Source organism: Chryseobacterium taklimakanense, from assembly GCF_900187185.1.
GTDB lineage: Bacteria > Bacteroidota > Bacteroidia > Flavobacteriales > Weeksellaceae > Planobacterium > Planobacterium taklimakanense.
In genome coordinates this window covers 230,686-344,336 of sequence record NZ_LT906465.1, presented here as the reverse complement: position 1 = coordinate 344,336, position 113,651 = coordinate 230,686, and the positions used below count along the sequence as shown (strand labels likewise).

The window sequence follows — 113,651 nt, the reverse complement described above, 5'->3', positions numbered from 1 at the left end:
CCTGCACGTGACAGCCGAGGAAATCGGTTTGGTAGGTTCCCGATATTATTCAGAAAATCCGGTGTTCCCGCTGGCAAATACGGTGGCTAACCTGAATATTGATATGATCGGCAGGAGCGATAAGGAAAACGAAGGTAAAAATTACGTTTACGTCATCGGTTCCGATATGCTTTCTACAGACCTGAAAAAGATCAACGAGGCCGCAAACAGCGCCAACACCAAACTGGAACTGAACTACAAGTACGACGATCCGAACGATCCGCAAAGGCTCTATTACCGTTCAGACCATTATAATTTTGCGAAGAACAATGTTCCGGCGGCTTTCTTTTTCGACGGCATTCACGAGGATTATCACAAAACGACAGACGATCCTGAAAAAATTGATTACGAACTGCTGAAGAAAAGAACGCAACTGGTTTTTGCCACGGCTTGGGAGCTTGCAAACCGTAATGACAGAATTGTTGTAGACGGTAAAAATACCCGCTAAAAACTGAGTAATATCATAGATTAAATTCCTGCATTTGCTGCGGGAATTTTTAATTTTTCTTAAATTTGGCCTTCCGGCCTCATAGTTCAACGGATAGAATAGAAGTTTCCTAAACTTTAGATCCAGGTTCGATTCCTGGTGAGGCTACAACCCATTAGAGCAACTGCAATTCTTAAAATATGAGACATAAGCTTTTACTTTTAATCTGTGTGTTTCAGCTTGTATTCGGTACCGGTTTTTTTCCTGGCCAATATTATGAAACTCCTGTTAACAGGGAACTGCAGGATACAAAACTGGCTAAATCCTTTAATTTTCTCGTGATTGGCGACTGGGGCAGAAACGGCGAATTCCATCAAAAATCTGTTTCAAACCAAATGAATATTGCATCGAAAACGCTTGGTGCAAATATGATCATTTCCGTGGGCGATAATTTTTATCCGAATGGTGTTCAAAGCACTCAGGATCCGCAGTGGAAGCAGTCTTTTGAAGATGTTTACCCGCAATACGACCTCAATAAACCGTGGTACAGTGCGATGGGCAACCACGATTACTACGGTGACCTGCAGGCACAGATCGATTATTCGAAAATCAGCAGAAGGTGGAACGTTCCGGCGCTTTATTTCACGCAATATTTTCAGTTGGAAGAAAAATCGGGACAGGCGGCGTTTATATTTATCGATACCAATCCGTTTGTGAGCAAATACCGCAAGTATGATGGTATGATGGGGGAAAATGTGAAAAAACAGGACACCCAGAAGCAATTGGCATGGCTGAAATCAGAGCTTGAAAAAGCCAAAAAAATCGCCAAATGGGTTTTTGTTGTGGGGCACCATCCCTTATACACGGGCGGAGTGCGCAAAACTGCTGAAGAAACTGAAGAAATCAGAAAAATCTTCGAACCGGTATTTCAAAATTATGGTATCGATGCCTATTTCTGCGGTCACGAGCACGATCTGCAGGTCATTAATCCAAAAGGCAAAGTGTTGCAGTTTCTTTCAGGAGCGGGAAGCGCAATCAGAAAGTCCGGCGAAACCGACGGGACGCACTTTGCAGCTTCTGACGGTGGGTTCATGAGTTTCTCTCTCACTGAAAAGACATTGAGGCTTAATGTTATCAATGGTGAGGGAAAAATTCTGTTTTCAAGGGATTACAACAAATAAAAGAATCCGCCCTTTAGAGGCGGATTCAGTAGATAAAACATCTCATTTTTTTAGTTAGACAACAACAAAAAAGGAGAAGCCGACGTTGCTTCTCCTTAAGTTTTTATATTAAGTTTAATATTTTCTGAAACCGAAGAAAGTAAAACTGTTTTCACTTTGTTTCTTATTTCTATTGTAAATATAGTATTTAAAATGATACAAAACGTAAACCAAATGTTAATATTCAGTGGTTATCCACAAATTTATGTGGATAACGTTGATTATCAGTGGGTTTATTTAATTTAAGAATAAGAATTTATTTTTCTTGAAATTTTTTTCCGGTACAATTAACATCTATGAAAATTTTATTTTATAAATTTGCAGTATAACCTTGTATAATGTTGTGTAATTCTATGGGAGATTATTTGTCACTAAAAGAAACTGCTGAATTATTAAATGTAAACCCTGAAACTTTAAGGCGATGGGATAATAGCGGAAAGTTCAAAAGTTTGCGGCATCCTATTAATAATTATAGGGTTTACACCCAAGAGCAGGTCGAGAATTTTGTTAGTGATATATCAAACGAATTGATATATGTTCCAAAATTGAAATTTATAACCGAAGAAAAAGCTATTCCTTTTTTTGAAACAAAATTTGGTTCTCTTTTTAATGCGGACGCCCTTGAACTACTTCGGCAGCTTGATAGTAATTCTGTAGATTTAATATTTGCAGACCCACCATATAACATTAAAAAAGCTCATTGGGATATTTTTTCCTCACAAAATGAATATCTGGAATGGACAAGAGAATGGGTTATTGAGGCTCACAGAGTCTTGAAAGATAATGGTTCATTATATATTTGTGGTTTTTCTGAGATATTGGCAGATATTAAATTCGTAACGTCTAAGTACTTTCACAGTTGTAAATGGTTGATTTGGTTTTATAGGAACAAAGCAAACCTGGGAAAAGACTGGGGCAGGTCGCATGAAAGCATTTTATTGTTAAGAAAATCTGGTAAATTTATTTTTAATATAGACGAAGTACGTATTCCATACAATGACCATACTGTGAAATATCCGCAGAGGTCACAAGCTGACTCTTCTCAATATTCTAATTCTGCAAAAAACAATTATGTGTGGGAACCAAATCCGCTTGGTGCAAAGCCGAAAGATGTTTTGGAGATCCCAACTATTTCAAACGGTTCCTGGGAAAGAAGTTTACATCCTACTCAAAAACCTGTGGAATTATTGAGAAGAATAATTTTATCCTCGTCAAATAATGATAGCGTTATTTTAGATCCTTTTGGCGGTTCTGGTACTACCTATGCTGTGGCAGAAGCGTACCAAAGAAAATGGATTGGTTGCGAATTAAGTAAAGAATATTGTACCGCCATTCAAGATAGGATTTTAGACGAGTCGCATATACAAAGAATTTTAGTTGGAAATGATGAAATCAGTTCACAAAAAAGAAGAAAAAAATTAAGAGGTTAATAGAACGCTTAAATCATCTGCAAGCAAATCAGAAAATCTTTTCATATATCTTGAATAAGGCTCTTTCAAGGCGTTGGGAGGTGGATCAAGGTAGTAAATGCCTTCTAATTCAGTTAAAAATTTTGTGTATACCATAAACAAGCCTGAAACTAAGGTGAAACTTATGTTGCTGTCTTCCTTTCTTTGAACGTCATTCAGAAAAATACCAATAACTTTCTGGGGATGTTCAACAAAACGTTCAAGTAAAATTTTATCTATAAACATTTTTCCCATCCGGTCTTTTGAAGTTGTTTTCACGGAAACTACAATTTCTTTTTCATCAATGGAGTTATTATGTGAAGCAACTTTATCAAAGGGAGATATTATAAGGTCATTTTCGCACTTGTAAATTTTACTTCCTTCTTCAGTTTCGTAAGGTATCTGTAGAATCATTCTTTTGTTTGCAATCCCAATAGAATTAAAGATAGTTTTTATTAATTCTTCGAACCTGTTACCTACGTGTTTTCGTGCGCTGTTTTGATTAACAAGCAAATCTAATCCAATTCCTATTGATTGTTGTAGAGTATAAACAACACGATCGATAATAATTTTATCCTCCTCAGATATACTTTCTTTCTTCTTGATTTTATCAAAAACAGTGAGTAGTTTGTTATATTGTTCAAGAAAAATAGCTTTATCACCTATAAAAATTCTTCTGTTAATTGGTCGTAGATATTTTATACTTCCAGCAATTAAAGATGATTGGATTAAATAATCTCCTTTTTCCTGCGAATTGCTGATAACATTTGGTAAATAATCCATAACTCTAATTGCAATATCACGAAATTCTTCAAGAGAACTTTTTGGCTTTTGCAGATCTTTATCTAATGGTAACATATTCAAAAATATAATTTTATTTTAGCTTTTCAGCAACATATCTCGCCGTATGCGATTTTTTATTTTTGATTAAATCTTCCGGTGTCCCGGTGAAAACCACTTCGCCGCCGTGTTTACCGGCTTCGGGGCCGATGTCGATGATATAATCCGCGCACTTGATGATATCAGGCTGGTGCTCAATGACAATTACTGAATGTCCCAAATTGATCAGTGCCTGAAGCGATTTCAAAAGTTTGTTAATGTCATGGAAGTGCAGTCCTGTGGAAGGCTCATCAAAAATAAACAGAGATTTTTCGGTCGTGAAACCTTTTACCAAAAATGAAGCAAGTTTGATTCTCTGAGCCTCACCACCAGAAAGCGTAGAAGAGCTCTGCCCGAGCTGCAGGTAACCCAAACCTACGTCCTGGAGCGGCTTCAGTTTGGTGACAATTTTTTCTTCATGGTTGTCCTTAAAGAATTCCAGAGCTTCATCGACGGTCATATGCAGAATGTCGGCGATGTTTTTATCATCAAACTTCACTTCCAGGATTTCCTGTTTGAAACGGGTGCCCTTGCAGGTTTCGCATTCCAGTTCGATATCGGCCATAAACTGCATCGAGACGTTGATCACGCCTTCACCCTTGCATTCATCACACCTTCCGCCATCCACATTAAACGAGAAATGCTTGGTTTTGTAACCCATCATTTTCGAAAGTTTCTGCTTTGCAAAAAGATCGCGGATGTCGTCGTAAGCCTTCAGATAAGTCACAGGATTGGAACGTGAAGATTTCCCGATAGGATTCTGGTCGATGAGTTCAATGTTCCTGATGAGTTTTTTTGGAAATTCCACCGAATCGTAATCACCTTTTTTTCCGCCCATTCCCAGCTGTATCTGGATATCATTGGTAAGGATCTCCTTCATCAGGGTCGATTTTCCTGAACCGGAAACACCGGTGATGACCGTTAAAACTTCCAGCGGAATATCGACATCTACATTCTTTAGATTATTCTGCCGTGCACCTCTTACCTTAATAAATTCCTTTGCTTTGCGTCTCTTCGCAGGAACCTTGATTTCCAGGGTTCCGGTAAGGTATTGTGAAGTTAAGGTGTCTGCGTTTTTTAAATCCTTAAAATTACCGGCAAACACAAGTTCGCCACCCAGATAACCGGCTTCCGGTCCGATATCGATGATGTAATCTGCGGCACGCATCACATCCTCGTCGTGCTCGACAACAATTACGGTATTTCCCAAATCGCGCAGGTTCTTTAAAACTTCTATTAAATTTTCGGTATCTCTGGAGTGCAGGCCGATCGATGGCTCATCCAAAATATATATCGATCCTACGAGCGAACTGCCCAACGAAGTTGCAAGATTAATCCTTTGGGACTCACCACCGGAAAGTGTGTTTGAGGTTCTGTTTAAAGTGAGATACCCGAGGCCGACTTTCAATAAAAACTCGAGTCTGGTTGTGATTTCGTATAGCAGGCGTTTGGCAATTTCTGCATCGTGATCAGAAATTTTCAAACCTTTTATTAAGGGTAAAAGTTCATCCAGTGGCATTTCAATCATCGACTGAATTGTGTGGCCGTCAATCTTCACATATTCCGTTTCCGGGCGCAGGCGCAGCCCCTCACAGGTTGGGCATGTCGTTTTTCCGCGGTAGCGGGAGAGCATCACACGGTACTGAATTTTGTATAAATTTTCTTCAACCATTTTGAAGAAATTGTCAATACTTGGAAAGCTTCTGGATTTATCGCCTTTCCATAAAAACTGTTTCTGTTCTTTGGTCAATTGATGGTAAGGTTTATGAATAGGGAAGCCACCTGCTTTTTTGATGAATGCTTTTTTCCATTCGCTCATGCTTTCTCCTTTCCAGGAAGCAACCGCATCTTCAAAAACAGAAAGGTTTTTGTTGGGAATCACCAAATCTTCATCAATACCGATTACTTTTCCGTAGCCTTCGCATTCCGGACAGGCGCCATAGGGGTTATTGAAACTGAAAAAATGGACATTCGGTTCCAAAAACTCCATACCGTCCAGCTCAAATTTATTGGAGAATTCGCGGATTTTGCCGGTATCAGGATTTTTCAGGGAGAGGTAACCGCGCCCCTCGTAGAATGCCATTTGGATAGAATCTGCAAGTCGCTGCAGGAAGCTCTCGTCCTCCTCATAACTGAAACGGTCAATCACCAGGTGTATTTCCATATCTTTTTCCGGAACGAACCCGAAACTTTCCAGGTCTTCAATTCCGGCCACATTCCCATTGATTTCAAGCCTGGTGAAACCGGAAACTTTTAAGGTGTTCAGAAGTTCTCCGAAATGGTCTTTATCAAAAATTAAAGGCACGCGAAGCAGAAAAACCGAACCTTTTTTCTGATTTTTAATATAATCCACAACATCGCTCACGCTGTCCTTTTTCACTTCCTCACCGGAAATGGGAGAGAATGTATGTCCGATTCTTGCGAAAAGCAGTTTCAGGTAATCGTAAATTTCGGTAGAGGTGCCGACTGTGGAACGCGGATTCGAAGAAATAACCTTCTGCTGAATCGCGATTGAAGGTGCCAAACCTTTGATATCGTCCACCTTCGGTTTCTCAAGTTTGCCCAAAAACTGTCTGGCATATGAGCTCAGACTTTCAACGTACCGTCTTTGTCCTTCTGCATAAATGGTGTCGAAAGCGAGTGATGATTTACCGCTGCCGGAAACACCTGTAATCACCACAAGTTTGTTTTTTGGAATGGTGACGTCAATGTGCTTTAAATTGTTGAGATGCGCATTTTTAACGAAGATTTCCTTCTTTATATCGATGTGTTCTGCTGTTGCCATTGTGAAAATTGAGACCTGCAAAAATACGGAAAAATTACGGCTTGGGTTAGCCTGAACAGCTCCCGTATTTATAAATTTTTATAGTATATTTTTAGTTAAAATCTTGCTTTAAAAATTGTATATCGGAAAAACACAGGTTTCAGTGCCAGAATTTTTCTTATTTAAATGACAACCCATTCCGTTTTATTCAATACATAATATGAAATTATTTTCATAAAAAGTGTTTTAGGATTAAAAAATTCTTAAATATATTTGCTGCTTTATTTTTCGCAGAAGGCGATTAATACAAATGATCTTAAAATTAAACTGATTTTTGATTCAATAATTTTTTATCATATAAAATAGAAAAATGAAAAAAAGAATTTTTGCAGCTTCATTGCTGATGTTTTTTGGATGGGCATTTTCACAAACCGGTGAAACCTCAATCGAAAGCGTGGAAATACAGGGGAAATTTCTGAATCTGCCGTATAAAAAAGTCAACGAAAACATCATTGTAATCCTGAAAGATGAACTGAAAAATTCTCCAGCCAACAGCATTGATGAACTTCTGCAGCAATTCGCAGGCATCGATATCAGAAGACGCGGCTCCAATGGCGTACAGAGTGATGTTTCTATACGCGGTGGATCCTTCGAACAGGTGCTGATTCTCTTGAACGGAATCCGCATGAATGATTCACAAACTGGTCACAATTCCCTGAATATTCCGGTGGATTTATCGAATATTGAAAGAATAGAGGTGATGAAAGGCCCTGCTGCAAGGCGTTTCGGAAACGGGCCGTTTGCGGGTGTTATTAATATTGTAACCAAAACCTCGTCTGACGAAACCGTGAAGGTTTCTGCAACCGGCGGCGATTTTAAAACTTATGATTTGGGACTGAACGCCACTTTCGGAAATGAGAGTTTTTCAAATATTTTACAGGCTAATTCCGGCAGTTCGGAAGGTTACAGACATAATACCGACTACAACATCAACAACGTTTTTTACCAAAACCAATACCAGATAGGCGAGGGGAAACTGCAGTTTATGGCTGGTTTTTCTGAAAAGAAATTCGGTGCCAACGGATTCTACGCCTCGCCAACAGCTACGGAACAATACGAAGAAACTCAGGCCTCTGTCGTGGCTTTGAAACATCAGCAAAGCTTTGGAAATTTTAATTTAAATTCAAATATTTTCTGGAGAAGGGCACAGGACATGTATCTCTTTAACCGTCAAAAACCGGAAATTTACCGAAACATGCATATCGGAAACAATGTGGGGGCAGAGGTGAACGGAAGCTATAAATCTGAACTTGGAACCACGGGAATCGGTGCAGAATTCCGGAAAGAGTTTTTGTCGAGCAACAATTTGGGCGACCGGGAACGCACGATTACACAGTTGTTTTTTGAGCATCATTTTTCTTTGATGTCCAACAAACTTCAGGTGTCGCCGGGAATTTCATGGGCCAGTTATTCTACCGAAGGAAATTTCTTTTATCCGGGACTTGATGTAGGTTTTGACATTAATGAAAATCACAAACTTTATGGAAATGTGGCAAAAGTTCACAGAATTCCGACCTTCACCGATCTTTATTACATCAGCAAAACCGAAGAGGGAAATCCTGATTTGAAGCCTGAGAACGCAATATCATACGAAATAGGTTACCGTTTTCTGAAGAATAATCTACTCATCAGTGCAGGCCTCTTTGGTAGAGATACTGAAGATGCCATCGATTGGGTAAAAAGTACTTCTGCTGATAAATGGCGTGCCGTAAATTCAGGAAACATCGTGACTAAAGGTGTAGACGTGGAAATAAAACAAAGCTTTGACAGTTTTGTGAAATCCTACTCGCTGGGCTATACTTTTGTTCACAACAAAGAATGGAACCGTCCGGCATTTTCCAAATATGTAATGGACAATCTGAAGCACCAGTTCGTGGCAAAATTTGAAAACCGGATTCTGAAAAACCTCACCAACCAACTGGTTTACAGATATAACGAAAGGGCAAACGGCTACAGCTACAACCTTTTGGACGAGAAACTGACTTACAGACTGAACAATACAGAATTTTTCGTTCTCGTCAACAACATCACCAACACGGATTATACGGAAGCTTTCGGCGTGCCGATGCCAAAGCGCTGGTTCCATGTGGGCTTCAGTTGGGATATTAATTTTAATAAATAAAGGGAAATGTCTTTTAATATTTATAAATTTGCTGTCCTATGAGGACAGCATTTTTATTTATTTTTCTCTCAGTATACAGCTTAGGTTTAGCACAAAATGAGCATCTTTCGAGCTTCAGTTCAGTAACGCTGACCTACAAGATCCACCCTAAATTTTTTCTTTACGGGGAAGGGCAGCTGCGCGCAATCGAGGATTATTCAGTACCGGATTATTATGAGCTGAAAGGTGGCGTAGGTTATTACCTTAGTGCAAACCACAAACCTTTTATAGGACTCGGAAGATATGTAAACTACAAAAACCGGGAATTAAGCAAAGAAGAATTTCGTGTGTGGCTGCAGGATATCATTGATGTAAAAAAAGGTGTCGTAAAATTTGAAAACCGCTTCCGCGCCGAGAAAAGCTGGTTTTACGAACCTCAGAAAGATTTAAACAGCGGCAGAACGCGTTTCCGCTACAGGCTGAACATCTCTGTGCCGCTCAACCGTGAAAAAATAGAACCGGGAACTGTGTTTGCCAACACGTACGACGAACTGTTCTTCACACCTTCAAAGACAGAACCTGTTTTTTCCAGAAACCGTCTGTATGGCGGAATTGGCTATCAGGTTGATGAAAATTTCGGTTTGGCATCCGGTTATTTGTGGCAAAGGGAATTTGCTTCCGCAGGTAACCGAAACCTGCATTTTATTTATTTGGCGCTCAACATCAATATCGACGGTACGGATGATGACAGGGATTATAACTTCCCCGGAGCCGATTAAAACGACAAAAGCTCCACAAATGTTGGGTCTTTTATTTAATATTTCTCGGTCAGATAACGGTAAGCCTTCAGATACTTGTTGAGCCGTTTCAGATCTTTTTCGGTAAGCGGACGGTTGATTCTGGTGATGTCCATATTATCGCGCAAATCATTCAGTTTTACAGCTATGGACAGCGGAGATCTTTCGGTTCTTAAAATAAAATCCTCATAATTTTCATCAGGACTGGTTTTAGTAAGACATTTTATAGCGAAAAGGATATATTCCGGGAAACCTTCTGCACGCAGAAAATCGTAATCATAGTCTGGGCAGTCTTCAATCAGGTCATGCAACGCACCCACGATTTTTTCGTCTGTCGTTCTGCCGCTGTTGGATACCCTCATCACATGCCCAATATAAGGTGCGCCGTACTTGTCTTTTTGTCCTTTGTGCGCTTTGTCGGCAATTTTTATGGCTTTATATAAAAGTAGTTCCTTGTTCATTCCTTTAATTTCTATGGTAAAAATAAAAAAAATGGACTGATTTGCTGGCGAAATTACAGGTATAGTTTGCTTTAAATTTAATCTCTTAATTATTTTAAATTAAAAGTCAGGGAACTATTTTTGTAGGTGGTATGGCATCTTGGGATGTTGTTTTTCTGACAAGAGCTGTATCTTTACGTTTTATGCCGTTCGGAATGGCCACAGCGTTTCCTTTTGATTTACTGATCAATCCATAAAATGTTTCATTGTTAAACGTTTTATTTGGAATGGAAATCACTCCGGCAGAATCTTTCTCATTATAAAACTTTGAAACCAAGGAATCATTTCGCACCAAAGGAGCTGTTTTTTTGATTTGTGAAAAAAAGATTGCCGGGACAAGACAAAAAATAAGAGCTAAAGTTTTCATGGTTACAAAAAAAGTGGTTATATAGAGGACAACAAAAAGCATCAGAATATTACATATTAAATTATAAAAGTTTAAGGATACTTTAAAAGAACTTATCAAACACTTTCATTAAATTTACCACAATTTTATTTGAATGAGCCTTTCTCCGGACGCACAGAAGATATTTAATATGCTTGTATCAGAAATGATGGAAGACGGTTTTGTACGCATTTCGGAGAATACCTATTACAAAAAACTCGGCAGTATCACCGTTTCATTGATGGATAACGCTCTGAATATTGCTTATAAAGGGAAACTTTACGGAATTATTCCGGAGCGTGAAATTTTGAAACTTGCCAATGGGGTAGAACCTGTTCTTTTCCGCATCAAGTATTTGCTGGCAGCCGCTATGCAGCAGGATATGAACCGTTTTATGAATATGTTTTACAATTATTTTCTGAATTGATTTTCCCTATAAATTCTGACCTGAATAAGAAAACGCCCCGAATTTCGGAGCGTTTTCAATTCAAAATAACATATAGAAATTAGTACTTCCCTTTTTCAATGAAATGGGCAGCCACTTTTTCAGTCAGAGCCACCACATTCGGCATATTCGTGTATTTGGTGAATCTTCTGAGGCCTGAAAGCATCATTCTCTGTTCGTCGCCTTCTGCGAAAGAAACGATTCCCTCTTTAGCAGCCACCGTAATTTTTTCAACGGCTTTGTAAAGATTTAACTGAGCCATTGCAGCTTCCACTGACTCGGCTGAGAAATGTTTTTCAGCTCTTAAGACTGCTGATTCTGCCATATAAATCTGGTTCAGTATTTCAGAGGCGTTCAGCAACAGATGCTGCTGTTTCTCGATATCTGTCATGTATTTCTGAAGTGCTGCCCCCGCAACCATTAAGAAAACTTTCTTCAGATTGTGGATGATTGCTTTTTCTTCAGACATGAATTCTGAATAGTCCGGTACTTCGAAAGACGGAATTCCCATCAGTTCCTTACCTATTGCCATGGCAGGTTTCAGAAGGTCAAGTTCGCCTTTCATTGCTTTTTTAATAAGCATTCCTACGGCAAGAAGACGGTTGATTTCATTGGTTCCTTCATAAATTCTGCCGATTCTGGCATCTCTCCAAGCTGCTTCCATTGGTGCATCTTCAGAGAAGCCCATACCGCCGTATATCTGGATTCCTTCGTCAGAGATATTCTGCGTTAAATCAGAAACGAAAACTTTCAGAATTGAACATTCCACTGCGAAATCTTCAAGAGCTTTCATTTCAGCTTTTTGATGATCCATTCCACCGGCAATCAGTTCAGCAACTTTGTCTTCTACATTTTTCGCAGCTCTGTAGCAACCGGCTTCCGAAACGAATATTCCTGTTGCCATTTCTGCAATTTTCTTTCGGATGGCACCAAAAGTGGAAATCGCCACACCAAACTGCTTTCTCTCGTTGGCATAAGTGACAGAGTGGTTCAGGATTCTTCTTTGTCCGTCGATATTTGCAGCCGCCAGTTTTATTCTGCCCGCATTCAGCGCGTTCAGCGCGATTTTGAAGCCGTTGTTTCTTTCACCCAAAAGGTTTTCAACAGGAACTTTCATATCATTGAAAAATACCTGTCGTGTAGAAGATGAACGGATGCCGAGTTTGTGCTCCTCTTCACCTAATGTCAAACTTGCAGGGTCTTCCAGTTCGCTTCTGTTGATCACGAAACCGGTGATGTTTTTGTCATCATCAATCTTTGCAAAGAATGTGAATGTATCCGCAAAACCAGCGTTGGAGATCCACATTTTCTGTCCGTTGACGATGTAGTGTTGACCGTCTTCAGAAAGTCTTGCTTTTGTTTTTCCGGAATTTGCATCAGAACCTGCATCCGGCTCAGTCAAACAATATGCTCCGAATTTTTCACCCATTGCCAAAGCAGGAAGATATTTCTGCTTCTGCTCTTCAGTTCCGTAAAGCAGGATAGGAAGGGTACCGATTCCGGTGTGTGCTCCGTAAGCCGTAGCCAAAGAACCGTTTGCGCCTGAAACGATATCGCAAGCCAGCATGGTGGACACGAAGCCCATACCCAGACCGCCGTAATTTTCAGGAACTGCAATTCCCAAGGTTCCCATTTCGCCCAGCTTGCGCATAGTTTCCTCAGTAAGTGCGTAATCTTTTTTCTCGAAACGCTCGCGGTGTGGCACCACTTCACGCTCCATAAATTCTTCAAGGGATTCGCGCAGCATTTTTTGCTCGTCGTTCAGGTCTTCAAGGGAGAAAATCTCCTGAGCTTCGAAATCTTTAATTAAGAATTCGCCGCCTTTTAATGTGTTTTGTAATGTATCGCTCATTTTTTTATAATTTTAAATTTTGGATTTTGAATTTTGGGTTATGTGTTGTTTAAATTCTCACTGGTTGTTTTTACAATTGAAGTTAGAATGTTGACGATACTTTGAATTTCAGTTAAATATTTTTCTTCATTAAAAACTACAAGTTTTGATTTTGAAAGAAGCAAAATCCAATACTGGGTTTCTCTTGCCTCTTTACTGGCAATCGCCATTTTATAAAGAAAATCTTTCTTTGAAAAACCTGCAGTTGCTTCCTGAACATTGGCTCCAATGCTAGTGCCGCTTCTTAACAACTGTTTCGATATGACAAATTCATTTTGCGATTTGCAGATTTTGAACAATTCAATAATCATCAATGCAAAATCAAAAGATTTATCTCGAATAGTATTTTCAGGCTTCATTTCAATTCAAAACTCAACATTCAAAATTCAGAATTATAACAACTCAAAGATTGAAGCCGCTCCCTGCCCGGTTCCCACGCACATCGTTACCATTCCGTATTTGTTTCCTCTTCGGCGCATTTCGTCCAGGAGCTGAACGGTGAGTTTTGTTCCGGTACAACCCAGTGGGTGACCAAGAGCAATTGCGCCTCCGTTGACGTTCAAAATTTCAGGATTTAGACCTAATTCTTTTTTGATCGCAACAGATTGAGAAGCAAATGCCTCGTTCAATTCAATTAAATCGATGTCTTTCAGTTCCAAGCCTGCTTGTTTCAATGCTTTTGGAATTGCGTAGATTGGTCCCATTCCCATAATTCTTGGTTCAAGGCCCGCTGCAGCGTAAGAAACGAGTCTTGCTTCCGGCGCCAAACCTAATTCCTTCACCATTTCTTCAGACATTACTACGACGAATGCGGCGCCGTCTGACATTTGAGAGGAATTTCCGGCTGTTACCGAACCACCGTTGGCGAATACAGGGCGAAGTTTTGCCAAACCTTCCAGCGAGGTGTCTTTCCTTGGTCCTTCATCCACCGCAAAATCGAATTTCTTAGACTGCATTTTCTGGTTTTCATCCAGATAATTGTATTCTACCGGAATAGGAACGATTTGGTTGGCGAATTTTCCTTCTTCCAGGGCCTTCAATGCTTTTTGATGAGAATTGAAAGCAAATTCATCCTGTTCCTCACGGGAAATTTTATACTGATTGGCAACGGCTTCTGCGGTGTAACCCATTCCCCAGTAATAATCCGGGTTGGATTTTGCCACATCCGTTTCCGGAACGGGCTTGTAACCGCCCATCGGGATGTAACTCATAGATTCTGTTCCACCTGCAATGATGCAGTCCGCCATTCCTGCCTGAATTTTTGCAGAGGCAATGGCAATGGCTTCAGAGCCAGACGCGCAGTATCTGTTGACGGTAACTCCCGGAACTTTATCGGTCTGAAGACCCATCAGGGAAATCAGACGCGCAACGTTCAGTCCCTGTTCTGCTTCGGGCATTGCGTTTCCAACGATCAGGTCGTCGATTCTGTTTTTGTCTAACTGTGGCAGCTCAGCCATCAGTTTTTCGATAACGGTAGCCGCCATCACGTCAGGACGTGTGAAGCGCAGGGAACCTTTCGGTGCTTTTCCTACCGCTGTTCTGTATCCTTTAACTATATATGCTTGTTTCATACTTTGTTGTATAATGTACAATGTAATATGTACAATGATTTTTAAGATTTGTATTTGTTAATCAATTTTATCAACATATTTTGAATGTGTCTTAATTCGTTAAAAATTAAAGTATAACTGTCAAAATCTACATATTCCAGATTTTTAGAAACGAGTAATTGAGTTTCGAATTCGAAAGAGGAAGCCAAAGCCACCGACAGAAACTGCACAAACTGCTTGTCGGTATCTCTTCCTGCACCTTCGGCAATGTTTGAAGAAATCGAAACTAAACTTCTTCGCGACTGCGAGGTCAATCCGAAAATTTCGTCCTTTGGAAAGTTTTTGGAAATTTTATAGTAAACTGTGGTCAGTTCGATTGCTTTTTTCCAAACCTCCAATTCTCTGAAATTATGCATCTTTTTAAATTAAACATTCAAAATACATTGTACTTTGTACTTTTTACATTGTACAATTAGTTGCGCAGCGGTTTCCCGTTCTGTAACATATACTGAATTCTCTCAAGCGTTTTTCTTTCACCGGTTAGGGAGAGGAATGTTTCTCTTTCAAGGTTCAGCAGATACTGTTCTGTTACGACCGTCGGTTCGGAAAGATTTCCTCCCACCATGACGTAACCCAGTTTGTCAGCGATTTTCTTGTCGTGTTCAGAAATGTAGTTTCCGGCAAGCATCTGGTCGGTTCCCACATAGAACATACCAAGCGCGTCTTTACCAAGAACGGTTACTTTCTGTTCGATTGGCTGCGTGTAACCCTGTTCAGCAAGGAGTTTCGCTACTTTTTTCGCTTCGGCAATCTGACGGTTTTTATCAACCACCACAATGTCTTTGTGCTGCTCCAGAATTCCCATATCGTAAGCTTCGTAAGCAGAAGTCGCTACTTTACCCATTGCGATGTTCATAAAGGCGTCGCGCAGACGGTTGGTCTTCACATCATCTTTATTGAATTCACGGGAAGTTCTCAAAGTCAGTTCTTTGGTACCGCCACCGCCAGGAATTACACCAACACCGGTTTCCACCAGTCCGATGTAAGTTTCTGCTGCAGCAACCACCCGGTCGGCGTGCATCGTCATTTCGCAGCCACCTCCTAAAGTCATTCCGAAAGGTGCAACCACCACAGGAATGGAGGAGTAGCGAACTCTCATCATCGATTTTTGGAAGTAGGCAATCGCCATATTCAAATCGTCCCAGTCTTGGTCAATAGCCATCATTAGAATCATCGCTAAATTCGCTCCAACAGAGAAATTCGCTCCCTGATTTCCAACAACCAATCCGTCGTATTCTTTTTCTGCAATGTCGATGGCGCGGTTTAAGCCATCCAGAACACCGCCGCCCAAAGAATTCATTTTGGAACGGATTTCAAAATTGATGATTCCGTCGCCCAAATCCTGGATCGCAGATTCGGAATTGCTCCAAAGCGTTTTGTCTTTTCTGATGTTATCAAGGATGATGAAGGCTTCCTGTCCCGGGATATTTTCGTAATTCGATTTGGTCTGGTCGAAGAAAATTTTGTGGCCCTGTTCGTTCACTTTATAGAAAGATTCCACATTTTTAACCCATTCGGAAACGTCGTAACCGGCGTCCTTGGCAAGTTCAATTCCTTTCTGAACGCCCACGGCATCCCAGATTTCGAAAGGACCGTTTTCCCAGCCGAAACCTGCGCGCATTGCGTCGTCGATCTTATAAACTTCGTCAGAAATTTCCGGAACTTTATGCGAAACATATGCGAACAAAGCGCCTAAAGATTTTCTGTACAGTTCTCCGGCTTTGTCTTTTCCACCGATTAACACCTTGAATCGGTCAATCGGCTTGTCGATATTTTTGGTCAGTTCCAGCGTCGGGAAATTGGATTTACCCTGAAGTTCGTATTCCATCGTATCCAGGTTCAGGCCGTGGATTTCAGATTTTCCCTCAGCGTTTTTCACTTTTTTGTAGAAACCGCCTTCAGTTTTGGAACCAAGCCATTTATTGTCGATCATTTTCTGGATGTAATCCGGCAATTGGAAAACATCGTTGAAATTGTTCGGTTCCACACCGCTGGAATGTACGCCTTTCGCCACCATTACCAAGGTATCAAGCCCCACAACATCAGCGGTTCTGAAAGTTGCCGATTTCGGACGGCCAATTACCGGACCGGTCAGTTTATCGATGTCGGTCACATTTAAACCTAAACCTTTAACCTCGTGAAGCAGATTCATCATCGAGAAAACCCCGATTCTGTTGGCGATAAAAGCTGGAGTATCTTTCGCCAGAACAGTTGTTTTACCCAGGAATTTCGCGCCGTATTCCATATAGAATTTTGCGATTTCCGGATCGGTGAACTGCGTCGGAATCACCTCCAAAAGCGGTAAATATCTTACAGGATTGAAGAAGTGCGTTCCTGCAAAATATTTCTTGAAGTCGTCGCTTCTATCTTCTACAAGCAGGTTGATCGGAATTCCGGAAGTATTGGAAGAAACCAGAGTTCCCGGTTTTCTGAACTGTTCAATCTTTTCGTAAACCGATTTTTTGATGTCGAGTCTTTCAACCACCACCTCAATAATCCAGTCGGTATTTTTAATTTTCGGCAAATCGTCGTCGAAGTTTCCAACAGTAATTCTGTCGGCAAATTTCGGCGTGTAAAGCAGGGCAGGGCTTGCTTTTTTCAGTTTCTCAAAGTTTTCGGAAGCAATTCTGTTTCTTACGGCTTTGTCGTCTTTGGTAAGACCTTTCTTCTGTTCGGCTTCGGTGAGTTCAAACGGGACGATATCGAGCAGAAGCACCTCCACACCAATGTTGGCGAAGTGCGCTGCAATACCGGAACCCATAATTCCTGAACCGAGAACCGTTACGTGTTTAATTCTTCGTTTCATTTAATATCTTATTTTCTTTTATTTAATTCGTTTGCTGTTTTCAGAATGATGTCCATCACTTCCTTAAAGTTCTGAAGCTTTTCCGGAGACACTTTTTCCGTAATGGCTCTGTTGAAATTCACCACCACATCTTTTGAAATATTACGGTGCTGTAAGCCTTTTTCAGTCAGCTTAATGATTACTTCACGCTTGTCAGAAGTCGTTTTTTCTTTATAGATATAGCCATTGTCTTCCAAAAGCTTGATGATCCGGGTTAGCGAAGTGGGTTCAATCGCCATTTTTGGGCCGAGGTTGGTGCTTCGTGTACCTTCTTTGGGATCAATTTTAAGTAGGGTTAGCGCCTGCACTGTTGTTGTGTCGTACTCTGAAGCCATTTCGGAGAACATCTTCGAGACAGCCAACCAGGTAGACTTCAGAATAAGGTCTACATTTTCTACTTTTTCCTTATTGTTTTTTTCCATAAATATTTACTATTCTGGTTTTCCCAAATTTAAAAATTATTATGCATGCATAATATATCAATTTTGTTAATATTTTGTTAAATATTGAAAATCAGCAATTTAATCTTTATGAAAAGCATAATACTATGCATGCATAACATTTCTGGGACGTCCGTAAAATGTGGAATTAAAGGCTGTTCCGGAGAAATAAAATGATTTCCTCAAAACTGGTGAAATTTTGATGAGAATTATTGCTTTCAAGGATCCAGATACCTTCAGAAAATGTAAAATGATACGGCGAGAGGTCATTTTTAAAATTTTTCTGCAGCAAAGAATAGAGCAGTTCTTTTTGAAATTCTGTAGCTGAAATATGTGGCGGAATGAAATTTTTATGAATGTCGAAAAGAACAGGATCCGACAGATCCGGATGTGCCGAAAGTACATCTTCCGCAATTCCGGTGTACAGTTTTTGGCCTTTCACAAACCAGATTTTGTCAGCAAATTCTTTTGCAAGCCGCCAGTCGTGGGAGGAAAAAAGTATCAGCTTATTATATTTCCTTGCAAATTCACGCAGCAATTTTAGAATGATAATTTTATTGTCTTCATCCAAATGTGTGGTGGGTTCGTCCAGAATAATCATCGGTGAATTTTGAGCAAAAGCCCGACCGATAAAGGCTTTCTGAAGGTTACCGTCTGAAAGTTTCTGTAAAGTGAGTTTTTTGTATTGGTTTAAGTTTAAACTTTCAATGATTTCCGCAACTTCTTTTTTGTCGTTTACGTTCAGTTCAAAATAATAAGGATAATGGATGTATTTTCCCAGCGAAATTAAATCCTCAACAGTATAATTTGCTGGGATTTGTGCTTTAGAAAAAACAACAGCAATTTGCTCCGCAATTTCTTTGGCTGAAAGGTTTTTAATGCTTTTATTATTAATAAAAATTTCGCCTGAAAGTGCAGGAATCTGATTTAAAATGGATTTGATTAAAGTGGTCTTACCAACACCGTTGTTTCCAATTAAAAGACAGACTTCACCTATGCTCAAAGAAACATTCACGCCTTTAATTAAAGGTGTTTTATAACCGATGTCTGTATTTATTAATTCTAAAAACATTTATTGTTTCTCACAGATTTCACGGATTTTCACAGATTATATGTTTAAATATAAAGTTTTATTTCTGTGTAATCTGTGAAATCTGTGCGAGATTAATTTCTATTATTCAATAACATCATCAAGATCACCGGAATGCCAAACAGGGAGGTTATCACATTCAACGGAAACTGTGTCAGTTCTGAGATGATTGAAAACAATTCCATAATTATAATTCCCAAAACCATATTAAGGATCCACTGCTGCCAAAGTTTGGCCGGATTCCATATCATTCTGCAGAAATGCGGTACAACTATTCCTATAAATAAAATGGGGCCCAAAAAGGCGGTGACCGACGCCGAAAGCAGTGATGAAGCAATAATGACTAAGTATTTCAGCTGCGTCAAATTCACACCTAAACTTTGGGCATAACTGCTTCCCAAAGCGTTTCCAATTAACGGTTTAATAGTCTTAAAACTTACGGCCAATCCAGAAATTACAATAAGTGCCAGAACAAAAATTTGGTTAGCAGTTACGTGATTATTAGCACCAAAGCTCCACAGGATATAATTTTTCAGGCTCTGATCGTCGGCATACAACTGCAGGATCGATACAATGGCTCCGGCCAAAGCTGAAACCAGAAACCCAAAAATAATAAGGAAAGATTTGTCCTGAAATTTGTTCGAAAAAGCCAATAGAACCAACATCAGCAATAAACTACCGGCGATTGCGGAGATGCTGATAAATCCATTCTGAAGTATTTCCGGAATGGTGAAATTGTGTGAAAAGAAAATGTAAAAAGCCACGCTTAAACTCGCAACCGAGGAAATTCCCAGAACCGAAGGTCCCGCTAATGGATTCTGAAAATATTCCTGCAGCAAAAATCCGGAAGTCGGAATTGAGATGCCGGCCAGAAGCATTACGGCAACGCGGTTGATCCGCATTTGAGCAATTTGGGAATTTTCCGTTTGACCGATAAAATCGGAGAAATTGAGCTTTAAAAAACCAATGTTCAAGTTTATGGCAATAAAGATTAATGCCAGTATGAGAAGTGCTGAGCAAAGGAATTTAAACGGGTTGGTCATTCTAAACCACAAATCGAAAGAAGGTTTTCAAAAAATTGTAGCAATATTTTTATGTATTAATTAAAAGAATTCAACTTTCTTTCCAGTTCATCCTTCGTCATCATTCCGACGGTTTCATCGGTTTTATCGCCTTTTCGCATAAATGTAAATGGAATTGAACCGCCGTCCCACTGGCTGAAATTTTTAGTCATAAAATCAGGCGCCAAAGCCATTCCGTCAAGTAAAATGATTTGCTGGGCAATGCCGTGCGCGTCGCCAAATTCTTTTACCTTCGAGTCCCAGTCAGATTTCTGGTCCAGGCTTACAAAAGTGAATTTTACAGGTTTGCCTTTTAATTCATCCATTTTTTCACGGAAGTGGGGGAGTTCGCGTACACAGGGACCACACCAGGTCGCAAAAAAATTGGTGACGTACAGCGTGTCGTTTTTCCTGTTTAAAAGCTCCGAAACCTGATCGGGCGTGTATTCCGTCAAAATTATATTGTCCGCAGGTTCGTTGGTTTCAGGAATTACAACGGTGGAATCTGCTTCGTAGGTGTTTTCGGTTACCTTATTATCTTTTTTACACGATGTTAAAAACGCCAGTATCACAAGCGGAAGAAGAAACTTTTTCATAAATTTTTATATTTTTGTTTAAGAGATATGGAAGCACTTCTACACCAGGCAAAAAAGCAACCTTTTCACAGGCTAAAAATAACGAAAAAAGAGCAACTAACCAAAAACACTTTTGTCCTGGAGCTCGGAATTCCGGCGGAACTTCAAGACAGTTTCCGCTTCGAGGCCGGACAGTATGTATCATTAAAATATCTTCACCATGGCGAAGAATTCATAAATGATTATTCAATGACCACCGCGCCGCACGAAGGTAAAATTTGTCTCGGCATTAAAATCAATACCGAAGACAGTTCTACAATGAGCCTTTACCAGCATTACGGCATCGGTGATGAAATTGAAGCCGGTGAGCCAAAAGGGCGGTTCACTTTAGTCTCTAAACCCGCTGAATTCAGAACGATTCTTGGGTTTGCAGCGGGAATTGGGATTACGCCGATTTTAAGCCATTTCAAAAATATTCTTCACAATGAAGCGCGCACCCGAATGTTCCTCTTTTACGGGAATAGAAGCTGGGAAGATGTGGCTTTCCGGGACGAGCTCGAACTTTTGCAGAAAAAATATGCAGACCGGCTGCAGATCCACTACTTTTTTTCACAGGAAAGGGTCGGGAATGCTTTATTTGAGGGGCGCCTTGACCGGCAACGGCTCAGTTTGATCATCAATCAAATTTTGATGATTGATGATACTGATGAGGAAGCGACGCTTTGGGATTCGGTGGACGAAGTGCTGATCTGCGGTAAAGGCGAAATGATCAAATCTATTGCAAACGCCTGCTACGAAAACGGTATTCCGAAAAAGAACATTCATTTTGAACTTTTTGAGGAATTTAATGATGATATCTATCCTGTAGAAGTTGATTTTCCGCTCGTTGAAAATATTGAAGTTGAATTTACATACAACGGCGAGACCTACAAAACCACATTAAAAGATAATCGCGATAAATTGCTGCAAAGCCTTTCCATTCAGAAATTTACAGTTCCTTTTTCATGTAAATCAGGCATCTGCGGAAGTTGCCAGTGCCGTTTGGTAGAAGGTGAAGTAGAGCTGCTTGAAAATGAATATTTAACAGAGAGGGAAGAGGAGAAAGGCAATATACTGGCGTGCATGTCCTTCGCTTTGACAGACAAAATAAAATTGGATTTCGACCAGCTTTGAAAAGGATTTTAGACATATTTAAAATATTTTTCCTGATCATCGAGATGGGAATCCTGTCGATGATGATCGCGAATATCTGGGTATTTGCGCTTACCAACGGTCGCACGTACACCAAGATTTCGAAAATTCCACCACGGGAAACGGCTTTGGTCCTGGGAACTTCACCACGCACAAAATCCGGAAATGCCAATCCATATTTTATTTCGAGGATGGATGCTGCGGCGCTTCTTTACCATCACGGAAAAATTAAAAACATCATCGTGAGCGGCGAAAAAAGCAAAGGCTACGACGAGCCCACGGCGATGAAAAATTTCCTGATCTACCAGGAGGGCATTCCTGAGCACATCATTACCAAAGATTCCAGAGGTTTCAATACTCAGGCGAGCATCAAAAGGACGAAGGAACTTTATGGCGCAAATGATGTGATCATCGTTTCGCAGGGTTACCACAATTTACGGGCTTTGTTTTTTGCCAGAAACCTCGACATGAATGCCCTGGGTTTCGATGCGCAGGACATTACCAAGCCCGAAAGTTATTACAGAAACCAATCCCGGGAATTTTTCGCGCGTGTTTTGGCGGTGATTCATTATATTTTCAGAATCGACGATTGATTTCCTGAAACACAGAGTACACTGAGGTTCGCTGAGTTCAATTTTTTTTCTTAATGCAATGTGATAAAGCGACTTTGTGAGTGAATAAACTGGGGAACTTTGTAGAAAATAGTTCGTGCGCTGCGTGAAATAAATTCAAAAAAATCACTCATTTCTCGCGGTCCATTACTCCTTATTTATCTTTGAATTTAATATATTTGTAAAAACAAATTCTTAATGCTCGTAATCGGAATTGCAGGTGGTACCGGCAGCGGAAAAACCACAGTTGTCAATAAAATTCTTCAGCAGCTCAATGCCGAAGGTGTGAATGTTCTTTCGCAGGATAATTATTACCACGACAATCAGCATCTTTCGCTCCAGGAAAGGGAAGCGTTGAACTACGATCATCCAAAATCGATTGATTTTGAACTACTTCTGAAACATGTAAAAGCTTTGAAAAAAGGGGAGAACATCGAACAGCCGGTTTACAGTTTTGTGACACATTCCAGAACGGGAGACCACGTCAAAATTGAGCCTAGAAATGTTTTGATCGTTGAAGGAATTTTGGTTTTGACCAATCCTGAACTTTTAAAGGAATATGATTTAAAAGTCTTTGTACATGCCGATTCCGACGAAAGACTGATCAGGAGGATTCGCCGCGACACACAGGAACGCGGCCGTGATCTTAGCGAAGTCCTGCACCGCTATCAAACAACGCTGAAGCCCATGCATCAGGAATTTATAGAACCCTCTAAAAATGAAGCGGATCTGATTGTCCCAAACATGCGCCACAACAGCGTTGCGATTGATTTTCTAACCACAGTTATCAACAATTCACTTAAAAATCACGCTAATGTCTGAAGAACTGATCAAGGATATCAAACCAACTTCGAAAGCGGTGAAATTTCTCAGAAAATACATTCTGAACAAGTATTTTATTACAGTTTTTGCGTTTTTGGTTTGGATGATTTTTTTCGACAGCACTTCGTTTCTGGTTATCAACGAACTGAACCAGGAAATCGGGAAGTACGAAAAGCAGCTTTCCTATTACAAAGACGAATACCAAAAGAATGACGACTTCTACAAAAAGCTGATGAACAACAAGGATGAGAAGGAAAAATATGCCCGTGAAAATTATTTTATGAAAAAACCAAACGAAGAAATTTTCATCCTAGTGGTTGACAGCAGCAATATTACGAAACCAGCGGAAAAGTAGAATTTTAACGGTGCAACGGTACAAAGGCATGGTATAACGCCAGCTCCACGGTGAGTGGCACAAAAAAAGAAAAATGTTCAGCAAAGTTACATTACAGGATTGGGAATCACTGGTACAGAAACAGTTGAAGACCGACGATATTTATGCGGTGCTTTCCAAAGAAAATCTTGAAGGTTTGAAGGTTAGGCCCTATTACGATTCAGTTTTAAAGCCTTTGAAAAACCTTCCTAAGATTGAGGAATCTACACATTTGGTTTCGGTTTATCATGAGGATCTTGACGAAAACGTATTTGCATTTCTTCTGAATGAAAATGTAGAGAACCTCTCTGAAAAAGCGCTGTTTATCAACAATAAAGATTTATCAGAACACATTAAAACTGAAGATGACAGCCGTTATTTTTCTTTGATTGATGTTTTTGATGATAATGCCGGAACTTTAAATGAGCAACTTACGAAAGAGCTTTTAGCCAAGGATTTTGAGAGGAATATTGGTATCGATGTTTCATTTCATCAAAATTCAGGAGCGGCAATTTATCAGCAGCTTGGGATTGCAATGGCAAAAACCAAGGAACTGACGGAGCTTTTCGGGAAAGAAATATTGAACCAACTGGTTTTCAGAATTGCGATAGGCGCAAATTATTTCTTCGAAATATCCAAAGTGCGTGCACTGAAATTGACTTTCAATCAGCTTTCAAAGGAATTTGGACTGGATGAAATTCCATATATTTTTGCAGAAACTTCTTTTAGAAATAAAGCCAAAAACGACGAAGAGAACAATTTGATCCGCTCTACTCTCGAGCTGGCGGCAGCGATGATTGGCGGTGCAGACGCGGTTTTCACCAATGATTACAAACTGCAGAATGCAAACGAACTTTCTGAAGAAATTTCATTCAAACAGCAAATTGTTTTGGCTTACGAAAGTATCATCAATGTTTTTGAAGACGCACCAAACGGCAGCTATTATATTGAAGATCTAACGCAGCAAATTGCAGAGAAATCCTGGAGATATTTCCTGGAAATTGAAGAACAGGGCGGTTACCTTGAAAATTTAAGATCCGGAAAAATCCAAAAAGATATCTTTTCCCAGGCTGTTGCAGAACAGAAGTGGTTGGAAGAGGGCAGGATAAAATTGATCGGTGTAAACCTTTACCCAAAACTTGAAAAGACAAAATCAGCGGAGGATTTATATTCAGAACACGAAATCAAACCGGTACGCTTGGCGGAGATGTTTGGTTGTTGATCTCTCTCAGAATTTCACAGGAATTATTGGGAGAGCTTACAAATTTCAGGTTATTATAAATCTCAAAAATGTAAAAATTAAAAAAGTCAAATTAGGCTGTGTAAATCCGTGTATTCTGTGGGAAACATTTTAAACAAAGATATCCAGGACTTTATCAATGCAAATCTAACTACGGATTTGCATTCTTTGTTACTGAAAAAATCGGCGTTTCCGGATGTTACAATGCACGAAATTGTACAGCAGATCAAAGGCCGGCAGGTGGCCGCAAAAAAGTTTCCATTTCTTCTAAGAGAGCACATCATTTTCCCGCCAAATCTCAATCTGGAACAGACATCTTCGCAGGCTACTGCAGAATATAAAGCCAGGAGTTTGAGGGGAAATTCATTCCTCGACCTTACTACAGGATTTGGAATTGATGCCTACTTTTTGTCGCAGAATTTTGATGATGTAACGTTGGTTGAACAAAATTCCGAACTGATTGAAACCGTAAAACATAACTGGAATATTTTAGGCAGAAAAGCAACCTTCTTCAATCAGAATTTAGAGGATTTTTTAAAGGAAAATAAGAAAGCGTTTGATGTGGTTTATATGGATCCTGCACGGCGCGACCTGAACAGAAATAAAGTTTTCCTTTTAGAAGACCTTTCGCCGAACCTGCTGGAAATACAGGATGAATTACTGAAAATTTCCAGTCAGACTATCATCAAGCTTTCACCTTTAATTGATTTAAAGTATTTGATCTCGGTTTTGGAAAATATTTCAAAAATCGAGATCATTGCTGTGAAAAACGAGGTCAAGGAAGTCCTGATTTACATGGACTCAAAACAGAATTCGGCCAAAATTCTGTGCAGATGCATTAACCTCGAAAGTGGGGATTCACCATTTGAATTTTTTTTTGGTGATGAAGAATCAGCTGCGGCAATCTATTCCGAGCCTGAAAAATACCTTTATATTCCCGGAAATGCAGTTTTGAAGTCGGGAGCTTTCAATTTAATTTCAGAAAGATTTAATATTAAAAAACTTCATCCGAATACCCATCTTTACACTTCAAATGAATTTGTTGAAGATTTCCCCGGAAGAGTTTTAGAAACCGAAGCTGTGGGTCCCAAATCGGTTAAAAAAGGCGAGCAGTATAACATCATCTCAAAAAATTATCCTTTAAAACCTGAAGACATCAAGAAAAAATATAAACTGAAAGACGGCGGAGCACAATATCTGATTTTTACCCAGTCACAAAAAGGGAAAATCATTTTAAAATCAAAATAATTTTTGCCAAAACTGCAATATTTCTTAATTTTGAACCATTATAGAAAAACTTAAGTGCCACGGCACTTTTTACTTTGAAAAATAGAAATTTACATATGAGAAAAGTAATTTTAGGATTTGCGGCAGCAGCTTTGGTTTTGAGCTGTAAAAAAGTTCCAAAAGGCGGAAACAGCGGAGTTTTGAAAATGGAGGAAGGCGTAGAAAGATACGACAGCCACGAAGTAAGAGCCGGTGAGCACGCCGGCACAGCAACAGCGCATGGTGCTGAAAAAAAATCCGTAGAAGTAGATGTGAACGGGACTAAACTAAAAGCTTACGAAGGCGGTTTGGAGCAAAAGCTTGTAAGCTATCTTTCAACAGATGCTTACAAAAATGCAGCTGATGACGCAGCACTGAAAGATACCTGGTACAATTTCGACAATGTAAATTTCAAAATGGGATCTACAAATCAGTTAGAGGCAGGTTCTGCGGAGCAGTTGGCAAACCTTGCAGCGATTCTTAAGGCTTATCCGGATGCTAAAATCAGAGTTGGGGGTTATACCGACAAAACCGGTGACGAGGCCACTAACATGAAAATTTCTCAGGGCCGTGCAGATTTCATAAAAGCTGAACTGGCCAAAGCTGGCGTAGGTTCCCAGGTTTTGGGTGCTGAAGGTTACGGGAGCAAATTTGCTACAGTAGCTGCAACAGCTTCTGATGCTGAAAGAGCTGTTGACAGAAAAATGGCCGTAAGGTTCACAAAATAAGTTTTAATAAAGCCTAAATACACGAAATATCTTGCAACCGCAGGGCATTTTTTTTAATTTTACGGAATTAGACTAAATTTTTTAGAAATGCAGGATACGTTAAATTACATTCAGGAAAACAAACAGCGCTATGTAGATGAACTTTTTGAATTGCTGAAGATTGCCTCAATAAGTGCAGATCCCGCTTACAATCAGGATGTTTTGGATTGTGCGGAGAAAGTTGCAGAACACCTGAAAAACTCTGGTGCCGACCAGGTGGAAGTTTGTGAAACTGATGGATACCCGATTGTTTATGGTGAAAAAATCATCAATCCGGACCTTCCGACGGTTCTGGTTTATGGGCACTACGATGTGCAGCCGCCGGATCCGTTGGATTTATGGAAAAAACCGCCTTTTGAACCTTATATTGAAAAAACTGAACTTCATCCGGAAGGAGCCATTTTTGCCAGAGGTTCGGCTGATGACAAAGGGCAGTTCTTCATGCACATCAAAGCCTTTGAAGCGATGATGAAAACCAATGCGTTGCCCTGCAACGTGAAATTTATTATTGAGGGTGAGGAAGAGGTTGGATCAAAAAGCCTGGAAGGTTTTGTAAAAAACAATACAGAAAAATTGGCTTGTGACTGCATTCTGATTTCAGATACGCATATCTACAGCCGCGAGCAACCGACGGTAACTACTGGCCTGCGCGGTTTGAGTTATGTGGAAGTTGAAGTGGAAGGCCCGAACCGCGACCTGCATTCAGGTTTGTATGGCGGTGCAGTTCCGAACCCGATTCACGTGCTTTCCAGAATGATTGCAAAACTGATTGATGAAGACGGCAGAATTACTGTAGACGGATTCTACGACAACGTTTTGGTGGTTTCCGAAGAGGAAAGAGCCGAAATGAACAAGCTGAAAGATAACCCGGAGGAGTTCAAGAAATCAATCGGACTCGAAGGTGTAGAAGGGGAGAAGGGTTATACAGCACTGGAACGCACGTCGATCCGCCCAACGCTCGACTGCAACGGAATTTGGGGCGGCTACACCGGCGAAGGTGCCAAAACCGTGATTCCATCAAAAGCATTTGCAAAAATTTCGATGCGTCTGGTACCTTATCAAACTCCTGATGAGATCACCGAAAAATTCAAAAATTATTTCGAAAAGATTGCTCCGGACAACGTTCGTGTTAAAGTAACGCCACACCACGGTGGTATGCCTTATGTATTGCCAAGTGATACCAAAGAATATCTGGCCGCAAAAAAAGCCATGGAAACAGCTTTCGGAAAAGAAGTTTTACCGTACAGAAGCGGCGGAAGTATTCCGATTACAGCGATGTTTGAGCAGGTTCTCGGCGCAAAATCAGTATTGATGGGCTTTGGTTTGGATTCTGACGCGATACACTCGCCAAATGAACATTACGGACTTTTCAATTTCTTTAAAGGCATTGAAAGTATTCCGCTTTTTTTTGAGAATTACGCTAAAGGTTAAAAATATATTAAAACCATACAAAACGCTTCTGCAAAGGGGCGTTTTTTGTATTTTTAAAAAATGGAAAATAAAGTTATTTATATCACCGGGGGTACCAAGGGAATTGGTTTTGGTATTGCCGAAATTCTACTTAAAAACGGTTATTTTGTGGCCATCAGCGGTAGAAAGGATGAGGATGTCAAGAGAGCAGAAAGCCAGCTTTCTGAAATATCACCTAATGTTTTGGGCGTTGTTTCCAATGTTAAAAATTATAATGACGAGGAAAATGCGGTTAAGCAAATCATTGATAAATTCGGAAAATTAGACGGCGTTATCGCCAATGCCGGACTCGGAATTTTCAAACCCGTCGATGAACTGTCGGCAGAGGAATGGAATGACATGATCGACACCAATCTTACAGGTGTTTTCTATACACTGAAAGCTTCAGTGGATGAGCTTAAAAAATCTGAAGGTTATTATATCACGATTTCAAGTTTGGCCGGAGCCAATTTCTTTGAAAGAGGTTCGGGTTACAATGCCACCAAATTTGGCGTCGTAGGTTTTACACAGGCCGCAATGATTGACCTTAGAAAATATAATATTAAAGTCTGCACCATCATGCCGGGTTCAGTGGCCACGAATTTCAACGGAAATGTGCCGTCCGAAAAAGATGCCTGGAAAATTCAGCCGGAAGATATGGGCAACCTGGTTCTGGACATTTTAAGGATGAACCCGAGGGTTTTACCAAGCAAAATAGAGTTTCGTGCGACAAGGCCCGACATTAAATAAGCTGTTTTCAACCTAATGCATTGAATAATAATTATTTAATATACTATGCATGCATAATACTTTTTTTTCTTATTTTAGCGAGACTTAAAGAAATAATTAATTATAGATATGAAAATATTAGTTTGTATCAGTAGTGTTCCCGATACTACTTCTAAAATCAACTTTACGGCAGACAAATCTGCGTTTGATAAAAACGGAATCCAGTGGGTGATCAATCCATTGGATGAATTTGCTTTGACTAAAGCGGTTAACCTGCAGGCTTCACAGGGGGCAACGGTAACAGTTTTGAATGTTGGCGGCGCTGAAAATGAAGCCGTGATCAGAAAGGCACTTGCAATGGGCGCAAACGATGCGGTGCGTGTAAACGTTGAACCAAAAGACTCGTTCTCTACAGCTAAAGAAATCGCTGCTGTAGCACAAAATGGGGGTTATGATTTGATCCTTTGCGGTAAAGAATCGATCGATTACAATGGTGGTGCAGTGCCGGGAATGGTGGCACAATTGCTGAACCAGCCTTTCGTGAACGCTTCAGTAGGTCTGGAAATTAATGGAAGCGAGGCTACCGCCGTAAGAGAAATCGAAGGAGGCAAAGAAACTATTTCTGTAAAATTACCTGCTGTAATCGCCGGACAGAAAGGTTTGGTGGATGAAAAAGAACTGATCATCCCAAATATGAGAGGGATCATGACAGCGAGAACAAAACCGTTAAACGTGGTAGAGCCTACATCATCTGAAGTGAAAGTTCAGAGCGTTTCTTTCGACGCTGTTCCGCCAAGAGCAGCTGTGAAAATGGTTTCTGCAGACAATCTGGATGAGCTGGTAAGATTACTTCACGAAGAAGCAAAAGTGATCTAAGCTAACAGACATCCGTCAAAAGCTTGAAGAAATCTTTAAACTTTAAACAAAATTCAACTTTAAACAAAAATTAAAATGGCAGTATTCGTATACGCAGAAAATATAAACGGAGTCTATAAGAAAGCGGCTTTCGAGGCGGTTTCTTATGCTAAAGCAATCGCAGACCAAAAGGGTGACACTGTGACTGCAGTTTCCATCAACCCGACAGATTCTCCAGATTTACTTTACAAATATGGCGCTACAAACGTCATCAATGTAAAAGATGAAGGCCTTAAGAACTTCAGTGCCAAAGCTTATGCGCAGGCAGTGAACGAAGTGGCAAATGCTGATATCATCGTATTTCCGCACACTACAGACGCTTCTTCGGTGGCGCCGATGCTGGCTGTGCAGAAAAATTATTCGCTGATCACCAACGTGATCGCAGCACCGGAAAGCCTTTCGCCGTTTCAGGTTAAAAGAAGAGCTTTCTCAGGAAAAGGCTTTATGCATGCAAAAGCGGAAGGAGAGGGCGTCATCGTAACGGTTTCTCAGAACGCTTTCGGAGTAAAGGAAAACCCTGTTTCCGGTTCTGAAGAAGTGAAGGATCTGGCAGTAGCTAATGAAGATACTAAGGTGCTTTCACACGAGCAGTCGTCTGGAAAACTTGACCTTAAGGAGGCAGAAATCGTAGTATCTGCAGGCCGTGGAATGAAGGGCCCTGAAAACTGGGGAGTTATCGAAGATTTAGCAAACACTTTAGGTGCAGCCACAGCATGTTCAAAACCGGTTTCAGACATCGGCTGGAGACCGCACACCGAACACGTAGGACAGACCGGTAAAGCAATTGCACCAAATCTTTATATCGCCGTTGGTATTTCCGGTGCAATTCAGCATTTGGCGGGGGTAAATTCCTCTAAAACAATTGTGGTGATCAACAGTGATCCGGAAGCACCTTTCTTCAAATCAGCAGATTACGGTGTTGTGGGCGATGCGCTGCAGATTGTGCCGGCTTTGAATGAAAAGATCAAGGCTTTTAAAGGTTAACATAATATAATTATCATTGAAATCCGGAGCAGCTGTTCCGGATTTTTTATTTATTATTTTCCCGGTTCTTTAAATATATTATTAACTTAAAAACTATAATTTAGCCTTTATGAAAATCAAGGCTGCGTTTATAATTTTATTTTTTCTCACCGGTTGCCAGGGCAAATTTGAAAGCAAGCTCACAGATCCGGACTCGGTCTGGCTGTATGCTATTAAAGATGCTTCAAACAACAACAAGGAGAAAACGATGCAGCTTAAATTTTATAGCAACGGAATTGCAGACGAAGCCGATACAGATTTTGTTAATTTCAAATGGTCATACAATCCGGTAACAAAAACCTTCAGCATCAACAGTCAGGATTTTGATATCGTCGGAGAAAATGCCCAAACGATCTATCTGAAGCATAAAAAGACCGGCTTTAACGCCCGGCTGAGCAAAATCAAATAAAAATCCTATAATTTATATTATGTTAAATAGGATATTTCTGCGGCCATTAAAAGTTTTAATTTAATAAAGGATTGCCTAATCGCTGACAATCCCCTATAAAATTTGTTTACGTACAGGTTTCTCAATATGGTTTCTCTCCAGAAGTCTGATATCGAAAACTTTATAGATTGAGGATCTCCAGTTTTTGCCGGCACCTCAAAATGGCTTCTTTGGCTTTCTCCAGCAATGGACTGTCGTAAAGTGTCAGCGCATATTCCTTATATTTTTCAATCGCTTTTTCGTACTGTTTGGTGTCTTCATACATATATGCCCATTCGCGCGCGAGGCTGTTTTTGCTCACGTCTGCAACGTTTTCCGCTTTCTGAAGGATTTGCTCGAGGTCATAATATCTTTTTTGCTCAGATAAAAGATAGGCGTAATTGAGATATGTAGCACCATAATCCGGAACGCTCGCCAGTGCATGTTTATAATGGTTTTCTGCCGTGACAGGATCATTTTCCTTTACTTTTGCAATCCATCCCAGATGGTTATGAGCTTTACCATAGTTCGGATCTTCCTCAAGAATGCTGTTCAAAACAGATTTGCTTTCTTCTATCAAATCCTTTGCAATCAGTTCATCAGCCCTTTGAAATTCTGTGTCTAAATAGTGTTCGTTCATCACAATGGTTTTATTTGTGTCAAAATTAAAAGAAAAATGCTTTATTTTGAGTTAAAGGTTTATTAAAAAAGCTTCCCGAAACAAGGAAGCTTTCTTTGATTTAATTATTTTTTAAGGCACTTGTCAAGGAACTGTTCCTGTTCCCAAAGCGTGTGCAAAATGCTTTCTTTAGCGGCATAACCGTGAGATTCTTTCGGCAGCAGTACCATTCTTACCGGAGCGCCAAGGTTTTTCAGCGCTTGGAAATAACGCTCGGTCTGTAAGGTAAATGTACCGGGATTATTATCGGCATCACCGTGAATCAACAGCAAAGGTTTTTTCATTTTATTGGCATTCATAAATGGCGACATCGTGTTGTAAACTTCCGGCACATCCCAATAATTTCTCTGCTCACTCTGGAATCCGAACGGCGTCAAAGTCCTGTTGTAAGCCCCACTTCGTGCAATTCCGCAGGCAAAATCATTTCCGTGAGTCAATAAATTGGCCGTCATAAACGCTCCGTAAGAGTGGCCGCCAACTGCAACCCGGTTTCTGTCGATGTAGCCAAGTTTATCTACCGCATCTATGGCTGCTCTTCCGTTGGCAATCAACTGTGGAACAAAGGAATCGTTCGGCTCTGTCTTACCCTCACCAATGATCGGGAAAGCCGCATCATCAAGCACAGCATAACCTTTCGTGACCCAATAAATGAATGATCCATAACTTGGGAAGGTAAAATCATTGGGATTATGAGTAGTCATTCCGGCGGTGTTTTTGTCTTTATATTCCGCAGGATACGCCCAGATCAGCAACGGTAATTTCTCTTTTTTAGCCTTTCTGTCGTAGTTTGCAGGCAGATATAGAGTTCCCGTGAGCTCTACTCCATCGTTTCTTTTGTACTTGATAACCTCTTTGTACACATTCCCCAAACTTGCAAACGGATTGCTGAAGTTGGTTACCGGGGTAGCTTTTCCGGTCTTTATATTTCGTTTAAATGTGTTTGGATACTGGTTTGCTGACTGCTGGCTAACCAAAATGTCCCCTTTATTTACATCTAAAATATCAATGATGTTTTCTTTAGCACCCTTTAGATTTGAGGTGTAAAGACGTTTTTTTGTTAAAGTTTTCAGATCCTGCTCATCAATGAAAGGTTTCTGTCCGTCTTTGGTATAACCTTCACCAATCAGATACGCTTTTCCGTTTTTTACATCGATCACATTTCTGCCGTATTGGTTTCTTGTACGGTTAAAACTTCCCGGATCGCTGTAAACATCCTGATAATTGCGGTCCTCCAGCACTTTTGAGGTGCCGTTATTCAAATCAATTAAAAAAGATTTTGTATTTCTCGTGTCATACCAACTTTCCGACACCACTGCGTAATTAGAATTGGACCATTCTGTACCGGCGAATCTCTGTTTGGTTTTGAAAAAAGACTGTGGTGCATTATTGAAAGGCGCATCCCAGGTGAAAATTTCATCCCGATATTCTGCATTTTTATACTGATCTCCCCCATCCAAAGCTTCCGCATAAACCAAAGTGGCAGGTTTATCATCTCTCCAGGTCATACTTCTTTTTCCTAATCTTACGGATGAGAAACCTTTAGGCATTATTTCATTCAATGGTACATCGTTTACCGGTTTCACCAGATTCATATTACTGTCGTAAACCTCAGAAACCATTGGGAATCTGCTTAACGGTACGATGTAGGAAAACGGTTTTTTAATCGTCGTAAGCATCACGTAATTACCGTCTGGCGAGAAGCTCACTCCGGCATAGATGTCTGCATCTTTCAGCTTTGTTTGGGTTCCGTTCAGGGAAACTTTGTAAAGTTCTGCTTTGGTGAGGGTTTCAAAATTGGCTTCATCCTGCGGATTTTTCAGTAAGTCCTGATAGGTTCTGTTTTGTGAAACCTTACCGTCAGCGGTAGAAACAATCGGTCCGGTTGGTAAATCTTTTGCGGAATCAATCAGTTTTGGACGGTTGGAAGGCAGAACTTTCACCAGCAGATTTTGTGAATCCCTGTACCAAACATAGGGTGATCCGAGATTGGCGTTCAGATTGTCCTGCGTTATTTTTTTTGCGGTAGCAGTTGCTAAATCTACAGTCCACAGTTCTACACCTTTTGAAGTGGTATGGGTAAACGCAAGTTTTTTCTCATTGGGAGAAAGTCCGATATTGGTGATTTTTGCGTTTGCCGGCAATCCTTTTACCTGAACTTCATTCTTCTCATTTATTTTTCTGATCTTCAGGTTGTTCACATAACTTACTGTGCTTGAAATATTCGTCACCGGATTTACGCGGATTCCGCCCAGCTTCATTTCATCCTGATTGAGCTCGTCAAGGGTTTTGTAGGTATTTCTGTACGAAAAGATCAGCCATTCTTTCTTGCTGTCCAAAAAAACGGAAGGTGGCCGCTCGTAATCAGCCAGTTTCAGGATTTCTGCCGAAGGTTTTTGGTAAGAAATGTTTTCCTGTGCTTCGGCAAAACCAAGAAATGCCAAAAGCACCATTGTAATTTTAACTCTCATAATATTCTGATTTCTGACGAAAATACTGAATTAAAACGAGAAAAGCAGCAAAACTGCTGCTTTTAAGATATTTTTGAGTCATTTTTACCAGCGGGATTCCCGGCGTTTGCTTATCATTCCGTCCACAGAATATTTCCCCGGTCCAAAAGCAAAAATCATGATGTAATTCGCCAGATATAGGAGACTCATTTCCCTGTCGCCAAAAGCATCCGCACCGTGCACCACCAATCCGGCAACAGCCATGGTAATCATCAGAAAAAGCACTGCCCAGCGTGTGAAGAGCCCCAGAATAATAAAAATTGAACAGATAAATTCAGCAAAAACAGCAAGGAAAAGAGAATTTTGTGCACCCAATCCCAGAAAATCAAAAAACTCGATTTCTTTGTCTCCTACCAGTTTCATAAGTTTGGGAAAACCGTGTGAAATCATAGCAAAACCAACAAAAATCCTGACTACAAAAAGTACAATATCGTTGATGACAGGACTGCTTTTTATGGAGGTGAAATAATTCATAATATTAAAATAAAATAAAATTAAAAGAAGAAACCAAAACCGCTTACAGAGGCTATCTGTAACCGAAATTTTTCAGATCCCGCTCATTTTTCCGCCAGTCTTTCTTTACTTTTACGAAAAGGTTCAGGTGAATTTTTTTAGCAAAGAATTTTTCTAAATCTATTCTGGCTTCCGTGCCCACTTTCTTGATCGCTTCGCCTTTATGCCCGATGATAATCCCTTTCTGCGTATCGCGTTCTACATAAATAATGGAATCGATGAAAATAATGCCTTCTTTTTCCTTAAACTGCTCGGTTACCACTTCTACAGAGTACGGAATTTCTTTTTCGTAATTCAGAAGAATTTTCTCTCGAATGGCCTCATTTACAAAGAAACGTTCAGGTTTGTCAGTATACTGATCTTTATCGTAATATGGCGGATTTTCAGGCAGCAGAGATTTTAGTTTCGGCAAAATGACATCGGTGTTGAAGCCATTCAGTGCCGAAATAGGAAGGATTTCAGCCTTCGGAATTTTTTCGTGCCAAAATTCCATGATCTTTTCCAGTTCTTCCTGGTTGGAAAGGTCAATTTTATTTACCAGTATCAGCACCGGAACAGGGATTTTATTCAGTTTTTCCACCAGGAATCCGTTCGGTTCAGATTTATCCGAAGCATCGACGATAAAAAGAAAAACATCCGCATCCTGCAGGGAATCCTTTACAAATTCCATCATTTTTTCCTGCAGCCCGTACTTCGGATCCAGTACTCCCGGGGTATCCGAGAACACAATCTGCAGGTCATCTTCATTATAGATTCCGAAAATACGGTGTCTGGTGGTTTGTGCTTTTTGTGTCACGATTGCGAGTTTCTCACCCATTAGCTGATTGAGAAGCGTGGATTTACCGGCGTTGGGTTTGCCGAGGATATTTACGAAACCGGCCTTATGCGTATTCAAAATATTAAATTTAGGAATGCAAAGTTAAGAAATTTTGTACACCCCAATTCCGGATGGATTTTCAGCGTTTTTTTACTACCGGCAAAATCTCATTTTCATTCAATCCAAAACGTTTCATTTCCTCTTTTGAAAATCTTTGGGAATAAAAGTTGGCTTCCACCTCAAATCCGGCTTTCCTCAATCTGTCAAAATAGTCCATGCCGTACCAGCGCACGTGATCGTACTGCCCGAAGTGTTTTTGCCTTTCTTTCGGATCATTAATCGTAAAATCTTCGTAAGTTTTTTCTAGCATATTTTTCATCGGAACCTGAAAGATCCCCCAACCGTCTTTTTTCATCACCCGGTAAAGCTCCCCCATGGCTTTCGCATCATCTTCAATATGTTCCAAAACGTGATTGCAGAACACCACATCAAACGATTCATCCGCGAAAGGCAGATCCAAAATATTGGCTTTTACATCTACAATCGGGGAAGATAAATCGGCAGAAGTGTAATCCAAATTCTTCATCTTCCTGAATTTTCGCAAGAATTCCTGTTCCGGAGCGATGTGAAGAACCTTATAATTTTTGCTGAAGAAATCGGTTTCGTTCTGAAGGTAAAGCCACATCTGCCGGTGGCGCTCCAAACTTAATGTTCCTGGTGAAAGTGCATTCTCACGCTGTTTGCCATAACCGTAAGGCAAAAATTTCCGGTAAGATTTCCCGTCAATAGGATCTGTGAATTTATTACCTTTAAAAAGAAGATAAATCACAGGCCTCGCCCAAATGCTTAACCTGATGAGTAAAGGCCGCGGAATGCTGTTTAAGAGTAGCTTGGCTATTTTCTTCATAAATCAGACTCAAAAATAGAAAAATTTGAGGAGTTAATGATTTAAGTGCGCTTAATGTTTTATCTAAAGCCAAAAGTTGGGCATAAAAAAACGGGCTGTTGCCCGTCTAAATTTTTTCAAGATTTAAAATTCCAGAGTAAAGGGAGCTTCCTCATCGCTTACGATACCGAGGGCTTCATAAATATATTTAAAAGTGGAAAGCAAAACCGGTTTGCCGCCTATAATACACACATTGTGCTCAAAATGAGCAGACGGTGAATTATCTTTTGAAGTTACCGTCCAACCGTCGGAATGAAACTTTACTTCATGCGTTCCAAGGTTGATCATCGGTTCAATGGCGAGGGCTATGCCGTCTTTCAGGACTTTCCCGCTGCCTTTTTTGCCGTAGTTTGGAACTTGTGGGTCTTCGTGCATTTTTCTACCAAGCCCATGACCTACCAGTTCGCGCACAACCCCATAGCCGTGAGCTTCGCAGTAAGTCTGAATGGCATTCGAGATGTCTCCAACCCTTTTGCCGCGAACGCACTGTTCGATACCTTTATAAAGAGATTCTTTGGTAACTTTTAAAAGCTTTTTTACTTCCGGAGCCACTTCACCCACTTCAAATGAATACGCGTGGTCGCCGTAGAAGCCGTTCATATAAACGCCGCAGTCCACAGAAAGTATGTCACCTTCCACCAACGGTTTATCATTGGGAATGCCGTGCACTACTTCCGCGTTGGGCGAAATACACAAATTTTTGGGAAAACCGTACATTCCGAGAAATGCAGGCTCGCCACCGTTATCACGAATGAATTCAGCGGCTATTTTATCGATATGGTTGGTTGTTACTCCCGGTTTGATTTCTTTGGCAACAAGGCCTAAGGTTTTGGAAACCAGCTGTGCGCTTTGTTTCATCAGACGGAGTTCGTCAAGAGATTTTAAGTGTATCATTTTAGTTTTACCAGAAAAGGCCTTTTTTCTTTTCTTTCTTTAGTTTTGAATAGGCTAAAACTTCGCCGCCTTCTACACGGAATTCTATTTTTTCGTTGATGATATTGTAGATTTCGCCCCAGCCCGGAAACCCGCCGAGATTTCTGTCATCGATAAACAAATCTGCATCAATCTTTCTTGAAGCACCTTCTGAATCAAAAATTTCGCCTTCAAAACTGGAATTTACCGCATAAAATTCCACCCCGTTTTTCCTGCAGAATTCCACGGCTTCCTGAAGGGACTGTCCGTGTCGATATGTCCATAGAATCAGCCTGTATCCTTCGCTCTGAAGTTTTTTAAGGGTTTCAAACGCAAATGTTTTGGCTTTACCGATCCCGGGATATGCATCATCTACGATGGTTCCGTCGAAATCTATTGCCAGTTTTTTATTGCTCTTCATCATAATTTTTAAAATTTTGCGATTTGCAAAGATAAAAAAAAGAGCCGTACCATTGCCGATACGACTCCCTTAATAGTAATCCTTAAAATTTAGCTTTTTATCCATTTGAACTGATATTCCTGATCTGGCGTCGCAATTCTGTCGGTGAGCCGCTGCAGCCTTGCCGGCAGTTTCATCAGGTATTCCTGAGCTCTCTGCGCAGTTTCAGTAAGACCGGAAATGTGTTCGATGTTCCAGTCTGCCAGCAGTTCCTTTAAAATATCGATATAATCCTGGGCGGTGTACACCATACATCTTTGGGCAGCATCCGAAAAGTGAGACCACAGTTCTCCTGCCTTTTGTCCGCTTTCGCGCAGCATATGCGCGGGCATTACGATTTTTTTCTTCATCATATCTTCAAAAGCCAGCATCATTTCAGACGGATCGAGTTCAAAAATCCGGGTGATGAAATGTTTATAGGCTTTTGCGTGGCGGGCCTCATCGGCGGCAATTACAGCGCACATTTTTGCCAGTTTTTTATCACCGTGCTGTTTGGCAAAAGTTCCTACCCGACGGTGAGAAATATTGGTTGCCGTCTCCTGAAAACTGGTGTACACGAAATTACGGTAGGGATCCATCGATGTTCCGAGATCAAACCCATCCTGAATAAGATACTGTGTGGTAATCTCCACTTCGCGCATATTCACCCGCCCGCAGAGATAGAGGTATTTGTTAAGCAAATCGCCATGCCGGTTTTCTTCGGCAGTCCAGCAACGTACCCATTTGCTCCAGTTGCCGCCTTCTTCCTGCTCCACACCGTCGATCCCCATAATCCAGCTTTCGTAGCTGGGCAAAGCTTCTTCGGTAATGCAGTCGCCGATTAAGGTTACGAACAGATCATAATCCATATCCTGCGCGAAATGCTGAAGTTCCTGGAGCTCATGTTTGAAATCATCAGACGCAGCATCCGGAAGAAAATCAGACGGTTGCCATATTTTTTCTACCGGTGTAAGGTAATTATCTATAAATAAATTTACTTCCCTGCTCAAAGTTTTCATCACTTCAAGCCTCACGAGTTTGTTGTACATGCTCTTTTTTTATTATTTCACAAAGGTAATTTTTAAATATTATTTATGGCATAATTTTGCAGTTTATTTTAAACATAAAAAAAATCAGCGCCTTAAAACGCTGATTTCAAAAATATTAAAGATGTAATTTTATTTAATCAGGATTTCTCCAGTCATGATTTCCGGAACCTGAATTCCCATCGCTGTTAGAATTGACGGCGCTATATCACCAAGTTTTCCGGGTTTCAGATTCCAGGTTCTGTCTTTATCCATCACGATTAAAGGAACCAAATTAGTCGAATGCTGGGTGTTTGGCGAACCGTCCGGATTGATCATCAGATCGCTGTTTCCGTGGTCAGCAAGAATGAAAACGGTATAGCCGTGCTCATAAGCCGCGGTGGCTACCTTGGCGATACATTTATCTACAGTTTCGGCAGCTTTCACCGCAGCTTCAAAAACGCCGGTATGCCCTACCATGTCGGTATTTGCAAAATTTAAACAAATAAAATCTGCCGTTTCACCTTCTATTTCAGGCAAAATATTTTCGGTAATGTCATAAGCCGACATTTCCGGTTTGAAGTCGTATGTAGGAACATCTTTCGGGCTTGGGCAAAGGATTCTTCTTTCACCGTTGAAAGCCTCTTCCCTGCCGCCGGAAAAGAAAAATGTCACGTGCGGATACTTTTCGGTTTCTGCAACACGGATTTGGGTTTTGCCGTTCTGTTCCAGGATTTCGCCCAAAGTCCCGGTAAGTACTTCTTCATCAAAAACCACTTTTACGTTGCTGAAATCCTTGTCATAATTGGTCATCGTGATATAATACAAATCCAGCTTATGCATCCCAAATTCGGGATAATCTTTTTGTGACAGTACCTCGGTAATCTCACGACCTCTGTCTGTCCTGAAATTGAAACAGAAAACAACATCGCCACTTTCAATTGTTGCTGCAGGAAGATTGCTTTCTTTCAGATGGATCACCGGCTTCAGGAATTCGTCCGAAATTCCTGCATCATATGAAGCCTGAATGGCACCCAACACGTCATGAGTCTGAATACCGATGCCGTTAACCATCGCATCGTACGCCAGCTTTACACGCTCCCATCTCTTATCGCGGTCCATCGCATAGTACCTTCCGATCACTGATGCCAGTTTCCCACCGACATTCTGCATGTGTGAAAGAAGGTCGCTTATAAATCCTTTCCCCGAATGTGGATCGCAGTCGCGGCCGTCTGTAAAAGCATGAACGTAAACCCTTTCTGATACTGCGTTTTCGTGGGCAGCAGTAAGTAAACCTTTCAGGTGGTTGATGTGTGAATGTACACCCCCATCCGATGCTAAACCGATAAAATGGATGTTCTTATTATGTTCTTTGGCATAATCGAATGCTGCCGTAATCTTATTTTCTTTTCCTAAAGTCGCGTTTTCAACCGCCATATTCAGTTTTACCAGATTTTGGTAAACGACACGGCCGGCGCCAAGATTCATGTGCCCCACTTCAGAATTTCCCATTTGTCCGAAAGGCAAACCTACACCAAGGCCGCTCGCTTCCAGGGTGGTATGCGGAAATTTTTCGTAACAGGAATCCATAAACGGCGTATTTGCCTGGTCGATGGCAGAGACTTTCGGATCGGTTCCCAAGCCCCAACCGTCGAGGATTGCCAATAAAGCTTTTTTAGACATTTTTTTCGATATTAGATTACTGCAAAATTAATCAATTCGAATCAAAAGAAAGATTATTATCGCCCTGTTTTGTATCATGGGGCAAACGGAACTGCGGGGAAGATTTTAAGCCCCATTTTTCAAGTAATGGTTGTTCTAAGCTAAATTCCCTGTACTCATCCGGATTCATAATTGGAACGCCTTTTATGATCGGATAAATTCTCTGGCATTCGGTACAGACAAAGTAGCCTTCGGTGATTTTATCTTCGTTTTGTGTGATGATGTGGAGCATTAAATCCTGCTTGTCGAACGGGCAGCAAAGCATCTCCACAGTTGAAATTTTCATTTTATGAATTTAATAATGTTAAATATTGTTTTAAAGCTTCTTCCGGGTGTTGCGCACCTAAAATTCCCGAGGCCACTGCAATGCCGTCGTACGGCACTTCTTTGAGTTTTGAAATATTTGCCGGATTGATGCCGCCTGCCAAAAATATCTGTCCTGAAAACATTTGCCGGCTTTCTGTGATGGTTTCAAAATTTACAAACTCGCAGCTGTTTGCCGTTACCGAAGGGAACAACGAACAGAATGAAATATAATCTGCACCCAATTCTTCGGCCTGACGGATTTTTTCAAGGTCATTACCGGTGGTAAAACCAAGCATCATCTGGCTTCTCACGGAACGGAATTCCCCGAAATCCACTGGCTGCTCATCGAAATGCACTCCCGAAAGATTCAGTTCTTCCGCAAGTCGCCAGTTTTGATTGATCAGCACCGGCACTTTGTGATGACGGCAGAGATCACTTATTTCTTCAATAAACTTTTTGTCATAGAGATTTCCCCAAAGCTGTACCGCAAAAATTTCGCTGTACGGTAAAACCGATTTCAACGATTCCTGTAAATGGTCCGGGTTCTGAGATATGTCGGCAATGAGATAAACAGATTTCATTTCCAGTTTTTTTGAAGTGCATTATAAAAAGCAGCCCAGTACGAATCGGTTTCCGGATGTTTGTACTCCTTAATTTCATGTTCAGAAATAATCCTGTACCCCGAATTTTTCTCCTTTACAGTTCCGATGACCGCACAGCTGATATTTTCTGAATTTAATTTTGTTAAAAGGTTTTCTGCACCATGAGGTTTTACCGTTATGATCAGAGATCCAGCACCTACACTCTGGAAGGCATCATAACCAAACAGTGCAGACATTTTCCCGGTTTCCTCATCAATAATGATTTTGGACTCATCAATTTCAAAACCTTTATCTGAAGCGTGCATCATTTCGTACACCGCACCAAAAATCCCGCCTTCAGTGACATCGTGCATCGCAGTGACGCCGTCAGAATTCGCTGCAATCAATGCTTCTTTCAAAACCGAAGTCTGCTCGAATTTACCGCTTGTTTTCAGCCAAAAATCTTCACCAAAATGTTCTTTCACCGTTTCAGGAAAAGACTTCGAAAGAATGGCCGTTGACATCATTGCGGCGGATTTGGTCATTATAATCAAGTCGCCGTCCTTAGCGTTGGCAGAGGTAAAATATTTGCCGATATCTCCCACTGCAAACATGGTGATTCCGCCCGCAAATGTGGAATTTTGGCCGGGAACAAAGCCGGTATGGCCACCCACGATGCTGATCTGCAGTTCATCACAGTAATGATGCGTATAATCCCAGTAATCTTTAAATTCTTCCGCGCTCATGGTGTCCGGAAGGTTTAAAACAACCTGTGCAAACTGCGGTGCATAACCGGAAGTGGCAATATCATTGGAAGTAAGAACTACCGAAAGCCATGCGGAATCCTTAGCGCCCAACCCCGGAATAAAAGACATCGGGTCACTGGCAGAAATAAGGATTTTTCCTGACCCCAGGTCAATCACAGAAACATCCACACCGAATTTGGGTTTCATCAGGATTTCCGGCCTTTGGAAACCACACTTTTCAGAGATGTTCTGCTTGAAGAAATCGAGGTTTATTTTTCCTGCCTTTGCCATTATTCCACATCTAAAAACTGAACATACAGCCCGAAGAAATCACCGTAAGGGACATTCCACTGCTGCACAGGGAACCATTTGGGCAAACCTGTGGCGGACCACCTTATGATGTATTTTCTGCCTTCCAAAGCTTCATGAATAATTTTTTGAAGCTTGGCCGGCGTGTAAAACGTTGCCGTTACGTAAAACGGATTTTTCCCGAACATCTGCTGCACTCTCCTTCTGAGGACTTTTGGTGAGTTCCGGTTCATCATGCCCATTGCGATGCCGTATTTGGCTACTCTCGCAGCTTCGCGGATCACTTTTACCGGGTCTTTATAATATTCAAAAGTGGTGATGAAAGCCAGTGCATCAAAAGTATGGTCGCGAAACGGCATATGGTGCGAATCAGCCATCACCAAATCACCCGGAAACAGACGGATCGCCTGCGAAAGCATCAGCGGAGAAATATCTGCACCATAAGCTTCGATCCCGATGTTGTGCCACCATCTGGTAAAACGTCCGGTACCGCAGCCAAACTCGAGCAGTTTGTTGATGCGTCCGTCTTCGGTAACGAGTTGCTCCATTACTTTTTTCTGCCATATTTCGGCTCTCTTGTAGCGGCCTTCGTACCAAAGTTCATAAGTGTCGGTGTGTTCCCTGTTGAAAAACCATTCCGGGCGGTTTTGCCAGCTTTTAAACTGCTCGGGAATCAGCACGCCCTTGCCTGTGTTTTGTAGTTCCAAAATTTTAAGTTTTAAAATAAATTATCTTTCAAAACCTGATCAAGAAAATGCATAAACGGATACAGTTATGGAACAGAAATATCCATAAAAAAGAATCTCAGCATCCCTCCGCAGGTATTATCCCAATCAGGTTTTCCGGGTATCATCTCAGCTTTTCACAGCACCCCGTGCTCATTTGACAAATTTAACAAAAGTTTTCGGATTAAAAGCATGTTAAAGGCTAATTGCCGAAAGATTAAACGCTATTAACCTTCAAAAAAACTATAATAGGAAGGCGTATTGGAATTTTAATATTAAATTTACATTATGGATTTAAGAGACCAACTAAAAAACCTTTTCCCTGACCACCAAGAACAGGATTTTGAGATGCCCGAAGAGAAATTTGTGCAAAGAGAACCTCTGGTTTGCAAATACGAGAAAAAAGGCCGCAACGGTAAACCCGTAACGCTGATCGAAGGTTTTGAAGGGAGTGATGAAGAGCTGAAGAAAATTTCAAAAAAGATAAAAACCACCCTCGGAATCGGCGGCTCCGAAAAAGACGGCACCATCATCATACAGGGCGATAACCGTGATAAAATCATGGAAATCCTGAAAAATATGGGTTACAAAACGAAACGTGTCGGAGGGTGATTACTCTGAGTTGAACTTATATTGAATAATTTTAAACAAAAAGATATGCTGAATAAACTCGCAGCTTCCGAGCTGGTGCTGAATGATGACGGAAGTGTTTACCACCTGAACCTTTTGCCTGAAGATATTGCCCAAAAAATTATTTTGGTCGGGGACCCCGACCGTGTGCCAAAGGTTTCAAAATATTTTGACAAAATTGAAGTCAGAAAAAATAAAAGGGAATTTTATACCCATACCGGAACACTGCGCGGCGAAAGAATCACGGTGATGTCTTCAGGGATCGGTACCGAAAATATCGATATTGTGATGAATGAGCTTGATGCACTGGTGAATATCGATCTTAAAAACAAGGAATTCAAAACAGAACATACTGCACTTGAGCTTTTCCGCCTGGGAACCTGCGGTTCTGTAAACGCCGACATAGAGGTTGACAGCATGTTGGTTACTGAAAATGTGGTGGGACTTGACGGACTTCTTCATTTTTATCCGGATTATGAGTTTGAGAACGATTTCTCAAGAAATTTCCTTGATAAGTTCCCATATGAGAAGATTAAAGGAATGCTCTATTTTTCGGATTGGGCAGAAGATATTTCCGGCTATTACAAAGAGGCGCAATACCACGGCAATACAGCGACCTTCCCAGGATTCTATGCGCCACAGGGAAGACAGCTGCGTTTAAAAGCTTTGGATGATCAATTTCTTGAGACTTTAAACGACCTTGGCGTTTCCAATTTCGAGATGGAAACTTCTGCAATTTACGGTCTGTCGAAACTTCTTGCCCACAAAGCACTAACCGTAAACAACGTCGTTGCGAACCGCCGACGCGGCGAATTTGTGGCGGATCACCACACCTCCGAAAAAAGAATGATCGAGTGGGTTTTGGAAAGAATAATCAGCTAATATAACCAGGGCGGAATGCTGAGGGCTTGCCTGCGTTCCTGCTTCCTGCTGATTTTTTTACCTGTTTTTCTTTCGTATATCCTTGTGGCCTTATTTTATATTTCTCCATAGTAAGTCCATAGTAAGTCCAATGTATCTCTATTAATTTATTGGAGATATTTTAGATTTAAAATTTATTTGATATATACTTTGATCGATGATGAGCACGGGTAAAACAGAAGCTCGTATAACATACAAGCGTTCACCAAACTGATTTCCAAATATGGAAAATTGAAAGTGTGGAATCAGCGCACTGGATTTTGACTGTGGGGGCTCCTCCGGTTTACAGGGAAATTTAGCAACGATGCGGAATGCTTTTCCGGGATTTATTTGTGGGCCGGGTGAAAAAATATTTTATTGCCGGTAACCAATTCCGGCAATATATTTCTTAATATGAAGACTCCGACGCAACAGTCACGCAACATCTGCAAAGTGATGATGATTTTTGTCTCAATGATCACATGTCAACCAAAATGACAATAAAATGTACTAAAATTTTTATCTATTTTGAAAAAATAAAACAATCCGTTTAGCGTATATTATCGTTAATTACAAAAGTTGTTACATATTTATCAATTATATTTCCGCATTTATCACTTTACTGCATCATGGTATCAAGTTTGATGACGGTAACCAGGGCCAGTTGTTGCATAAAAGATACACAAGGATCCTGATTCTCCCATTTTACAAACCAACATTAAAAATAATATTATGGAAATTACTGTTCAACCCTATTCCGGAGAGGAATATGATATGATCGTCTTTTGTCATCTCCGCTGGGATTTCGTCTATCAAAGACCACAACACCTTATTTCAAGGCTTGCCAAAGACCGTAAAATCTTAGTCGTTGAGGAACCTGTTCAAACAAAACTCAATGGAAAAGGCTCCTTTGAGATCCGGAAGATTAGTTCAAATATCCATGTTTTTCAGCCGCCTGTGAATAGTATTGAAGAGATCGGGCCATATCTCCGCAAAAGGCTAAGTTCTAAATCTTTTGAGATAGGTTGGTTCTATTCACCAGCTTTCGTTTCTGTTTTGGAACATCTGGATTTTGATACCGTAGTTTACGACTGCATGGATGAACTTTCACTATTCCGTGGTGCACCAAAACAATTGATAGACCAGGAAAATCAGCTCTTGCAGGCTGCCGATGCAGTGTTTACCGGCGGAAAATCCCTTTATGAGTCTAAATCGCAAAAGCACCACAATGTGTTTTGCTTCCCTAGCTCTGTAGATTTGGATCATTTTTCCAATACGGACTTAGAAAAACCTGAAGACATGCGCAACATCCCATCTCCGATCGTTGGCTATTACGGCGTTATTGATGAACGAATTGATCTTGATCTTCTTCATAAAACTGCGATAATGAGCCCTGAATTTTCTTTCGTGATGGTAGGACCGCTTTGCAAAATCAGCGAAGCCGATCTTCCCCGGACAAATAATATTTTTTATCTCGGCATGAAATCTTATGAAGAACTTCCGGCTTATCTGAGTTATTTCGATATTGCCATGATGCCGTTTGCTTTGAATGATGCTACCAAATTCATCAGCCCGACAAAAACGTTAGAATACATGGCGGCTTCCAAGCCGATCATTTCAACCAAGATAAAGGATGTGGTTAGAGATTACAGCGACTGCATTATGTTGGTTGAAAATGCTGAAGAGTTCCATCATGCAGTTCAGAATCCGCACTCTCAGTTTCAGAAAAGATACCATGAAATTCTGGAAAAAACGTCCTGGGATACAACCGCTGCGAAAATGAGTTCCATCCTAGAAAAAATATTGATATAATGAAGGAAGACATATTAATTATAGGTGCCGGAATTTCAGGTGCTACCTTGGCAGAACGGTACGCTTCTATCGGAAAAAAAGTTGTGGTTCTTGAAAAAAGAGGCCATATCGCAGGCAACTGCTACGATGAATATGATGAGAATGGAATTTTGGTTTCAAAGTATGGAGCTCACTTGTTTCACACCAATGATGCCGGTGTATGGGAATACGTACAGCGTTTTGCAGAGTGGTATCCGTGGGAGCACAAAGTCATTGCAAGAGTAGATAATAAAACCGTTCCAATTCCGGTCAATATCGATACGGTAAACATCTTATTTGGCGAAAACATCAGTACGGAAGACGAAATGAAAGCCTGGCTGGATAAAAACCGGATTCCTTTTGATAAACCTAAAAATGGAGAAGAAGCCGTTATGAACCGAGTGGGGCCTGTGCTGTATGAGAAAATGTTTAAACATTACACGAAAAAACAATGGGACAAATATCCGGAAGAACTCAATGCTTCAGTGCTGGAAAGAATACCGGTGCGTTACAACCACGACGGGCGTTATTTCTCCGACACGTACCAGGCATTACCTAAAGGCGGATATACAAAAGTTTTTGAAAATATGCTGAACCATCCTAACATTACCGTGATGCTGAATACGGATTATTTCGATGTAAAGGATCAGTTTGAGGGTTTCGAAAAGTTGTTTTATACCGGGCCGATTGACCGTTTTTTTGAATTTCAGGATGAGATGATGGAAAAGCTCGAATATCGATCCATTAATTTTGTTACCGAACATTTGGATCAGGAGTTTTTTCAGGAAAATTCTGTAGTGAATTATCCAGGCCAAGAAGTGGATTATACCAGAATTATAGAATACAAACATTTCGGGAATCAGCAGTCTCCCAAAACCAGTATTGTAAAAGAGTATACTGTAGACACTGGCGAACCTTACTATCCGGTTCCGAACGAAAGAAATCAGCAGATTTACGAGAAATACAAGGAGAAAGCCGATCTGTTACAGAATGTATATTTCGTAGGAAGGCTGGCTAACTATAAGTATTTTAATATGGATCAGGCATTCAGAAATGCCCTCGACCTGTTTAACAGTTTAGAAGCATCAAATCTGAAACCGCATGACAAATCCTTTGTTTAAAAGTTATTTTATGGGAGGATTTGAATGTGCCGACCACATCAACCGAACGGGGCAGCGTGTCAATCTCCTGAAAGAAACCCAGCATGACATTCGTGCGGAAGAAGATTATATTCTGCTTAAGAATCTTGGAATCCTCACTGTACGAGAAGGAATTTGCTGGAGTGAAGTGGAACAGTATCCCGGAGTTTATGATTTTTCTGAAGTTGGGAAAAGAATGAATGCAGCGCAGAAACACGGAGTTCAGCAAATCTGGGATCTGATCCATTTTGGATATCCGGACGCACTCTACCCTACTCATCCTCATTTTGCAGACCGTTTTGAAAACCTGTGCCGTGCTTTCACAAAGTTTTATCTTGAAAACAGTGCCGGTCCTTTGTTTGTTGTTCCTGTGAATGAGATAAGTTTTCTTTCCTGGTTTTCGGGAGATGACCGGGGAACCGTGCCTTTTGCTGTGAACAGCGGCTGGGACATGAAATATCACCTATGCAAGGCAGCAATACAGGGAATTAAAGCGATGAAAGAAGAACTTCCCGACTGCAAGATTGTACTGGTAGAACCCCTGATCAAAATTCACAGCGACGGCGAAGCAGACGAAGACCTTTTCCGAAAAAACGAATATCAGTTTGAAGCGATGGACATCATCGGCGGACGCATGTGCCCTGAACTGGGAGGCGATGAAAGTTTTCTGGAAATACTCGGCTTCAATTATTACTGGAACTGTCAGTGGCGCGGGAATGCCAACAGTCTCTTCTGGCCCGATAACAATAACGAGCGTATCCCATTGAGTGATCTCCTTACAGCAGCCTATGAGCGTTATAAGAAACCGATTTTTCTCTCCGAAACGGGCCACTTTGGAGAAGGAAGAGTACCTTGGCTGGAAGAAATTAGCGAGCAATGCCGTATTGTTCTGAAAAACGGGATCGATTTTCAGGGCATTTGCATTTATCCCGTAACTGACAGGCCGGACTGGGATGATCTTTCCGCTTACAGCCAATGTGGCCTCTATGATTTGGACATCCAGGGAAACAGAATTCCTCATCAGGAATCTATTGCTTGTCTCCAAAAAGAAATCTCAATTTTGAACCAACACCCTCATCTTTTCAACTTAAAAAAAGAAGATTATGAAATCACGAAAAATAAAAACCGGCATCACTTTCAGTTGCTTTGATCTGCTGCACGCCGGGCATATAAGAATGCTGGCTGAAGCCAAATCCCAGTGCGACTATCTCATTGTAGGCCTTCAAACCGACCCTACTATTGACCGGCCGGAAAAAAACAAACCGGTGCAGACCGTTGTAGAGCGGTACACACAGCTGAAGGGCTGCCAATATGTAGATGAAATTATTCCCTACACCACGGAAAGAGATCTGGAAGATATTCTGAAACTGTATCAGATAGACATCCGGATTCTGGGGGATGAATACAAAGACAAGAATTTTACTGGAAGAAGTTTCTGTGAAGAAAATGGAATCACGCTTTATTATAACAAAAGGCACCATCGGTTTTCCAGCACGCTGCTCCGTTCGGAAGTGTATAAAAAGGAAAAGGCAAAAAATCTCCCTGCTGATGTGCAGCCGGAAATAACCTCTTCACAATTTAGCAAAAACGGCAAAATAACTTAAAGTAAAGCAGTAAAAACCATAATAAACCGCCTCAAAAAGAATGATTGAGACGGTTTTTTTATTTTAAATAAAGCAAATCCAAGAGCGTTATTGTAGCATATAGCTAATTCACTTGAAATTTGAGCTCCATTAGCTCTTGAGAATTTACTTTACCCAACGGATCACAGGGTAAAAAAGTTTCTGTAACAACATTATCCGGAACTTCTGCCTATACATCTCAGGTTGGAACTTCAATTTACGACGATATGTTTTATGGCAGTATTTCGAACTCAACATGGGCTGGAGACACTTATAATATTGCATACAGCGATAACCCGGCGAACATCAAACAGGGAGAAAAAGCAATTCAGTGGAACGCGAAGGCATGGTCTGCTTTCCAGATTGATAACAGCCCTAATATACCTTCTGCGTCTAAAGGGATTAGATTCTACATAAAATCCGCAGCTCCAATCAGTAACGGAATCAAACTCATATTAAACTATAGCTGGGCTGCCACTCCAACGATTAGTTCAGAAACAGATTATAAGTATATTGAAATTCCATGGTCCGAATTTGGACTTGCATCTGCTCCTGCAACAATGAATTTAACATTTAATCACGCTCAAGGAGAACCAAACGACATCTATTTGGATGACATCGGATATTACTACTGATATGTTAATCAGCTAAAGAGGCAGTTATATTCTGCCTCTTTTTTTACCGGATCATTTTGAACAAGCCAAATTATTTTTAATGACGTGTAAGATCCCCCAAAAACCAACGGGGACCGCGAAAATTTGGATTCTCCATGCAACCCAAACTGCAATTGCAGCAAACGTGAGAAAAATTTTATGTTGTAAAAGTTTACAGCATGAAGATACTTTTGAACGGAAGCTTCGGGAGTTTTTTTTGAGTTTTACGTGCTTAATCGACGGAAAAATTCAAAGCGAGTGGCGAGGCTTCGGAAGAGTCTCTTTTTTTGGATCGCTTTTAGTTAAACACAGTATTACTAAAGTTTACGTTGAATATATATTCTAATGCTCAAAGGCACCTTACTTTTTAAACTGCACGGCATTTTCACTTACAATGGCAATCCACCAAGTGATCACAGATCATGCCTGTCGCCTGCATGTGTGCGTAAACGACTGTGGAACCCATGAACTTGAATCCGCGCGTTTTTAAATCCTTTGCCAAGGCATCCGAAATTTCCGATGTCGCCGGCACATCTTCTAGTGTTTTGGGGTGATTGATGATGGGCTGGCCATTCACAAAACTCCAGATGTATTTTGAGAAGGTCCCGAACTGCTTCTGCACCTCCATAAACCTTCGCGCATTATTGATCGTGGCCGTTATTTTCATGCGGTTTCTGATGATTCCCGTATTCTTCATCAGCTCTTCCACTTTTGCTTCGTCATAGGCAGCAATCTTTTTATAATCGAAATCATCAAATGCTTTTTTAAAGTTCTCCCGTTTCGAAAGTACGGTGTACCAGCTCAGTCCCGCCTGAAAACTTTCAAGGGTCATAAACTCAAAAATAGTCTCATCGTCATACACCGGTTTTCCCCAGATATGATCATGGTAATCCCTATACAAATCGTCCTTTTCGCACCAGCCGCACCTTATTTTTTCCATTTTCAGTATTTTAAATTTAAATTTACATAATTTCCATTTTAAAGTGGTTTAACATAACCTTAACTCTTTTGAGCCTTAAAATTGTATAGTTTTACATAACAATAAATCAATAAAATATTAATTTTTTAAATCACAAAATTATGGACAACCAAGATTACAACAAAGCAGAAAATGCGGTTGAAAAAGCAAAATGGACAGTAAACGATTATGCAGACAGAGCTAAGGACTATATCCGCGAACAGCGCGAAAAGAATCTTGAGCCAACTGCAGAAGGCTGGATGGACCGTGCAAAAGAAAATGTTTCAGATGCGTGGGAAGACACTAAAGATGCGGTATCAAATGCTTGGGAAGAAACCAAAGACTGGGCAGAAAACGCCTGGGATAACACCAAAGACGCAGCTGACGATGCTTGGGATGCAACCAAAGATGCCGCGAGTGATGCAAAAAACGAAATAGATAAGGCAACCAACTAATCTATAGTTTTTTATATTTCAAAAGAAGGAAACCAACTCAGACTTGGTTTCCTTTTTTTTATACAATCATCTGAGATTTTAGGAAAGTGGTACAGAGCAGGAATGTAGCCCAGCTCGGGCAAGATAAATGAGCGCCCAGCCCTTATTCAAAGTTTTTTAATTTCCTGTATATATCTTTCGATAATTTCATCCTGTGTAGCCCAGGACGTGATCAAGCGAATTGCCGACTTTTCAGCATCGATCTTCTTCCAGACATAAAAATCATAATTTTGGTAAAGTTTTTCGATCTGATCATTTTTTAAAACGGGAAAAATCTGATTGCTGAACGTTTCTGTAAGGAATCCGCAACCGATCTCCATAAACGCGGCTTTGAGTTTCATCGCCTGCTGATTGGCATGAGCGGCAAGCTTAAAATACAGATCATCTTTCAACAGTTCCAGAAACTGAATTCCTAACAATCTTCCCTTCGCCAGCATTGCGCCTCTCTGTTTGATGTGGAAGCCAAATTCTTCCTGCAGTTTTTCATTGACGATGACGATGGCCTCGCCGATCAGAGCTCCATTTTTTGTTCCTCCCAAGTAGAAAACGTCAACAAGTTGGGCCACTTCTTCCAGCGTCAAGTCATTGGTTTCGGCAGTTAAAGCGTGTCCCAGCCTCGCGCCGTCCATAAACAAATAAAGGTTCTTTCCTTTACAAAAGTCAGATAACTCCTGAAGTTCCTTTTTGCTGTACACTGTTCCTATTTCCGTGGAATTTGAAATATAAACCACCTTTTGCCGCACCTGATGCGGTATGTTGGTGTGTACATCCAAGACCTCCTGAATATCCTGAGGACGAAGCTTACCATCAGCTGTTTCTACGCCGTGAACTTTATGTCCGGTCGCTTCTATTGCACCGCTTTCATTGGTAAAGATATGCCCCGTAAAGGCAGAAACCACGCTTTCGTGGGGCCGTAAAACAGATGAAATAACGATCAGATTCGCCTGGGTTCCACCTGAAATGAAATGAACTTTCGCTTTTGGATTATTGATTTTTTGCTGGATAAGCTTTTCAGCTTCCAGACAATATTCATCGAGCCCATAGCCGTTTTGTTGCGCGAGATTGGTTTCAATTAAGCGTTCTAAAATCCTCGGATGGCAGCCTTCGGAATAATCGTTCTTGAATGAGTATTTCATTGTTTTTGTGTTGTTGTAAAAGTTTTCAGTGAGTAAATTTAGCATTTACTTTACTTTTTTAAACAGGTTTTTGTCCTTATCTTTGCTAGGAGCAGACAAGAATTTTAATGGAAAAATTATCAGACCGCCTGAATCGCCTCAGTTATTCGCAGACTTTTGTGATGAGTAATAAAGCCCGTGAAATGAGGGCAAACGGAATAGATGTCATCAGCCTTACCTTGGGCGAGCCCGATTTCGATGTGCCGGAAAATATAAAAGAGGCAGCCCACCAGGCAATCAACGAGAACTACAGCCACTACTCTCCTGTTCCCGGTTTCCCTGAACTTCGTGAGGCAGTTTCGCATAAACTGAAAAGGGATAATAACCTGGACTATAAACCATCACAGATTTGTGTTTCCAATGGTGCAAAGCAGGCAATCATCAATGTTTTAGCAGCTTTGATTAATGACGGCGACGAAGTGATCCTCCCGGTTCCGTATTGGGTAAGTTATGATGAAATGGTGAAAATGATGGGTGGGACTTCGGTTTTTATTAAAACAAGTTATGTCAATGATTTCAAAATTACGGCGGAGCAGCTGCAGGAAGCCATCACACCGAAAACCAAAGTGCTTCTGTACAGTTCGCCGTGCAACCCTTCCGGAAGTTATTACACTTATGATGAACTGAAAGCCCTGGCGGAAGTCATTGCGAAAAATCCGCACGTTACGGTGATTTCGGACGAAATTTATGAATTTATCAATTACGAAACCAAGCACAGATCCATCGCGTCATTTCCTGAAATTTATGAGCAGGTTGCGGTGATCAACGGTATGTCCAAAGGTTACGCGATGACCGGCTGGAGAATCGGCTATTCGGCGTGCCCGGAATGGCTCGCAAAAGCCTGCGACAAAATTCAGGGACAAATGACGAGTGGTGCAAATACCATCGCGCAAAGAGCTGCGATTACGGCGCTAAAAACTGATCCGTCCGAGTATAAATATATGATCGATGAGTTTAAGAAAAGGAGGGATTTGGTTTATGATTTAATGAAAGAAATTCCCGGGTTTAAGGTGCTTTTACCTAAATCAGCCTTTTATTTCTATCCGGATATTTCCTTTTATACCGGTAAAAAACTGAACGGAACAGAAATTAAAGATTCTGATGATTTCGCAATGTTCCTGCTCGATCATGCCCATGTAGGGTCAGTTGGCGGCGTATCGTTCGGCAGCCCCGAATGCATCCGTTTTTCGTATGCAGCTTCGGAAAAAGATTTGACAGAGGCGATGAGAAGAATCCAACACTGCCTGAATCATGTTGAAATCTCGTAGAATAACTATGATAGTTTTTATTTATTAAAATAAATTTTTTAATAGACATTTTCTTATTATATTTGCAGTAGAAATAACTTTTAAAAACAAAATATTATGTCATTAGTAGGTAGAAAATTCCCAAACATCACAGTAGATGCAATTTCAGAAATGGGTGACGACTTGAAGATTAACATTTTTGAAGAAGCTACAAAAAACCAACAGAAGATTCTTTTGTTCTGGTATCCAAAAGATTTCACTTTTGTTTGCCCGACTGAGTTACACGCATTCCAGGAAGCTTTAGGCGAATTCGAAAGCAGAAACACAAAAGTTATCGGCGCATCCTGCGACACCAACGAAGTTCACTTCGCATGGCTGAACACTCCCAAAGACAACGGCGGAATAGAAGGTGTAACCTACCCGATCCTTGCTGATATGCACAGACAGTTGGCCAACACTCTTGGAATCGTAGATCAGGATTTCGAATACGATGAAGAAGGCAACGAAACTTTTACAGGATCAAACGTAACTTACAGAGCAACTTACCTGATTGATGAAACCGGAAAAATCTTCCACGAAGCTGTAAACGATATGCCGCTTGGCCGTAACGTAAAGGAATTTTTAAGACTGATCGACGCTTACACTCACGTTCAAAAGCATGGCGAAGTATGCCCTGCAAACTGGGAAGAAGGTAAAGAAGCGATGACCGCTGACAGAAATTCTACAGCTGAATATCTTTCAAAACACTAATCAAAAAATCAGTTTTCAAATTTTGAAATTACAGATTTGGGAACGTGAAACATTAAACAAAATATCATTAATATGTACAACGAATTAACAGAAGATACTTTGCAGGATGTTGTTGCACAGAACGAAAAAGTAGTCGTGCAATACGGCGCATCATGGTGCGGAAACTGCAGAATCATGAAGCCAAAATTCAAAAAGCTGGCCTCCGAGAATGAGGATATCCCATTCTATTATGTGGACGCCGAGAAACTGCCTGAGAGCCGTAAATTAGCAAAAGTTGACAATTTGCCCACATTTGCCATCTTTAAAAACGGTGAGCTGGTAAATCAGGTTCAGACCAACCAGGCTGAAGGTTTAAATAATTTATTCAACGAATTGAAATAACAACCAAAGCCTTTCAGAAATGGAAGGCTTTTTAAATTAAAATAAGATGAAAATTCCAATTATAAGACAATTTTATCAAAGCCAGAATCCTGAAAACCTTGAAAAAACTCTAGAAGTCTTAGAGAGCTTCAGCGAGTTCAGAGGTGTGACGCAAGAGGATTTGGACGTTGCCGGCGAGCTTATTACCAACATTTGCGGTGCCCTGGAAGTTCACTCCAACGTGCAAAACGGTATGACCGAAAAAGATGCACTCAACGTGTTTGCACAAAAAGTTTTGGGAAGCATCGATAAGGAATAGTTAAAAAAAATAAAGCGGGAAAAAATTCCCGCTTTATCATTAGTGCCTGTTACGATAGACTATTTTTTCTTCTTGTAATTTTTGTGGCGACCTTTATTTTTGCCATAATCATCATCATAGTCTCTCCATCTTCTGTCGTTTTCATAATATCCGCCCTGTCTCTTTTTCATTTGGCCAGGTGCGTAATCCTTAGCTCTTCCGCCGTAGATTTTCTTGGCCTGTCCCGGAGGTAACTGCTTATTGTTTCCGTAAACATTACCGCCTCTGCTAAGAATTCCCGGACGGCCGTAAACCCCGTCTCTACGTATTACTCTACCGTTTTGGTAAACATTACCATTGGCGTCTCTGTATATATCTCCCTGCCTGTAAACTGTTCCTTCAGGAGTTCTGTAAACGCCACCGCCCGGATAGGAGCCCGTAGGGTAACGGTCCGGATATTGGTTTCCGTAGTATGGACCGGATGATCCACATGATGTCAGTGCCAGTCCCAGCCCGACAACTAAAAATATTTTAAATATTGCTTTCATTTTAAGTAAATTCAATGTTCGCAATACAATTTTCAATTGTCATGCCAAATCGTGAAAATTTATACAATACACAAATTACTTTACAACATTACTTCGTCGCTCCATCAAAAGGATGTCGCGCCATCTGCCGTCCATTTTCGCAATTCTTTCACGAGTACCTACAGTCCGGAAACCTAATTTTTGATGAACAGCAATCGAAGCTGAGTTTTCAGGAAAGATACCCGACTGCAGTGTCCAGAAACCGTGCTCCTCGCTGTCGAGAATAAGTTTCTTCATAAGGACAGTTCCAAGACCTTTGCCCTGATGGGCGTTGTCAACATAAATGCTTACTTCGGCTACACCGCTGTAGCAGTCGCGGTAGCTTACGGGCTTCAAAGCGGCCCAACCCACTGTATTTTCGTTTTCATCTTCAAGAATCCAGCGGCAGGTACGGAAGAAATTCATGTCCCAGCTTTCCCAGGTTGGCGCGTCGCGGTCAAAAGTCGCATTACCGCCGTCAATGCCCTGTTGGAAGATTTCTAAAACCCTTTTTCCGTCCGTAGGAAGCATTTCTCTTATTTCGTAATTCATTTTGTCTGATGGAGTTCTGTTAGTGTTTAATTTGCTGATTTAAAGAAAGTCTTATTAATTTAGTTCATTTAAATCCTGTGAGGTTTTATTGGATATTTCCTTTTATGGCGTGAGAAATTTGTGGAATGACCGTTGTTTTTATCCATTGAAATCACGCTGATATTGCCGTCCACCTCCAGAATGGCGAGTTTTACGTCTTCGGCTTTTTCCACACCGTGTTCGCGGATGGCTTCTTCCAGTTCTTCCACTGAGATTTCCTGCTGTTTCATTTTCTGCAGGTCAACAATGCCGTCTTTAATAAGTATTTCAGGCTCGTCCTGAATGAGATGTCTGATGTATTGATTTTTAAACATGAACTTCTTTAAAATGAAATTCGCCACAAAAAGCACCAGCGCCGCAACCAAACCGCCTTCCAAAGAGGTGTTTTGCCCAACCATGGCATTTTGTACCGCATTGGAAATCAACAAAAGTAAAATTACATCACCTGCATTCAGCTGCGAGAGTTGATTTTTACCAAAAAGCCTGATCGCAAAAACCATAAAAAGGTAGACGGCGAGCGATCGGAGTGTGACATCTAAAAGTTCATTCATAATCCCAGTAATATTACAGCCCTTCGATTATTCTTTTTCTATCTAATTCTTCCAAAATGAATTTCGCGTCATCCTCATTAATATATTTACTTTCATAAAGCCAATGTATTCTGTTTTTTTGAACTTCAATAGGAAGTAAATTATCAATTTTATAATATTCTTTTATGAAAAAATCTCTTTTTGAATTTAAAATTTCAGCAATAAAACCATCAACCTCTTTTTCGGATTTATGGTCGTAAAAGAATAAAAGAGGCTTGATACCATCAAGTTTTTTTATATTTTCCGATTTAAGTGATTTTCCAAAAATGGCAACCAAAACGGTAAAAATTACTATAAAAATAAAGAGTACAATTTTGCCACCTGTAATTGTTAAACCAAAACTGTCATCAAGCAAAGCCAACAAAAATATAATATTGAACAATGAAGAAAATAAAAGTAAAATAACCGCTGTATCTGGTGAGTTTCTATAAATAAGAGTCTGTGTACCGATTTCTTCAAATGGAACTTCATATTGTTGAATTTCATTTTTAGAATTCAATTTTACAAGAACTCCTTTCTCTGTAATTTGGAATGATCTTTTATCCCTTTTGAAATTTTGTTCTAGATATTTCATGCTACATTTCCTTCTTTAAAAACTTACCCGTCAAAGATTTTTTGGATTTAATGATCTGTTCCGGTGTACCTTCTGCAACGATGGTTCCACCGTGTTTTCCGCCTTCAGGACCAACATCAATGATATAATCGGCCAATTTAATCACATCCATATTGTGTTCAATAATGATGAAAGAATTGCCTAAATCTACCAGTTTGTTGATCGCGTCCATCAAAATTTTCACGTCTTCGAAATGCAGTCCTGTTGTAGGTTCATCCAGAATGTAAAGCGTATTCCCAGTTTGGCGTTTGGAAAGTTCGGTCGCCAGTTTGATGCGCTGCGCTTCGCCACCACTCAAAGTTGTGGATTGCTGGCCTAAAGTGATATAGCCCAAACCAACGTCCTGCAAAGTTTTTACTTTATTAAAAATTTTGGGAATCGGTGCAAAAAATTCCACTGCTTCATCGATCGTCATTTCCAGAACATCGGAAATGGATTTTCCTTTGTAACGTACCTCCAAAGTTTCGCGGTTGAAGCGCTTTCCGTTGCAGGTTTCACAGTGCACGTAAACATCAGGGAGAAAATTCATTTCAATGACCTTCAAACCCCCGCCCTGGCAAGTTTCGCAGCGTCCGCCTTTTACGTTAAAGGAAAATCTCCCCGCTTTATAGCCACGGATTTTGGATTCGGGAAGTTCGGCAAAGAGATTTCGGATATCGGTGAACATTCCGGTATAAGTTGCCGGATTGGAACGCGGCGTTCTGCCGATCGGCGTTTGATCCACATCCACAATTTTATCGATATTATCAAGGCCTTCAATGCTTTTATAAGGCAAAGGTTCCTGTACAGCGCGGTAAAAATGCCGGTTCAGAACCGGGTAAAGCGTTCCGTTGATGAGCGAAGATTTTCCGCTTCCTGAAATTCCTGTCACCACAACAAGTTTACCCAGCGGAATTGTGAGATTTACATTTTTTAAATTGTTTCCGGAAGCACCTTTTAAAACGATGGACTTTCCGTTTCCTACCCTTCTTTGTTCAGGAATTTCAATTTTCCGTTTTCCGGAAATATAATCTGCGGTAATGGTTTTTGCTTTTTTTAGATCTTCAGGCTTTCCCTGCCAAAGAATTTCGCCCCCAAATTTTCCCGCACGCGGACCGATATCCAGAATTTCGTCGGCTTCCATAATCATGTCTTTGTCGTGCTCAACAACAAGGACGGAATTTCCAATGTCACGCAAATTCTTCAAAGAATTGATCAGTCTTTCATTGTCTCTCTGGTGAAGGCCGATTGAAGGTTCATCCAGAATATAAAGCACATTTACCAACTGCGAACCGATTTGCGTCGCAAGCCGGATCCTTTGAGACTCACCACCGGAAAGCGTTCTGGAACTGCGGCTCAAACTTAGATAATCCAAACCCACATCAAGCAGAAACTGAAGCCGTGTTTCGATTTCTTTCAAGATCTCATCGGCAATAATTTTATTTTTTTCAGAAAATTTCGGCCTGACCTGATGAAGCCATTCTTTTAAATCGGCCAAACTCAGCGCATTGACTTCCGCAATATTTTTTCCGTCAATTTTAAAGGATAAACTTGTGGGTTGCAGGCGGGTTCCCTTACATTCAGGGCAGGTTTCTTCGGTGGTAAAATGCCTTTCCAGCAAAACTGCGTCGTAACTTTCCTTATCCTCGATCATTTCTTCGATCGTGGGAACCAGACCTTCAAAATTCACTTTGATTTTTTTGGTAATTCCGGCGTGCTTCAGTTCTTTGCTGACGTCTTTGTGAGCGCCGTAATACATCAGTTCCAGCGCTTCCTTCGGAATTTCCTTAAACGGCGTTGAAAGATCCTTATCGAAAACTTCGAGAATATTTTTGATTTGTCCTAAAATCCATTTGTTAGATTTTATGTCTTCCAACGGCAAAAGAGCGCCCTGGTTGATCGACAGCTTCGGATTTTCTACAAAATAATCGGCATTCACTTTTTTGATGGTTCCGAGTCCTTTGCAGTTCGGACAGCTGCCTTTTGGTGAATTGAAAGAGAATGTGTTCGGTTCCGGCATGGCCAAAGAATGGCCGGTTTCATCGTCCATCAGGTTTTTTGAAAAATATTCAATATCCGTACTGCCCAGTTTTTGAATTCCTATAATTCCCTCACCCATTTCCATCGCTGTACGGAGTGATTTCTCCATGCGGTTTTCTGTGGCGCTTTCGCCGATAATCCAGCGGTCGATAACGATATCGATATCGTGGGTTTTGTACCGGTCGAGTTTCAGATCGTATTCGATGTCCTGAAGTTCGCCGTCAATTCTCGCCTGCCCGTATCCTTTCTTCGCCATCTGCACGAAAAGTTCGTGGTAATGTCCTTTTCTGGAGCGCACCACCGGTGCTAAAAGCATAATTTTTTCCCCTTTGTAATTTTCCTTGATGGCATCCAGAATCTGGTCTTCGGTATAGCTGACCAGTTTTCTGCCTGAGGAAAGTGAGTAAGCATCGGAAACCCTCGCAAAGAGCAGGCGCAGGAAATCGTAAAGTTCTGTCACCGTTCCTACCGTAGACCGCGGATTTTTATTTGTGGTTTTCTGTTCGATGGCGATTACGGGAGAAAGGCCTTCAATCTTGTCGACATCAGGTCTCTCCAGTCCCCCAAGAAATTGCCTCGCGTAGGCGGAAAAAGTTTCGATGTAACGTCTTTGACCTTCAGCGAAAATGGTATCAAAAGCCAGCGAAGATTTCCCTGAACCGGAAAGTCCGGTAATTACAACAAGTTCGTTGCGCGGAATCCTGACATCAATATTTTTAAGGTTGTGCTCACGGGCCCCGTAAATTTCTATATATTCTTTTTCTGAGTGCATTATTCGAATTGATTTTATCCCGTAAAATTCCCTTTCACGGAATCTACAAAAATACGTAAAATAGGTAGAAAAAAAATGATGTGATTTAGGTTTAAATGCAATTGCTGGCCTTTTGGAAATCCGTATAATTCCCGTTCACCAGACCACCAATAAATGCACAAAGAAAGCCGGATTGACATCCTAAAGCATAATTTTATATTAAGAAGTGATTATACTGTAACCTTTTCTTCTTTTGTATCGTATATATAATTGCAGCCCAGAAAAATGGTTGTATTAGTTTAAATGAGACAGCTAAAAATTACTAAACAGGTTACCAACAGGGAAACCGCATCGCTAGACAAGTACCTACAGGAAATCGGGAAAGTGGAACTGATCACCGCAGACGAGGAAGTAGAACTGGCACAAAGAATCCGCGCCGGCGACAGAGCCGCACTGGAAAAACTCATCAAGGCCAACCTTCGTTTCGTCGTTTCAGTATCCAAACAGTACCAAAATCAGGGACTTTCACTACCGGATTTGATCAATGAAGGAAATCTGGGACTGATGAAAGCCGCTAAAAGATACGATGAAACCAGAGGTTTCAAATTTATTTCATACGCTGTTTGGTGGATTCGTCAGTCGATTTTGCAGGCACTGGCAGAACAGTCGAGAATTGTAAGGCTTCCGCTCAACAAAATTGGTTCCATCAACAAGATTAACAAAGCTTACGCTCACCTTGAACAGGAAAATGAAAGACCGCCTTCCCCGGAAGAACTGGCTGAAGTACTGGACATGAGCGAAGACGACATTAAGGAATCCATGAAAAACAGCGGCCGCCACCTTTCAATGGATGCACCGCTTGTGGAAGGAGAAGACAGCAACCTCTACGACGTTTTGCGCTCCGGTGAATCGCCAAGCCCTGATAAAGACCTGATGCTGGAATCTCTGCAAATTGAGATTGAAAGAGCATTACAAACGCTTACGCCAAGAGAAGCTGATTTGGTAAGACTGTATTTCGGACTGAACGGGAAACACCCGATGACTTTGGAGGAAATAGGTGAAACTTTTGACCTTACGAGAGAAAGAGTGCGCCAGATTAAAGAAAAAGCCATCAAAAGACTGAAACACAATACCAGAAGCAAGATACTGAAATCTTATCTTGGTAAATAACTTTTAACGGATAAAAAATTAACTTTCCCTCACCTTAGGTGGGGGATTTTGCTTTTATAAATAACGCCGGTAAATTTTTTATTTTGATTTAATATCCGTAAATTTAAGGAAGAAATACAGCTTTATGGAAAGAATTTTAGTTACCACCGATTTTTCTGACAATTCAGCATCTGCGATACATTTTGCAAAGAAGTGGGCAGAAAAGCAGAACCTCTGGCTTGAGTTTGTTTACGTTATGCAACCCGAAAGGGCAAGAGAATGGGATGAGAGCGACTTTAATAAATTCATCAAACATGAAACGATGATTTATGAGGAAAAACTTAAAAATTTTGTACAGTCCGCTTTCAGTAACGAAAATCCTGCGCCTGCAAATTCAACTTATACCGTCATCACTGGGATTACAGCAGACAATACAATTATAGAGTACTGCAACCAAAATCCTGAAATCCGATTCATCTGTATCAGTACAAGAGGTGCGGGTGGATTAAAGAAATTTCTTGGAACCAATACGGGTAACCTGATTGTTAAATCTGAAATACCCGTCATCGCAGTGCCAAGCAACTACGATGTCTCCAAGTTTGAAAAAGTTCTGTATGTCTCAGATCTCACAAAATATCACGATGAAATAAACAAAGTAATTTCGATCGCAACACCGTGGAAAGCGCCGATTGATGTCTTAAATTTCTACTGGCCAAATGAAGACGCGGCTGATGAAATTTTGCGACAGGAACTTTATGCGAAAGATTATGAATACGGTTTCAGCCTGAAGTTTTTTCCACATCATGTAAGTAATACGCTGGCTGAAAATATCCAGCATTACATCAATGAAAACAAACCCTCATTGGCAGTGATGTTTACCCAGAAACAAAGAACGGAACAAACGTTCTGGCAAAAACTTCTTAATCCGAGTAAAACTGAAAAGGTTTCTTTTGAGATCCAAGTTCCTTTGCTGGTATTTAAGAAATAGAATCAACCTTTCGCCTTCACCAGTTCTTTACGGACGCGGCTCAAACTTTCGGGTGTAATTCCGAGGTAAGAAGCTACCATCCACTGCGGAACCCGCTGAAGCAGATCGGGGTACATCCGGATAAATTTCAGGTATCGCTCTTCTGCGGTTTCGGCCAGCAGGGAATTTACGCGGTCCTGAAGTCCACGGATATGCTTTTGCAGCAATAGATCATTATTGGCAATACTTTCGGGAAACTGCATCTTTAAATTGGCAAAAAAATCCGGGGTAAGAAAAAGAATTTCCGAATCTTCCACGGCTTCGATGTAGTATTTGGATTTTTCGTTGAAATAAAGTGAACTGCGGTCGCTCATTATCCAATTTTCCGGCGCAAACTGAATAATGTGTTCCTTCCCGTTTTTATCAAGGGAATACATTCGCAGCAAACCTTTTTCCACAAAATAATTGCTTTGACACACCTCTCCTTCCTGCAAAAGGAACTCACCCTTCTTCACAGGTTTCATAGTGTAGTAGGCACCGCAGTTTGCTGTTGCTTCCTTCGGTATTTCCAGGACTTCGGAAAGATAGTAATCGATATTTTCCATAGAAATCCTTAAACCAAATTTAAAGAAATAGCCTGATGTGAGGCGTTTCCAACTGCTATACCATTTTCCAAAACGATGATTTGCGGGCTTTGATGTTCCACACCGAACTGCTCAGCAATTTTATTTGAAAGGCTTCTGCAGGCCAGCAAATCTAGGTAGTAATAGTCAATATTCTTGTCAGAATTCTGAACTTCGTTTTCAAAGTTTTTCAAAACCGTACTGCTGATGAAACATCTTGTGGAATGCTTGAAAATAACCACTTTGTTACGATGTGATTTTTCGACAGCATCTTTAAGATCATTCTCATGACACATATTTTTCCAAAAAGTCTGCTGGTGGTTTTCGGGTTCGTTTTTTCCGAATATTTTATCAAAAAAACTCATAATCCAAACTGTTTTAAATGATGGTTAAGGTGCTTGTAGTGCATAAATCCCCAATCTTTGACATTCATTGTTCCAAAAAGCGCATGTTCCGAGAGCAGGTTATTTTCTGCTGCTTTTTGCAAAAAATCTTCGAGCGTAGCTAAAAGTTCTTCTCTGGTTTTATCAAAATTACAATTTTCTGTGATAACAACACATTTGAAAGTCGGCATATTAGGTGGAATCCCATTATTCAGCAGCCTCATTTCAAGTTTTGTGATAATGCCGACAGTCCTAAACAGCAAATTGATTTTTGGCAAAATAATTTTCCCGGTGGAAATCTGTATAATTCTGTCACAATGTCGCAGCATCTGTGCGGGTTTCATTTTGCCCCATTTTTTTTCAGAACATTCTGTGAGTTGTGATAATCTTTGTTTTATTTCAAGCAGATCCGACGGGTGCAGGAGTGTTTTTCTTTTCAATGAAAGGGTTATTTACTTTATCAAATTTAATGAAAATTTGCCGTTTTGTCTGTTAAAATATTTTGGCGGATTATTTGCGTAAATTTACAGTATTGAAGAGTTTTCTCATTATACCACTGAAAAATTTAATTATACTTTAAAATGAAAAAAGCCCTAATAGTCGTAGATGTACAGAATGATTTTTGTGAAGGCGGCGCACTTGCAGTTCCGGCAGCTAACAGCGTAATTCCATATATCAACCTTTTGATGGATGAAAATGAATATGACCAAATCGTTTTCACGCAGGACTGGCATCCGAAAGATCATAAAAGTTTTGCATCTACAAACGGTAAAAATGTCGGCGAGACCATCAACCTAAACGGAATTCCGCAGTTTATGTGGCCAGACCATTGTGTGCAGGGAACTTTCGGTGCTGAATTTCACAGGGATTTAAACGTTTCCAAAGCCACACACATCATCCAAAAAGGGAAAAACACTGAATTTGACAGCTACAGCGGCTTCCAGGATAACAACCACTTTATGAAAACCGGTCTGGAAGATTTCCTGAAATATCATGACATTCAGCTCGTCGAAATCGTAGGTTTAGCTCTGGATTATTGCGTTAAATATACCTGTATTGACGCGGTGAATGCAGGATTCATAACCTGTCTGCACTTTAACGGGACAAAGGCAGTAAATGTAAAGCCGGAGAACGGGCGCGATGCAATCTACCAGATGCTTGAAAGCGGCGTCACCGTTTTAGGTTAAAAGAAAGTAAGCCGTCTCGCGATTAGTGAAACGGCTTTTTTTTGAGATTTTTATCCATCTCATGGTGGTGAGAGGTTTTGTTAAACGATTCTCCGCCTAAATCTTTGGTTCTGGGACATTTTGTTTTCATAAGCTCCCGGCCGGAAGGAACGTGACACCTACACTCCCCAAATAATTTATTCTGCTACAAATATTCATTCTACAAATGGGATAATAAGGTGTACGCTTCAGTGCTTCCTCAAGCATGCCCATGATCTCATCATTGCAAAGCGCGGCTGATAGAATATACAAAGTGCGTCGGTCCTCGTTTACGAAATAATCTTCCTCAACGCTGAAATTCATATCCTTCACATTTTGTCTGTTGGTGGTATAATAACCGTCGAATTCAATCCCCAATTCTACACCCCGGTCGTGGATCTGATTTACGCATGGCCTTAAATATTCTTCCAAATTGCCTCGGGACTCCTGAAAATAAAATTCAAAATCCTCTTTGTATCCCATTTAAAGATTAAAGCATTTTCAAATTGTTCACTTCAAGTTCAGTTAAAATTCTCCAGTGTCCGCGTTTGATGTTCTTCTTGGTAAGGCCGGCAAACATTACTCTGTCAAGCGATTCAACTTCGTAGCCCAGTCTCTGGAAAATACGGCGGATTACACGGTTCCAGCCGATGTGGATTTCAATGCCGACTTCATTTTTGGGTTTGCCTTCGATGAATGAAATGCTGTCAACTTCGGCAACACCTTCCTCCAGCCTGATTCCCTCGGCAATAGCCCGTAAATCTTCTACAGAAAGTTTTCTGTCGAGTGTGACGTGATAGATCTTTCTTACATTAAAGGATGGATGAGTAAGTTTTTTTGTTAAATGCCCGTCATTGGTTAAAAGGATTAGGCCGGTCGTAGTACGGTCCAGCCTTCCCACCGGAAAAAGACGGTATGGCGATGCGTTAGCCACAAGATCCATTACAGTTTTTCTGGCTTTTTCGTCTTTGGTGGTTGAAATGTAGCCTTTAGGCTTATTGAGTACCACATAAACCGGTTTTTCAGGGGTGATGCTTTGCCCGTCAAAAACGACACGGTCGGTTTTCTGCACCTGGTATCCCATTTCTGTAACCACTTTTCCGTTAACTTCTACAAGCCCCTGTGTGATCAGCTCATCCGCTTCTCTCCTGCTGCATATTCCGGAATTGGCGATATATTTATTGAGACGGATGGTGTCCTTATGGATATCCTTTTCAATCTTTTGCAGGCGGCGTTGGTGAACGAAACGTTTATTTTTGTCTTCGTCTTTACCATCAAACTTCTTGAAAGGTTTTTTACCGTATTTCAGATTACCTTTTTCGTATTTATCCCGGGTGTCAAAGTTTTTCCCGCCACGCTTTGGTGCATAGCTTCTTTCGAAAGATTTAGCTTCACCTTTGGTAAAAAGTTTTGCGTCATGCGGAGTTCCCGGATCCTTCGGCTCCCTTTTTTCTCTCGGTTTTTCGGATCTTGGAACACGGGATTTTCCGGCATCTGATGATGTCGCTCTCGAAATTCTTGGTCGTCTTGATCTGTCTGAGTTATTATCCCGGCTCATTGATATAAAAATTTCTGCAAAGATAGGTTTTTTTGGATTGAAAGTACTTCTGTGCGCTGCAGTTGTAATCTGGTTTTTTTTAACACGAAGCATACGAAGTGTTTTTCTCAAAGCACTCTAAGTTTTTCCGGGTCTAAATGCTCAAGGCTCAATTAAAATTTTGTTGAAACCTAAGATTCGGTCTTTAGGCGAAGTTTGTCTCACAAATTTTAAAAAGTTTGTGAATCCTCTTTATAACTCCATGTACTTAACTAAACAGGTACCGAAAAATACGCCATTACTTGTCATAACTTCATTTAATTTCCTAATTTTGAAAGCGACAGTTTTTAAATATAAAAAATGAAAAAAATACTGATTTGTTCGATGATTGCCGTGGCTGCAGTAAGCTGCAACAAGAAAACTGAAACTTCAAATGTGAATTCCGCTGATTCCTCGGGTGTTTTTACGGATGAAGAAAGCGTGGCCGATTCCACACTTGCAGCAACCACAGGATGTTATATGCAGGTGACTGGTAACGATACGCTTTTTGCTCAGATTGATGACAATCTCGGTACGGTTACCGGCAAACTTCATTATAAAAATCACCAGAAAGACAGCTCATTCGGCGATTTACTCGGAAGTTCAGTTGGTGATACTATAAAAGTTGATTACACCTTTCAGTCCGAAGGCTCACTTTCCACCAGAGAAATCTGGTTCCTGAAAAAAGACGGCAAACTGCTGGAAGGCATTGGCCCTTTTGATAAAACGGGTGAAAAATACGCCAATTATAAAAACATAAAATTTGGCGACGGCCATGTTCTGGATGCGGTAGACTGTAAAACGATTGCCAATAAATTTCCAGAAGTCACAGTTTCATCTAACTTAAATTCTGCGCCGGCTGAGCCTGTCCCGGTTGCTGATACAAAACCTGACGCGAAAGAAGAAACGAAAACCGCTCCAAAACCGGAAGAAAAAAAGGAGGTAAAAACAGAAAGCAAACCGGCTGAGAAAACCGCGGCAAAAAAATCTGAACCCAAAAAATCCGAATCGAAAACAACAGAAATCAAAAAGAAATAAAATCAGAAAGAGCAACCCAACGGATGCTCTTTCCTTTTATCAACGGTGTGAGAAACTCCTATTATCTCATAAGAATAAATTAATGATAACTTTGTATTAAAGGTTGATCTGATGAAGAAAATTGATGATTCAAAAAACAGGCAATTCCTTCTTGACTTAATCAATACTAAAGACTTTGTTGAAAATCTCTCCGTCGACTGTGCGATATTTGGCTTTCATGAAGATAAACTCAAAGTTCTGCTTTTAAAATACCATGATCTGGACTTATGGTCCATTCCCGGTGGCTTTATTTTTAATGATGAAGATCTTCGCGAAGCTGCGGAAAGGGTTTTATATGAAAGAACCCATTTGAGTGGACTGTTCCTCAGTCAGTTTCATACGTTCGGACGCAGAAACAGAACCGAAAACAATGTTCATCAAATTCTGCTAAAAAATAAAGGTATCGAAGTACCTGAGAACCATTGGATTTATAACCGTTTCATCACGGTGGGTTACTGCAGTTTGATCGATTATACTTTGTCCGAGACTTTTCCGGATGCCTTCAACGAATCGATTGAATGGTTTGATGTGGATAAGCTTCCGCAAATGGCTTTTGATCACGAAAGAATCATCAGTGAAGGTTTGCAGCACATCCGGAAAAATCTTGACACACAGCTTGTTGCCTATAACCTTTTGCCTGAAAAATTCACAATGAATGATCTGCAGAAGCTCTATGAGACAGTTTTGGGCGAAAAATTCCGCCGAAATAATTTCCAGCGCAAAATGTTGAGTCTGGGAACATTGGAAAGGCTTGAAAAATTCTTCGACGGTTCACCAAACAAGGCACCTTATCTTTATAAATTCAAAGAAAGTGAAATCAATTTTTCGGATTAAGGATAAAATCTTAAATTAGGGAAAATTTATTTCAAATGTCCTATTATCCTTTAAATTCTATCCCGGATTACTATTTCTTAGACACTTTACTTACTGAAGAACACCAACTTATACGCCAGTCAGTTCGCGATTGGGTGGAAAGTTTTGTAATGCCTAAAATCGACCAAGCCGCACAAGACCACACCGATTTGCCAAATCTGATGAAAGAACTTGGAAATATTGGCGCTCTCGGCCCTTATATTCCGGAAGAATACGGTGGTGCAGGACTGGATCAAATTTCCTACGGACTCATCATGCAGGAGCTTGAAAGAGGCGATTCTGCCGTACGTTCCGCAGCATCAGTACAGAGTTCTCTCGTTATGTTCCCGATTTTCGAATACGGTTCTGAAGATCAAAAAAGAAAATATTTACCAAAACTGGCAGCAGGTGAAATGATCGGCGCTTTCGGGCTTACAGAGCCAAATCACGGCTCGGATCCGGGTTCTATGGAAACTCATTTTACAGACAACGGTGATCATTATTTGCTCAACGGTGCCAAAATGTGGATCACCAATGCCCCGCTTTGCGACATCGCTGTGGTTTGGGCAAAAAATGAGGAAGGAAAAGTGCACGGACTTGTGATAGAACGAGGAATGGAAGGCTTCACAACTCCAGAAACTCACAATAAATGGTCGCTCCGCGCATCCAAAACGGGTGAATTGGTTTTCGACAATGTAAAAGTTCCGAAAGAGAATTTGTTGCCAAATGTTTCAGGGTTGAAAGGGCCACTGTCCTGCTTGAATTCAGCACGTTACGGAATTTCCTGGGGCGTTATTGGTGCGGCAATCGACTGCTATTGCACAGCTGTTCAATATTCCAAAGAAAGAAAACAGTTCGGTAAACCCATTGCCTCTTTCCAGTTGCAGCAGAAAAAACTGGCGGAATTTTTAACCGAAATCACCAAAGCGCAGCTTCTTTGTTGGCAGCTCGGAAACCTTAAAAACGAACATAAAGCCTCTCCTGCACAAATCTCGATGGCAAAAAGAAATAACGTGAAAATGTCAATTGATATCGCCAGAGAATCACGGCAAATGCTTGGCGGAATGGGTATTATGGGCGAGTTCCCAATGATGCGCCACGCTGCAAACCTGGAATCCGTAATCACTTACGAAGGTACCCACGACATTCATTTGTTGATCACAGGCATGGATATTACAGGAATCAACGCTTTTTCCTGAGAAGGCATAAAAAAGACAAAAAAAACAGCACAGAGTTTATGATGCTATTATTACATCAAAAATTCTGTGCTTTTTGTTTGAATAAATTTTTAAAATATTCGCGAATCAGTGGAAAAAGCCAATAGTTAGAACTCAAAATCTGCTTTCAGCTTTTCTTCGAAAGCTTTTTCAGGGTTCAGAATGTCAAGGATCAGGTTTTTAATTGAAATCATTGCGGAGTCCAAATCGCCGTCATTAAAGTTTAGAACCTGGACGCCACTGTTAACTTCAGCAAAAGACCAAATTCCGGCCTCAACCTGTGAAACGTGCAAATCCGGCTGATTTTGAATGTAATAAAGATAAATACAGAGTTGCAGTGCCTGTTTGAATTTATCGTCCATAAGCAGTGTTTCGGTTTTGTTATTACCCCTGGCAACAAATGTCAAATTTAAATTTTTTGCCTTTCCGGTTTTGTAGTCGATGACTCTCAGCGTTCCGTTAAGCCGGTCAATCCGGTCAATAAAACCCCGGAACTTAACAGAATCTGCCTTATCATCATCCAGGAAAAATTCAAGGTTTTCAAATTCTTTTTCCAGCTCGATAATTTCAAGTCTGTTTCCTTCTTTTACCAGTTTTAAATCCTGCTGAATGATGTTTTCCACCACACGTTTGGCGATGGATTTATGAACAAAATTCATTCCCCGCTGATAAAATTCCGGCTGATGTTTCAGTTTTTCAATAGAAATGTTTAAAGCTTCATCTATTTGAGTAATTAAATCATGTAAATCCTTTTCCGTTAATACTTTACCTTTAATACGTTCATAAAGCACTTGAAGTGAAAAATGTACCAGATTTCCATAATTTCGCTGGGATAATTCTTCTTCAATTTCATCGGATTCACGGGTTTTTAATACATAATTCAGATAAAACTGAACCGGATCATAAAGATAACCTGTAAGGTGCGACGCAGAAACGCTCTCCTTCCATTCCTCCAGCCTTTCCAAAACAGAAGAAGTTTTTATGATTTTTATAGGTTGAGCATCTACCGGTTCGGAAGTATTTTCGATAATAATTTCTTCAATCCTGTGCGGATTTTCCATTTCGAGCTGGGTGATAAATCTGCTCTTTTCACCGGTGTTTACGCCCGAAGTGAGGGCGTTGTACATCAGATAAACATTTTCAGATTCCTGAATCAGTCTGTAAAAATGATAAGCATATATACTGTCATTCTCGAGGAAGGTGTGAAGCTTGTGTTTTTCCCTCACATCAAACGGCAGATAGGTGTTTTGCGAATTTCCGAGCGGTAATTTACCTTCGTTCACCGAAAGCATGATCACGTTTTTGAAGTTCAGCAAACGGGTTTCCAAAAGCCCCATAATCTGCAGTCCTTGAAGCGGCTCTCCCTTAAAATCAATGGTTTCCGTATTCACAAGATTGTTGATCAGAACTTCCAGCGTTTCCATTTTTATTGGAAAAGTATAAGTCGAAATCTGATTTTTGATAATCCTGAAAGATTTCTCGAAGTGTGAAATGTTCTCAAACTGAATATCATCCAAATTTTTGAATTTCAACTTCAGACAGAACTTAACCAGTAAATCAAGATATTGCGGGGCATTTTCAGCTTTCTGAAATAATTCAAAAAATGATAGATTGCCAAGCATCTCCTGCAAACGGCTTGCAGATAGATAAACCATATTTCGCTCTGTTATCTCGGCATTGAATTTGGAGATGATCTCAGCATCTCCCTTATCATTCGGCAGCGCTTCCAGAACGGCGAGAATGTCGTTATAATAATAAGAACCGGTGTTTTTTTCAAGTTGCTTCTGAATATAAAAAATATGCTTCACCGCGTTGCTGAAGGCCAGATTTTTCAGCGGGAAACCCATCGTAATATTCAGGTTTTCGACAGAATTCAAAGCGTCTAAACTTGCAGGCAACAGGTTTTCATCCAACAAAACGACTGCGGTATCACTAAGATTTTCAGAATGTATTTCTTTGAAAATTTCCGGCAGAACTTTCGTCTGCGTGATGTTTCCGGAAACTTCAAAAACTTTTATGTTTTTAGGATGGCTGAATTCGGCATCAATCCATTTAAAATCCCGATTTTCATTGAATTCTTTCCAGTTTCGGTGCTTGCGGAGAAATTTTCCGGCTTCCTGCCTTTCGTCCTGAATATAATATTGGTCTGCCTGAAAAAAACACTGTGCTTTGTCCCACTGCAAAAGGTTTCTCACCAACGATTCTTCAACGGGCGTAAAAGCATTGAAGCCGCAAAACACCAGTTTATCCTGTGTATTTTGTGTGAAATTTTCAATATTTTCTCTGGCAATTTTGTGTATCATTCCCGAAGTCGCCCATCCTTTTTCATGGAGTTTTTTCTTTAACTCAGGAAGAAATACATTCATTTTTCTCCAGAAATCGAGGTTGCGTTTTCTGGTCTCGGTGTGTTCGCCCAGATTTTCGCCCCAGTTTTTAATGCGTTCCTCAGCAAACATGTAATCCAGCACTTCCCTTTCATCATCGGCAAATTTCAAAATATCATCCCAGTCCTTCAACAATGTCTGAAACCACTTCAGAAAGTTTGAAAAATCTTCTTCGTAAATATTCCGGTACACTTCAAAAGCAAAAAGCCATAGCGCAATCCCCTGAATCTGTTGCTGACCGGCAATTTTTTGAATCAGTTCTTCGATGGTGAGAAAATCGGGCAGCAAACCGGAATATTCTTTTTCTGCCAAAATTCTTTTGATGAAAACCACCGGCCTTTTACCAGGAAGAACGATTGTAAACTGTGACAAATCCTTGTTTTGGAAAAGCAATTCGGTGATAATTCTGTTGAGAAATGAGTTCTGCAAGGTTTCAGTTTTTTTTATGAATTAAAATTTCCTTTCGAGAGATAAACCACTTTTTTGGTATCGAAAAATTCTTCTTCAAAATAATTTTTCAGGTTAAAAATTTCACATTTTATGCCGGCAAGTTCTTCCGCGAGATCTCCGCCCTTCAAATATAAAACACCGTTATGTTTCGGATTGAACTGTTCCTTTTCAAATTTACCTTTCAGCCAACGCAGAAACTCCGGCATCTGCGTTACTGCGCGGCTTACTACAAAATGAAATTTTTCTTTTAGTTTCTCGGCTCTGCCATGAATTCCGGTTACATTTTTTAGTCCGATACCCTCAGCTACTGCATTCACAACCGTAATTTTTTTGCCTATGGAATCAGTGAGCGTAAACTGTACTTCAGGAAACAAAATTGCCAGCGGAATTCCGGGAAATCCACCGCCAGTACCGATATCCAGAACTTTGGTCCCCGGTGCAAATTCCATAATTTTTGCAATTCCCAGAGAGTGCAAAATGTGTTTTTCATAGAGCGACTCCATATCTTTTCGGGAAATCACGTTGATTTTTGCATTCCATTCTGTATAAAGTTCTTCCAATTTTTCAAACTGGAGTTTCTGCGCTTCGGAGATTTCAGGGAAATATTTTAAAATAAGATCTATGGCCATGTTGAAGGTATAATGACAAATTTAATACTTTAAAACTTTAAATTAAATTGTTAGAAATAAAAATACATGACCCTAACTTTGTATCTTTGGCGTATGACGACCTTGACTGAAGAAAATTACCTGAAAGCCATTTATCATTTAACCGAAAAAAATCAAACGGTTTCGGTGAATGAACTAAGCAAATACCTAAAAATCAAAATGCCGAGCGTAAACAGCATGATGAAAAAGTTTGCAGAGAAAAATTGGGTAATTTATGAAACCTACAAGCCGCTGCAGATTACTCCTGAAGGCAGAAAACGCGCCGCATTGGTCGTAAGGAAACACCGTTTGACGGAAATGTTTTTAGTCGACAAAATGGGTTTCGGCTGGGAACAGGTCCACGAAATTGCGGAACAGATCGAACATATAAAATCTGAACTTTTTTTTGAAAAGATTGATGAACTGCTGGATTATCCCAAGACGGATCCGCACGGCTCGCCCATTCCGGATAAAAACGGAAATATCATCAAATTAAACTACCGGAAACTGAGCGAATGCAAACCTGGGCAAACCGTTATTTTCAAAGCGCTTTCGGAATCGCCGAATGACCTGCTTAATTACCTTAACCAAAAAAAACTCTCCTTAAAAACGGCGATCGAAATTATTTTTATAGAACCTTTTGATAAGAGCATAACGGTGAGTTACAGCGGGAAGCAGGAAATTTTCAGCAATTTGGTCTGTGAAAAACTGCTTGTGGAAAAAGCATAAAAAAACCGGGAAATTTCCCGGTTTCAATATTTTACAATCCAGAAGTTTATTTCTTCTGCATTGCCGCTTCCTTAGCTTTAAACTCCTGGAATTTGGCTTCGTTACGCGTTGTTTGATACAGGCCTTTCAACAGCGAAACCGCATCGATATTGTTTGGTTCAGCTGCATACCATTTTTCAGCGTAAGGCAAAGCTTTTGCAAATCTTGCTCTTCTCGCTTCCATAATCTTGTTTGCTTCAGCAGATTTCTGAGCTTTTCTTAGGGCATTGTACTGATCTATATACTTGCTGTCGTTATCCAGATCCATCAGCAAATAAGTCATATTCTGATAAGCCGGGCCGTAGTTTGGATCCAATTCAACAGTTTTGGTGAAATAACGCAAAGCTTCTTCAGTTTTCGACGGATCCTTGCTCGCAAGTACACCTAAATTGTACCAGCTTACTTTGTCCTGTGGATTTTTCTCAACCTGAGCTTTTAAGCTGGCAAGAAACTGATCCGTTTTTTCCGGATTTGTAATAAGCCAAGCCCTGAACTTCACCTAATTTGATGTTTTTTGGGAATTTCTGAAGACCTTTTGCTGCAAGGGCAATAGCATCATCGTATTTACCTGTGTCGAGCATCAAACTGGCATTGGTTTCATACAATTCTTCCTCAACGCTTTTGCTGGTCTCAGTTTTAAAATCTGTGTAATCGCCGTTTGCGGTTTTTTTCATCAGATCCCACGATGTTTTATCCAACTCCTCTACTGCGCCGGATTTTTTATTTTTTGCAAAATATTTTGTCTCAACACCAGTGTACCCGGAATTGATCAAATCGTTGTAAGCATTAATCGCGTTTGCTTTATCTTCTGCCAAAGCATAAGTGATTGCAGAATAATAAAGGTACTGCTTGTTATCCTGCCCAGCAGCCCTCAAGAGATCGTAAACTTCACGGAACTTTGGACCGGCAACTGCATAATTTTTTGCGTTATAAGCATCCATCGCAGCTTTGTTTGATGCCTGTACGATTGGGCTAATTGTACCACCAATTTTACCAGCCAATGTTGGGGTGAACTTACTGGTCTTTAACCCGTTGATTTTAGCTAGAGTACTTGCTCCTTCGCCGATGTTACCTGATTTTAACAGGGCAATGCCTTTCGCATAATAAAGTTTTTCCAATAAAGCCGGATCTACGGACGACGTGTTAGCGCCGATTACAGCCTCCGCAGCTGAGACCTGAGTTTTCGCTGCAGCTACATCACCAGCTTCAATAGCTTTAAACGCGGCGTTGATTTCTTTTTTCTGAGCAAAAGCAAAAGTTACTGAAACCATTGCCAGGCTTAACATTATTTTTTTCATTGTTTTTATACTTTAATATTTTGGATTAAATTTAAATAAAAATGTTAAATCTAAGAGTCATGATCGTCCTGATCTTCATCAGACTGATTTTTCTCTTTCTCAATTTTTCGGTTCTCTTTTTCCTCTTCTTTTTCTATCTTCTTCAGGTAAGATTCATCGCCCATATTGCTGATGGCGTTGTCGCCAGTTTGCGGAGCCTCAGAAAACTCGATGTTATCGCTGTTTACGGCACCTGGTAATGCTTCTGTACTTACTTCATCTGCATCATCTTCCACATCACTGTCCATTTCTACTTTCGCGATGGCGGCAATTTCATCATTATTTTTAAGATTAATAACTTTCACGCCCTGGGTATTTCTGCCCATCACACGAAGTTCATCTACACTCATTCTGATTGCCACTCCGGATTTATTGATGATCATCAAACCGTCACCGTCAACAACATTTTGAATAGCAATCAGATTACCGGTTTTCTCCGTAACGTTTAAGGTAATTACACCTTTTCCGCCACGGTTGGTTACACGGTAATCCTCTACTGCGGAACGTTTTCCATAGCCTTTTTCAGATACTACCAAAACGCTTTCATTCGCCACGTCATTCACAACAATCATACCAATAACTTCATCATTATCCTCAAGCGTGATACCGCGTACTCCGATCGATCCACGACCTACTGCCCTTGCTTTTTCTTCAGGGAAGCGGATGCATTTTCCGTTTTTGGTTGCAATCATGATTTCAGAGTTTCCGTCCGTCAATCTCGCTCCTAAAAGCTGGTCGTTATCACGGATTTCTATTGCATTGATACCATTCGTCCGCGGTCTTGAGTAAGCTTCAAGAGATGTTTTCTTCACCGTTCCGTTTTTGGTAATCATTACCACGTTCATCTGGTTAATATAATCACTGTCTTTCAGGTCATTGGTTCTGATGTAAGCTTTCACCTTATCATCCGCTTCAATATTAATTAAATTCTGAATTGCTCTTCCTTTTGCAGTACGCGAACCTTCCGGTATTTCAAAAACCCGCAGCCAGTAACATTTTCCTTTTTCGGTAAAGAAAAGCATGTACTGGTGGTTGGTCGCATTTACAATATATTCAAGGAAATCTTCGTCTCTGGTAGTAGCAGCTTTGTTTCCAACTCCGCCCCGGCTCTGAATTCTGTATTCTGAAAGTGAAGTACGCTTGATGTATCCTGCATGAGAAATCGTCACTACCACACTTTCGTTCGGAATAAAATCTTCAATCGACATATCGCCGCCCGCATAATCAATTTCAGTTCTTCTCTCGTCGCCGTATTTTTCTTTGATTTCGAGCATTTCGTTTTTAATGATTTCAAACCTTCTTCCTTCGTTGGCAAGAATGTCTTCCAAATCTTTAATTAATGCCATAATCTCTTCATATTCCGCACGGATCTTATCGAGCTCCATTCCGGTAAGACGTGCAAGCCTAAGGTCGAGAATTGCCTGTGCCTGAATATCAGAAAGCTCGAATTCACTCATCAAACCTTCTTTCGCTTCCTGTGGCGTAGCACTGTGGCGGATGATTGCAATGGCTTTATCCAGCGATTCCTGCGAGCCGATCACTTTCATAAAACCTTCAAGAATATGCGCTCTCTCTTTGGCTTTTTTTAGTTCAAACTCGGTTCTTCTCACCACAACCTCATGACGGTGATCCACAAAATGGACGATAATATCCTTAAGGTTCAGCTGTTCCGGCCTGCCGTGAACAAGTGCGATATTATTTACACTGAATGAAGTCTGTAGCGAGGTATATTTATAAAGTAAATTTAAAACAACATTTGGAATGGCATCATTTTTAAGTTCGTAAACGATACGCATACCCCGTCTGTCCGATTCATCACGGATTTCGTGGATTCCTGTCAGTTTTTCTTCTTTTACCAGTTCCGCAGTTCTGGCAATCATTTCTGCTTTATTAACCTGGTAAGGAACTTCGGTAACAATAATTGCGTTTCGGTTTCCAATTTCTTCGAAATTTACTTTGGCACGAAGGATAATTCTACCCCTTCCAGTATGGAATGCATCGCGAACGCCTTCATAACCGTAAATAATACCACCAGTCGGGAAATCCGGCGCAATGATGTGTTTCATCAGCTCATCGACGGTTATTTCGCGGTTGTCGATGTAGGCACAGATCCCGTCCACCGCTTCTGAAAGGTTATGCGGCGCCATATTGGTTGCCATACCAACTGCAATACCAGATGCCCCGTTTACAAGAAGATTAGGAATTTTTGTAGGTAAAATGGAGGGTTCTGTCAGTGAATCATCAAAGTTATTCTGGAAATCCACTGTCTCTTTATCAAGGTCAGCCAGAATTTCGTCAGAAATTTTCTTAAGCCTTGCTTCTGTATAACGCATTGCTGCAGGCGGGTCACCGTCCATGGAACCAAAGTTACCCTGCCCGTCAACCTGCGGATAACGCAAACTCCACGGCTGCGCCATACGCACCATTGCATCATAAACCGAACTGTCGCCGTGCGGGTGATACTTACCAAGAACATCACCGACGATTCTGGCAGATTTAAGGTGTTTTCTGTTTGAAAAAACGTTCAGGCCGTACATGCCGTACAAAACTCTTCTGTGCACCGGCTTCAGGCCGTCTCTTACATCGGGTAACGCTCTGGAAACAATAACCGACATCGAATAATCGATGTAAGAGGATTTCATTTCATCAACTATGTTGATAGGAATTAACTTTTCTCCTTCTGTATTCATATACTACACTAATAAAATGATTTTCAAGGGTTTGAAAACCCTTCATTCTTTTCTTTTCGTTCTAATAATAATAACGTGCTAATTTACGAAAAAAATACCGATTTTTGCGGTGTTATTTATCCACAATCAACATAATTTCCGATAAAAATGAGCATACTTAGCCTTACTTTTCATACAACAGAAAGCGCCCTGAAAGAATGGGAAAATTATACACAGAATGAACTGCAGCTGCTGATAGAAAATCTGATGGATGTTGAGAAATATATCCTTTCTGAGGTGCATACCGATATGATCACCGAAGGCAAGAACACCAATCTCCTCCTGGTATTCAATGACGAGGAAATGCGCAGCCAGTTTCTGGAAAACGAACTGGTGAATATTACAGAGAGAATCGAAGCAAAATTCGCAGATTCGGTGATGATTTTCAGCACGTTTCTGAATCCGCTGAAAAGCAGATTTTAGATAACTTCCAAAAACTTCATCGTATCGACATTGTCAGCATAAGTGTCCAGGCCTGGATTTTGGGCTTCGCCAAAGTTTTCACTATCTAAACCTACTTCCGGCTTTGCAACCACGCACTGGATATCTTTTTCGTTTTCGGCGAGATATGATTTTATTTCCGCAATATCCTTATAGCGGGAAAAATTAATCACCGAAAGCGGACTGAAAAGCTTGTCATCTTCCTTCAGCATTACAAAATTATTGTCCCAGAAGTTTTCCTGGTTCAGCAGGTAGATTGCCTTGTTGTAATCGTAATTATTGGCATAGGAATTATGGTTGATGATGTCGCCAAACTCAATGAAATTTTCAAACAGTCGGTCGAGTTTGAAATCTTCCGGAATGAAAAGCCGTGTCACGTTCCGGCATCCCAACCCAAAATAGCGGAAGATATCTTCTGCCAAAAGTTTAAGTTCCTCATCAGTTTCATCACCCTTTAAAACTGCAACTGACGTTCTGTTTTTACGGATGATGCTGAGATGATTTCTGAAATAATATTCCAGATAGCGGGCAGTATTATTGGAACCTGTAGCGATCACTGCATCGAAATTTTCCAATTTTTCTACCAGTTCATAGCTGATATTTTGACCTGAAAATTCTTGCCATTTCTGAAGTAAAAAAGGCAGAATTCTTTTGTCTTTGGAAGAAAGTTTTATCATCGGAATATTCCCGCTCAGAACCACAGAGATGACATCGTGAAAGCCGACCATCGGGATATTGCCGGCCAGGATTAAACCAACTTTCTTTGGAGTTTTTGATATCTCGTATTCAGAAAGCCAGCTCTTGATACCGTTTTCAGTAAGCAACTCCGCCCACTGATTCAGCGCAAACCGAAGGCTGTCCTGTGTGAACCATGAATTTTCGACTTGAGATTTTTTCAGCAATGCATTGAAACCCTCTTCATCTCTATTAAAATCCTCCGGGTTTTTATTCAAAAAATTCGTAATGTATTCAGCCAGTTTTACAAGTCCTGAAATCTGTTTTTCCGTATTCATGTATGTTCAATATTGGGAGATTTTCACTAAATTTGCGCAAATTTAAACAAATAAAAATCAGCAATGGCGATTAAAATAACAGATGAATGTATCAATTGCGGAGCTTGCGAGCCCGAGTGTCCAAACAACGCAATCTATGAAGGTGCTGTGGACTGGAAAGCTTCTGACGGAACCGCTCTGAAAGGAATGGTAACGCTGAAATCCGGACTGACCGTGGATGCTGACGCGCCACAGGAACCCGTGAGCGATGATGTGTATTTCATTGTTACTGATAAATGTACCGAATGTAAAGGCTTCCATGAGGAACCGCAGTGTGCCGCAGTTTGTCCTGTAGACTGCTGCGTGCCGGATGAAGACCATGTAGAATCGGAAGAAAGTTTGCTGGCTAAAAAAGCCTTTCTTCACAATGAATAAAAAATTCAATGCCTCTTTTGTGAGGCATTTTTTTCACCAGTTCAGGCCTTTAATCACTTAAAAAAAACAGGAAAATCCTAACAAAAAACTTAAATATGAAAAAACATAATTTCAGCGCCGGGCCGTGTATTCTTCCGCAGGAAGTTTTTCAGAAATCTGCAGAAGCCATTCTGGATTTTAACGGCATCGGACTTTCACTGCTCGAAATTTCTCACCGCAGCAAAGATTTTGTCCCTGTGATGGACGAAGCAAGAGCAATCGTAAAAAGGCTGATGAAACTGGGCGACGAATATGAAGTTCTCTTTCTTGGCGGTGGTGCCAGTCTTCAGTTTGCTATGGTTCCACTGAATCTTATGAAATCGGAAAACGGTAAAGCGGCATATCTTGACACCGGAACGTGGGCTGCGGGAGCGATCAAAGAAGCTAAAAAACTGGGAACTGTAGATATTGTGAGTTCTTCCAAGGAAGATCAATACTCTTATATTCCGAAAGATTATAAAGTGGGATCAGATTACGATTATTTCCACTGTACATCCAACAATACCATCTACGGAACTCAAATGCATGAGTTTCCTGAAGTGGATACAGTTATGGTTTGCGATATGTCTTCAGATATTTTCAGCAACGCCAGGGATTATTCTAAATTTGACTTAATGTACGCCGGTGCACAGAAAAACATGGGGCCTGCAGGTGTTACCGTAGTTGTGGTGAAAAAGGAAATTTTAGGAAAAACCGGCCGCGATATCTTTTCAATGTTAGATTATCAGAAACATATTGAAAAAGAATCGATGTACAACACACCGCCAGTATTCCCGGTGTACGCAACGTTGCTGACCCTGCAGCATCTGGAAAACAATGGTGGAATTGAAGCTGCTGAACAAAGGAATATTGCGAAAGCCAAACTGATCTATGATGAAATTGACAGAAACCCACTGTTCGTGGGATTTGCCAAAAAAGAGGACCGTTCCTTTATGAATGTTTCTTTCAAAATACTGGATGAAAATAAAAAGGAAGCGTTTGATAATGCATGGAAAGCTGCCGGCATCAGCGGACTGAACGGACACAGAAGCCTGGGCGGTTACAGAGCCAGCCTTTACAACGCTTTAAATATTGAAAGCGTGCAGGTCCTGGTGGATGTAATGAAATCGATTTCGTAATATAAGTCAAAAAAACCAAATGAAAGTTTTAGCAAACGACGGTATTTCAAAAGCTGGTGAAATTGCACTGAAAGAAGCTGGCATCGAGCTTCTGGAACATAAAGTTGCCCAGGAGCATCTTGAGAATTTCATTAATGAAAATCAGGTAGATGTTCTTTTGGTACGGAGCGCCACGAAAGTCAGACAGCCATTAATTGATGCCTGTCCCTCACTAAAAATAATCGGCAGAGGTGGCGTTGGGATGGATAATATCGATGTGGAATATGCCCGTAACAAGGGAATTTACGTAATCAATACACCTTCAGCTTCATCGCGTTCTGTGGCAGAAATGGTTTTTGCACATTTCTTTTCGTTGGCCCGGTTTCTTCACGAATCGAACCGAATGATGCCGCTGGAGGGCGATACAAAGTTTGATTCACTGAAGAAATCCTACTCAAAAGCTGTGGAGCTGGAAGGCAAAACCTTAGGAGTCATTGGTTTTGGCGGCATTGGGAAAGAAGTTGTGAAGATTGGAATTTCTCTGGGAATGAAAATTAAAGTTTTAACCAGAAAGCCAAAAACTGAAACCATCTCTATTCATTTTTTTGACGGCCAAAATATAAATTTCGAGGTTACTTCCACAAACGATACGGAAGCCTTTTTGAAAGACCTTGATTTTTTAAGCATAAACACCCCCAAAACTGACGAATACATCATCGATTCGCCGCAATTTGAAATGATGAAAGAGGGTATTTTTATCGTAAATACCGCAAGAGGCGGCGTCATCAACGAAGTTGCCCTGATCAGTGCCATTGAGCAAGGAATAGTAAAAGGTGCTGCACTGGATGTGTTTGAAAATGAACCCAATCCTGAGTTGACGCTCCTGATGAACCCTCAGCTTTCACTTTCCCCACACCTTGGTGGAAATACGCTGGATGCACAGGAGAAAATAGGAACCGAGCTCGCAGCCCAAATTATTGAACTGAAAAAGAAACTAGATTGATCTATGCCTATATTTAAACCTTTTAGAGGTATAAGGCCAAGCGATGATTATGTTGATCGCTTTCCCACACACCCTATAGATAATTTTTCGCAGGAAGAAATCGCTAAGAAAGCTCAGGAGGATTCTTCATATATCCAAATGATCAAGCCTTACGTAGTAAGCAAATCCAAAGACCTTGACCGGAACCTGCGGAAAATAAGAACCAATTTTGAGGAACTTTTAGAAGAAAAAAAGCTGGTTCAGGATTCTTCTGCCTATTATCTTTACGAACAAATTTATCCTAACAAGTCTGTTTTCAGAGGGCTGTTAGGCCTAACTTCCGTTGAGGATTTCTGGAACGGCAAAATAAAACGGCACGAAAGCACCATCCCCCAAAAGAAGGAAAAACTAGCTTATTATCTTGAAAAAGTGAATCTGCAGGCGGAACCTGTGTTGCTGACCTACCCCGCAAATTCCAAAGTGGAACTTTTAATGAGCCATGAGGAAAAAAATGTTCCCATACTGAATTATGAAGACAGCAAAGGTATTAAACATAAAATCTGGCGCATTGATAACCGCCTGAAAATGCAGCAGCTGAAAGAGGTCCTGGACAATGTGGAAGCTTTCTACATCGCTGACGGACACCACAGAATTGGCTCCACTGCGCTTAATGCCAAGCATCAGAAAGAGAAAAACAAAAAACATACGGGAACTGAGCCTTATAATTTCGTGTTCAGCTTTATCGTTTCGAACCAGTCGATAAAAATTCATGACTACAACCGTGTTGTTCGTGATCTGAACGGGCTTTCGCCTCAGAAATTTTTAAAATCTCTGGAAAAATCCTTCAATATTCACGAAAAGAATGAAACACCCTACTACCCTTCTCAGAAATTTCATATTTCGATGTATCTGGAGGGTAAATTTTATTCGCTTCACGTAAAACACGAACTTCGTTCTGCGACTGTTTCGATGAATCACATTGATCACCATTTATTGGACAGTTTGGTTTTTAACGATATTTTGAACATTGAAGATACCGACAGCTCGGACAGAATTGATTATGTGAAAGGCAATTCGTCCGTTGAAGGAATCAAGAAAATCAAAGAAGTTGTAGACAGCGGAAAATTCGCGGCCGGCTTCGGAATTTTTCCGGTAAGCTTCAATGAAATGATCAAAATTTCTGACAACAAAATCAGTATGCCGCCCAAGTGTACCTACATCGAGCCAAAATTAGTTACGGCGCTGGTGATGTATGATATGAAATAAATTTTCTAATTTAGTGTTTATAAAAAAGACTATGAAGAAATTACTGATACTTCCGCTCTTTTTGGGCGGATTTTTATTTGCTCAGAGCCAGGCCGATTCGCTTCAGTTTAAAAAAATATCGGATCACATTTTGGTTAAAGGCGAAGCTTACAGAGATCTTACTGAACTTACAAAAGGCGTCGGCAACCGGCTGAGCGGTTCTGCAAACTATGATAAAGCAGTAAAATGGGCCGAGGCCAAACTAAGGGAAGCGGGGGCAGACAAAGTATGGCTCCAGGAAGTGATGGTTCCGGTTTGGGTACGCGGCAAAGAATCTCTGCATATAAAGACCGGCAACGGCGGCTGGAAATCTGTCAAAATGCTGTCTCTGGGAAATTCTGAAGGAACAGGTGGAAAAGATTTAACCGGGGAAATACTGATGGTAAATACCTTCGATGAGTTTAAAAAATTAAGCGAAAATCAGGTTAAAGGAAAGATTGTATTTTTCAATTTCGAATGGCGCCACGATTATGTAGAACCTTTTAAGGCTTATGGCGAAGCCGGAATCTACAGGCGCAATGCGGCTTCAGAAGTTGCTAAGAAAAGCGGCAAAGCAGCCATTATCCGTTCGCTTTCTTCAGCGTTTGATGATGAGCCGCACACCGGATCACTAAGATACGAAGATAATGTTGTCAAAGTTCCGGCAGCAGCTATCGGCAATCATTCTGCTGATGAGTTGGCGAAACTTTTAAAATCACAAAAAGTTACCGCAAAACTGAACTCTAACTGCGGAATGAAGGCAGACAAGCTTTCCTACTCTGTAATCGGCGAACTTACCGGTAAAAAAGACAACTCAGTAATCATCGCTGCCGGACATCTGGATTCCTGGGATGTGGGCGAAGGCGCTCACGATGACGGTTCTGGAATTGTGCAAAGTATAGAGGTTTTGCGAACTTTCAAAAGGTTGGGAATTCAGAACAATCATACCATCCGCGTCATTTGCTATGCGAACGAAGAAAACGGCGTGAAGGGCGGCTACAAATACCTGGAAGAAGTAAAGAAATCGGGTGAAAAACACCTTTTTGCCATAGAAAGTGATGCCGGCGGATTTTCACCAAGAGGCATTGCGATGGATATGCCTCAGGATAAAATCAATCAGATCAAAGCATGGTCGAACCTGTTTTTGCCGTACGGCATTTATGATTTTGAGAAAAGGCACAGCGGTGTAGATATAGGACCGCTAAAACAGATTGGCGTTCCTCTTGCGGGACTTTTCCCTGATCCGCAAAGGTATTTTGATATTCACCACACTCATGAGGATACACTGGATAAAGTCAACCGGCGTGAGCTTTTAATGGGCGCCATAGTGTTAACCCAATTGGTTTATATGATTGATAAAAATTGGTAAAAATTTATATTGAATAAAAAAAGACACATTGAGGTGATGTGTCTTTCTTCAGTTTTTATCTATATTATTACTTTACTTTTACAAGCTGCACGTCGAAGATCAACCATGCGTTTGGCGGAATAACACCTCCGGCACCTCTCGCTCCGTAACCCAAATCTGGTGGAATAAGGAATCTGGCTTCATCGCCTTCATTCAGCATCAGTAAACCTTCATCCCAACCTCTGATCACCATTCCGGCACCCACAGGAAATTCAATAGGCTCACCTCTTTTGAACGAATTGTCGAATTCGTTTCCGTTAGTCAGTCTTCCTGCATAATGTACAGAAACGGTATTTCCTCTCTCTGCTTTTTTACCCGTTCCTTTCTTGTTAATTTTATACATTAATCCTGACGGTGTGGTTTCCATTCCCGCTTTCAGTACATCCAGTTCTTTTTTAGCGGCTTCTTCCTGTTTTGCAGCGAAATTTTTATTGTTTTCCTGAATTTTGGCTTTTCCATCATTAAAGGTTTTAGCAGCATCATAACTCTTGTACTCATCGCCTTTACTGAAGATTGAAACTTTCTCTAAAACCACATCAGTTTTTGGTTTGTCCTGAGCGTTTTTTTCTACTTTGGCAATTTCATCAATGATGTTTTCACCACTTACCACTTTTCCGAAAATGGTGTGTTTTCCGTCTAACCAAGGTGTAGCCACCTGTGTGATGAAGAACTGTGAACCGTTGGTGTTTGGTCCTGAATTGGCCATGGAAAGAATTCCTTTCCCGGTGTGCTTCAGATCATTTTTTTCATCTTCGAATTTGTAACCCGGATCGCCCATTCCTGTACCCTGCGGATCACCACCCTGAATCATAAAATTCTCGATCACCCTGTGGAAAATCGTGCCGTCATAATACGGAACACCTTTTCCTTTCGCTTTATTGTCTATTTTACCTTCTGCAAGGCCAACGAAATTTGCTACAGTAACCGGCGATTTTTTATCCTCCAGCTTTACCAGCATATTCCCTTTCGAGGTTTGCAGATTTGCATACAGTCCGTCATTCAGACCTTCATAAATTTCTTTGTCTACGTTCATTTTTTTATATATTGGTGTACAACTTATCAGGGAGGCCATCCCTAACGTGATAAATAATCTGGATTTTAACGTCATATTTTCAGTGAGTTACGGTAAGTTTTATAATTAAAGGCATATCGTTCGGGATTTTATCATTATCGCCATAAGTTCCGTAAGCCAACAAAGAAGGCACCAATAGCGTCGCTTCTTCCCCCGGTTTCAGATATCGCAAAGCATCATCCACGGCTTTTAAATCTTCGAATTTACCTAAATAAACATCCTTTGCGGTTTTCGGTTCATCGTAAATCTTCACCCGGTCGAAATCATAAATTTCATATTGGTAAGACAGTCGCTCGCCATCCTTTCTTTTCAGGTTTTGCGAAAGATCTTTGTCGATCCAGTATCCTAAACCGTTCACATAATATTTTTTGTTCTGCTGAGCAATCCAGTCGGTAATCTGTTTTCTTTCCAGCTCGTACAGCGAACGGGACCGGTCTTTGGATACCTGCAAATCTTTCTGAGACAGCACACTGCCAACTGGCGGATGCACTGGCTGTTTGGTGCAAGAGAAGATTATGACCGGCAAAAACCAAAAAATTTTCTTCATAAAAACCTCTGCGAAAATACTGATTTTTATCGAAAGTTTAAAAATAAAAGCCGGGATCAATTCCCGGCAGATTTCGCTTATATCGTGTAATTTTATACAGTTTCCAGAATGTTTTTCTCAACCAAAACCCTCCATCCGAAAGGATCTTCAGCATTATTGGTTTGGATCGCGACCAAATCTCTTTGCAATGTCAGAGCATAGCTCTCTTCCGCAGAAAGTTTAGGCAGATCATATTTTTTGTCCTTGTAACCGATAGCTTCGAAAACACTGGTCACAACTGCGGTACCTACGCCCCAAACCTCTTTCAGTTCTCCGCGTTCGTGCGCTGCGATCACATCTTTCACTTTCACATCACCTACCACAACTTCGATTCCTCTCTTTTTTGCAAGCTGGATGAAGCTGTCTCTGGTCACGCCATCCAAAATTTTATCAGATGTTGCAGGCGTATAAATCGTATCGTTTATTCTTACGAAAACATTCATCGTACCGCTTTCCTCGAAATTTTCATGGGTGGCATCGTCAGTCCAGATGATCTGTTCATAGCCTTCCTCATTGGCCAGTTTTGTAGGGTAAAAAGACGCCGCATAATTTCCTGCAGCTTTTGCAAAACCAACACCACCGCTGGATGCTCTGGAGTAATAATCAGAAATTTTTACTGAAACCGGTGCTGAGTAATAACTCTTTGCAGGTGATGCTACAATCGCAAACATATATTTTGTGGAAATCCTTGCTTTAAGGGCTTCTTCAGTAGCAAAAATCAGCGGGCGAATGTACAGGGATTTTCCTTCGCCATGCGGCACCCAGTCTCTGTCGGCATCTATCAGCACTTTCAGTCCCTGCATAAAAGCTTCTTCCGGAACTTCCGGCATCGCAAGTCTGGTTGCAGATTTATTGATACGTTCAAAATTCTTTTCCGGTCTGAACAGAAAAACGTCTCCATTCTTATCTTTGTAAGCCTTCATCCCTTCAAAACAAGCCTGCCCATAGTTGAAAGCCATATTTGCAGGTGAAAAAGGAAGCGGTCCATATGGCATTAACTTAGGTTCGCCCCATTGGCCGTTTTCGTATTCACAAATGATCATGTGGTCAATAAAATGGTCACCAAATGAATAGTTTTCAGGATCAAAAGATCCAATTCTCGGATTGTCTGATTTTTGAATTATCATTTTTTGAAAATAATTTAATTTTAACAAGTATAATTTAATTTTATAAATGTAAAGATTTAATTTAAATTTGCCAAATATTTGTTATGAAAAGAAAGATTAAGACCACAAATGACGGTAGTAAGACCTTGTTTATCAATGAAATGAACGAAGGTTACCACTCCGGTCACGGTGCTTTGCAGGAAGCCGAACATGTATTTATCAAAAATGGACTAAATCTAGTCGATGATTACGAAATTAATATTTTAGAACTCGGTTTTGGCACAGGTCTGAATGTTTTAGTTACCATTAATGAATTTTTAAAAACTGATAAAAATCATATTTTTCACTATTTTACTCTTGAAAAATACCCCGTTTTATTAACAGAAGTTGAACAGCTCGACTACCCTTCGCTTTTTAGCAACAAAAAAATAACGGAAATTAACGAGAAAATTCACCATTCAGAATGGAATACACCCGTAGAGATTATTCCCAATTTCTATTTAACTAAATTTGAATGTGATTTCTATCAGCTTGAAAATCTCGAGATCCCACCAATAGATTTGGTTTACTACGACTGCTTCGGGGCACGCGTACAGCCAGACCTTTGGGAGAAGCCTTTATTTAAAATGGTTGCCGATAAGATGAAGACCAATGGATTGCTTACGACATATGCATCGAAAGGAAGCGTGAGAAGAAACCTTCAGGAGTTAGGTTTTGAGGTTGAAAAAAAAGCTGGTCCACCGGGAAAACGCGAAATGATCAACGCCAGAAAACTGCCGCAATTATGATAAACAGCTTCAATATCCGGGTTTACGCAGCGTGTATAAAAAATAAAAAATTATTCACTTTGTTTGAGGAATATGTTGGCGAAAAACTCATTAAGCTTCCGGGCGGCGGCCTTGAGTTTGGTGAAGGAACGGTTGAATGCCTGAAACGTGAATTTGCTGAGGAACTGAATCTCGAAATTGAAAACATTCAGCACCTTTACACGCAGGAAGATTTCATAATATCAAAATTCAAACAGAACCAGCAATTGCTGACGATTTATTACACTGCAGATATCAAGGACGAATCAGCCCTGAAAATTATGGATTCCACCATTGAAAATACAGAATGGATTTCCCTCGCCGAAGCAAATCCATTTAATTTGCCTGTAGACAGAATTGTTTTCGAAAAACTTAAAGCAACCTACCTTTAGTTTTTGTTTACTTTGAAATCGCGGTAGCCCGGATACGGGATCAGGTAGCCCACATTCCAGTTGCTTTGCAAGAGCGACTCCACAAATTCATCATCCCTGTATTTATAGGGGTTATATTCTTTTTTCAGTTCAATATCGGCTGCGTTGCCTTTTACATTCCACCAGAAAGCGCTCCAGCCGCCACGTAATTCCCTGATAATTTCATAGACTGTTTTGCCGGTAGCCCGGTACATCAATTTTGCAAAAACCTGTCCTTCGGTTGTGGTGAGGTCACGCAACTGAGCTTCATACCGGTCTGCAAGTTTTTGCTGGATTTCCCGGGAAAACTTTCTTTTTTCAGCACCTTCCATAGTGGCCAACTGGGCATTGAGATCACGGTATTGCTGCAATGCCGTCAAAAATAAAGGATAAACGCGGTTAAGCTTTTTATTAAGAAAGTAATAATAGTTCCGGTCCAGCTGATTATTAAAATGTGGCTTTTTTTGTAACACCAATTCATCCATCACCACTACTGTTTCACCGTTTATTTCATAGATTTTGGCTTGCTGCCTTTCGTCGTAGTAGTAGGTGTTTCCGAACTCGTCAGTCCGCAGTTCGTCTGCCGGAATTTGGCTAAAAGGTTTGGCTATCGTGTCAGTTTGTCCAAAAGCGTGAACGCCCAAGAACAAAAGGACGATATAGAATAATTTATATATTTTCATTACTTTTACTCACTAAAAATCGGACTTTAAACTAACAAAAAACGTTCCCTTTAATGAAATTTCAAAAAAAATCTTTACACTTTTTAGAAGAATATTTAAACGCCGCATCGCCAACAGGTTACGAGCGAAATGGGCAGGAAATCTGGATGAATTACCTGAAGCCTTATGTAGATAAGATTGAATTTGATCATTATGGAACGTGCTACGGCATCATCAATCCGGAAGCTGAATTTAAAGTTGTAATTGAGGCGCATGCCGACGAAATCTCGTGGTATGTTAATTATATTACTGATGACGGCCTGATCTACGTCATCAGAAACGGCGGTTCTGATCAGGCGATCGCACCGTCAAAAGTGGTACATATCCACGGAGAAAAAGGAACTGTAAAGGGTGTTTTCGGCTGGCCGGCCATTCATACCAGAAGCGCAAACCAGAACGAGCCTGTTCCAAAGATTGAAAATATTTTTATCGATTGTGGCGCAAAAACCAAAAAAGAAGTCGAGGAAATGGGAATTCACGTTGGCTGCATGATCACGTATCCTGATGAATTTTTTGAACTGAATGACCGCTATTTCGTATGTCGCGCACTCGATAACAGAATCGGTGGTTTTATGATTGCCGAAGTAGCAAAAATGCTGAAAGACAACAAAAACAAACTGCCTTTCGGCCTTTATATCGTGAATTCTGTTCAGGAAGAAGTTGGCCTTTATGGTGCTGATATGATTGCGGACACTATAAAACCAAACATCGCGATCATTACAGATGTTACGCACGACACCACAACTCCGATGATCGATAAGAAAAAAGAGGGCGAACAGAAGTGTGGCGACGGGCCAGTCGTTTTTTTTGCTCCGAGCGTTCATCACAATATCCGTGAAATTATTGTAGAAACTGCAAGATCTAAGAAAATTCCTTTTCAGAGAGCCGCTGCAAGCCGCGCCACTGGAACAGATACCGATGTATTTGCCCATTCCAATGGCGGTGTTCCGAGCGCGCTGATCTCGCTGCCACTGCGTTACATGCACACCACTGTTGAGATGGTAGAAAGAGAAGATGTTGCAAATGTCATCAAGCTGATTTATGAAACGCTCCTTCAGATCAAGCCAACAATGAATTTGAAATACCATTAAAAAATAAATTTAAAATAAAATGAAGAACAGGTTAATCGCTCCTTCCCTTTTGTCTGCGGATTTCGGGAATTTGCAGCGTGATATAGAAATGCTGAACAGGAGCCAGGCAGACTGGTTTCACGTGGATGTAATGGACGGAAGATTCGTGCCGAATATTTCTTTCGGATTTCCGGTAATGAAAACAGTTCGCGAGCACGCAAAAAAGTTTGTTGATGTGCACCTGATGATTGTGGAGCCGGAAAAATACGTGGAAGAATTCATTAATCAGGGAGCGGATCTGGTTTCCGTTCACTATGAAGCGTGTACGCATTTGCACAGGACAATTAATCTCATTCAGGATAAAGGCGCTAAAGCTGGTGTTGTTTTAAATCCTTCTACGCCGGTTCTGATGCTGGAAGACATCATTTCTGAAGTGGATTTGGTTTTGTTAATGAGCGTAAACCCTGGATTTGGCGGGCAAAAATTCATTGAGAATACTTACAAGAAGATTTCTGAAACGAAAGATTTGATTTTAAGCAATAATTCCACAGCTTTAATCCAAGTTGACGGCGGGGTGAATGTTGACAATTCGGCAAAACTTTTCGATGCGGGTGCCGATGTTCTGGTGGCCGGAAATGCGGTTTTCAGCAGTGAAAATCCTGAGAAGACCATTGAACTTTTAAAAATATAGAACAAGGCAGTGGAATCGACTGCCTTTTATTTTTTTTCCATTATACAGATTCTAATTGATTATTAAGTTATTAGACATAAAAATAATTCAAACACATCTTTTTGTTTTGAAATTTTATTTACCTTTATTTAAAATTAATAGAAATGGAAAAGTTTGTAGAATCCCTTTTCGGAACTAAAATCTTTGCTTCGCCATTCCTCGTTGGCGTTGTTCTGGGGCTTATTTGTAAAGTTGCTATTGGCGGCCAAACCGGGAATATCCTTTTGGTGGTGATGACAGCAGCTGGTGCGCTTGCAGGTTTTATTTTGCTTAAAGTTATCAGAAAGAGGATGTCATATTCTGATTTTGACGCGAAAGTGAGTGCGAGCCCGGATATAGATGAAGCGGTTAAAATTAAGGATTAAAATTCAGCTTTGCAAAGTTTCGATACATGCTTCACGTATCGTCCAAAATTCCTCTAAAGTGTAAGGGATTTCAGGATTGTTGCTTAAATAATCCTTTAAAAAATTGCGGTGATACTCCACTTTGAAATCAGTTATTTGATCGGGATTGATTTCTATTTCTTTTACTAAATCATTCCTGAAATCTTCCGCAGATGATTTATTTGTTGTAAAATCCTTTATTTCACCATTTATTCTAAGGTAATTGTGCGCTTCCGGCATTTCATTCAATCCGTATTTTTCTAGAACTGGAATCAGTTTTTTGTTGTAGGAACCTTTCATCTTAAAAATTCCTAACATCAGCTGCACATTTTCAATGCCGTTTTTATCCGCAAAATCTTTCAGGAAAGCGTGTTTGGTGCTGCATGTTCCACCATTGTCTTCTATGACGCAGTTGAGATTTGATTTATCTTGATTGCGCCTGTACGGCAGGTTTTGGATGAAGGTGCAGGCTTCGTGGAAAGTTTGAAAATTCTGCTCCATCTTAAACTTCAAGTAAAATTAAATCTAGTTCATTAATTTTCACAAAGCCTTTATCAGCTGTCACTAAAGGAATAGCATATACAATAGATGTTGCAGCTATTATAGAATCAGGAAGTTTTATTCCGTATTTCTTCTTTAGCTCTATTGTTTGATCCTTTAATTTTGAATTCCAATCAATATAAAAACAATCAGAAATGAGCTGCTTCAATTTTGTTTCTTCACTTTTAGAAATATTTTTAAAACCTAGTAATTCAATTTCGGAAATAAATGAAATTCCAAAATTGTAATCCATAAAACTTTCTACGATTTCATTTCCTTCGTGAATGTAAATGAGGATATTTGTATCAGCAATAAAATCAATCTTCATTTTCCCTTATAGAATTTTGATACTCAAGCCCATCCAAATTTCTTTTTAATTTACCAAAGTGTTTAGATAAATTACCTTTTTTTGGAGTTTTCTTAAGTTTTTCATTCAATATTTTTTTAAGATTTTTAGAATCTTTTTTATCAATTTTTACAGTCATTGTGTGGTGATTTGATATCCAAAACTACAAAATTAATTCCATAAAAAAACCGCCCTGCAAAACAGGACGGTTTAAATTTATTAAATTTCAGCCGGATTAGTTACCGCCTTCCATTTTCTTTTTAAGTTCTGCTAAAGCGTCGATATCACCAAGAGTGGTTTTCTCTTCACCTGAAGTTGCAGCTGGTTTTGCAGCAGCTTCTTTAGCATTTCTTCTTTCTTCGTCTCTGAAAGTACCTGTGTGAGACACTACTACTCTCTTGAACTCCTTGTTGAATTCGATTACTTTGAAATCAGCAGTTTCACCTTTCTTGATTTTGGAGCCGTCTTCTTTTTCCAACAATCTCGATGGGCAGAACGCTTCTACTTCAGCATCTTCAAACTGTACCTGTGCACCTTTGTCGAATACATCAGTTGCAGTTCCGTTGTGTACGGTGCCTTCAGCATATTTAGTTTCGAATTTATCCCAAGGGTTTTCCTGAAGTTGCTTGTGTCCTAGAGAAAGTCTTCTTGCAGCAGTATCCAGCTCAAGAACTACCACATCAAGTTTGTCGCCTACGTTGCAGAATTCGCTTGGATGCTTGATTTTTTTAGTCCAGGAAAGGTCAGAAATGTAGATCAGTCCGTCGATACCTTCTTCAAGTTCTACGAATACACCGAAGTTTGTGAAGTTTCTCACAGTACCTACGTGCTGAGAACCAACCGGATATTTAGCTTCGATATTTTCCCATGGATCTTTGCTCAATTGCTTGATACCAAGAGAGATTTTTCTGTCTTCTCTGTCTAAAGTCAATACTTCAGCTTCTACTTCATCACCTACTTTCACGAAGTCGCCTGCGCTTCTAAGGTGTGTAGACCAAGACATTTCAGAAACGTGGATCAAACCTTCTACACCTGGAGCAATTTCTACAAAAGCACCATAGTCCGCAAGAACTACCACTTTTCCTTTTACTTTATCACCAACTTTCAAGTCAGCAGAAAGTGCATCCCAAGGGTGAGGTTCAAGCTGCTTCATACCAAGCTGGATTCTTGTTTTCTCATCATCGAAATCAAGGATTACAACTTTTACAGTCTGCCCGTCTTCAAGAATTTCTGACGGATGGTTAACTCTGCTCCAAGAAAGGTCAGTAATGTGGATCAAACCGTCAACACCACCTAGGTCGATGAATACACCGTAAGAAGTAATGTTTTTCACTGTTCCTTCAAGAACCTGTCCTTTCTCCAATTGAGCGATGATTTCTTTTTTCTGTCCTTCGATGTCAGCTTCGATCAATGCTTTGTGAGATACTACAACGTTTTTGAACTCAGGGTTGATTTTCACAACTTTGAACTCCATTGTTTTACCTACGAACTGATCGTAATCTTTAATTGGCTTCACATCGATTTGTGAACCTGGCAAGAACGCTTCTATACCGTGTACATCTACGATCATACCACCTTTGGTTCTTGATTTTACAAAACCGTTTACGATTTCTCCGCTTTCGTGAAGTTCGTTTACTTTGTCCCAAGCCTTAAGTGTTCTGGCTTTTTTGTGGGAAAGTTGCAGTTGGCCGGTTTTGTCTTCTCTTCTGTCAACCATTACTTCAACCTCGTCACCTACCTGCAGGCCTTGGTTGTAACGGAATTCGTTCAGAGAAATCACACCTTCAGATTTGAAGTTGATGTCAACGATAGCTTCTTTGTCAGTAAGTCTTACAACTTTACCCACAAGAACATCATTGTCCTCAAGATCGCTCAAAGAACCTTTGTAGATTTCTTCAAGGTCACTTTTTTCTTTTCTGGCTTCAGCATCCAGTCCGGATTCGAAAGAATCCCAGTCAAACTGTTCAGGTGCTACGTTTTGGTTCATCAGAACCGCGTCTTTGTTTTCAGACATAAATTCTAAATTTGTATTCCTTCTTTCTAAAGTCTGTTGCTGTGGGTTTTAGAAATACGGAAGATGTTAGTTATGAATTGTTTACTTTCACAGACCTTGCCCACAAAAAAGTGGTGCAAAATTAATAAAAATTATTGATATATAATACTGTTACTCAAGATTTTCATTTAGCTTTAAGCAAAAGATTTTGAATTAAAGATTTACTTTAAGTTAAAGGGAAATTTTTATCTTTGCTTTAATGAAACTTGAATTACCTGATAAACTTTACTATTCCATCGGAGAAGTTGCTAAAGCTTTCGATGTAAACACCTCACTTTTAAGATATTGGGAACAGGAATTTCCGATCCTTCGTCCGAAGAAAAATAAGAAAGGAAACCGGTATTTTACGCCGGAAGACCTCAAGAATTTGAAAATCATCTATCATTTGGTTAAAGAAAAAGGTTATACTTTGGACGGAGCGCGCATCGCACTGACGACCAACTCAAAAATTTCAGAAACCGTTACCATGATCGACCGTCTGGAATTTGTAAAAGCTGAATTGCAGAAACTAAAGGATTCATTGACTGATAAACCTGAAAACGAACAACCATGAAAAATCTAATCCAAAATCCAATTTTCATAACATTTTTTGCCATATCCTTCGGAGTAAAATCTTCTAAAATTATCTCTGAATATTTTGACAGAGGCTTGAACTTTCCGGCTGACGTTGAAAGTTTTGCATACAGTTTAGGGGTTAACTTTGCCGACTTGCTGATTATTGTCGTAGCCATAAGTTATCTGAAACTTTTTATCGAAAGAGTTCTTCTGCGAAGAAAATCAATTTCATAAGAATATTGAATTTCATTTAAGTTTTTTGATTAATTTTAGTCAGAAAACTGAGAATAATGAAAAACAATCTCCCAAACCGGCTCCGACGCAGGCAGTATATCGCCCTAGCTTTGTTTGGAGTGACGATCGCTGCAACTCAATTTGCATTTTCCCTTTATAAGCAGAAACAAAAGCCGGAAATATCAGATGTTGAGTTTAAAACCAATTCGGCAACTCCCGATTTACCTATAATTCTTACTGAATTTAATCCCAATGACCTGGATCAAAGCCAATGGAAAAATCTTGGGTTTACGGACAGAGATGTTGCTACAATTCTGAAATACAAAAGAATTATAGGCGGCGAATTCAGATCGAAAGAACAGTTCAGAAAGTGTTATCCAATTGTTGACCGTTACAAAGAACTTGAGCCCTACATTCTTCTCCCGGAAACCGATTACGACGCCAAAAAAGGTAATTTTACTTATAAAACTTTTGAAAAGAAGAAACTTAATATTCCCGGCAAATTCAATCCGGACAATTTTTCTACAAACGATTGGGTTGCAATGGGATTTTCTGAGCGGCAGGCAGAGGCAATCCTGAAATACAAGAACTATCTGGGTGGAAGTTTTCAGAGTAAAGAGAAGCTGAAGGCCTGTTTCATGATTAGTGAAGAGCAGTTTGCGCAAATGTCGCCTTACGTTTTGCTACCGGAGAAAACCGATGAGCAGCCCAGGGTCTATGCTGGCAGTTTCAAGGAAAAACCCAAAATCAACTACACTTATTTCGATCCCAACCAACTGGATGAAGAAGGGTGGAAATCGCTGGGATTTTCCGAAAAGCAGATTGCCGGAATTTTAAATTACAAAATAAAAATTCTGCGCGGAAGCTTCCGGACTTTGGAAGATGTGCAGAAATGCTATATGATCACTCAGCGCTTCGAAGAGCTGAAACCGTGGATCAGATTTAATCCTGAAAATATTAAAGAACCTGAAAAAACAAGCTACGCAAAACCAGATGCAAAGCAGGAACATAAAACCGACTTCTCGAAAGTGGATCTGAATGAAATGACATTCAACCAGCTGCGAGAATTTGGTTTTAATGAAAAAACTTCCGGCGGATTTGTGGCATTTCGCAAGAGTTTGGGCGGTTTCGTAAATAAAAATCAGATTTATGAAGTGTACGGAATAGACCGAGATTTGGCAGAAAAACTGGTTGGTATGTCCCCATTAAATTCTGAGGGCGTAAAAAAATACACTTTGACTGATGCGCCCGAAAGTTGGTTGAAAACACATCCTTACTTCAAATATTCAGCTGATAAAATTATTTTCTACCGAATTTCTAATCCGGATGAAAAAAAGATTTGGAAATTCATCAAAACAAAACCGGAGTACGAAGCGAAAATGAGAATGTATCTGAAATAAGAGAGCGTTCTCAGGGCTTCGAGCCCCAAAAATGCTTTTCAGTCAATCGTCTTCGAAGAATCCTGCAGCAACTGATCCAAATCAGAAAACTCTTCCGGTGTCAGATCACGCCATTTTCCCACGGGTAAATCGAGGTGAATGTTCATAATCCGGATGCGTTTCAGCTTCTTTACTTCGTAGCCCAGATATTCGCACATCCTGCGGATTTGCCGGTTGAGGCCTTGCGTTAAAATAATCCTGAACGTCATCGTGTCCAGTTTTTCCACTTCGCATTTATTGGTTACGGTGTCTAAAATCGGGACGCCGCTGCGCATTTTTTCCAGGAATTTTGGCGTAATGGGCTTATCGACGCGGACGATATATTCCTTTTCGTGGTTGTTTCTGGCGCGCAGGATTTTATTCACAATATCGCCGTCGGACGTCAGCAAAATAAGTCCTTCGCTGGGTTTATCAAGTCTTCCGATGGGAAAGATCCTTTTAGGATGGTTGATGTAATCAACGATATTGTTTTTTTCACGTTTCGTATCGGTGGTGCAGACAATTCCAATTGGTTTATTGAACGCGATATAAACATGTTCTTCCCCGCTTTTGCGGATGGAAATGCCATCCACGCAAATTTCATCTTCATCAGAAACCTTGGTTCCCAACTCGGGAATTTTTCCGTTGATGGTGATTCTTCCTTCTTCCAGAAGTTTATCTGCGGCTCTGCGCGAACAGTATCCGACTTCCGAAAGATATTTATTAATGCGGGTTTTCTCCATTCTGCAAGTTTACAAATTTTTGTTGCTGAAAACTGTAATTCCGTAAGAAAATCCTAAAAACCATACCGCATCATCTGCCACCTGAACATCCAGATTCAGTTGAAATTTCTGTGCTGTTCTTTCCCTTGCCAGTTCATAGAAACCGCCACCAACACCTATAAAGCCGTTATTGCTCAATCCCTGAGTCGTGTTGATTTGCTTTCCGAAATTTAATGTGATAAAATTAAATTCTTTATCCTTGGGATTTGAAACAAAGAAATAGGGCTGAAAAGTCCAGTAAATATTATGATATTTTGGTGAAATATAGCTGTATCGCAAACCTGTGCCCAAAGCAAACCAATTCAACGGTTGATAGCCGATCTGTCCTGTAAAACCATAAGTAAAATACGTCGGAAACTGGTCTTTTGCAGAATAATAATCATTGGGATCTTGCGGTTTTCTAAGTATGGAGCCGAGATCCAGACCAATATCAGTTTGCAAAGTTCCAAAGAATCCCAGCTTTAAATTTTCTTTTTCCTGCGAGAAAGCAAAAACGCCCATTAACAAAGACCAAACCGATAAAATTTTTCTCATAAACCACTAAATCTGTAATCGTTTTCCAAAAATTCTGATGAGGCATTTTCTACAGAATACGCTCCGATTTTCGTTCTTCTCAAATTCGTGAGGTACGCTCCCACTCCCAATTCCTGACCGATATCGTTCGCCAAACTCCGGATGTAGGTGCCTTTCGAGCATCCAACCGTAAATCTTACGAAAGGTAATTCAATTTCAATATCCTTTATATAAAAAACCTTGGTTTTCCGCGGTTTCATTTCCACTTCTTCGCCTTTTCTTGCTAAATCATAAGCGCGGTTTCCATCAATCTTTATAGCTGAAAAAACAGGCGGTTTCTGTTCTATTTCGCCAACAAAAGTTTTTAAGGTTTCGTGAATGAATTCTTCGGTAATATGGGAAAAATCTGCGTGAAGAATTTCCGGTTTTTCGGTGTCGTAGGATTCAGTTTGTACGCCGATCTTTATTTCGGTAAGATATTCTTTCGGTGCATCCTGTATTTCCGGAATTTTCTTGGTGAATTTTCCGGTGCAGACGATCAGTAAACCTGTCGCTCTTGGATCCAGCGTTCCGGCGTGACCGATTTTGAATTTTTTGGGCAGGTTAAATTCTCTTTTGAGTTTGTATTTGAGTTTGTTTACCGCCTGAAAGGAGGTCCAGTCTAATGGCTTGTCTACCAAAAGAGTCTGCCCTTCTAAAAAATCTGTTTCGGTCATTGGTTAACTAAAATTTCTAAAGATTCCCAAATCCGCAGCCCGACTTGAGTGGAAATCCTTTTGTGAGGACGCAGGACGAACAAAAGATTGGGAACGGAAGGCGGAAAAAGCTGCCCAAATATTATTTAAACTGTGTAAAATAGATCAACAGCGCGATTCCAACGACGATTCTGTACCAACCCCAAGGTTTGAAACCATACTTTGTGAGTACACCGATAAAAAATTTAATCGCGATTACAGCTACGACGAACGCCACGATATTTCCCACGAGAAACAGCATCAGGTTATTTCCCTGCATCAGCATTTCATAACCCTTTTGCTGCACCCCGTTGTGGTTCCAGTCTTTCAGGAAAATTGAATAAACCGTTACCGCAAGCATCGTAGGGACAGCGAGGAAAAACGAAAATTCTGCAGCAGCTTTTCTGGTGAGTTTCTGCTGCATACCTCCAATAATGGAAGCGGCGCTTCTGCTGGTTCCGGGCATCATTGCCAAACACTGCCAAAAACCGATGGTAATAGCTTTTTTGAACGTAATTTCCTTTTCATCATCAATGGTATGAACCTTGAAAATTTTATCGATAAATAAAAGCACCACACCCCCGAGAATCAGGACTACTGCAATAGGAACAGGGTCGCCGAGGACGGCTTCAATTTTATCATCAAACAGTTTTCCCAAAACCAGAGCAGGGAGAACTGCTACCGCCAACTTAAGGTAGAAATTGATGTTTTTAAAATCGAAAAACTTCTTCCAGTAGAGAAAAACAACCGCCAAAATGGCCCCAAACTGAATGGAAACCTGAAACATCTTCACAAATTCATCTTCCTGAATTCCAAAGATTGAACTGGTGAAAATCATGTGAGCAGTGGATGATACAGGCAGGTATTCTGTTAATCCTTCCACGATGGCGATGATGATTGCCTTGATTAAATCCATATCTTATAAAAGCTTTCGCCACATCCGTGTGACAAGCATAAAGTTTTTTGATTATTTATTTCTTTTTAAAATAGCGTAAGCCTCTACTGCGAACCCTGCAACAACGAGAAGTGGCGCAATTCTGACCCTAACAACCGAGAAAATACCGTCATTCCACTGGTTGGGATCATATTTTCCGTTTACGGTATTGGCATCAGGACCGAGCATAAGCAGGAAGCCCGCGGCTATTAAACCTAAACCGATCAGCATCCATTTGTAGTTTTCCTTCCCGAAATAAAATTGTGAATTACTGGTGTCCCCAACTTTCACATCATCATTGCCGAACTGGTCCGCAGAGAATTTTTTCAGTTTATTTTTCGCCATTAGTTATAGTATAAATCGTCGATATTGGTTCTAAGGAATCTCCACGTTGCAAAAATTGTACTGAGGACTGTAATTAAAATTCCCACACCAAAAACCAGCAGGATGAGCCACAGATATTGTGGGTCGTTTTGAATGAATTCCTGACCGATTTCCCGGGTGAAATAATACCAGACACCAAACAATGCCAAAAGACCAAGCACCGAACCGATCAGCCCGAGAACCACCGCTTCAACGATGAAAGGTTTCAGAATAAACCTCCTCCTCGCCCCTACCAACTGCATGGTTTTGATAATGAAACGTTTGGAGAATATTTTAAGCCTGATTGAGTTGTTGATTAATACGACTGCAAGCACCAAAAACAGCAAAGAAAAACCTAAAATCCATTTTAGAATTCTGTTTAGGTTATTGTAAACATCCACCATCAAGGAGGAATTATTTTTTACATCCACGATTCCAGGAACTGCCTCTAACTGCTTTATGGCGCCTTCGATCTTGGCAGGATCTACAAACTCCGGTTTCAGAGCTACTTCCACCGAGGAAGGAAAAATATGTTCGTCGAAAAGAGCGTCGCTGTCAATTCCCATGCTTTTTTTGGCTTCGGCAGTTGCCATCTCCCGGGTGATGTAGGTCGCACGTTTCACGGGCGCCAAAGTCTGGATTTTCTGGAAGGCCTGCTGCTCCATCGCAACAATTTTAGCAGAATCTTTTACCTCAAAATTTTCATCAAAATAGGCGTTTACCACCAGCTGCTCCTTGATATAATCCGAATATTTCTGGGCATTGATAAGTATAAGCCCCATCAATCCCAACAAAAACAAAACTAATGCGATAGAAATTACAACGGTAATATTGCTGGAACGCAGCCTTCTCTTGTTAAAATCATCAACAGTTTTAGCCATCAAATAAAAATTTTCGGCTAAAATAGAAAAAAACTTCCGAAATTTGCTGAATATAGCGAGGAAAAACTTGTTAAAAAACCTTAAATGCCTGATGCCCGAAAGGTAAATTGTGTACCTTTCCTAATTAAAATTTCAACAGATAATTAATGAGCGTAAAAGCAAAAAAACATCTAGGACAGCACTTTCTAACCGACGAAAATATTGCGAAAAAAATTGTGGACGGCCTCTCGTTTGAGGGTTACAGCAAAGTGTTGGAGGTTGGCCCCGGAACTGGAGTCCTTACCAAGTATCTTCTGGAAAAAGATGTGCAGCTTTACCTCGCGGAAATCGATACGGAATCGATCGATTATCTGAAAGAAAACTACAATCAAATTGACAATGAAGCTTTTGTTGGAGATTTTCTGAAAACGGATTTTTCTTATTTAAAGAAAGAACCTTTAGCCATAATCGGTAATTTTCCGTACAATATTTCTTCGCAGATTTTATTCAAAATTGTTGATCATTTTGAGCAGATTCCGGAAATGGTCGGGATGTTCCAAAAGGAAGTCGCCGAGCGCACGGCAGCCGTTCCCCGCACAAAAGATTACGGAATTCTGTCGGTTTTAATTCAGACTTATTATGATGTGAAATACCTTTTCACCGTTCATGAAAATGTCTTCAATCCCCCGCCAAAAGTGAAATCCGGAGTAATCCGCTTAATCAGAAATCCCAAAAACGGACTTGAAGGCAATGAAATTCTGTTTAAACAAATTGTAAAAGCAGGTTTTAACCAAAGAAGAAAAAAACTCAGTAACGCTCTCAAAATCCTGAATATTCCTGAAAACCTGAAAACCCACGGGTTTATGGACAAACGTGCGGAAGAACTTTCGGTGGAAGATTTCATTTCGCTGACGAATGTCTGGAAAAATTCCGTTTCTTAAATCTGCAAAGTTTCTAAATATTAATATTTCCTGATCGCTTAAAGATTGGGATTTTCTATTTTAAAGCGTAATTTTGCAAAACTGAGAATTTCCCACAAAAACAAAGCATTAAATTTTGACTGAAGAAGCATTACAAATCCACGAAAAGCTGAAGAACGCGGTACTGGACCGTAACGTGAGCGAAGTTTCTGCCATGATTGCGGAAATGGAAGCTGTGGATATTGCTGAGTTTTTCGAAAGTTTAGATACCGACGGGCAGACGTTTCTCTATGATCTGATGACCAATGAGCAATCTGCGGAAATGCTCCTGGAAATTGATGAAGACAAACGTAAAAAATTCCTCAGCACCCTTTCTTCCAAGGAAATTGCCGATGAAATCATCAATGAGATTGATTCTGATGATGCTGCCGATATTATCGCCGAACTTCCGGAACATAAACAGGATGAAATCATCCAGCACCTTGATGACGTAGAACACGCACAGAACATCGTCGACCTTCTCCGTTATGACGAAGATACTGCCGGGGGTTTGATGGCGACGGAGCTTGTGAAAGTCAATCAGGACCTTTCCATAATTTCTGCGGTAAAAGAGATGCGCAAACAGGCCGAGGAAATGGAGGAAGTTTACTCCATCTACGTGGTGGATAACAGCGATAAGCTCCTGGGAACTTTAAGCCTGAAAAAACTGTTGACCACCTCTTCTTCAACCAGGGTATCTGATGTTTTTAATTCAAAAGTACGTTCCGTAAAAGATTCTGAAGAAGCTGACGAAGTTGCACGGCAAATGCAGAAATATGACCTTTTTGAAGTTCCTGTAATTGATTCTTTGGGAAAACTGGTCGGCAGAATTACCATCGACGACGTGATGGATTTTGTAAAGGAGGAAACCGAAAAAGATTATCAGTTGGCATCGGGTATCTCGAGTGATATTGACAATACCGACAATATCTTCAATATGACCAAGGCGCGCCTGCCGTGGCTGTTCATCGGGATGGTCGGCGGCCTGATTGGTTCGCGCGTTTTACAGGGTAACGAAAGTGCTTTACAAAATGTACCTGCCCTGATGTTTTTTGTACCGCTGATTGCAGCAACTGCCGGAAATATCGGAGTTCAGGCTTCGGCAATCATCGTACAGGGTTTGGCCAATAATACTTTGGGTAAAGACACTTTCAGAACTTTAGCAAAAGAAATCAGCGTTTCAGCAGCTTCGGGGATGATTCTTTCACTGATTATTTTTGCTTTCAATTTACTGGTCAATCACCAGGATTTCACGATTTCGATGACGATTTCAATTTCACTTCTTGCGGTAATTTTGGTTGCGGCTGTGATTGGTACCATAGTTCCGATAATTCTAGACAAAAATAAAATAGACCCGGCGATTGCGACAGGTCCTTTTATCACGACTTCCAACGATATTTTAGGAGTTCTTATTTATTTCTCGATTGCGAAAATGATGCTTCACATTTAGTAATTTTCTTCGCTGGCACCCAACTCATCTTCAATTTCGTCATCTTCTTTCTGAAGTTCCAGGATTAAAGCCTGCATTTCTGCAATTTTATTTTTCAGGGAATTGATTTCGGTTTTGTTGAGAGCCACTTTGCTTTTCAGCATTACCGTTCTTGCGCGTTCGCTGTGGTCTTCATCTTCATCTTCGTCCTCGTTGATTTCTTCAATATCTTCCTGAATGTCTTCGATATCGTCACTAATTTCTTCGATATCCACCTGGATATCCTCGATATCTTCCTGAATTTCAGAAACATCGTCAATAAGGTCCTCAATGTGCTCCTGACTGCGGTTTACGGAAAGCTGAATAAAAATTGAAAGGTAGATGGCCTCCAGGGAAAGAATCGTCGTCAGGATCAGCAACATCTGATCAAACTCTAAAATCCCGAAAACCGGCAACATAAAGGCAATGACGAAAAAAACGGTGTGCACGATCAGCGACGGGATGGAACCTACCCACGAGGTAATATTTTCTGCAGTTTTCTCCAGCGCCTGTAGATTTTTCCGCCTTTTGCCCATTGCTTTATTTTTTGGCAAAATTATTAAAATTCGCGTGCTACTCCAAGACCAAAAAGTGCGAAATCGTATTTGGCGGGATCTTCCGAATCCATTTTTCTCAGGATTAGATCCAGTTCTTCTACGGCTTTCCAGTCGTTTTGTTTTCTTGTAATAAGATTGAGTTTCCTGGAAATATTTCCGGTGTGAACATCCAGCGGGATTGATAAATATTTTTGTGGGAGCTGATCCCAAATCCCAAAATCAACTTTTTTGTTGTCTCGTCGTGTCATCCAGCGCAGAAACATCATCAGCCTTTTTGCGGAAGAATTTTTATATGTGGACGAAACGTGCTTATGGCTGCGGTGCCTTTTTTCACCTAAAAAAGAAGTACGGAACCTTTCCAGACTGTGATAGTAACTGGATTCACTCTCTCTGATCAAAAAAAGATTTTCCAGACTGTTATATTCACGATAAATACGGCTTAAATTCCTGATAAACTGTGCAAAATCTTCCCCGTTAAAAGTTCTGTGCAAAGGTTTCCCTTCGATAGGTTTCAAATCACTTTCAGAAAAATTCAGAACAAAATCGTACGGTGAATTGCCCATATAATCCAACATTTTTTCTGCGGACTTAATGATTGCTTTTCTGTTTCCCCAGGAAATTGTAGCGGTTAAAAATCCCGAAATTTCAATATCCTGTTTCAAAGAAAAACGGTGCGGAATCTGTATGGGATCACTCTCAATAAAATCAGGATGATTGTATTGATCGGCTTTCTCGTCAAGAAAAGTTTTTAATTCCTGAAATTTCATTTTAAAAGAAATTTATAAACGCAAGGTTTAACAAAGTTTTAGTTTGAATGCAGATCTATAACGAAACTTTACCGCCTCTTGACCGTTTTATAACAACAGAAAAATACGTGTCATCCGCCAGAAATATGTCCGTATTTGCTGGAAATCATCCAATTTTTACCGGCTCGAGCTGTTTCGGCAGAAATGTATTGGGGAAAATTTCCCGCGCCTCATTGGTAAATACCGACAGATCACCGTAACGGTTTGAAAAATGTCCCAGTATCAACTTCCCAACATTTGCTTTTCTCGCAATCCTGGCAGCTTCCAGAGCAGTGGTATGTCCCGTGTAATCGGCCATTTCTTTTAAATCATGAAGAAAAGTTGCCTCGTGGTAAAGAACATCCACATTTTCAATTACAGGAACGATACTTTCAAAATAGCGCGTATCGCTGCAAAAAGCGTAAGAAACAGATTTTGCAGGCTCTTTGGTTAAGACTTCATTTTTAAGGATGTAGCCGTCACTCAACACAAAATCTTTTCCCAGCTTTAGATTATGATAATCACAGGTTTCGATTTCGGGGTATTTTGAGATTTCCTGCATATTGAGGTGGCGCTCTTTTGGTTTTTCGCGGAAGAGGTAGCCGTTGCAGTAAATCCTGTGATCGAGCGGGATTGTAAAGACTTCTACCCTATTATCTTCAAAAATTTTCTCGGAATAATTTTTATCGAGTTCGTGGTAAACTACCTCAAAACCTTTATGCGTTTCTGTGAGCCTGAAAACGGTTTCCAGCATTTCCTTAATTCCCTTTGGACCGTAAATATGCAGCGGCGTTTCCCTGCCCAAAAGCCTGAAAGAAGCGATAAGTCCCGGCAAACCGAAACAGTGGTCCCCGTGAAGATGGGATATAAAAATATGGTTAATTTTTGAAAACCGCGCTTTGGCTTTCCGCAGCTGCACCTGCGTTCCTTCTCCGCAATCGATAAGGAAATGGCGTTCCTCCATCTCCAAAAACTGTGCTGTAGGCGCAGAATTAATGGTTGGAATTGCGGAATTAAAGCCGAGGATGGTTAAGTAAGTACCCAAAGAAATAAAAATTACTATGTAAAAATAATAAAAGCGCGACTAATAACCTACCAGGAATTTTTCCAGCGCTCTTTTCCGGTGGCTGATCTGGTTTTTTTCTTCAGCCGGCATTTCAGCAAAAGTCTTTTCGAAACCTTCAGGAACAAAAATCGGATCGTAACCAAAGCCCTTATGGCCTTTATTTTCTTGGAGCAAAGTGCCGTCTACAGTTCCTTCAAAATATTGCGCACCTTCTTCGGTAAAGTAGCAAAGTACGGTGATGAAATGAGCTTTCCGGTTTTCTATTCCTTCCATCTCTTCCAGAACTTTGGCGATATTGGTTGGGAAATCGTGATCGGAAGCGTAACGTGCAGAGTGTATGCCCGGCCGCCCGTCCAAAGCATCCACCACCAATCCCGAATCGTCGCCCAAACTTGGAATTCCGGTTCTTCTGAAACAGAATTCTGCTTTGATCAGCGCATTTTCGTGGAAAGTTGTGCCGTCTTCCACAATTTCGTCTTGAATGCCGTAATCGGTAAGGCTTTTAACAAGAAAATCAGGATCTAAAATCTGCTGAATTTCTTCTTTTTTATGAATGTTGTGCGTGGCAACTAAGATTTCTTTAATCATAAATATTATTGAAATTACTCCGCGTGAGCAATCTCGTATTTTTGGGTAAATAAATAATAAAAAAATGCAAATAAAACAATTCCGATTATTAAAATCGAATAATCCGGAATCCCGAAGAAATCTGAAAAACTTTCTGTCTTGCCATAAAATAAAAGAATTGTGGAAATTCCGTTATTAAAGGCGTGCAGCAAAATTGGCATCAACAGCGATTTCGTACGGTGATAAACCAGTCCCAGCACATATCCGAGCAAAACTGCCCCTACAAACTGCCACGGATTGCCATGAACCAGGCCAAAAACAGCCGCAGAAACCCAAATCGCTTTCGCGGGTTTCCAGCCTTTGTTAATCAGTCCTTTCTGCAAAATTCCACGAAATACGATTTCCTCAAAAATGGGCGCCATTACTACCGCCATAATGAACATCACCGAGAAATCATTGGTCATTTGCTCCATCATTTTCGAAAACCATTCGTACATCGGCCCGAAAAACGGCCCTTTTACCGGTATTTTTCCTGTGATAAATTCAGCGATGAACATCATGCCCAGCATTAGAGGGAAAATGAAGAAATACGTACTGACATTTTTAGTCGAAAAATTAAAATTCAGTTTTTTTCCCGTCTGGGGACGGCATACCAGCAAATCAAAACCCAGGATGGCACCAACCCACATCACCGCATTCAGAAGCATTAAATAAAAATCTTCGTACTGGAAATTCTCTTTCAAAAACATCATAGCAACGACATTGATAAAAGAAACTGCCGTCGCAGGAACTATCGCTCCTGCAAACAGCGCCAAAAAACCTTTCCAGTCGAAAATATACTTGGGAAATTTTGAATTCATCAAATGTTTATTTTACACAAATATAATAATTGTTTGAAGACTGGAAGATGAAGACTGGAGGTTAGAAGTTAGAAGTTAGAAGTCAGAACACTGAAGGCGAAGTTGAAATATTAAGCTAAAATTTTGATTATTTTCAAACGGTCATTAACAAACTCACCACTTTCGTTGGTCACTTTTGTGGTTTATAATAAAAATACCGATTTTTGCAGCCAGAAAATTCAATATGTCAGATTTAATCAAAGAAATACAAAAACGTAAAACCTTCGGAATCATCTCCCACCCCGATGCCGGTAAAACCACGCTTACCGAAAAACTTCTCCTTTTCGGAGGGGCGATTCAGGAGGCGGGTGCGGTGAAATCCAACAAAATTAAAAAAGGAGCAACCTCCGACTTTATGGAAATTGAGCGCCAGAGAGGAATTTCCGTAGCAACTTCGGTTTTAGCATTTGAATATAAAGGCCATAAAATCAACATTCTGGATACTCCGGGCCACAAGGATTTCGCTGAAGATACATACAGGACCTTAACGGCTGTAGATTCTGTAATCGTCGTGATCGACGTGGCAAAAGGCGTTGAGGAACAGACGGAAAAACTTGTTCAGGTCTGCAGAATGCGGAATATCCCGATGCTGGTGTTCATCAATAAGCTCGACCGGGAAGGGAAAGACGCCTTTGATCTGCTCGACGAAGTGGAACAGAAACTTGGCCTTACGGTGACACCGCTTTCATTGCCCATCGGTATGGGAAGCGACTTTCAGGGGATTTATAATATCTGGGAGAAGAATATTGAATTTTTCCTGGAAGAAAAGAAACAAAAGGTTGGCGAATCCATCAATATCAAAGACATCAACGATCCGAAAGTGGATGAACTGATCGGCGCCAAAGCCGCTTCTACCCTGCGTGACGAACTGGAACTGGTAGAATCCGTTTACCCGGAATTCAACCGTGAAGATTATATGAACGGTAATCTGCAGCCGGTATTCTTTGGTTCGGCTTTAAACAATTTCGGCGTGCGCGAACTGCTGGATGCCTTTATTGAAATTGCTCCGATGCCGCAGCCAAAGGAATCTGACCTGCGACTTGTGAAGCCGGAAGAGAAGAATTTTACAGGATTTGTCTTTAAAATCCATGCGAATATGGACCCAAAACACCGCGACCGTCTTGCCTTCGTGAAAATAGTTTCCGGAACTTTTAAAAGAAATGAAAATTACCTGCTTGTACGTGAAGGAAAAAAAATGAAATTCGCTGCCCCAAACGCCTTTTTTGCTGATAAAAAAGAAGTTATTGACGAAAGTTTCCCGGGCGACATCGTTGGCTTGCACGACACAGGAAATTTCAGGATCGGCGATACTTTGACCGCGGGTGAAAAACTGAGTTTCAAAGGAATTCCGAGCTTCTCGCCGGAGCATTTCAGATATATCAATAATGATGATCCTCTGAAAGCAAAACAGCTTGCGAAAGGCATCGATCAGCTGATGGATGAAGGTGTTGCCCAGCTGTTTACTCTGGAAATGAACGGCAGAAAAATCATCGGAACCGTGGGCGCGCTTCAGTATGAAGTCATCCAATACCGCCTGGAGCACGAATACGGTGCAAAGTGCACCTATGAACCGCTTTCCATTCATAAAGCCTGCTGGGTAGAAGCCGATGAAAGATCTGAAGAGTTTAAGGAATTTGCGCGCTTAAAACAGAGATTTCTGGCACGGGACAAATATAACCAGCTGGTCTTTTTAGCAGATTCATCATTTACCATTCACATGACACAGGAGAAATTTCCCAACGTGAAGCTGCATTTCATCAGTGAATTTCATAATGAATAACGGAAATCAAAATTTTTAAATCAAAGTCTGCAATCCACTTGCAGATTTTTTTTTGTGAAATGCCTGTAAAATGATTTACAAGATATTGGTATACAACCACTTTGATTAACACTTAACCTTATAATCTATTTTTAGGAATATAAATTGCATCATCAATTCCGTTAAGACAAAAAATATCAAATGAAGAATATCTGGTTTCCTTTTGCGGTTGCAGTGGCTATGGTTTCCTGCTCCCAAACAGAAATGAAACAAACCACAGACACCATAAAGCAGGCCGACAGCCTGTTTAAAACTGCAAAAGATGGCTTTAAGACACTGGATTCAATTTCGGCGATTGTAAAAGACTCTGCTCAATTCAATAAAGTTATAGTTCCAGAAATTGAAAAGCAGAAAAAGAGTGTAGAAGAAGTAATCAGAAACAGCGCTAAAAGCATTGATTCTGTAAATGCCGTAATCAAAAGCACCACTGAAAAGATCAACAGGAGCGCCGACGTAATTAAGACCGTTGATTCTGCCCGGGAATCTCTTAAAAACAGCAAAAATCCTGTCGATGCATTGACGACAATCTCAAAAACTCTGGAAAAGGTTTCAAAATCTGCAAGGAATACTCAGCAGCAGACAAAACCGGCAGAGCCGCAAGTGCAGGTTGAGAAACAAACTCCGGATTATGAAAGCCCGGCAGTTCCTTCTCAGCAGGAACCTGTTGCCACAAATCCAATAACGAAAACGGCAACTATGACCATAGCGGTGGATAACATCGAGGGCACCAGAAGTACACTGGCGACTGAACTTTATAAATATGGCGGAGAAATCGTAAGTGAAAGTATGGGCGAAGAACAGGGCATCCGAAAGCAGAGAATTACCGCGAAAGTGCCATATAAATACTTCGATGAAGCCACGCAAAAAATCGCCCAGCGTATGGGAACCCTGAAGACTAAAAATGTTGAAACCGACGGAACAGATTACAGTCCGGAACAGATGTGCGACCTAGAAATTACTTTTACTGAGAGAAGTCAGTTTTCATCAAACGAAACAATTACAAATTCTGACTCAAGCAACAGTGAAACCTACAAAGACAAATCATCAGACGCCTTCATGAAAGGTTTCGACGGCTTGAAAAATGTATTACTGTTTCTGCTTCCGTTCTGGCCACTGTTATTGATCGGTGGAATCGTGTACTATTTTTACCGTCGGAATCAGCGTAAAAAAGACGAGGCTCTGGTAGAAGCAAAACTCGAAGAACAGAAAATATACCGCGAGAAAGCTGAGCATAGTTATACCGAACCGACCCCTATCTCAAAACCGGAATCACCAGAAAACCCTGACGATCCGTACGCGAAGTACAAACCGAAACCGTAAAAAAAATCCTTCCGCCTGGGAAGGATTTTTTCTTCTTTATCTCATATTGACGATCTTATCGACGATATAAACCGTATTACCGCGCCAGGGAAGCGTACCTTTGTATTCCTTGTAGTGAAGGTCAAAATATTTGCCACTGTTCATTTCCAGCTGCTTAAAAACCTCCGGATCTTCTACAGAAAATTCAAATTCGTAGGTGGTAAACTGTCCGCTTTTGGAATTTCTGCCGAAACCTTCCTGTATAAGTTTTCCTTCATAGGTTTTAAAGACATTTCCTTTATAAACCGCATAATTCAAATGCCCGGACTTCACACCTTCACCGAAAACGTAGTAATATTTAAACCAAATAAATCCGCCCAGTATAAGGAAAACGGCGAGTAAAATCATCCAAAGGTATTTCATAGCTGTATTTTTTTAGGTTCTAATTTAAAATTCAAAGGTTTAAATTCAGAAAACAGCGAATTCAGACCTTAAACATAGCGTAGAATTATTTCTTAGCGATTGAACGAGAAATTACGATTTTCTGAATTTCTGATGTTCCCTCGTAAATCTGCGTGATTTTCGCATCCCGCATCATACGTTCTACGTGATATTCTTTCACATAACCATAACCACCATGGATCTGTACCGCTTCAACCGTAGTATCCATCGCAACCTGTGATGAATAAAGTTTTGCCATAGCGCCGCTTTCGGAGATGTCTTTTCCTTCATCTTTTTCTACAGCTGCCTTTAAACAAAGCATTCTTGCCGCCGTAATTTGTGTGGCCATATCTGCAAGTTTGAACGCAATTGCCTGGTGGTTAATAATTTCTGTACCGAAAGCCTTTCTTTCTTTAGCATATTTCAAAGCCAGCTCGTAAGCTCCGGAAGCAATTCCCAAAGCCTGTGATGCGATACCGATTCTGCCACCGTTCAAAACTGCCATTGCAAAGTTGAACCCGAAACCGTCAGCGCCAATTCTGTTCTCCTTTGGAACTTTAACGTCGGTGAAGAGCAAAGAGTGTGTGTCACTTCCCCTGATTCCCAGTTTGTCTTCTTTTGGCCCTATTTCAAAACCTTCCCAGCCTCTTTCTACAATAAATGCGTTGATTCCTTTATGCTTTTTCTCGGGATCAGTTTGGGCGATTACCACGTAATACGTTGCGTTGCCACCATTAGTAATCCAGTTTTTGGTACCGTTCAGCAGGTAATGGTCGCCCATATCTACAGCTGTTGTTTTCTGTGAAGTGGCATCAGAACCAGCTTCCGGCTCAGAAAGCGCAAATGCCCCGATTACTTCGCCACTTGCCAAAGGCACTAAATATTTCTGTTTCTGCTCTTCGCTGGCAAATTTTTCAATACCCGCGCAAACCAGTGAATTGTTCACAGACATTACCACCGCAGCGGAAGCATCTACTTTTGCAATTTCTTCCATGGCTAAGACGTAGGAAACACTGTCCATGCCCGCTCCGCCGTATTTCGGATCCACCATCATACCAAGAAATCCCATTTCTCCCATTTTCTTCACCTGTTCGTGCGGAAACTTCTGGTCGCGGTCTCTTTCTATTACTCCGGGCAGCAATTCATTCTGTGCAAAATCTCGTGCAGCCTGCTGAATCATTAAGTGTTCTTCAGATAAATTAAAGTTCATAATTTTTAAAAGTTGTTTGCCGTAAATTTACGATTTTCAGCTCAAATCCTAAAAACATATTGAATTTTGGAGAATCGATAAAAAATTATATTTTTACAATTATCCTTTCATTAATTTTTAATTAACATTAAACCATAACGAATTATGTCTATACGAAGACTGTTTGATATTGCACATCAGGCAATGGAGAAATTTCCAAATGACTCGATGTTTGTAACCAAATATCATGGCGAGTGGAAAAAAACTTCCACGAAAGAGTTTATTAATCTTGGTAACAAAATCTCCCGGGGATTACTGAAACTCGGCATAAAGCCCGGCGATAAAATTGCCCTAATTACCAGCTCAACGCGTACCGAATGGGCAGTTATGGATTTAGGAATCCTGCAGATAGGGGCCGTTAGCGTTCCCGTATATCCTACGATTTCTCCGGAAGATTATAATTATATCTTTAATAATGCTGAAGTAAAATATTGTTTTCTTTCGGACAGAGCTTTGCTTGAAAAAGTAAACGCAATCAAGGAAAATGTACCGAGTTTACAGGGAATTTTTACTTTTGACAATATCGATGGTGCTGCCAGCTGGAAGGAAGTGATGGATCTTGGTGAGGACGAATCCACCCAAACTGAAGTTGAAGATATTTCAAAAACAATCAACCCGGAAGATCTGGCGACGATTATTTACACATCAGGAACTACCGGGAAACCTAAAGGCGTCATGTTGTCGCATACCAACATCGTTTCCAATGTTTTAGCGTCTGACAGCAGAATTCCCCGGGTAAAGGGACTGGATAACAAGGATATAAAAGTCCTTAGTTTCCTGCCGATCTGCCATATTTTCGAGCGGATGCTGTTTTACCTTTACCAATCTAACGGATACTCTATTTACTTTGCAGAAAGCATCGATAAAATGGGCGAGAACATCAAGGAAGTGCAGCCGCACATTATGTCGGTGGTACCTAGATTAATTGAAAAGGTTTATGATAAAATATATGATAAAGGAACTTCTGCGGGAGGCCTGAAATCTAAAATTTTTCTTTGGGCACTTGGCGTAAACGAGGCAAAAAAGAAAATCGGAAAACCGTCCGGGCTTAAGGAAATTATTGCAGACAAGCTGGTTTTCAGCAAATGGCGTGAAGGTTTGGGCGGAAACATCATCACTTTAGTATCCGGTTCGGCAGCCCTTTCGCCGCGGCTTAATAACTTATTTCAAAACGCCGGAATTCCAATTCTTGAAGGTTACGGGCTTACAGAAACTTCGCCGGTAATTTCTGTAAACTCAAAAGACAGGATGAAAGTAGGTACGGTGGGCCATCCTCTGGAAAATCTTGATGTAAAAATAGAAGCCGACGGAGAAATTACGGTAAAAGGGCCGAGTATTTTTAAAGGTTATTTTAAAAATGAGGAACTCACCAGGGAGGCCTTTACCGAAGACGGATTCTTTAAGACAGGTGATATCGGGCATATTGATCAAGAAGGTTTTCTGCACATCACCGACCGCAAAAAGGAAATGTTCAAAACGT

At 40.6% G+C, this 113,651-nt stretch carries 121 protein-coding genes, 1 tRNA gene and 1 riboswitch (2 of these 123 only partly in view); of the genes, 57 read left to right on the top strand and 65 right to left on the bottom strand.

Features of this window, described 5'->3' with window-relative positions:
• The 4 genes from CKV81_RS01680 to CKV81_RS01665 form a co-directional block, all read left to right on the top strand.
• Positions 1–487: the 3' end of a M28 family metallopeptidase gene (locus CKV81_RS01680; RefSeq protein ID WP_095069794.1), read on the top strand. The gene continues 533 nt to the left of window position 1, outside the view; 487 of the gene's 1,020 nt are visible here — the last part of the coding sequence; the start codon falls outside the window, past its left edge; its stop codon occupies positions 485–487.
• Positions 488–562: 75 nt separating this feature from the next.
• Positions 563–634 (top strand) — tRNA-Arg (locus CKV81_RS01675).
• Positions 635–666: 32 nt separating this feature from the next.
• The gene (locus tag CKV81_RS01670; RefSeq protein WP_095069792.1) at positions 667–1,647 is read left to right on the top strand and encodes a purple acid phosphatase family protein; all 981 of its coding nucleotides are present in this window, start codon (positions 667–669) and stop codon (positions 1,645–1,647) included.
• Between the two features lie 392 nt (positions 1,648–2,039).
• The gene (locus CKV81_RS01665) at positions 2,040–3,116 is read left to right on the top strand and encodes a DNA methyltransferase (RefSeq protein WP_095069790.1); all 1,077 of its coding nucleotides are present in this window, start codon (positions 2,040–2,042) and stop codon (positions 3,114–3,116) included.
• Here CKV81_RS01665 and CKV81_RS01660 read toward each other — a convergent pair.
• Complete coding sequence (locus tag CKV81_RS01660) at positions 3,105–3,992, bottom strand: hypothetical protein (RefSeq protein ID WP_095069788.1); 888 nt, start codon at positions 3,990–3,992, stop codon at positions 3,105–3,107. The two genes, CKV81_RS01665 and CKV81_RS01660, sit on opposite strands and share 12 nt — an antisense overlap.
• 16 nt (positions 3,993–4,008) lie before the next feature.
• On the bottom strand, positions 4,009–6,798 hold the full coding sequence (gene uvrA / locus CKV81_RS01655) for an excinuclease ABC subunit UvrA (RefSeq protein ID WP_095069786.1): 2,790 nt from the start codon (positions 6,796–6,798) through the stop codon (positions 4,009–4,011).
• A gap of 349 nt (positions 6,799–7,147) precedes the next feature.
• On the opposite strand from uvrA (CKV81_RS01655), the gene CKV81_RS01650 reads away from it, so the two are divergent.
• Together CKV81_RS01650 and CKV81_RS01645 are read left to right on the top strand one after the other, a co-directional pair.
• The gene (locus tag CKV81_RS01650) at positions 7,148–8,959 is read left to right on the top strand and encodes a TonB-dependent receptor plug domain-containing protein (RefSeq protein ID WP_095069784.1); all 1,812 of its coding nucleotides are present in this window, start codon (positions 7,148–7,150) and stop codon (positions 8,957–8,959) included.
• 38 nt (positions 8,960–8,997) lie between these two features.
• Positions 8,998–9,717 (top strand): DUF2490 domain-containing protein, encoded by a 720-nt coding sequence (locus CKV81_RS01645; protein WP_095069782.1) that lies wholly within the window; start codon positions 8,998–9,000, stop codon positions 9,715–9,717.
• A 35-nt stretch (positions 9,718–9,752) separates the two neighbouring features.
• Here the strand turns inward: CKV81_RS01645 and CKV81_RS01640 are convergent, their stop codons facing one another.
• Both CKV81_RS01640 and CKV81_RS01635 read right to left on the bottom strand, forming a co-directional pair.
• Entirely contained in the window at positions 9,753–10,196 is a 444-nt protein-coding gene (locus CKV81_RS01640; protein ID WP_095069780.1) for a phosphohydrolase, read from the bottom strand.
• Between the two features lie 106 nt (positions 10,197–10,302).
• Positions 10,303–10,602 carry a hypothetical protein gene (locus CKV81_RS01635; RefSeq protein ID WP_095069778.1) on the bottom strand — a complete coding sequence of 100 codons (300 nt, stop codon included), beginning with the start codon at positions 10,600–10,602 and terminating at the stop codon, positions 10,303–10,305.
• A gap of 133 nt (positions 10,603–10,735) precedes the next feature.
• Between CKV81_RS01635 and CKV81_RS01630 the strand changes: the two genes are divergently transcribed.
• A complete protein-coding gene (locus CKV81_RS01630; RefSeq protein ID WP_095069776.1) occupies positions 10,736–11,047 on the top strand; it encodes a CBS domain-containing protein in 312 nt (103 codons plus the stop codon).
• A gap of 79 nt (positions 11,048–11,126) precedes the next feature.
• Here the strand turns inward: CKV81_RS01630 and CKV81_RS01625 are convergent, their stop codons facing one another.
• The 9 genes from CKV81_RS01625 to CKV81_RS01585 all read right to left on the bottom strand — a co-directional run bounded on the left by CKV81_RS01625 (position 11,127) and on the right by CKV81_RS01585 (position 20,598).
• Positions 11,127–12,917 carry an acyl-CoA dehydrogenase family protein gene (locus tag CKV81_RS01625; protein WP_095069774.1) on the bottom strand — a complete coding sequence of 597 codons (1,791 nt, stop codon included), beginning with the start codon at positions 12,915–12,917 and terminating at the stop codon, positions 11,127–11,129.
• Between the two features lie 38 nt (positions 12,918–12,955).
• Entirely contained in the window at positions 12,956–13,315 is a 360-nt protein-coding gene (locus CKV81_RS01620; protein WP_095069772.1) for a four helix bundle protein, read from the bottom strand.
• Between the two features lie 33 nt (positions 13,316–13,348).
• Complete coding sequence (locus tag CKV81_RS01615; RefSeq protein ID WP_095069770.1) at positions 13,349–14,527, bottom strand: thiolase family protein; 1,179 nt, start codon at positions 14,525–14,527, stop codon at positions 13,349–13,351.
• Positions 14,528–14,568: 41 nt separating this feature from the next.
• The gene (locus CKV81_RS01610; RefSeq protein ID WP_095069767.1) at positions 14,569–14,922 is read right to left on the bottom strand and encodes a four helix bundle protein; all 354 of its coding nucleotides are present in this window, start codon (positions 14,920–14,922) and stop codon (positions 14,569–14,571) included.
• 56 nt (positions 14,923–14,978) lie between these two features.
• Positions 14,979–17,372, bottom strand: a complete 2,394-nt coding sequence (locus CKV81_RS01605; protein WP_095069765.1) for a 3-hydroxyacyl-CoA dehydrogenase/enoyl-CoA hydratase family protein — start codon at positions 17,370–17,372, stop codon at positions 14,979–14,981.
• Positions 17,373–17,380: 8 nt separating this feature from the next.
• Entirely contained in the window at positions 17,381–17,833 is a 453-nt protein-coding gene (locus tag CKV81_RS01600) for a MarR family winged helix-turn-helix transcriptional regulator (protein WP_095069763.1), read from the bottom strand.
• A gap of 166 nt (positions 17,834–17,999) precedes the next feature.
• Entirely contained in the window at positions 18,000–18,923 is a 924-nt protein-coding gene (locus CKV81_RS01595; RefSeq protein ID WP_095069761.1) for an ABC transporter ATP-binding protein, read from the bottom strand.
• Between the two features lie 92 nt (positions 18,924–19,015).
• On the bottom strand, positions 19,016–19,984 hold the full coding sequence (locus tag CKV81_RS01590) for an iron ABC transporter permease (RefSeq protein ID WP_095069759.1): 969 nt from the start codon (positions 19,982–19,984) through the stop codon (positions 19,016–19,018).
• Between the two features lie 56 nt (positions 19,985–20,040).
• The gene (locus CKV81_RS01585; protein ID WP_095069757.1) at positions 20,041–20,598 is read right to left on the bottom strand and encodes a TlpA family protein disulfide reductase; all 558 of its coding nucleotides are present in this window, start codon (positions 20,596–20,598) and stop codon (positions 20,041–20,043) included.
• Positions 20,599–20,625: 27 nt separating this feature from the next.
• Between CKV81_RS01585 and CKV81_RS01580 the strand changes: the two genes are divergently transcribed.
• The 12 genes from CKV81_RS01580 (at position 20,626) to CKV81_RS01525 (ending at position 31,372) form a co-directional block, all read left to right on the top strand.
• Entirely contained in the window at positions 20,626–21,750 is a 1,125-nt protein-coding gene (locus tag CKV81_RS01580; RefSeq protein WP_095069755.1) for a 2Fe-2S iron-sulfur cluster-binding protein, read from the top strand.
• The gene (locus CKV81_RS01575; RefSeq protein ID WP_258454449.1) at positions 21,747–22,361 is read left to right on the top strand and encodes a SanA/YdcF family protein; all 615 of its coding nucleotides are present in this window, start codon (positions 21,747–21,749) and stop codon (positions 22,359–22,361) included. The genes CKV81_RS01580 and CKV81_RS01575 overlap by 4 nt, the downstream gene beginning before the upstream one ends.
• Before the next feature lie 216 nt (positions 22,362–22,577).
• On the top strand, positions 22,578–23,201 hold the full coding sequence (gene udk, locus CKV81_RS01570; protein ID WP_095069753.1) for a uridine kinase: 624 nt from the start codon (positions 22,578–22,580) through the stop codon (positions 23,199–23,201).
• The gene (locus tag CKV81_RS01565) at positions 23,194–23,556 is read left to right on the top strand and encodes an FtsB family cell division protein (RefSeq protein ID WP_095069751.1); all 363 of its coding nucleotides are present in this window, start codon (positions 23,194–23,196) and stop codon (positions 23,554–23,556) included. The genes udk and CKV81_RS01565 overlap by 8 nt, the downstream gene beginning before the upstream one ends.
• A 73-nt stretch (positions 23,557–23,629) precedes the next feature.
• A complete protein-coding gene (locus CKV81_RS01560) occupies positions 23,630–24,796 on the top strand; it encodes a methylmalonyl-CoA mutase family protein (RefSeq protein ID WP_095069749.1) in 1,167 nt (388 codons plus the stop codon).
• Positions 24,797–24,913: 117 nt separating this feature from the next.
• Positions 24,914–26,062: a class I SAM-dependent methyltransferase gene (locus CKV81_RS01555; protein ID WP_258454448.1), complete on the top strand. Its 1,149-nt coding sequence runs from the start codon at positions 24,914–24,916 to the stop codon at positions 26,060–26,062.
• Positions 26,063–26,157: 95 nt separating this feature from the next.
• Complete coding sequence (locus tag CKV81_RS01550; RefSeq protein ID WP_095069747.1) at positions 26,158–26,808, top strand: OmpA family protein; 651 nt, start codon at positions 26,158–26,160, stop codon at positions 26,806–26,808.
• A gap of 87 nt (positions 26,809–26,895) precedes the next feature.
• Positions 26,896–28,278 carry a dipeptidase gene (locus CKV81_RS01545; RefSeq protein WP_095069745.1) on the top strand — a complete coding sequence of 461 codons (1,383 nt, stop codon included), beginning with the start codon at positions 26,896–26,898 and terminating at the stop codon, positions 28,276–28,278.
• A 60-nt stretch (positions 28,279–28,338) separates the two neighbouring features.
• On the top strand, positions 28,339–29,046 hold the full coding sequence (locus CKV81_RS01540) for an SDR family oxidoreductase (RefSeq protein WP_095069743.1): 708 nt from the start codon (positions 28,339–28,341) through the stop codon (positions 29,044–29,046).
• A gap of 108 nt (positions 29,047–29,154) precedes the next feature.
• Positions 29,155–29,901, top strand: coding sequence for an electron transfer flavoprotein subunit beta/FixA family protein (locus CKV81_RS01535; protein WP_095069741.1), 747 nt, complete (start codon positions 29,155–29,157; stop codon positions 29,899–29,901).
• A 75-nt stretch (positions 29,902–29,976) separates the two neighbouring features.
• Positions 29,977–30,924 (top strand): electron transfer flavoprotein subunit alpha/FixB family protein, encoded by a 948-nt coding sequence (locus CKV81_RS01530; RefSeq protein ID WP_095069739.1) that lies wholly within the window; start codon positions 29,977–29,979, stop codon positions 30,922–30,924.
• A 109-nt stretch (positions 30,925–31,033) separates the two neighbouring features.
• On the top strand, positions 31,034–31,372 hold the full coding sequence (locus CKV81_RS01525) for a hypothetical protein (RefSeq protein ID WP_095069737.1): 339 nt from the start codon (positions 31,034–31,036) through the stop codon (positions 31,370–31,372).
• A 160-nt stretch (positions 31,373–31,532) separates the two neighbouring features.
• On the opposite strand, the gene CKV81_RS01520 is transcribed toward CKV81_RS01525, so the two are convergent.
• From CKV81_RS01520 to CKV81_RS01460, 13 genes are all read right to left on the bottom strand, one after another.
• Entirely contained in the window at positions 31,533–32,030 is a 498-nt protein-coding gene (locus CKV81_RS01520; RefSeq protein WP_095069735.1) for a tetratricopeptide repeat protein, read from the bottom strand.
• Positions 32,031–32,134: 104 nt separating this feature from the next.
• A complete protein-coding gene (locus CKV81_RS01515; RefSeq protein WP_095069733.1) occupies positions 32,135–34,537 on the bottom strand; it encodes an alpha/beta hydrolase family protein in 2,403 nt (800 codons plus the stop codon).
• 84 nt (positions 34,538–34,621) lie between these two features.
• Positions 34,622–35,050: a DoxX family protein gene (locus CKV81_RS01510; protein WP_095069731.1), complete on the bottom strand. Its 429-nt coding sequence runs from the start codon at positions 35,048–35,050 to the stop codon at positions 34,622–34,624.
• A gap of 52 nt (positions 35,051–35,102) precedes the next feature.
• Entirely contained in the window at positions 35,103–35,984 is an 882-nt protein-coding gene (gene era, locus CKV81_RS01505) for a GTPase Era (protein WP_095069729.1), read from the bottom strand.
• A 61-nt stretch (positions 35,985–36,045) separates the two neighbouring features.
• Complete coding sequence (locus tag CKV81_RS01500) at positions 36,046–36,813, bottom strand: class I SAM-dependent methyltransferase (RefSeq protein WP_095069725.1); 768 nt, start codon at positions 36,811–36,813, stop codon at positions 36,046–36,048.
• A gap of 123 nt (positions 36,814–36,936) precedes the next feature.
• Positions 36,937–37,746, bottom strand: a complete 810-nt coding sequence (map, locus tag CKV81_RS01495) for a type I methionyl aminopeptidase (RefSeq protein WP_095069720.1) — start codon at positions 37,744–37,746, stop codon at positions 36,937–36,939.
• Positions 37,747–37,753: 7 nt separating this feature from the next.
• Positions 37,754–38,185, bottom strand: a complete 432-nt coding sequence (locus tag CKV81_RS01490) for a BT0820 family HAD-type phosphatase (RefSeq protein ID WP_095074131.1) — start codon at positions 38,183–38,185, stop codon at positions 37,754–37,756.
• An 89-nt stretch (positions 38,186–38,274) separates the two neighbouring features.
• Positions 38,275–39,252 (bottom strand): acyl-ACP desaturase, encoded by a 978-nt coding sequence (locus CKV81_RS01485; RefSeq protein ID WP_095069715.1) that lies wholly within the window; start codon positions 39,250–39,252, stop codon positions 38,275–38,277.
• Positions 39,253–39,381: 129 nt separating this feature from the next.
• The gene (gpmI, locus tag CKV81_RS01480; RefSeq protein ID WP_095069714.1) at positions 39,382–40,911 is read right to left on the bottom strand and encodes a 2,3-bisphosphoglycerate-independent phosphoglycerate mutase; all 1,530 of its coding nucleotides are present in this window, start codon (positions 40,909–40,911) and stop codon (positions 39,382–39,384) included.
• A 31-nt stretch (positions 40,912–40,942) separates the two neighbouring features.
• The gene (locus CKV81_RS01475) at positions 40,943–41,236 is read right to left on the bottom strand and encodes a Trm112 family protein (RefSeq protein ID WP_095069708.1); all 294 of its coding nucleotides are present in this window, start codon (positions 41,234–41,236) and stop codon (positions 40,943–40,945) included.
• Between the two features lies 1 nt (position 41,237).
• Positions 41,238–41,837 (bottom strand): thiamine phosphate synthase, encoded by a 600-nt coding sequence (locus CKV81_RS01470; RefSeq protein WP_095069705.1) that lies wholly within the window; start codon positions 41,835–41,837, stop codon positions 41,238–41,240.
• On the bottom strand, positions 41,834–42,874 hold the full coding sequence (locus CKV81_RS01465; protein ID WP_095069703.1) for an AIR synthase family protein: 1,041 nt from the start codon (positions 42,872–42,874) through the stop codon (positions 41,834–41,836). The genes CKV81_RS01470 and CKV81_RS01465 overlap by 4 nt, the downstream gene beginning before the upstream one ends.
• Positions 42,874–43,599, bottom strand: a complete 726-nt coding sequence (locus CKV81_RS01460; protein WP_228410790.1) for a class I SAM-dependent methyltransferase — start codon at positions 43,597–43,599, stop codon at positions 42,874–42,876. Before CKV81_RS01460 ends, CKV81_RS01465 begins: the two co-directional genes overlap by 1 nt.
• Before the next feature lie 86 nt (positions 43,600–43,685).
• Positions 43,686–43,777, bottom strand: a riboswitch (TPP riboswitch).
• Between the two features lie 128 nt (positions 43,778–43,905).
• Here CKV81_RS01460 and CKV81_RS01455 point away from each other — a divergent pair.
• From CKV81_RS01455 to CKV81_RS01425, 7 genes are all read left to right on the top strand, one after another.
• Complete coding sequence (locus CKV81_RS01455; RefSeq protein WP_095069699.1) at positions 43,906–44,229, top strand: translation initiation factor; 324 nt, start codon at positions 43,906–43,908, stop codon at positions 44,227–44,229.
• A gap of 45 nt (positions 44,230–44,274) precedes the next feature.
• On the top strand, positions 44,275–45,129 hold the full coding sequence (locus CKV81_RS01450) for a nucleoside phosphorylase (protein WP_095069697.1): 855 nt from the start codon (positions 44,275–44,277) through the stop codon (positions 45,127–45,129).
• A gap of 750 nt (positions 45,130–45,879) precedes the next feature.
• Positions 45,880–46,959 (top strand): glycosyltransferase, encoded by a 1,080-nt coding sequence (locus CKV81_RS01445; protein WP_095069695.1) that lies wholly within the window; start codon positions 45,880–45,882, stop codon positions 46,957–46,959.
• Complete coding sequence (gene glf, locus CKV81_RS01440; protein ID WP_185116908.1) at positions 46,959–48,098, top strand: UDP-galactopyranose mutase; 1,140 nt, start codon at positions 46,959–46,961, stop codon at positions 48,096–48,098. Before CKV81_RS01445 ends, glf begins: the two co-directional genes overlap by 1 nt.
• Before the next feature lie 10 nt (positions 48,099–48,108).
• Complete coding sequence (locus CKV81_RS01435) at positions 48,109–49,266, top strand: glycoside hydrolase family protein (protein WP_185116907.1); 1,158 nt, start codon at positions 48,109–48,111, stop codon at positions 49,264–49,266.
• Positions 49,235–49,720 carry an adenylyltransferase/cytidyltransferase family protein gene (locus tag CKV81_RS01430; protein ID WP_095074128.1) on the top strand — a complete coding sequence of 162 codons (486 nt, stop codon included), beginning with the start codon at positions 49,235–49,237 and terminating at the stop codon, positions 49,718–49,720. The genes CKV81_RS01435 and CKV81_RS01430 overlap by 32 nt, the downstream gene beginning before the upstream one ends.
• A 245-nt stretch (positions 49,721–49,965) precedes the next feature.
• Positions 49,966–50,373 (top strand): hypothetical protein, encoded by a 408-nt coding sequence (locus tag CKV81_RS01425; protein ID WP_095069691.1) that lies wholly within the window; start codon positions 49,966–49,968, stop codon positions 50,371–50,373.
• A gap of 403 nt (positions 50,374–50,776) precedes the next feature.
• Here the strand turns inward: CKV81_RS01425 and CKV81_RS01415 are convergent, their stop codons facing one another.
• Positions 50,777–51,331 (bottom strand): DNA-3-methyladenine glycosylase I, encoded by a 555-nt coding sequence (locus CKV81_RS01415; RefSeq protein WP_095069687.1) that lies wholly within the window; start codon positions 51,329–51,331, stop codon positions 50,777–50,779.
• Positions 51,332–51,471: 140 nt separating this feature from the next.
• Here CKV81_RS01415 and CKV81_RS01410 point away from each other — a divergent pair, with 140 nt between their 5' ends.
• On the top strand, positions 51,472–51,804 hold the full coding sequence (locus CKV81_RS01410) for a hypothetical protein (protein WP_095069685.1): 333 nt from the start codon (positions 51,472–51,474) through the stop codon (positions 51,802–51,804).
• 146 nt (positions 51,805–51,950) lie between these two features.
• Here CKV81_RS01410 and CKV81_RS01405 read toward each other — a convergent pair whose 3' ends face one another.
• Positions 51,951–52,979, bottom strand: a complete 1,029-nt coding sequence (locus tag CKV81_RS01405; protein WP_095074126.1) for a threonine aldolase family protein — start codon at positions 52,977–52,979, stop codon at positions 51,951–51,953.
• A 107-nt stretch (positions 52,980–53,086) separates the two neighbouring features.
• Between CKV81_RS01405 and CKV81_RS01400 the strand changes: the two genes are divergently transcribed.
• The 4 genes from CKV81_RS01400 to CKV81_RS01385 all read left to right on the top strand — a co-directional run bounded on the left by CKV81_RS01400 (position 53,087) and on the right by CKV81_RS01385 (position 55,694).
• Positions 53,087–54,286, top strand: coding sequence for a pyridoxal phosphate-dependent aminotransferase (locus CKV81_RS01400; RefSeq protein WP_095069683.1), 1,200 nt, complete (start codon positions 53,087–53,089; stop codon positions 54,284–54,286).
• 96 nt (positions 54,287–54,382) lie between these two features.
• The gene (locus CKV81_RS01395; RefSeq protein ID WP_095069681.1) at positions 54,383–55,015 is read left to right on the top strand and encodes a peroxiredoxin; all 633 of its coding nucleotides are present in this window, start codon (positions 54,383–54,385) and stop codon (positions 55,013–55,015) included.
• 72 nt (positions 55,016–55,087) lie between these two features.
• Positions 55,088–55,396, top strand: a complete 309-nt coding sequence (locus CKV81_RS01390) for a thioredoxin family protein (RefSeq protein WP_095069679.1) — start codon at positions 55,088–55,090, stop codon at positions 55,394–55,396.
• Positions 55,397–55,442: 46 nt separating this feature from the next.
• Positions 55,443–55,694 carry a DUF6952 family protein gene (locus CKV81_RS01385; RefSeq protein WP_095069677.1) on the top strand — a complete coding sequence of 84 codons (252 nt, stop codon included), beginning with the start codon at positions 55,443–55,445 and terminating at the stop codon, positions 55,692–55,694.
• A 59-nt stretch (positions 55,695–55,753) separates the two neighbouring features.
• Here CKV81_RS01385 and CKV81_RS13535 read toward each other — a convergent pair whose 3' ends face one another.
• From CKV81_RS13535 to uvrA (CKV81_RS01360), 5 genes are all read right to left on the bottom strand, one after another.
• A complete protein-coding gene (locus tag CKV81_RS13535; RefSeq protein WP_258454441.1) occupies positions 55,754–56,221 on the bottom strand; it encodes an LptM family lipoprotein in 468 nt (155 codons plus the stop codon).
• A 75-nt stretch (positions 56,222–56,296) separates the two neighbouring features.
• Positions 56,297–56,791, bottom strand: coding sequence for a GNAT family N-acetyltransferase (locus tag CKV81_RS01375; RefSeq protein WP_095069675.1), 495 nt, complete (start codon positions 56,789–56,791; stop codon positions 56,297–56,299).
• Positions 56,792–56,859: 68 nt separating this feature from the next.
• Positions 56,860–57,381 carry a DUF421 domain-containing protein gene (locus CKV81_RS01370; RefSeq protein WP_095069673.1) on the bottom strand — a complete coding sequence of 174 codons (522 nt, stop codon included), beginning with the start codon at positions 57,379–57,381 and terminating at the stop codon, positions 56,860–56,862.
• Between the two features lie 13 nt (positions 57,382–57,394).
• Positions 57,395–57,994 carry a hypothetical protein gene (locus tag CKV81_RS01365; RefSeq protein WP_095069671.1) on the bottom strand — a complete coding sequence of 200 codons (600 nt, stop codon included), beginning with the start codon at positions 57,992–57,994 and terminating at the stop codon, positions 57,395–57,397.
• Position 57,995: 1 nt separating this feature from the next.
• Positions 57,996–60,824 carry an excinuclease ABC subunit UvrA gene (gene uvrA / locus CKV81_RS01360; RefSeq protein ID WP_095069669.1) on the bottom strand — a complete coding sequence of 943 codons (2,829 nt, stop codon included), beginning with the start codon at positions 60,822–60,824 and terminating at the stop codon, positions 57,996–57,998.
• Between the two features lie 282 nt (positions 60,825–61,106).
• Here uvrA (CKV81_RS01360) and CKV81_RS01355 point away from each other — a divergent pair, with 282 nt between their 5' ends.
• Positions 61,107–61,973: a sigma-70 family RNA polymerase sigma factor gene (locus tag CKV81_RS01355; RefSeq protein ID WP_095069667.1), complete on the top strand. Its 867-nt coding sequence runs from the start codon at positions 61,107–61,109 to the stop codon at positions 61,971–61,973.
• Positions 61,974–62,097: 124 nt separating this feature from the next.
• Positions 62,098–62,940, top strand: coding sequence for a universal stress protein (locus CKV81_RS01350; protein WP_095069665.1), 843 nt, complete (start codon positions 62,098–62,100; stop codon positions 62,938–62,940).
• Positions 62,941–62,942: 2 nt separating this feature from the next.
• Here CKV81_RS01350 and CKV81_RS01345 read toward each other — a convergent pair whose 3' ends face one another.
• The 3 genes from CKV81_RS01345 to CKV81_RS01335 are packed head-to-tail and all read right to left on the bottom strand — an operon-like array spanning position 62,943 to position 64,323.
• Positions 62,943–63,524 carry a Crp/Fnr family transcriptional regulator gene (locus CKV81_RS01345; protein WP_095069663.1) on the bottom strand — a complete coding sequence of 194 codons (582 nt, stop codon included), beginning with the start codon at positions 63,522–63,524 and terminating at the stop codon, positions 62,943–62,945.
• An 8-nt stretch (positions 63,525–63,532) separates the two neighbouring features.
• Complete coding sequence (ytxJ, locus tag CKV81_RS01340; protein WP_095069661.1) at positions 63,533–63,907, bottom strand: bacillithiol system redox-active protein YtxJ; 375 nt, start codon at positions 63,905–63,907, stop codon at positions 63,533–63,535.
• The gene (locus CKV81_RS01335; RefSeq protein ID WP_258454612.1) at positions 63,904–64,323 is read right to left on the bottom strand and encodes a DUF1569 domain-containing protein; all 420 of its coding nucleotides are present in this window, start codon (positions 64,321–64,323) and stop codon (positions 63,904–63,906) included. The genes ytxJ and CKV81_RS01335 overlap by 4 nt, the downstream gene beginning before the upstream one ends.
• Positions 64,324–64,506: 183 nt before the next feature.
• Here CKV81_RS01335 and pncA point away from each other — a divergent pair, with 183 nt between their 5' ends.
• Positions 64,507–65,112: a bifunctional nicotinamidase/pyrazinamidase gene (pncA, locus tag CKV81_RS01330; RefSeq protein ID WP_095069657.1), complete on the top strand. Its 606-nt coding sequence runs from the start codon at positions 64,507–64,509 to the stop codon at positions 65,110–65,112.
• A gap of 126 nt (positions 65,113–65,238) precedes the next feature.
• Here pncA and CKV81_RS01325 read toward each other — a convergent pair whose 3' ends face one another.
• Both CKV81_RS01325 and CKV81_RS01320 read right to left on the bottom strand, forming a co-directional pair.
• The gene (locus CKV81_RS01325) at positions 65,239–65,613 is read right to left on the bottom strand and encodes a hypothetical protein (RefSeq protein WP_095069655.1); all 375 of its coding nucleotides are present in this window, start codon (positions 65,611–65,613) and stop codon (positions 65,239–65,241) included.
• Positions 65,614–65,620: 7 nt separating this feature from the next.
• Positions 65,621–66,688, bottom strand: a complete 1,068-nt coding sequence (locus CKV81_RS01320) for a pseudouridine synthase (protein ID WP_258454611.1) — start codon at positions 66,686–66,688, stop codon at positions 65,621–65,623.
• A 339-nt stretch (positions 66,689–67,027) separates the two neighbouring features.
• On the opposite strand from CKV81_RS01320, the gene CKV81_RS01315 reads away from it, so the two are divergent.
• The 3 genes from CKV81_RS01315 to CKV81_RS01305 all read left to right on the top strand — a co-directional run bounded on the left by CKV81_RS01315 (position 67,028) and on the right by CKV81_RS01305 (position 69,834).
• Complete coding sequence (locus tag CKV81_RS01315) at positions 67,028–67,744, top strand: hypothetical protein (RefSeq protein ID WP_185116906.1); 717 nt, start codon at positions 67,028–67,030, stop codon at positions 67,742–67,744.
• A gap of 111 nt (positions 67,745–67,855) precedes the next feature.
• Complete coding sequence (locus CKV81_RS01310) at positions 67,856–68,617, top strand: NUDIX hydrolase (RefSeq protein ID WP_095069653.1); 762 nt, start codon at positions 67,856–67,858, stop codon at positions 68,615–68,617.
• A gap of 35 nt (positions 68,618–68,652) precedes the next feature.
• Positions 68,653–69,834, top strand: a complete 1,182-nt coding sequence (locus CKV81_RS01305) for an acyl-CoA dehydrogenase family protein (RefSeq protein ID WP_095069651.1) — start codon at positions 68,653–68,655, stop codon at positions 69,832–69,834.
• A gap of 125 nt (positions 69,835–69,959) precedes the next feature.
• Here CKV81_RS01305 and CKV81_RS01300 read toward each other — a convergent pair whose 3' ends face one another.
• Together CKV81_RS01300 and rsmG are read right to left on the bottom strand one after the other, a co-directional pair.
• Entirely contained in the window at positions 69,960–72,665 is a 2,706-nt protein-coding gene (locus tag CKV81_RS01300; protein WP_258454438.1) for a PD-(D/E)XK nuclease family protein, read from the bottom strand.
• Positions 72,666–72,679: 14 nt separating this feature from the next.
• Positions 72,680–73,315 (bottom strand): 16S rRNA (guanine(527)-N(7))-methyltransferase RsmG, encoded by a 636-nt coding sequence (gene rsmG, locus CKV81_RS01295; protein WP_095069647.1) that lies wholly within the window; start codon positions 73,313–73,315, stop codon positions 72,680–72,682.
• 93 nt (positions 73,316–73,408) lie between these two features.
• On the opposite strand from rsmG, the gene CKV81_RS01290 reads away from it, so the two are divergent.
• Positions 73,409–74,062: a metal-dependent transcriptional regulator gene (locus CKV81_RS01290; protein ID WP_095069645.1), complete on the top strand. Its 654-nt coding sequence runs from the start codon at positions 73,409–73,411 to the stop codon at positions 74,060–74,062.
• A gap of 46 nt (positions 74,063–74,108) precedes the next feature.
• On the opposite strand, the gene CKV81_RS13530 is transcribed toward CKV81_RS01290, so the two are convergent.
• Genes CKV81_RS13530 through gyrA form a run of 3 tightly spaced genes read right to left on the bottom strand, consistent with a single transcriptional unit; the run spans position 74,109 to position 78,128 of the window.
• Positions 74,109–74,600 carry a tetratricopeptide repeat protein gene (locus CKV81_RS13530; RefSeq protein WP_258454437.1) on the bottom strand — a complete coding sequence of 164 codons (492 nt, stop codon included), beginning with the start codon at positions 74,598–74,600 and terminating at the stop codon, positions 74,109–74,111.
• Positions 74,524–75,399: a hypothetical protein gene (locus CKV81_RS01285; protein WP_258454435.1), complete on the bottom strand. Its 876-nt coding sequence runs from the start codon at positions 75,397–75,399 to the stop codon at positions 74,524–74,526. The genes CKV81_RS13530 and CKV81_RS01285 overlap by 77 nt, the downstream gene beginning before the upstream one ends.
• Positions 75,400–75,449: 50 nt before the next feature.
• Entirely contained in the window at positions 75,450–78,128 is a 2,679-nt protein-coding gene (gene gyrA / locus CKV81_RS01280) for a DNA gyrase subunit A (RefSeq protein ID WP_095069642.1), read from the bottom strand.
• Positions 78,129–78,275: 147 nt separating this feature from the next.
• On the opposite strand from gyrA, the gene CKV81_RS01275 reads away from it, so the two are divergent.
• The gene (locus CKV81_RS01275; protein ID WP_095069640.1) at positions 78,276–78,590 is read left to right on the top strand and encodes a DUF4286 family protein; all 315 of its coding nucleotides are present in this window, start codon (positions 78,276–78,278) and stop codon (positions 78,588–78,590) included.
• Here CKV81_RS01275 and CKV81_RS01270 read toward each other — a convergent pair.
• Complete coding sequence (locus tag CKV81_RS01270) at positions 78,587–79,621, bottom strand: acyl-CoA reductase (RefSeq protein ID WP_095069637.1); 1,035 nt, start codon at positions 79,619–79,621, stop codon at positions 78,587–78,589. The genes CKV81_RS01275 and CKV81_RS01270 overlap by 4 nt on opposite strands.
• Positions 79,622–79,684: 63 nt before the next feature.
• On the opposite strand from CKV81_RS01270, the gene CKV81_RS01265 reads away from it, so the two are divergent.
• The 5 genes from CKV81_RS01265 to CKV81_RS01245 all read left to right on the top strand — a co-directional run bounded on the left by CKV81_RS01265 (position 79,685) and on the right by CKV81_RS01245 (position 84,806).
• Positions 79,685–80,035 (top strand): 4Fe-4S binding protein, encoded by a 351-nt coding sequence (locus tag CKV81_RS01265; protein ID WP_095069635.1) that lies wholly within the window; start codon positions 79,685–79,687, stop codon positions 80,033–80,035.
• 95 nt (positions 80,036–80,130) lie between these two features.
• The gene (serC, locus tag CKV81_RS01260) at positions 80,131–81,192 is read left to right on the top strand and encodes a 3-phosphoserine/phosphohydroxythreonine transaminase (RefSeq protein ID WP_095069632.1); all 1,062 of its coding nucleotides are present in this window, start codon (positions 80,131–80,133) and stop codon (positions 81,190–81,192) included.
• A 19-nt stretch (positions 81,193–81,211) separates the two neighbouring features.
• The gene (locus CKV81_RS01255) at positions 81,212–82,174 is read left to right on the top strand and encodes a D-2-hydroxyacid dehydrogenase (RefSeq protein ID WP_095069630.1); all 963 of its coding nucleotides are present in this window, start codon (positions 81,212–81,214) and stop codon (positions 82,172–82,174) included.
• Between the two features lie 3 nt (positions 82,175–82,177).
• A complete protein-coding gene (locus CKV81_RS01250; protein WP_095069628.1) occupies positions 82,178–83,419 on the top strand; it encodes a DUF1015 domain-containing protein in 1,242 nt (413 codons plus the stop codon).
• 31 nt (positions 83,420–83,450) lie between these two features.
• Complete coding sequence (locus CKV81_RS01245; RefSeq protein WP_185116905.1) at positions 83,451–84,806, top strand: M20/M25/M40 family metallo-hydrolase; 1,356 nt, start codon at positions 83,451–83,453, stop codon at positions 84,804–84,806.
• A gap of 67 nt (positions 84,807–84,873) precedes the next feature.
• On the opposite strand, the gene CKV81_RS01240 is transcribed toward CKV81_RS01245, so the two are convergent.
• The 3 genes from CKV81_RS01240 to CKV81_RS01230 form a co-directional block, all read right to left on the bottom strand.
• Positions 84,874–85,878 carry a peptidylprolyl isomerase gene (locus tag CKV81_RS01240; RefSeq protein ID WP_095069626.1) on the bottom strand — a complete coding sequence of 335 codons (1,005 nt, stop codon included), beginning with the start codon at positions 85,876–85,878 and terminating at the stop codon, positions 84,874–84,876.
• A gap of 79 nt (positions 85,879–85,957) precedes the next feature.
• The gene (locus tag CKV81_RS01235; RefSeq protein WP_095074120.1) at positions 85,958–86,464 is read right to left on the bottom strand and encodes an FKBP-type peptidyl-prolyl cis-trans isomerase; all 507 of its coding nucleotides are present in this window, start codon (positions 86,462–86,464) and stop codon (positions 85,958–85,960) included.
• A gap of 92 nt (positions 86,465–86,556) precedes the next feature.
• Entirely contained in the window at positions 86,557–87,630 is a 1,074-nt protein-coding gene (locus CKV81_RS01230; protein ID WP_095069624.1) for a branched-chain amino acid aminotransferase, read from the bottom strand.
• Between the two features lie 83 nt (positions 87,631–87,713).
• On the opposite strand from CKV81_RS01230, the gene mnmD reads away from it, so the two are divergent.
• Positions 87,714–88,397 carry a tRNA (5-methylaminomethyl-2-thiouridine)(34)-methyltransferase MnmD gene (gene mnmD / locus CKV81_RS01225; protein ID WP_095069622.1) on the top strand — a complete coding sequence of 228 codons (684 nt, stop codon included), beginning with the start codon at positions 87,714–87,716 and terminating at the stop codon, positions 88,395–88,397.
• Positions 88,394–88,807: an NUDIX domain-containing protein gene (locus tag CKV81_RS01220; protein ID WP_095069620.1), complete on the top strand. Its 414-nt coding sequence runs from the start codon at positions 88,394–88,396 to the stop codon at positions 88,805–88,807. The genes mnmD and CKV81_RS01220 overlap by 4 nt, the downstream gene beginning before the upstream one ends.
• Here CKV81_RS01220 and CKV81_RS01215 read toward each other — a convergent pair.
• A complete protein-coding gene (locus tag CKV81_RS01215; RefSeq protein ID WP_095069618.1) occupies positions 88,804–89,508 on the bottom strand; it encodes a DUF4294 domain-containing protein in 705 nt (234 codons plus the stop codon). The genes CKV81_RS01220 and CKV81_RS01215 overlap by 4 nt on opposite strands.
• A gap of 53 nt (positions 89,509–89,561) precedes the next feature.
• On the opposite strand from CKV81_RS01215, the gene CKV81_RS01210 reads away from it, so the two are divergent.
• The 3 genes from CKV81_RS01210 to CKV81_RS01200 all read left to right on the top strand — a co-directional run bounded on the left by CKV81_RS01210 (position 89,562) and on the right by CKV81_RS01200 (position 91,712).
• On the top strand, positions 89,562–90,638 hold the full coding sequence (locus CKV81_RS01210; protein ID WP_095069616.1) for a M42 family metallopeptidase: 1,077 nt from the start codon (positions 89,562–89,564) through the stop codon (positions 90,636–90,638).
• Between the two features lie 19 nt (positions 90,639–90,657).
• Positions 90,658–91,308 (top strand): ribulose-phosphate 3-epimerase, encoded by a 651-nt coding sequence (rpe, locus tag CKV81_RS01205; protein ID WP_095069614.1) that lies wholly within the window; start codon positions 90,658–90,660, stop codon positions 91,306–91,308.
• A 143-nt stretch (positions 91,309–91,451) separates the two neighbouring features.
• Positions 91,452–91,712, top strand: a complete 261-nt coding sequence (locus CKV81_RS01200) for a hypothetical protein (protein ID WP_095069612.1) — start codon at positions 91,452–91,454, stop codon at positions 91,710–91,712.
• A gap of 3 nt (positions 91,713–91,715) precedes the next feature.
• On the opposite strand, the gene CKV81_RS01195 is transcribed toward CKV81_RS01200, so the two are convergent.
• The 4 genes from CKV81_RS01195 to rpsA form a co-directional block, all read right to left on the bottom strand.
• On the bottom strand, positions 91,716–92,231 hold the full coding sequence (locus CKV81_RS01195) for a hypothetical protein (protein WP_095069610.1): 516 nt from the start codon (positions 92,229–92,231) through the stop codon (positions 91,716–91,718).
• A gap of 1 nt (position 92,232) precedes the next feature.
• Entirely contained in the window at positions 92,233–92,598 is a 366-nt protein-coding gene (locus CKV81_RS01190; protein ID WP_095069608.1) for a type II toxin-antitoxin system VapC family toxin, read from the bottom strand.
• On the bottom strand, positions 92,588–92,755 hold the full coding sequence (locus CKV81_RS13260) for a hypothetical protein (RefSeq protein WP_157727337.1): 168 nt from the start codon (positions 92,753–92,755) through the stop codon (positions 92,588–92,590). The genes CKV81_RS01190 and CKV81_RS13260 overlap by 11 nt, the downstream gene beginning before the upstream one ends.
• A gap of 96 nt (positions 92,756–92,851) precedes the next feature.
• Positions 92,852–94,630, bottom strand: coding sequence for a 30S ribosomal protein S1 (gene rpsA / locus CKV81_RS01185; protein ID WP_095069606.1), 1,779 nt, complete (start codon positions 94,628–94,630; stop codon positions 92,852–92,854).
• Positions 94,631–94,868: 238 nt separating this feature from the next.
• Between rpsA and CKV81_RS01180 the strand changes: the two genes are divergently transcribed.
• Genes CKV81_RS01180 through CKV81_RS01170 form a run of 3 tightly spaced genes read left to right on the top strand, consistent with a single transcriptional unit; the run spans position 94,869 to position 96,858 of the window.
• Positions 94,869–95,222, top strand: a complete 354-nt coding sequence (locus CKV81_RS01180; RefSeq protein ID WP_095069604.1) for a MerR family transcriptional regulator — start codon at positions 94,869–94,871, stop codon at positions 95,220–95,222.
• Positions 95,219–95,458, top strand: a complete 240-nt coding sequence (locus CKV81_RS01175) for a hypothetical protein (protein ID WP_095069602.1) — start codon at positions 95,219–95,221, stop codon at positions 95,456–95,458. Before CKV81_RS01180 ends, CKV81_RS01175 begins: the two co-directional genes overlap by 4 nt.
• Positions 95,459–95,514: 56 nt before the next feature.
• A complete protein-coding gene (locus tag CKV81_RS01170) occupies positions 95,515–96,858 on the top strand; it encodes a helix-hairpin-helix domain-containing protein (protein ID WP_095069600.1) in 1,344 nt (447 codons plus the stop codon).
• A gap of 38 nt (positions 96,859–96,896) precedes the next feature.
• Here CKV81_RS01170 and rluF read toward each other — a convergent pair whose 3' ends face one another.
• The 6 genes from rluF to CKV81_RS01140 form a co-directional block, all read right to left on the bottom strand.
• Positions 96,897–97,619 (bottom strand): 23S rRNA pseudouridine(2604) synthase RluF, encoded by a 723-nt coding sequence (gene rluF, locus CKV81_RS01165; protein WP_095069598.1) that lies wholly within the window; start codon positions 97,617–97,619, stop codon positions 96,897–96,899.
• Positions 97,620–97,628: 9 nt separating this feature from the next.
• Positions 97,629–98,192, bottom strand: a complete 564-nt coding sequence (locus tag CKV81_RS01160) for a hypothetical protein (protein WP_095069596.1) — start codon at positions 98,190–98,192, stop codon at positions 97,629–97,631.
• Positions 98,189–98,887: a tRNA pseudouridine(55) synthase TruB gene (gene truB / locus CKV81_RS01155; RefSeq protein ID WP_095069594.1), complete on the bottom strand. Its 699-nt coding sequence runs from the start codon at positions 98,885–98,887 to the stop codon at positions 98,189–98,191. Before truB ends, CKV81_RS01160 begins: the two co-directional genes overlap by 4 nt.
• A gap of 121 nt (positions 98,888–99,008) precedes the next feature.
• The gene (locus CKV81_RS01150; protein WP_095069592.1) at positions 99,009–99,821 is read right to left on the bottom strand and encodes an undecaprenyl-diphosphate phosphatase; all 813 of its coding nucleotides are present in this window, start codon (positions 99,819–99,821) and stop codon (positions 99,009–99,011) included.
• Positions 99,822–99,872: 51 nt separating this feature from the next.
• On the bottom strand, positions 99,873–100,184 hold the full coding sequence (locus CKV81_RS01145; RefSeq protein WP_095069590.1) for a DUF3098 domain-containing protein: 312 nt from the start codon (positions 100,182–100,184) through the stop codon (positions 99,873–99,875).
• Positions 100,184–101,083 (bottom strand): cell division protein FtsX, encoded by a 900-nt coding sequence (locus CKV81_RS01140; RefSeq protein ID WP_095069588.1) that lies wholly within the window; start codon positions 101,081–101,083, stop codon positions 100,184–100,186. The genes CKV81_RS01145 and CKV81_RS01140 overlap by 1 nt, the downstream gene beginning before the upstream one ends.
• Positions 101,084–101,229: 146 nt before the next feature.
• On the opposite strand from CKV81_RS01140, the gene rsmA reads away from it, so the two are divergent.
• Both rsmA and mgtE read left to right on the top strand, forming a co-directional pair.
• Positions 101,230–102,003 carry a 16S rRNA (adenine(1518)-N(6)/adenine(1519)-N(6))-dimethyltransferase RsmA gene (gene rsmA, locus CKV81_RS01135; RefSeq protein WP_095069586.1) on the top strand — a complete coding sequence of 258 codons (774 nt, stop codon included), beginning with the start codon at positions 101,230–101,232 and terminating at the stop codon, positions 102,001–102,003.
• A gap of 115 nt (positions 102,004–102,118) precedes the next feature.
• On the top strand, positions 102,119–103,471 hold the full coding sequence (mgtE, locus tag CKV81_RS01130) for a magnesium transporter (protein WP_258454423.1): 1,353 nt from the start codon (positions 102,119–102,121) through the stop codon (positions 103,469–103,471).
• Here mgtE and CKV81_RS01125 read toward each other — a convergent pair.
• From CKV81_RS01125 to CKV81_RS01105, 5 genes are all read right to left on the bottom strand, one after another.
• A complete protein-coding gene (locus tag CKV81_RS01125; RefSeq protein WP_095069584.1) occupies positions 103,468–104,025 on the bottom strand; it encodes a DUF1003 domain-containing protein in 558 nt (185 codons plus the stop codon). The genes mgtE and CKV81_RS01125 overlap by 4 nt on opposite strands.
• Positions 104,026–104,048: 23 nt before the next feature.
• Positions 104,049–104,813: a TIGR02757 family protein gene (locus CKV81_RS01120; protein ID WP_095069582.1), complete on the bottom strand. Its 765-nt coding sequence runs from the start codon at positions 104,811–104,813 to the stop codon at positions 104,049–104,051.
• A gap of 145 nt (positions 104,814–104,958) precedes the next feature.
• Positions 104,959–105,876, bottom strand: coding sequence for a ribonuclease Z (locus CKV81_RS01115; protein WP_095069580.1), 918 nt, complete (start codon positions 105,874–105,876; stop codon positions 104,959–104,961).
• A gap of 39 nt (positions 105,877–105,915) precedes the next feature.
• Positions 105,916–106,485, bottom strand: coding sequence for an RdgB/HAM1 family non-canonical purine NTP pyrophosphatase (rdgB, locus tag CKV81_RS01110; protein WP_095069578.1), 570 nt, complete (start codon positions 106,483–106,485; stop codon positions 105,916–105,918).
• Positions 106,486–106,499: 14 nt separating this feature from the next.
• A complete protein-coding gene (locus CKV81_RS01105) occupies positions 106,500–107,324 on the bottom strand; it encodes a CPBP family intramembrane glutamic endopeptidase (RefSeq protein ID WP_095069576.1) in 825 nt (274 codons plus the stop codon).
• A gap of 223 nt (positions 107,325–107,547) precedes the next feature.
• Between CKV81_RS01105 and CKV81_RS01100 the strand changes: the two genes are divergently transcribed.
• Both CKV81_RS01100 and CKV81_RS01095 read left to right on the top strand, forming a co-directional pair.
• On the top strand, positions 107,548–109,143 hold the full coding sequence (locus tag CKV81_RS01100) for a peptide chain release factor 3 (RefSeq protein ID WP_095069574.1): 1,596 nt from the start codon (positions 107,548–107,550) through the stop codon (positions 109,141–109,143).
• 180 nt (positions 109,144–109,323) lie between these two features.
• The gene (locus tag CKV81_RS01095; protein WP_095069572.1) at positions 109,324–110,502 is read left to right on the top strand and encodes a DUF4349 domain-containing protein; all 1,179 of its coding nucleotides are present in this window, start codon (positions 109,324–109,326) and stop codon (positions 110,500–110,502) included.
• A 36-nt stretch (positions 110,503–110,538) separates the two neighbouring features.
• Here CKV81_RS01095 and CKV81_RS01090 read toward each other — a convergent pair whose 3' ends face one another.
• A complete protein-coding gene (locus CKV81_RS01090) occupies positions 110,539–110,904 on the bottom strand; it encodes a hypothetical protein (RefSeq protein WP_095069570.1) in 366 nt (121 codons plus the stop codon).
• 85 nt (positions 110,905–110,989) lie between these two features.
• Entirely contained in the window at positions 110,990–112,132 is a 1,143-nt protein-coding gene (locus CKV81_RS01085) for an acyl-CoA dehydrogenase (protein ID WP_095069568.1), read from the bottom strand.
• Between the two features lie 144 nt (positions 112,133–112,276).
• Here CKV81_RS01085 and CKV81_RS01080 point away from each other — a divergent pair, with 144 nt between their 5' ends.
• A protein-coding gene (locus tag CKV81_RS01080) for an AMP-dependent synthetase/ligase (RefSeq protein WP_095069566.1) crosses the window boundary here: on the top strand, positions 112,277–113,651 show its 5' portion. 398 nt of this gene lie beyond the right edge of the window; the window shows 1,375 of its 1,773 coding nt (coding positions 1–1,375); the start codon lies at positions 112,277–112,279; its stop codon lies beyond the right edge, outside the window.

Coding starts and splice junctions, on each gene's coding strand:
- CKV81_RS01670 (WP_095069792.1), top strand. CDS start 667: ATGAGACATAAGCTTTTACTTTTAATCTGTGTGTTTCAGCTTGTATTC.
- CKV81_RS01665 (WP_095069790.1), top strand. CDS start 2,040: ATGGGAGATTATTTGTCACTAAAAGAAACTGCTGAATTATTAAATGTA.
- CKV81_RS01660 (WP_095069788.1), bottom strand. CDS start 3,992: ATGTTACCATTAGATAAAGATCTGCAAAAGCCAAAAAGTTCTCTTGAA.
- uvrA (WP_095069786.1), bottom strand. CDS start 6,798: ATGGCAACAGCAGAACACATCGATATAAAGAAGGAAATCTTCGTTAAA.
- CKV81_RS01650 (WP_095069784.1), top strand. CDS start 7,148: ATGAAAAAAAGAATTTTTGCAGCTTCATTGCTGATGTTTTTTGGATGG.
- CKV81_RS01645 (WP_095069782.1), top strand. CDS start 8,998: ATGAGGACAGCATTTTTATTTATTTTTCTCTCAGTATACAGCTTAGGT.
- CKV81_RS01640 (WP_095069780.1), bottom strand. CDS start 10,196: ATGAACAAGGAACTACTTTTATATAAAGCCATAAAAATTGCCGACAAA.
- CKV81_RS01635 (WP_095069778.1), bottom strand. CDS start 10,602: ATGAAAACTTTAGCTCTTATTTTTTGTCTTGTCCCGGCAATCTTTTTT.
- CKV81_RS01630 (WP_095069776.1), top strand. CDS start 10,736: ATGAGCCTTTCTCCGGACGCACAGAAGATATTTAATATGCTTGTATCA.
- CKV81_RS01625 (WP_095069774.1), bottom strand. CDS start 12,917: ATGAGCGATACATTACAAAACACATTAAAAGGCGGCGAATTCTTAATT.
- CKV81_RS01620 (WP_095069772.1), bottom strand. CDS start 13,315: ATGAAGCCTGAAAATACTATTCGAGATAAATCTTTTGATTTTGCATTG.
- CKV81_RS01615 (WP_095069770.1), bottom strand. CDS start 14,527: ATGAAACAAGCATATATAGTTAAAGGATACAGAACAGCGGTAGGAAAA.
- CKV81_RS01610 (WP_095069767.1), bottom strand. CDS start 14,922: ATGCATAATTTCAGAGAATTGGAGGTTTGGAAAAAAGCAATCGAACTG.
- CKV81_RS01605 (WP_095069765.1), bottom strand. CDS start 17,372: ATGAAACGAAGAATTAAACACGTAACGGTTCTCGGTTCAGGAATTATG.
- CKV81_RS01600 (WP_095069763.1), bottom strand. CDS start 17,833: ATGGAAAAAAACAATAAGGAAAAAGTAGAAAATGTAGACCTTATTCTG.
- CKV81_RS01595 (WP_095069761.1), bottom strand. CDS start 18,923: ATGTTTTTAGAATTAATAAATACAGACATCGGTTATAAAACACCTTTA.
- CKV81_RS01590 (WP_095069759.1), bottom strand. CDS start 19,984: ATGACCAACCCGTTTAAATTCCTTTGCTCAGCACTTCTCATACTGGCA.
- CKV81_RS01585 (WP_095069757.1), bottom strand. CDS start 20,598: ATGAAAAAGTTTCTTCTTCCGCTTGTGATACTGGCGTTTTTAACATCG.
- CKV81_RS01580 (WP_095069755.1), top strand. CDS start 20,626: ATGGAAGCACTTCTACACCAGGCAAAAAAGCAACCTTTTCACAGGCTA.
- udk (WP_095069753.1), top strand. CDS start 22,578: ATGCTCGTAATCGGAATTGCAGGTGGTACCGGCAGCGGAAAAACCACA.
- CKV81_RS01565 (WP_095069751.1), top strand. CDS start 23,194: ATGTCTGAAGAACTGATCAAGGATATCAAACCAACTTCGAAAGCGGTG.
- CKV81_RS01560 (WP_095069749.1), top strand. CDS start 23,630: ATGTTCAGCAAAGTTACATTACAGGATTGGGAATCACTGGTACAGAAA.
- CKV81_RS01550 (WP_095069747.1), top strand. CDS start 26,158: ATGAGAAAAGTAATTTTAGGATTTGCGGCAGCAGCTTTGGTTTTGAGC.
- CKV81_RS01545 (WP_095069745.1), top strand. CDS start 26,896: ATGCAGGATACGTTAAATTACATTCAGGAAAACAAACAGCGCTATGTA.
- CKV81_RS01540 (WP_095069743.1), top strand. CDS start 28,339: ATGGAAAATAAAGTTATTTATATCACCGGGGGTACCAAGGGAATTGGT.
- CKV81_RS01535 (WP_095069741.1), top strand. CDS start 29,155: ATGAAAATATTAGTTTGTATCAGTAGTGTTCCCGATACTACTTCTAAA.
- CKV81_RS01530 (WP_095069739.1), top strand. CDS start 29,977: ATGGCAGTATTCGTATACGCAGAAAATATAAACGGAGTCTATAAGAAA.
- CKV81_RS01525 (WP_095069737.1), top strand. CDS start 31,034: ATGAAAATCAAGGCTGCGTTTATAATTTTATTTTTTCTCACCGGTTGC.
- CKV81_RS01520 (WP_095069735.1), bottom strand. CDS start 32,030: ATGAACGAACACTATTTAGACACAGAATTTCAAAGGGCTGATGAACTG.
- CKV81_RS01515 (WP_095069733.1), bottom strand. CDS start 34,537: ATGAGAGTTAAAATTACAATGGTGCTTTTGGCATTTCTTGGTTTTGCC.
- CKV81_RS01510 (WP_095069731.1), bottom strand. CDS start 35,050: ATGAATTATTTCACCTCCATAAAAAGCAGTCCTGTCATCAACGATATT.
- CKV81_RS01500 (WP_095069725.1), bottom strand. CDS start 36,813: ATGAAGAAAATAGCCAAGCTACTCTTAAACAGCATTCCGCGGCCTTTA.
- map (WP_095069720.1), bottom strand. CDS start 37,746: ATGATACACTTAAAATCTCTTGACGAACTCCGTCTGATGAAACAAAGC.
- CKV81_RS01490 (WP_095074131.1), bottom strand. CDS start 38,185: ATGAAGAGCAATAAAAAACTGGCAATAGATTTCGACGGAACCATCGTA.
- CKV81_RS01485 (WP_095069715.1), bottom strand. CDS start 39,252: ATGTACAACAAACTCGTGAGGCTTGAAGTGATGAAAACTTTGAGCAGG.
- gpmI (WP_095069714.1), bottom strand. CDS start 40,911: ATGTCTAAAAAAGCTTTATTGGCAATCCTCGACGGTTGGGGCTTGGGA.
- CKV81_RS01475 (WP_095069708.1), bottom strand. CDS start 41,236: ATGAAAATTTCAACTGTGGAGATGCTTTGCTGCCCGTTCGACAAGCAG.
- CKV81_RS01470 (WP_095069705.1), bottom strand. CDS start 41,837: ATGAAATCTGTTTATCTCATTGCCGACATATCTCAGAACCCGGACCAT.
- CKV81_RS01465 (WP_095069703.1), bottom strand. CDS start 42,874: ATGGCAAAGGCAGGAAAAATAAACCTCGATTTCTTCAAGCAGAACATC.
- CKV81_RS01455 (WP_095069699.1), top strand. CDS start 43,906: ATGGATTTAAGAGACCAACTAAAAAACCTTTTCCCTGACCACCAAGAA.
- CKV81_RS01450 (WP_095069697.1), top strand. CDS start 44,275: ATGCTGAATAAACTCGCAGCTTCCGAGCTGGTGCTGAATGATGACGGA.
- CKV81_RS01445 (WP_095069695.1), top strand. CDS start 45,880: ATGGAAATTACTGTTCAACCCTATTCCGGAGAGGAATATGATATGATC.
- glf (WP_185116908.1), top strand. CDS start 46,959: ATGAAGGAAGACATATTAATTATAGGTGCCGGAATTTCAGGTGCTACC.
- CKV81_RS01435 (WP_185116907.1), top strand. CDS start 48,109: ATGGGAGGATTTGAATGTGCCGACCACATCAACCGAACGGGGCAGCGT.
- CKV81_RS01425 (WP_095069691.1), top strand. CDS start 49,966: ATGTTTTATGGCAGTATTTCGAACTCAACATGGGCTGGAGACACTTAT.
- CKV81_RS01415 (WP_095069687.1), bottom strand. CDS start 51,331: ATGGAAAAAATAAGGTGCGGCTGGTGCGAAAAGGACGATTTGTATAGG.
- CKV81_RS01410 (WP_095069685.1), top strand. CDS start 51,472: ATGGACAACCAAGATTACAACAAAGCAGAAAATGCGGTTGAAAAAGCA.
- CKV81_RS01405 (WP_095074126.1), bottom strand. CDS start 52,979: ATGAAATACTCATTCAAGAACGATTATTCCGAAGGCTGCCATCCGAGG.
- CKV81_RS01400 (WP_095069683.1), top strand. CDS start 53,087: ATGGAAAAATTATCAGACCGCCTGAATCGCCTCAGTTATTCGCAGACT.
- CKV81_RS01395 (WP_095069681.1), top strand. CDS start 54,383: ATGTCATTAGTAGGTAGAAAATTCCCAAACATCACAGTAGATGCAATT.
- CKV81_RS01390 (WP_095069679.1), top strand. CDS start 55,088: ATGTACAACGAATTAACAGAAGATACTTTGCAGGATGTTGTTGCACAG.
- CKV81_RS01385 (WP_095069677.1), top strand. CDS start 55,443: ATGAAAATTCCAATTATAAGACAATTTTATCAAAGCCAGAATCCTGAA.
- CKV81_RS13535 (WP_258454441.1), bottom strand. CDS start 56,221: ATGAAAGCAATATTTAAAATATTTTTAGTTGTCGGGCTGGGACTGGCA.
- CKV81_RS01375 (WP_095069675.1), bottom strand. CDS start 56,791: ATGAATTACGAAATAAGAGAAATGCTTCCTACGGACGGAAAAAGGGTT.
- CKV81_RS01370 (WP_095069673.1), bottom strand. CDS start 57,381: ATGAATGAACTTTTAGATGTCACACTCCGATCGCTCGCCGTCTACCTT.
- CKV81_RS01365 (WP_095069671.1), bottom strand. CDS start 57,994: ATGAAATATCTAGAACAAAATTTCAAAAGGGATAAAAGATCATTCCAA.
- uvrA (WP_095069669.1), bottom strand. CDS start 60,824: ATGCACTCAGAAAAAGAATATATAGAAATTTACGGGGCCCGTGAGCAC.
- CKV81_RS01355 (WP_095069667.1), top strand. CDS start 61,107: ATGAGACAGCTAAAAATTACTAAACAGGTTACCAACAGGGAAACCGCA.
- CKV81_RS01350 (WP_095069665.1), top strand. CDS start 62,098: ATGGAAAGAATTTTAGTTACCACCGATTTTTCTGACAATTCAGCATCT.
- CKV81_RS01345 (WP_095069663.1), bottom strand. CDS start 63,524: ATGGAAAATATCGATTACTATCTTTCCGAAGTCCTGGAAATACCGAAG.
- ytxJ (WP_095069661.1), bottom strand. CDS start 63,907: ATGAGTTTTTTTGATAAAATATTCGGAAAAAACGAACCCGAAAACCAC.
- pncA (WP_095069657.1), top strand. CDS start 64,507: ATGAAAAAAGCCCTAATAGTCGTAGATGTACAGAATGATTTTTGTGAA.
- CKV81_RS01325 (WP_095069655.1), bottom strand. CDS start 65,613: ATGGGATACAAAGAGGATTTTGAATTTTATTTTCAGGAGTCCCGAGGC.
- CKV81_RS01320 (WP_258454611.1), bottom strand. CDS start 66,688: ATGAGCCGGGATAATAACTCAGACAGATCAAGACGACCAAGAATTTCG.
- CKV81_RS01315 (WP_185116906.1), top strand. CDS start 67,028: ATGAAAAAAATACTGATTTGTTCGATGATTGCCGTGGCTGCAGTAAGC.
- CKV81_RS01310 (WP_095069653.1), top strand. CDS start 67,856: ATGAAGAAAATTGATGATTCAAAAAACAGGCAATTCCTTCTTGACTTA.
- CKV81_RS01305 (WP_095069651.1), top strand. CDS start 68,653: ATGTCCTATTATCCTTTAAATTCTATCCCGGATTACTATTTCTTAGAC.
- rsmG (WP_095069647.1), bottom strand. CDS start 73,315: ATGGCCATAGATCTTATTTTAAAATATTTCCCTGAAATCTCCGAAGCG.
- CKV81_RS01290 (WP_095069645.1), top strand. CDS start 73,409: ATGACGACCTTGACTGAAGAAAATTACCTGAAAGCCATTTATCATTTA.
- CKV81_RS01285 (WP_258454435.1), bottom strand. CDS start 75,399: ATGAAAAAAATAATGTTAAGCCTGGCAATGGTTTCAGTAACTTTTGCT.
- gyrA (WP_095069642.1), bottom strand. CDS start 78,128: ATGAATACAGAAGGAGAAAAGTTAATTCCTATCAACATAGTTGATGAA.
- CKV81_RS01275 (WP_095069640.1), top strand. CDS start 78,276: ATGAGCATACTTAGCCTTACTTTTCATACAACAGAAAGCGCCCTGAAA.
- CKV81_RS01270 (WP_095069637.1), bottom strand. CDS start 79,621: ATGAATACGGAAAAACAGATTTCAGGACTTGTAAAACTGGCTGAATAC.
- CKV81_RS01265 (WP_095069635.1), top strand. CDS start 79,685: ATGGCGATTAAAATAACAGATGAATGTATCAATTGCGGAGCTTGCGAG.
- serC (WP_095069632.1), top strand. CDS start 80,131: ATGAAAAAACATAATTTCAGCGCCGGGCCGTGTATTCTTCCGCAGGAA.
- CKV81_RS01255 (WP_095069630.1), top strand. CDS start 81,212: ATGAAAGTTTTAGCAAACGACGGTATTTCAAAAGCTGGTGAAATTGCA.
- CKV81_RS01250 (WP_095069628.1), top strand. CDS start 82,178: ATGCCTATATTTAAACCTTTTAGAGGTATAAGGCCAAGCGATGATTAT.
- CKV81_RS01245 (WP_185116905.1), top strand. CDS start 83,451: ATGAAGAAATTACTGATACTTCCGCTCTTTTTGGGCGGATTTTTATTT.
- CKV81_RS01240 (WP_095069626.1), bottom strand. CDS start 85,878: ATGAACGTAGACAAAGAAATTTATGAAGGTCTGAATGACGGACTGTAT.
- CKV81_RS01235 (WP_095074120.1), bottom strand. CDS start 86,464: ATGAAGAAAATTTTTTGGTTTTTGCCGGTCATAATCTTCTCTTGCACC.
- CKV81_RS01230 (WP_095069624.1), bottom strand. CDS start 87,630: ATGATAATTCAAAAATCAGACAATCCGAGAATTGGATCTTTTGATCCT.
- mnmD (WP_095069622.1), top strand. CDS start 87,714: ATGAAAAGAAAGATTAAGACCACAAATGACGGTAGTAAGACCTTGTTT.
- CKV81_RS01220 (WP_095069620.1), top strand. CDS start 88,394: ATGATAAACAGCTTCAATATCCGGGTTTACGCAGCGTGTATAAAAAAT.
- CKV81_RS01215 (WP_095069618.1), bottom strand. CDS start 89,508: ATGAAAATATATAAATTATTCTATATCGTCCTTTTGTTCTTGGGCGTT.
- CKV81_RS01210 (WP_095069616.1), top strand. CDS start 89,562: ATGAAATTTCAAAAAAAATCTTTACACTTTTTAGAAGAATATTTAAAC.
- rpe (WP_095069614.1), top strand. CDS start 90,658: ATGAAGAACAGGTTAATCGCTCCTTCCCTTTTGTCTGCGGATTTCGGG.
- CKV81_RS01200 (WP_095069612.1), top strand. CDS start 91,452: ATGGAAAAGTTTGTAGAATCCCTTTTCGGAACTAAAATCTTTGCTTCG.
- CKV81_RS01195 (WP_095069610.1), bottom strand. CDS start 92,231: ATGGAGCAGAATTTTCAAACTTTCCACGAAGCCTGCACCTTCATCCAA.
- CKV81_RS01190 (WP_095069608.1), bottom strand. CDS start 92,598: ATGAAGATTGATTTTATTGCTGATACAAATATCCTCATTTACATTCAC.
- CKV81_RS13260 (WP_157727337.1), bottom strand. CDS start 92,755: ATGACTGTAAAAATTGATAAAAAAGATTCTAAAAATCTTAAAAAAATA.
- rpsA (WP_095069606.1), bottom strand. CDS start 94,630: ATGTCTGAAAACAAAGACGCGGTTCTGATGAACCAAAACGTAGCACCT.
- CKV81_RS01180 (WP_095069604.1), top strand. CDS start 94,869: ATGAAACTTGAATTACCTGATAAACTTTACTATTCCATCGGAGAAGTT.
- CKV81_RS01175 (WP_095069602.1), top strand. CDS start 95,219: ATGAAAAATCTAATCCAAAATCCAATTTTCATAACATTTTTTGCCATA.
- CKV81_RS01170 (WP_095069600.1), top strand. CDS start 95,515: ATGAAAAACAATCTCCCAAACCGGCTCCGACGCAGGCAGTATATCGCC.
- rluF (WP_095069598.1), bottom strand. CDS start 97,619: ATGGAGAAAACCCGCATTAATAAATATCTTTCGGAAGTCGGATACTGT.
- CKV81_RS01160 (WP_095069596.1), bottom strand. CDS start 98,192: ATGAGAAAAATTTTATCGGTTTGGTCTTTGTTAATGGGCGTTTTTGCT.
- truB (WP_095069594.1), bottom strand. CDS start 98,887: ATGACCGAAACAGATTTTTTAGAAGGGCAGACTCTTTTGGTAGACAAG.
- CKV81_RS01150 (WP_095069592.1), bottom strand. CDS start 99,821: ATGGATTTAATCAAGGCAATCATCATCGCCATCGTGGAAGGATTAACA.
- CKV81_RS01145 (WP_095069590.1), bottom strand. CDS start 100,184: ATGGCGAAAAATAAACTGAAAAAATTCTCTGCGGACCAGTTCGGCAAT.
- CKV81_RS01140 (WP_095069588.1), bottom strand. CDS start 101,083: ATGGCTAAAACTGTTGATGATTTTAACAAGAGAAGGCTGCGTTCCAGC.
- rsmA (WP_095069586.1), top strand. CDS start 101,230: ATGAGCGTAAAAGCAAAAAAACATCTAGGACAGCACTTTCTAACCGAC.
- CKV81_RS01125 (WP_095069584.1), bottom strand. CDS start 104,025: ATGGGCAAAAGGCGGAAAAATCTACAGGCGCTGGAGAAAACTGCAGAA.
- CKV81_RS01120 (WP_095069582.1), bottom strand. CDS start 104,813: ATGAAATTTCAGGAATTAAAAACTTTTCTTGACGAGAAAGCCGATCAA.
- rdgB (WP_095069578.1), bottom strand. CDS start 106,485: ATGATTAAAGAAATCTTAGTTGCCACGCACAACATTCATAAAAAAGAA.
- CKV81_RS01105 (WP_095069576.1), bottom strand. CDS start 107,324: ATGAATTCAAAATTTCCCAAGTATATTTTCGACTGGAAAGGTTTTTTG.
- CKV81_RS01100 (WP_095069574.1), top strand. CDS start 107,548: ATGTCAGATTTAATCAAAGAAATACAAAAACGTAAAACCTTCGGAATC.
- CKV81_RS01095 (WP_095069572.1), top strand. CDS start 109,324: ATGAAGAATATCTGGTTTCCTTTTGCGGTTGCAGTGGCTATGGTTTCC.
- CKV81_RS01090 (WP_095069570.1), bottom strand. CDS start 110,904: ATGAAATACCTTTGGATGATTTTACTCGCCGTTTTCCTTATACTGGGC.
- CKV81_RS01085 (WP_095069568.1), bottom strand. CDS start 112,132: ATGAACTTTAATTTATCTGAAGAACACTTAATGATTCAGCAGGCTGCA.